Annotated in this window: 132 protein-coding genes, 1 tRNA gene and 1 pseudogene (2 of these 134 only partly in view); 72 read left to right on the forward strand and 62 right to left on the reverse strand. The window is 66.5% G+C overall.

The window, feature by feature from the left end; genetic code table 11:
• The 29 genes from JL11_RS07675 to JL11_RS07820 form a co-directional block, all read right to left on the reverse strand.
• Nucleotides 1-422 carry the 5' portion of a phage tail tube protein gene (locus JL11_RS07675; RefSeq protein WP_054765145.1) on the reverse strand. 13 nt of this gene lie to the left of the window's left edge, so 422 of the gene's 435 nt are visible here — the first part of the coding sequence; its start codon is at nt 420-422; its stop codon lies beyond the left edge, outside the window.
• A 63-nt stretch (nt 423-485) separates the two neighbouring features.
• Nucleotides 486-908: a DUF3168 domain-containing protein gene (locus tag JL11_RS07680; RefSeq protein ID WP_054765146.1), complete on the reverse strand. Its 423-nt coding sequence runs from the start codon at nt 906-908 to the stop codon at nt 486-488.
• A complete protein-coding gene (locus JL11_RS07685) occupies nt 905-1,324 on the reverse strand; it encodes an HK97 gp10 family phage protein (RefSeq protein ID WP_156314173.1) in 420 nt (139 codons plus the stop codon). The genes JL11_RS07680 and JL11_RS07685 overlap by 4 nt, the downstream gene beginning before the upstream one ends.
• Nucleotides 1,317-1,676: a head-tail adaptor protein gene (locus JL11_RS07690; RefSeq protein WP_054765148.1), complete on the reverse strand. Its 360-nt coding sequence runs from the start codon at nt 1,674-1,676 to the stop codon at nt 1,317-1,319. The genes JL11_RS07685 and JL11_RS07690 overlap by 8 nt, the downstream gene beginning before the upstream one ends.
• Nucleotides 1,663-1,845, reverse strand: coding sequence for a hypothetical protein (locus JL11_RS07695; protein WP_054765149.1), 183 nt, complete (start codon nt 1,843-1,845; stop codon nt 1,663-1,665). Before JL11_RS07695 ends, JL11_RS07690 begins: the two co-directional genes overlap by 14 nt.
• A 10-nt stretch (nt 1,846-1,855) precedes the next feature.
• The gene (locus JL11_RS07700; protein WP_054765150.1) at nt 1,856-2,170 is read right to left on the reverse strand and encodes a head-tail connector protein; all 315 of its coding nucleotides are present in this window, start codon (nt 2,168-2,170) and stop codon (nt 1,856-1,858) included.
• Nucleotides 2,171-2,172: 2 nt separating this feature from the next.
• Entirely contained in the window at nt 2,173-2,364 is a 192-nt protein-coding gene (locus JL11_RS07705; RefSeq protein ID WP_054765151.1) for a hypothetical protein, read from the reverse strand.
• 93 nt (nt 2,365-2,457) lie between these two features.
• Nucleotides 2,458-3,789 (reverse strand): phage major capsid protein, encoded by a 1,332-nt coding sequence (locus JL11_RS07710; protein ID WP_082382632.1) that lies wholly within the window; start codon nt 3,787-3,789, stop codon nt 2,458-2,460.
• Between the two features lie 61 nt (nt 3,790-3,850).
• Nucleotides 3,851-4,513 (reverse strand): HK97 family phage prohead protease, encoded by a 663-nt coding sequence (locus JL11_RS07715; protein WP_054765152.1) that lies wholly within the window; start codon nt 4,511-4,513, stop codon nt 3,851-3,853.
• The gene (locus JL11_RS07720) at nt 4,513-5,745 is read right to left on the reverse strand and encodes a phage portal protein (RefSeq protein WP_197273357.1); all 1,233 of its coding nucleotides are present in this window, start codon (nt 5,743-5,745) and stop codon (nt 4,513-4,515) included. Before JL11_RS07720 ends, JL11_RS07715 begins: the two co-directional genes overlap by 1 nt.
• The gene (locus JL11_RS07725; RefSeq protein ID WP_054765153.1) at nt 5,742-7,427 is read right to left on the reverse strand and encodes a terminase large subunit; all 1,686 of its coding nucleotides are present in this window, start codon (nt 7,425-7,427) and stop codon (nt 5,742-5,744) included. Before JL11_RS07725 ends, JL11_RS07720 begins: the two co-directional genes overlap by 4 nt.
• Nucleotides 7,427-8,008, reverse strand: coding sequence for a hypothetical protein (locus JL11_RS17460; RefSeq protein WP_054765154.1), 582 nt, complete (start codon nt 8,006-8,008; stop codon nt 7,427-7,429). Before JL11_RS17460 ends, JL11_RS07725 begins: the two co-directional genes overlap by 1 nt.
• Nucleotides 8,009-8,134: 126 nt before the next feature.
• Entirely contained in the window at nt 8,135-8,281 is a 147-nt protein-coding gene (locus JL11_RS17915) for a hypothetical protein (RefSeq protein WP_231681430.1), read from the reverse strand.
• 290 nt (nt 8,282-8,571) lie between these two features.
• A complete protein-coding gene (locus JL11_RS07740) occupies nt 8,572-8,787 on the reverse strand; it encodes a hypothetical protein (RefSeq protein WP_156314174.1) in 216 nt (71 codons plus the stop codon).
• A gap of 250 nt (nt 8,788-9,037) precedes the next feature.
• Entirely contained in the window at nt 9,038-9,850 is an 813-nt protein-coding gene (locus tag JL11_RS07745) for a hypothetical protein (protein ID WP_231681432.1), read from the reverse strand.
• Complete coding sequence (locus JL11_RS17465) at nt 9,798-10,799, reverse strand: hypothetical protein (protein WP_156314175.1); 1,002 nt, start codon at nt 10,797-10,799, stop codon at nt 9,798-9,800. The genes JL11_RS07745 and JL11_RS17465 overlap by 53 nt, the downstream gene beginning before the upstream one ends.
• Nucleotides 10,796-12,274, reverse strand: a complete 1,479-nt coding sequence (locus JL11_RS07760) for a replicative DNA helicase (protein ID WP_054765159.1) — start codon at nt 12,272-12,274, stop codon at nt 10,796-10,798. The genes JL11_RS17465 and JL11_RS07760 overlap by 4 nt, the downstream gene beginning before the upstream one ends.
• The gene (locus JL11_RS07765; protein ID WP_054765160.1) at nt 12,271-12,456 is read right to left on the reverse strand and encodes a hypothetical protein; all 186 of its coding nucleotides are present in this window, start codon (nt 12,454-12,456) and stop codon (nt 12,271-12,273) included. Before JL11_RS07765 ends, JL11_RS07760 begins: the two co-directional genes overlap by 4 nt.
• Nucleotides 12,453-13,127 carry a hypothetical protein gene (locus JL11_RS07770; protein ID WP_054765161.1) on the reverse strand — a complete coding sequence of 225 codons (675 nt, stop codon included), beginning with the start codon at nt 13,125-13,127 and terminating at the stop codon, nt 12,453-12,455. Before JL11_RS07770 ends, JL11_RS07765 begins: the two co-directional genes overlap by 4 nt.
• A complete protein-coding gene (locus tag JL11_RS07775) occupies nt 13,124-13,471 on the reverse strand; it encodes a hypothetical protein (RefSeq protein WP_054765162.1) in 348 nt (115 codons plus the stop codon). Before JL11_RS07775 ends, JL11_RS07770 begins: the two co-directional genes overlap by 4 nt.
• The gene (locus JL11_RS07780; RefSeq protein WP_054765163.1) at nt 13,468-14,208 is read right to left on the reverse strand and encodes a GcrA family cell cycle regulator; all 741 of its coding nucleotides are present in this window, start codon (nt 14,206-14,208) and stop codon (nt 13,468-13,470) included. The genes JL11_RS07775 and JL11_RS07780 overlap by 4 nt, the downstream gene beginning before the upstream one ends.
• Nucleotides 14,208-14,594 carry a RusA family crossover junction endodeoxyribonuclease gene (locus JL11_RS07785; protein WP_197273358.1) on the reverse strand — a complete coding sequence of 129 codons (387 nt, stop codon included), beginning with the start codon at nt 14,592-14,594 and terminating at the stop codon, nt 14,208-14,210. Before JL11_RS07785 ends, JL11_RS07780 begins: the two co-directional genes overlap by 1 nt.
• On the reverse strand, nt 14,591-14,833 hold the full coding sequence (locus JL11_RS07790) for a hypothetical protein (protein ID WP_054765165.1): 243 nt from the start codon (nt 14,831-14,833) through the stop codon (nt 14,591-14,593). Before JL11_RS07790 ends, JL11_RS07785 begins: the two co-directional genes overlap by 4 nt.
• Nucleotides 14,830-15,651, reverse strand: a complete 822-nt coding sequence (locus JL11_RS07795; RefSeq protein ID WP_054765166.1) for a ParB N-terminal domain-containing protein — start codon at nt 15,649-15,651, stop codon at nt 14,830-14,832. Before JL11_RS07795 ends, JL11_RS07790 begins: the two co-directional genes overlap by 4 nt.
• The gene (locus tag JL11_RS07800) at nt 15,648-16,328 is read right to left on the reverse strand and encodes a hypothetical protein (RefSeq protein WP_054765167.1); all 681 of its coding nucleotides are present in this window, start codon (nt 16,326-16,328) and stop codon (nt 15,648-15,650) included. Before JL11_RS07800 ends, JL11_RS07795 begins: the two co-directional genes overlap by 4 nt.
• On the reverse strand, nt 16,303-17,127 hold the full coding sequence (locus JL11_RS07805) for a hypothetical protein (protein WP_054765168.1): 825 nt from the start codon (nt 17,125-17,127) through the stop codon (nt 16,303-16,305). The genes JL11_RS07800 and JL11_RS07805 overlap by 26 nt, the downstream gene beginning before the upstream one ends.
• A gap of 40 nt (nt 17,128-17,167) precedes the next feature.
• On the reverse strand, nt 17,168-17,506 hold the full coding sequence (locus tag JL11_RS07810; protein WP_156314176.1) for a hypothetical protein: 339 nt from the start codon (nt 17,504-17,506) through the stop codon (nt 17,168-17,170).
• Entirely contained in the window at nt 17,506-17,856 is a 351-nt protein-coding gene (locus JL11_RS07815) for a hypothetical protein (RefSeq protein WP_054765170.1), read from the reverse strand. Before JL11_RS07815 ends, JL11_RS07810 begins: the two co-directional genes overlap by 1 nt.
• Nucleotides 17,856-18,050, reverse strand: coding sequence for a hypothetical protein (locus JL11_RS07820; RefSeq protein ID WP_156314177.1), 195 nt, complete (start codon nt 18,048-18,050; stop codon nt 17,856-17,858). Before JL11_RS07820 ends, JL11_RS07815 begins: the two co-directional genes overlap by 1 nt.
• A gap of 114 nt (nt 18,051-18,164) precedes the next feature.
• Here JL11_RS07820 and JL11_RS17920 point away from each other — a divergent pair, with 114 nt between their 5' ends.
• The gene (locus JL11_RS17920) at nt 18,165-18,767 is read left to right on the forward strand and encodes a helix-turn-helix transcriptional regulator (RefSeq protein ID WP_082382637.1); all 603 of its coding nucleotides are present in this window, start codon (nt 18,165-18,167) and stop codon (nt 18,765-18,767) included.
• 31 nt (nt 18,768-18,798) lie between these two features.
• Here the strand turns inward: JL11_RS17920 and JL11_RS17175 are convergent, their stop codons facing one another.
• The gene (locus tag JL11_RS17175; protein ID WP_197273360.1) at nt 18,799-19,608 is read right to left on the reverse strand and encodes a Rha family transcriptional regulator; all 810 of its coding nucleotides are present in this window, start codon (nt 19,606-19,608) and stop codon (nt 18,799-18,801) included.
• 252 nt (nt 19,609-19,860) lie between these two features.
• Here JL11_RS17175 and JL11_RS07835 point away from each other — a divergent pair, with 252 nt between their 5' ends.
• The 21 genes from JL11_RS07835 (at nt 19,861) to JL11_RS07935 (ending at nt 31,312) form a co-directional block, all read left to right on the forward strand.
• A complete protein-coding gene (locus JL11_RS07835) occupies nt 19,861-20,331 on the forward strand; it encodes a hypothetical protein (protein WP_054765172.1) in 471 nt (156 codons plus the stop codon).
• Complete coding sequence (locus JL11_RS07840) at nt 20,331-21,455, forward strand: DUF7666 domain-containing protein (protein ID WP_054765173.1); 1,125 nt, start codon at nt 20,331-20,333, stop codon at nt 21,453-21,455. Before JL11_RS07835 ends, JL11_RS07840 begins: the two co-directional genes overlap by 1 nt.
• A 366-nt stretch (nt 21,456-21,821) precedes the next feature.
• Nucleotides 21,822-22,205 carry a hypothetical protein gene (locus JL11_RS07850; protein WP_054765175.1) on the forward strand — a complete coding sequence of 128 codons (384 nt, stop codon included), beginning with the start codon at nt 21,822-21,824 and terminating at the stop codon, nt 22,203-22,205.
• Nucleotides 22,205-22,411, forward strand: a complete 207-nt coding sequence (locus JL11_RS07855; RefSeq protein WP_054765176.1) for a hypothetical protein — start codon at nt 22,205-22,207, stop codon at nt 22,409-22,411. Before JL11_RS07850 ends, JL11_RS07855 begins: the two co-directional genes overlap by 1 nt.
• Complete coding sequence (locus JL11_RS07860) at nt 22,408-22,818, forward strand: hypothetical protein (protein ID WP_054765177.1); 411 nt, start codon at nt 22,408-22,410, stop codon at nt 22,816-22,818. The genes JL11_RS07855 and JL11_RS07860 overlap by 4 nt, the downstream gene beginning before the upstream one ends.
• Before the next feature lie 73 nt (nt 22,819-22,891).
• Complete coding sequence (locus JL11_RS17470; RefSeq protein ID WP_156314178.1) at nt 22,892-23,068, forward strand: hypothetical protein; 177 nt, start codon at nt 22,892-22,894, stop codon at nt 23,066-23,068.
• Nucleotides 23,069-23,157: 89 nt separating this feature from the next.
• Nucleotides 23,158-24,174, forward strand: coding sequence for a PD-(D/E)XK nuclease-like domain-containing protein (locus JL11_RS07865; RefSeq protein WP_054765178.1), 1,017 nt, complete (start codon nt 23,158-23,160; stop codon nt 24,172-24,174).
• A 2-nt stretch (nt 24,175-24,176) separates the two neighbouring features.
• Nucleotides 24,177-25,238 (forward strand): phage recombination protein Bet, encoded by a 1,062-nt coding sequence (bet, locus tag JL11_RS07870; protein ID WP_054765179.1) that lies wholly within the window; start codon nt 24,177-24,179, stop codon nt 25,236-25,238.
• Nucleotides 25,235-25,666, forward strand: a complete 432-nt coding sequence (locus JL11_RS07875) for an HNH endonuclease (RefSeq protein ID WP_054765180.1) — start codon at nt 25,235-25,237, stop codon at nt 25,664-25,666. Before bet ends, JL11_RS07875 begins: the two co-directional genes overlap by 4 nt.
• Nucleotides 25,667-25,669: 3 nt before the next feature.
• The gene (locus tag JL11_RS07880; RefSeq protein ID WP_054765181.1) at nt 25,670-26,233 is read left to right on the forward strand and encodes a hypothetical protein; all 564 of its coding nucleotides are present in this window, start codon (nt 25,670-25,672) and stop codon (nt 26,231-26,233) included.
• A 3-nt stretch (nt 26,234-26,236) separates the two neighbouring features.
• Nucleotides 26,237-26,629: a hypothetical protein gene (locus tag JL11_RS07885; RefSeq protein WP_054765182.1), complete on the forward strand. Its 393-nt coding sequence runs from the start codon at nt 26,237-26,239 to the stop codon at nt 26,627-26,629.
• 168 nt (nt 26,630-26,797) lie between these two features.
• Nucleotides 26,798-27,118, forward strand: coding sequence for a hypothetical protein (locus JL11_RS07895; RefSeq protein ID WP_054765184.1), 321 nt, complete (start codon nt 26,798-26,800; stop codon nt 27,116-27,118).
• Nucleotides 27,115-27,900 carry a hypothetical protein gene (locus tag JL11_RS07900; protein ID WP_156314179.1) on the forward strand — a complete coding sequence of 262 codons (786 nt, stop codon included), beginning with the start codon at nt 27,115-27,117 and terminating at the stop codon, nt 27,898-27,900. The genes JL11_RS07895 and JL11_RS07900 overlap by 4 nt, the downstream gene beginning before the upstream one ends.
• Entirely contained in the window at nt 27,897-28,118 is a 222-nt protein-coding gene (locus JL11_RS07905; RefSeq protein WP_156314180.1) for a hypothetical protein, read from the forward strand. The genes JL11_RS07900 and JL11_RS07905 overlap by 4 nt, the downstream gene beginning before the upstream one ends.
• Nucleotides 28,115-28,486: a hypothetical protein gene (locus JL11_RS07910; protein ID WP_054765187.1), complete on the forward strand. Its 372-nt coding sequence runs from the start codon at nt 28,115-28,117 to the stop codon at nt 28,484-28,486. The genes JL11_RS07905 and JL11_RS07910 overlap by 4 nt, the downstream gene beginning before the upstream one ends.
• Complete coding sequence (locus JL11_RS17475; RefSeq protein WP_054765188.1) at nt 28,483-28,689, forward strand: hypothetical protein; 207 nt, start codon at nt 28,483-28,485, stop codon at nt 28,687-28,689. The genes JL11_RS07910 and JL11_RS17475 overlap by 4 nt, the downstream gene beginning before the upstream one ends.
• The gene (locus JL11_RS07920) at nt 28,643-29,743 is read left to right on the forward strand and encodes a tyrosine-type recombinase/integrase (RefSeq protein ID WP_194167014.1); all 1,101 of its coding nucleotides are present in this window, start codon (nt 28,643-28,645) and stop codon (nt 29,741-29,743) included. Before JL11_RS17475 ends, JL11_RS07920 begins: the two co-directional genes overlap by 47 nt.
• A 19-nt stretch (nt 29,744-29,762) precedes the next feature.
• A tRNA-Lys gene (locus tag JL11_RS07925) sits at nt 29,763-29,839 on the forward strand.
• Nucleotides 29,840-29,864: 25 nt separating this feature from the next.
• The gene (locus JL11_RS17925; protein ID WP_231681434.1) at nt 29,865-30,092 is read left to right on the forward strand and encodes a hypothetical protein; all 228 of its coding nucleotides are present in this window, start codon (nt 29,865-29,867) and stop codon (nt 30,090-30,092) included.
• Complete coding sequence (locus JL11_RS07930) at nt 30,059-30,736, forward strand: ROK family protein (protein WP_231681436.1); 678 nt, start codon at nt 30,059-30,061, stop codon at nt 30,734-30,736. Before JL11_RS17925 ends, JL11_RS07930 begins: the two co-directional genes overlap by 34 nt.
• A 30-nt stretch (nt 30,737-30,766) precedes the next feature.
• Nucleotides 30,767-31,312, forward strand: a complete 546-nt coding sequence (locus tag JL11_RS07935; RefSeq protein ID WP_054765190.1) for a hypothetical protein — start codon at nt 30,767-30,769, stop codon at nt 31,310-31,312.
• Nucleotides 31,313-31,316: 4 nt separating this feature from the next.
• Here the strand turns inward: JL11_RS07935 and tgt are convergent, their stop codons facing one another.
• The 4 genes from tgt to JL11_RS07955 all read right to left on the reverse strand — a co-directional run bounded on the left by tgt (nt 31,317) and on the right by JL11_RS07955 (nt 34,645).
• On the reverse strand, nt 31,317-32,432 hold the full coding sequence (tgt, locus tag JL11_RS07940) for a tRNA guanosine(34) transglycosylase Tgt (protein WP_054765191.1): 1,116 nt from the start codon (nt 32,430-32,432) through the stop codon (nt 31,317-31,319).
• A 16-nt stretch (nt 32,433-32,448) separates the two neighbouring features.
• Nucleotides 32,449-32,919, reverse strand: coding sequence for a hypothetical protein (locus tag JL11_RS07945; RefSeq protein WP_054765192.1), 471 nt, complete (start codon nt 32,917-32,919; stop codon nt 32,449-32,451).
• Between the two features lie 111 nt (nt 32,920-33,030).
• Nucleotides 33,031-34,116, reverse strand: a complete 1,086-nt coding sequence (gene queA, locus JL11_RS07950) for a tRNA preQ1(34) S-adenosylmethionine ribosyltransferase-isomerase QueA (protein WP_054766874.1) — start codon at nt 34,114-34,116, stop codon at nt 33,031-33,033.
• A 34-nt stretch (nt 34,117-34,150) separates the two neighbouring features.
• Nucleotides 34,151-34,645 (reverse strand): DUF305 domain-containing protein, encoded by a 495-nt coding sequence (locus tag JL11_RS07955; RefSeq protein WP_054765193.1) that lies wholly within the window; start codon nt 34,643-34,645, stop codon nt 34,151-34,153.
• A gap of 102 nt (nt 34,646-34,747) precedes the next feature.
• Here JL11_RS07955 and JL11_RS07960 point away from each other — a divergent pair, with 102 nt between their 5' ends.
• From JL11_RS07960 to JL11_RS07975, 4 genes are all read left to right on the forward strand, one after another.
• On the forward strand, nt 34,748-35,218 hold the full coding sequence (locus tag JL11_RS07960; RefSeq protein WP_054765194.1) for a hypothetical protein: 471 nt from the start codon (nt 34,748-34,750) through the stop codon (nt 35,216-35,218).
• A gap of 39 nt (nt 35,219-35,257) precedes the next feature.
• Entirely contained in the window at nt 35,258-36,931 is a 1,674-nt protein-coding gene (locus JL11_RS07965; protein ID WP_054765195.1) for a lysine--tRNA ligase, read from the forward strand.
• Nucleotides 36,932-36,991: 60 nt separating this feature from the next.
• The gene (locus tag JL11_RS07970; RefSeq protein ID WP_054765196.1) at nt 36,992-37,369 is read left to right on the forward strand and encodes a hypothetical protein; all 378 of its coding nucleotides are present in this window, start codon (nt 36,992-36,994) and stop codon (nt 37,367-37,369) included.
• Nucleotides 37,370-37,456: 87 nt separating this feature from the next.
• Nucleotides 37,457-37,927, forward strand: a complete 471-nt coding sequence (locus tag JL11_RS07975; RefSeq protein WP_054765197.1) for an SH3 domain-containing protein — start codon at nt 37,457-37,459, stop codon at nt 37,925-37,927.
• Between the two features lie 126 nt (nt 37,928-38,053).
• Here the strand turns inward: JL11_RS07975 and JL11_RS07980 are convergent, their stop codons facing one another.
• The 5 genes from JL11_RS07980 to JL11_RS08000 form a co-directional block, all read right to left on the reverse strand.
• The gene (locus JL11_RS07980) at nt 38,054-38,689 is read right to left on the reverse strand and encodes a S24 family peptidase (protein WP_054765198.1); all 636 of its coding nucleotides are present in this window, start codon (nt 38,687-38,689) and stop codon (nt 38,054-38,056) included.
• Between the two features lie 41 nt (nt 38,690-38,730).
• On the reverse strand, nt 38,731-39,171 hold the full coding sequence (locus JL11_RS07985) for a hypothetical protein (protein ID WP_231681438.1): 441 nt from the start codon (nt 39,169-39,171) through the stop codon (nt 38,731-38,733).
• A 95-nt stretch (nt 39,172-39,266) separates the two neighbouring features.
• Entirely contained in the window at nt 39,267-39,611 is a 345-nt protein-coding gene (locus tag JL11_RS07990) for a hypothetical protein (protein ID WP_054765200.1), read from the reverse strand.
• Between the two features lie 164 nt (nt 39,612-39,775).
• Nucleotides 39,776-40,168: a PaaI family thioesterase gene (locus JL11_RS07995; protein ID WP_054765201.1), complete on the reverse strand. Its 393-nt coding sequence runs from the start codon at nt 40,166-40,168 to the stop codon at nt 39,776-39,778.
• Nucleotides 40,165-40,629: a PaaI family thioesterase gene (locus JL11_RS08000; protein ID WP_054765202.1), complete on the reverse strand. Its 465-nt coding sequence runs from the start codon at nt 40,627-40,629 to the stop codon at nt 40,165-40,167. Before JL11_RS08000 ends, JL11_RS07995 begins: the two co-directional genes overlap by 4 nt.
• Nucleotides 40,630-40,708: 79 nt before the next feature.
• On the opposite strand from JL11_RS08000, the gene JL11_RS08005 reads away from it, so the two are divergent.
• Nucleotides 40,709-41,740 carry a ligase-associated DNA damage response exonuclease gene (locus tag JL11_RS08005; RefSeq protein WP_054765203.1) on the forward strand — a complete coding sequence of 344 codons (1,032 nt, stop codon included), beginning with the start codon at nt 40,709-40,711 and terminating at the stop codon, nt 41,738-41,740.
• 4 nt (nt 41,741-41,744) lie between these two features.
• Here JL11_RS08005 and JL11_RS08010 read toward each other — a convergent pair whose 3' ends face one another.
• Nucleotides 41,745-43,376, reverse strand: coding sequence for a response regulator (locus JL11_RS08010; protein ID WP_054765204.1), 1,632 nt, complete (start codon nt 43,374-43,376; stop codon nt 41,745-41,747).
• 241 nt (nt 43,377-43,617) lie between these two features.
• Between JL11_RS08010 and queC the strand changes: the two genes are divergently transcribed.
• The 3 genes from queC to JL11_RS08025 are packed head-to-tail and all read left to right on the forward strand — an operon-like array spanning nt 43,618 to nt 45,340.
• Nucleotides 43,618-44,340 carry a 7-cyano-7-deazaguanine synthase QueC gene (queC, locus tag JL11_RS08015; protein ID WP_370866433.1) on the forward strand — a complete coding sequence of 241 codons (723 nt, stop codon included), beginning with the start codon at nt 43,618-43,620 and terminating at the stop codon, nt 44,338-44,340.
• Nucleotides 44,337-44,972, forward strand: coding sequence for a 7-carboxy-7-deazaguanine synthase (queE, locus tag JL11_RS08020; protein WP_054765206.1), 636 nt, complete (start codon nt 44,337-44,339; stop codon nt 44,970-44,972). The genes queC and queE overlap by 4 nt, the downstream gene beginning before the upstream one ends.
• Nucleotides 44,972-45,340, forward strand: a complete 369-nt coding sequence (locus tag JL11_RS08025) for a 6-pyruvoyl trahydropterin synthase family protein (protein ID WP_054765207.1) — start codon at nt 44,972-44,974, stop codon at nt 45,338-45,340. Before queE ends, JL11_RS08025 begins: the two co-directional genes overlap by 1 nt.
• On the opposite strand, the gene JL11_RS08030 is transcribed toward JL11_RS08025, so the two are convergent.
• Nucleotides 45,341-45,616, reverse strand: a complete 276-nt coding sequence (locus JL11_RS08030; RefSeq protein WP_054765208.1) for a hypothetical protein — start codon at nt 45,614-45,616, stop codon at nt 45,341-45,343.
• Nucleotides 45,617-45,736: 120 nt separating this feature from the next.
• Complete coding sequence (locus JL11_RS08035) at nt 45,737-46,594, reverse strand: thioesterase family protein (protein WP_054765209.1); 858 nt, start codon at nt 46,592-46,594, stop codon at nt 45,737-45,739.
• Nucleotides 46,595-46,740: 146 nt separating this feature from the next.
• Between JL11_RS08035 and JL11_RS08040 the strand changes: the two genes are divergently transcribed.
• Both JL11_RS08040 and JL11_RS17480 read left to right on the forward strand, forming a co-directional pair.
• A complete protein-coding gene (locus JL11_RS08040) occupies nt 46,741-47,235 on the forward strand; it encodes a winged helix-turn-helix transcriptional regulator (RefSeq protein ID WP_054765210.1) in 495 nt (164 codons plus the stop codon).
• Between the two features lie 9 nt (nt 47,236-47,244).
• Nucleotides 47,245-47,871, forward strand: a complete 627-nt coding sequence (locus JL11_RS17480; protein ID WP_156314181.1) for a hypothetical protein — start codon at nt 47,245-47,247, stop codon at nt 47,869-47,871.
• Between the two features lie 49 nt (nt 47,872-47,920).
• Here the strand turns inward: JL11_RS17480 and JL11_RS08050 are convergent, their stop codons facing one another.
• Nucleotides 47,921-49,141, reverse strand: coding sequence for an RtcB family protein (locus JL11_RS08050; RefSeq protein WP_054765212.1), 1,221 nt, complete (start codon nt 49,139-49,141; stop codon nt 47,921-47,923).
• Nucleotides 49,142-49,479: 338 nt separating this feature from the next.
• Between JL11_RS08050 and JL11_RS08055 the strand changes: the two genes are divergently transcribed.
• Both JL11_RS08055 and JL11_RS08060 read left to right on the forward strand, forming a co-directional pair.
• The gene (locus JL11_RS08055; RefSeq protein WP_054765213.1) at nt 49,480-50,181 is read left to right on the forward strand and encodes a helix-turn-helix transcriptional regulator; all 702 of its coding nucleotides are present in this window, start codon (nt 49,480-49,482) and stop codon (nt 50,179-50,181) included.
• 54 nt (nt 50,182-50,235) lie between these two features.
• Nucleotides 50,236-50,586, forward strand: coding sequence for a VOC family protein (locus JL11_RS08060; protein WP_054765214.1), 351 nt, complete (start codon nt 50,236-50,238; stop codon nt 50,584-50,586).
• Here the strand turns inward: JL11_RS08060 and JL11_RS08065 are convergent.
• From JL11_RS08065 to mnmA, 4 genes are all read right to left on the reverse strand, one after another.
• Complete coding sequence (locus JL11_RS08065; protein ID WP_054765215.1) at nt 50,583-51,653, reverse strand: ATP-binding protein; 1,071 nt, start codon at nt 51,651-51,653, stop codon at nt 50,583-50,585. The two genes, JL11_RS08060 and JL11_RS08065, sit on opposite strands and share 4 nt — an antisense overlap.
• Nucleotides 51,644-52,339, reverse strand: a complete 696-nt coding sequence (locus tag JL11_RS08070) for a response regulator (protein ID WP_054765216.1) — start codon at nt 52,337-52,339, stop codon at nt 51,644-51,646. The genes JL11_RS08065 and JL11_RS08070 overlap by 10 nt, the downstream gene beginning before the upstream one ends.
• A gap of 164 nt (nt 52,340-52,503) precedes the next feature.
• On the reverse strand, nt 52,504-54,822 hold the full coding sequence (locus JL11_RS08075; protein WP_054765217.1) for a TonB-dependent receptor: 2,319 nt from the start codon (nt 54,820-54,822) through the stop codon (nt 52,504-52,506).
• A gap of 152 nt (nt 54,823-54,974) precedes the next feature.
• Entirely contained in the window at nt 54,975-56,189 is a 1,215-nt protein-coding gene (gene mnmA / locus JL11_RS08080; RefSeq protein ID WP_054765218.1) for a tRNA 2-thiouridine(34) synthase MnmA, read from the reverse strand.
• A gap of 164 nt (nt 56,190-56,353) precedes the next feature.
• On the opposite strand from mnmA, the gene JL11_RS17930 reads away from it, so the two are divergent.
• Nucleotides 56,354-56,560 carry a hypothetical protein gene (locus tag JL11_RS17930; protein ID WP_231681440.1) on the forward strand — a complete coding sequence of 69 codons (207 nt, stop codon included), beginning with the start codon at nt 56,354-56,356 and terminating at the stop codon, nt 56,558-56,560.
• Between the two features lie 9 nt (nt 56,561-56,569).
• Here JL11_RS17930 and JL11_RS08085 read toward each other — a convergent pair whose 3' ends face one another.
• The 5 genes from JL11_RS08085 to JL11_RS17935 form a co-directional block, all read right to left on the reverse strand.
• Nucleotides 56,570-56,764, reverse strand: coding sequence for a hypothetical protein (locus JL11_RS08085; protein ID WP_054765219.1), 195 nt, complete (start codon nt 56,762-56,764; stop codon nt 56,570-56,572).
• A gap of 133 nt (nt 56,765-56,897) precedes the next feature.
• The gene (sciP, locus tag JL11_RS08090; RefSeq protein WP_054765220.1) at nt 56,898-57,182 is read right to left on the reverse strand and encodes a CtrA inhibitor SciP; all 285 of its coding nucleotides are present in this window, start codon (nt 57,180-57,182) and stop codon (nt 56,898-56,900) included.
• A 172-nt stretch (nt 57,183-57,354) separates the two neighbouring features.
• Nucleotides 57,355-59,130, reverse strand: a complete 1,776-nt coding sequence (flgE, locus tag JL11_RS08095; RefSeq protein ID WP_054765221.1) for a flagellar hook protein FlgE — start codon at nt 59,128-59,130, stop codon at nt 57,355-57,357.
• Between the two features lie 46 nt (nt 59,131-59,176).
• Nucleotides 59,177-59,899 carry a flagellar hook assembly protein FlgD gene (locus JL11_RS08100; protein WP_054765222.1) on the reverse strand — a complete coding sequence of 241 codons (723 nt, stop codon included), beginning with the start codon at nt 59,897-59,899 and terminating at the stop codon, nt 59,177-59,179.
• Between the two features lie 3 nt (nt 59,900-59,902).
• Nucleotides 59,903-61,924 (reverse strand): flagellar hook-length control protein FliK, encoded by a 2,022-nt coding sequence (locus tag JL11_RS17935; RefSeq protein ID WP_231681442.1) that lies wholly within the window; start codon nt 61,922-61,924, stop codon nt 59,903-59,905.
• 418 nt (nt 61,925-62,342) lie between these two features.
• On the opposite strand from JL11_RS17935, the gene flgK reads away from it, so the two are divergent.
• The 8 genes from flgK (at nt 62,343) to JL11_RS08145 (ending at nt 72,027) form a co-directional block, all read left to right on the forward strand.
• Nucleotides 62,343-64,457: a flagellar hook-associated protein FlgK gene (gene flgK, locus JL11_RS08110; protein WP_054765223.1), complete on the forward strand. Its 2,115-nt coding sequence runs from the start codon at nt 62,343-62,345 to the stop codon at nt 64,455-64,457.
• Nucleotides 64,454-65,419: a flagellin gene (locus JL11_RS08115; protein ID WP_054765224.1), complete on the forward strand. Its 966-nt coding sequence runs from the start codon at nt 64,454-64,456 to the stop codon at nt 65,417-65,419. The genes flgK and JL11_RS08115 overlap by 4 nt, the downstream gene beginning before the upstream one ends.
• A 66-nt stretch (nt 65,420-65,485) precedes the next feature.
• Nucleotides 65,486-66,724, forward strand: a complete 1,239-nt coding sequence (locus JL11_RS08120) for a putative DNA modification/repair radical SAM protein (RefSeq protein ID WP_054765225.1) — start codon at nt 65,486-65,488, stop codon at nt 66,722-66,724.
• A complete protein-coding gene (locus JL11_RS08125; RefSeq protein WP_054765226.1) occupies nt 66,724-68,316 on the forward strand; it encodes a UdgX family uracil-DNA binding protein in 1,593 nt (530 codons plus the stop codon). Before JL11_RS08120 ends, JL11_RS08125 begins: the two co-directional genes overlap by 1 nt.
• A 218-nt stretch (nt 68,317-68,534) precedes the next feature.
• On the forward strand, nt 68,535-69,653 hold the full coding sequence (locus JL11_RS08130) for an MlaE family ABC transporter permease (RefSeq protein ID WP_054765227.1): 1,119 nt from the start codon (nt 68,535-68,537) through the stop codon (nt 69,651-69,653).
• Entirely contained in the window at nt 69,650-70,435 is a 786-nt protein-coding gene (locus JL11_RS08135; protein ID WP_054765228.1) for an ABC transporter ATP-binding protein, read from the forward strand. The genes JL11_RS08130 and JL11_RS08135 overlap by 4 nt, the downstream gene beginning before the upstream one ends.
• Nucleotides 70,436-70,447: 12 nt before the next feature.
• Nucleotides 70,448-71,386 carry an MlaD family protein gene (locus tag JL11_RS08140; RefSeq protein WP_054765229.1) on the forward strand — a complete coding sequence of 313 codons (939 nt, stop codon included), beginning with the start codon at nt 70,448-70,450 and terminating at the stop codon, nt 71,384-71,386.
• The gene (locus JL11_RS08145) at nt 71,383-72,027 is read left to right on the forward strand and encodes an ABC-type transport auxiliary lipoprotein family protein (protein WP_054765230.1); all 645 of its coding nucleotides are present in this window, start codon (nt 71,383-71,385) and stop codon (nt 72,025-72,027) included. Before JL11_RS08140 ends, JL11_RS08145 begins: the two co-directional genes overlap by 4 nt.
• 9 nt (nt 72,028-72,036) lie before the next feature.
• Here the strand turns inward: JL11_RS08145 and chrA are convergent, their stop codons facing one another.
• The 3 genes from chrA to JL11_RS08160 are packed head-to-tail and all read right to left on the reverse strand — an operon-like array spanning nt 72,037 to nt 74,618.
• Nucleotides 72,037-73,224 (reverse strand): chromate efflux transporter, encoded by a 1,188-nt coding sequence (gene chrA, locus JL11_RS08150; RefSeq protein ID WP_231681446.1) that lies wholly within the window; start codon nt 73,222-73,224, stop codon nt 72,037-72,039.
• Nucleotides 73,225-73,257: 33 nt separating this feature from the next.
• Nucleotides 73,258-73,914, reverse strand: a complete 657-nt coding sequence (locus tag JL11_RS08155) for a 3-oxoacid CoA-transferase subunit B (protein ID WP_054765231.1) — start codon at nt 73,912-73,914, stop codon at nt 73,258-73,260.
• Nucleotides 73,914-74,618, reverse strand: a complete 705-nt coding sequence (locus tag JL11_RS08160; RefSeq protein ID WP_054765232.1) for a CoA transferase subunit A — start codon at nt 74,616-74,618, stop codon at nt 73,914-73,916. Before JL11_RS08160 ends, JL11_RS08155 begins: the two co-directional genes overlap by 1 nt.
• A gap of 276 nt (nt 74,619-74,894) precedes the next feature.
• On the opposite strand from JL11_RS08160, the gene JL11_RS08165 reads away from it, so the two are divergent.
• From JL11_RS08165 to JL11_RS08190, 6 genes are all read left to right on the forward strand, one after another.
• Complete coding sequence (locus tag JL11_RS08165; RefSeq protein ID WP_054765233.1) at nt 74,895-75,920, forward strand: SAM-dependent methyltransferase; 1,026 nt, start codon at nt 74,895-74,897, stop codon at nt 75,918-75,920.
• Between the two features lie 22 nt (nt 75,921-75,942).
• Entirely contained in the window at nt 75,943-76,356 is a 414-nt protein-coding gene (locus JL11_RS08170) for a DUF2177 family protein (protein WP_054765234.1), read from the forward strand.
• 89 nt (nt 76,357-76,445) lie between these two features.
• Nucleotides 76,446-77,360 (forward strand): SGNH/GDSL hydrolase family protein, encoded by a 915-nt coding sequence (locus JL11_RS08175; RefSeq protein WP_054765235.1) that lies wholly within the window; start codon nt 76,446-76,448, stop codon nt 77,358-77,360.
• 2 nt (nt 77,361-77,362) lie between these two features.
• The gene (locus JL11_RS08180) at nt 77,363-78,625 is read left to right on the forward strand and encodes a GDSL-type esterase/lipase family protein (RefSeq protein WP_054765236.1); all 1,263 of its coding nucleotides are present in this window, start codon (nt 77,363-77,365) and stop codon (nt 78,623-78,625) included.
• Nucleotides 78,625-80,028 (forward strand): MBOAT family O-acyltransferase, encoded by a 1,404-nt coding sequence (locus JL11_RS08185; RefSeq protein ID WP_054765237.1) that lies wholly within the window; start codon nt 78,625-78,627, stop codon nt 80,026-80,028. The genes JL11_RS08180 and JL11_RS08185 overlap by 1 nt, the downstream gene beginning before the upstream one ends.
• A 15-nt stretch (nt 80,029-80,043) precedes the next feature.
• Complete coding sequence (locus JL11_RS08190; protein ID WP_054765238.1) at nt 80,044-80,529, forward strand: hypothetical protein; 486 nt, start codon at nt 80,044-80,046, stop codon at nt 80,527-80,529.
• 49 nt (nt 80,530-80,578) lie between these two features.
• On the opposite strand, the gene JL11_RS08195 is transcribed toward JL11_RS08190, so the two are convergent.
• Nucleotides 80,579-81,040, reverse strand: a complete 462-nt coding sequence (locus JL11_RS08195) for a peptidylprolyl isomerase (RefSeq protein WP_054765239.1) — start codon at nt 81,038-81,040, stop codon at nt 80,579-80,581.
• 72 nt (nt 81,041-81,112) lie between these two features.
• Here JL11_RS08195 and JL11_RS08200 point away from each other — a divergent pair, with 72 nt between their 5' ends.
• Nucleotides 81,113-81,823: an RlmE family RNA methyltransferase gene (locus tag JL11_RS08200; RefSeq protein WP_054765240.1), complete on the forward strand. Its 711-nt coding sequence runs from the start codon at nt 81,113-81,115 to the stop codon at nt 81,821-81,823.
• Nucleotides 81,824-81,830: 7 nt separating this feature from the next.
• Here the strand turns inward: JL11_RS08200 and JL11_RS08205 are convergent, their stop codons facing one another.
• Entirely contained in the window at nt 81,831-82,379 is a 549-nt protein-coding gene (locus JL11_RS08205) for a DUF2061 domain-containing protein (RefSeq protein ID WP_054765241.1), read from the reverse strand.
• Between the two features lie 127 nt (nt 82,380-82,506).
• Here JL11_RS08205 and guaB point away from each other — a divergent pair, with 127 nt between their 5' ends.
• The 6 genes from guaB (at nt 82,507) to JL11_RS08235 (ending at nt 89,479) form a co-directional block, all read left to right on the forward strand.
• Complete coding sequence (gene guaB / locus JL11_RS08210; RefSeq protein ID WP_054765242.1) at nt 82,507-83,964, forward strand: IMP dehydrogenase; 1,458 nt, start codon at nt 82,507-82,509, stop codon at nt 83,962-83,964.
• 4 nt (nt 83,965-83,968) lie between these two features.
• Complete coding sequence (locus tag JL11_RS08215) at nt 83,969-84,361, forward strand: MAPEG family protein (protein ID WP_054765243.1); 393 nt, start codon at nt 83,969-83,971, stop codon at nt 84,359-84,361.
• A gap of 9 nt (nt 84,362-84,370) precedes the next feature.
• Nucleotides 84,371-85,672, forward strand: a complete 1,302-nt coding sequence (locus JL11_RS08220) for an RsmB/NOP family class I SAM-dependent RNA methyltransferase (protein ID WP_054765244.1) — start codon at nt 84,371-84,373, stop codon at nt 85,670-85,672.
• Entirely contained in the window at nt 85,672-86,376 is a 705-nt protein-coding gene (locus JL11_RS08225; RefSeq protein ID WP_054765245.1) for a 5'-methylthioadenosine/S-adenosylhomocysteine nucleosidase, read from the forward strand. Before JL11_RS08220 ends, JL11_RS08225 begins: the two co-directional genes overlap by 1 nt.
• Nucleotides 86,373-87,935 carry a glutamine-hydrolyzing GMP synthase gene (gene guaA / locus JL11_RS08230; protein ID WP_054765246.1) on the forward strand — a complete coding sequence of 521 codons (1,563 nt, stop codon included), beginning with the start codon at nt 86,373-86,375 and terminating at the stop codon, nt 87,933-87,935. The genes JL11_RS08225 and guaA overlap by 4 nt, the downstream gene beginning before the upstream one ends.
• Before the next feature lie 290 nt (nt 87,936-88,225).
• Nucleotides 88,226-89,479 (forward strand): tyrosine-type recombinase/integrase, encoded by a 1,254-nt coding sequence (locus JL11_RS08235; RefSeq protein WP_054765247.1) that lies wholly within the window; start codon nt 88,226-88,228, stop codon nt 89,477-89,479.
• Here JL11_RS08235 and JL11_RS17180 read toward each other — a convergent pair.
• Nucleotides 89,433-89,726, reverse strand: coding sequence for a helix-turn-helix transcriptional regulator (locus JL11_RS17180; protein WP_082382641.1), 294 nt, complete (start codon nt 89,724-89,726; stop codon nt 89,433-89,435). The two genes, JL11_RS08235 and JL11_RS17180, sit on opposite strands and share 47 nt — an antisense overlap.
• 137 nt (nt 89,727-89,863) lie before the next feature.
• On the opposite strand from JL11_RS17180, the gene JL11_RS08245 reads away from it, so the two are divergent.
• The 5 genes and pseudogenes from JL11_RS08245 to arsH all read left to right on the forward strand — a co-directional run.
• On the forward strand, nt 89,864-90,199 hold the full coding sequence (locus JL11_RS08245; RefSeq protein ID WP_054765249.1) for an ArsR/SmtB family transcription factor: 336 nt from the start codon (nt 89,864-89,866) through the stop codon (nt 90,197-90,199).
• 7 nt (nt 90,200-90,206) lie between these two features.
• Nucleotides 90,207-90,632 carry an arsenate reductase (glutaredoxin) gene (arsC, locus tag JL11_RS08250; RefSeq protein WP_054765250.1) on the forward strand — a complete coding sequence of 142 codons (426 nt, stop codon included), beginning with the start codon at nt 90,207-90,209 and terminating at the stop codon, nt 90,630-90,632.
• Nucleotides 90,629-91,708 (forward strand): ACR3 family arsenite efflux transporter, encoded by a 1,080-nt coding sequence (gene arsB, locus JL11_RS08255; RefSeq protein ID WP_054765251.1) that lies wholly within the window; start codon nt 90,629-90,631, stop codon nt 91,706-91,708. Before arsC ends, arsB begins: the two co-directional genes overlap by 4 nt.
• The gene (gene arsN2 / locus JL11_RS08260) at nt 91,708-92,124 is read left to right on the forward strand and encodes an arsenic resistance N-acetyltransferase ArsN2 (RefSeq protein WP_054765252.1); all 417 of its coding nucleotides are present in this window, start codon (nt 91,708-91,710) and stop codon (nt 92,122-92,124) included. Before arsB ends, arsN2 begins: the two co-directional genes overlap by 1 nt.
• A pseudogene (gene arsH, locus JL11_RS08265) lies at nt 92,124-92,818 on the forward strand (arsenical resistance protein ArsH); the annotation flags it as partial. The gene arsN2 and the pseudogene arsH, both read left to right, overlap by 1 nt.
• A gap of 128 nt (nt 92,819-92,946) precedes the next feature.
• Here the strand turns inward: arsH and JL11_RS08270 are convergent.
• A complete protein-coding gene (locus tag JL11_RS08270) occupies nt 92,947-94,851 on the reverse strand; it encodes a cytochrome c/FTR1 family iron permease (RefSeq protein WP_231681448.1) in 1,905 nt (634 codons plus the stop codon).
• Nucleotides 94,852-94,919: 68 nt separating this feature from the next.
• Nucleotides 94,920-95,399 carry a MerR family transcriptional regulator gene (locus JL11_RS08275; protein ID WP_054765254.1) on the reverse strand — a complete coding sequence of 160 codons (480 nt, stop codon included), beginning with the start codon at nt 95,397-95,399 and terminating at the stop codon, nt 94,920-94,922.
• Nucleotides 95,400-95,471: 72 nt separating this feature from the next.
• Here JL11_RS08275 and JL11_RS17940 point away from each other — a divergent pair, with 72 nt between their 5' ends.
• The 11 genes from JL11_RS17940 to JL11_RS08330 all read left to right on the forward strand — a co-directional run bounded on the left by JL11_RS17940 (nt 95,472) and on the right by JL11_RS08330 (nt 106,621).
• Nucleotides 95,472-96,122 carry a cation transporter gene (locus JL11_RS17940; protein WP_054765255.1) on the forward strand — a complete coding sequence of 217 codons (651 nt, stop codon included), beginning with the start codon at nt 95,472-95,474 and terminating at the stop codon, nt 96,120-96,122.
• Nucleotides 96,119-96,772 (forward strand): class I SAM-dependent methyltransferase, encoded by a 654-nt coding sequence (locus JL11_RS17945; RefSeq protein WP_054765256.1) that lies wholly within the window; start codon nt 96,119-96,121, stop codon nt 96,770-96,772. Before JL11_RS17940 ends, JL11_RS17945 begins: the two co-directional genes overlap by 4 nt.
• Nucleotides 96,773-96,878: 106 nt before the next feature.
• Complete coding sequence (locus tag JL11_RS08290) at nt 96,879-97,232, forward strand: hypothetical protein (protein WP_191555421.1); 354 nt, start codon at nt 96,879-96,881, stop codon at nt 97,230-97,232.
• Between the two features lie 58 nt (nt 97,233-97,290).
• Entirely contained in the window at nt 97,291-98,544 is a 1,254-nt protein-coding gene (locus tag JL11_RS08295; RefSeq protein ID WP_054765257.1) for a TolC family protein, read from the forward strand.
• The gene (locus JL11_RS08300; protein WP_054765258.1) at nt 98,544-99,743 is read left to right on the forward strand and encodes an efflux RND transporter periplasmic adaptor subunit; all 1,200 of its coding nucleotides are present in this window, start codon (nt 98,544-98,546) and stop codon (nt 99,741-99,743) included. Before JL11_RS08295 ends, JL11_RS08300 begins: the two co-directional genes overlap by 1 nt.
• Before the next feature lie 12 nt (nt 99,744-99,755).
• The gene (locus tag JL11_RS08305; RefSeq protein ID WP_054765259.1) at nt 99,756-102,977 is read left to right on the forward strand and encodes an efflux RND transporter permease subunit; all 3,222 of its coding nucleotides are present in this window, start codon (nt 99,756-99,758) and stop codon (nt 102,975-102,977) included.
• Entirely contained in the window at nt 102,977-103,579 is a 603-nt protein-coding gene (locus JL11_RS08310; RefSeq protein ID WP_054765260.1) for a cation transporter, read from the forward strand. Before JL11_RS08305 ends, JL11_RS08310 begins: the two co-directional genes overlap by 1 nt.
• Nucleotides 103,576-104,487, forward strand: a complete 912-nt coding sequence (locus JL11_RS08315; protein WP_054765261.1) for a cation diffusion facilitator family transporter — start codon at nt 103,576-103,578, stop codon at nt 104,485-104,487. The genes JL11_RS08310 and JL11_RS08315 overlap by 4 nt, the downstream gene beginning before the upstream one ends.
• A 148-nt stretch (nt 104,488-104,635) precedes the next feature.
• Complete coding sequence (copM, locus tag JL11_RS08320; RefSeq protein WP_054765262.1) at nt 104,636-105,079, forward strand: CopM family metallochaperone; 444 nt, start codon at nt 104,636-104,638, stop codon at nt 105,077-105,079.
• The gene (locus JL11_RS08325; protein ID WP_054765263.1) at nt 105,051-105,494 is read left to right on the forward strand and encodes a hypothetical protein; all 444 of its coding nucleotides are present in this window, start codon (nt 105,051-105,053) and stop codon (nt 105,492-105,494) included. The genes copM and JL11_RS08325 overlap by 29 nt, the downstream gene beginning before the upstream one ends.
• 68 nt (nt 105,495-105,562) lie before the next feature.
• Nucleotides 105,563-106,621, forward strand: coding sequence for an acyltransferase family protein (locus JL11_RS08330; RefSeq protein ID WP_231681450.1), 1,059 nt, complete (start codon nt 105,563-105,565; stop codon nt 106,619-106,621).
• Nucleotides 106,622-106,637: 16 nt separating this feature from the next.
• Here JL11_RS08330 and JL11_RS08335 read toward each other — a convergent pair whose 3' ends face one another.
• Both JL11_RS08335 and JL11_RS08340 read right to left on the reverse strand, forming a co-directional pair.
• The gene (locus tag JL11_RS08335) at nt 106,638-107,102 is read right to left on the reverse strand and encodes a DUF411 domain-containing protein (RefSeq protein WP_054766878.1); all 465 of its coding nucleotides are present in this window, start codon (nt 107,100-107,102) and stop codon (nt 106,638-106,640) included.
• Between the two features lie 92 nt (nt 107,103-107,194).
• Nucleotides 107,195-107,447, reverse strand: the 3' portion of a protein-coding gene (locus JL11_RS08340) for a copper-binding protein (RefSeq protein WP_054765265.1). 119 nt of this gene lie beyond the right edge of the window; the window shows 253 of its 372 coding nt (coding positions 120-372); its start codon lies beyond the right edge, outside the window — the gene reads right to left on this strand; its stop codon occupies nt 107,195-107,197.

A 107,447-nucleotide genomic window follows, 5' to 3' on the forward strand; every position in this document is an offset into this window, starting at 1 on the left:
GTGATCGTCGGCTCGTCAGCCTGGACCAGGGTGACCGACGCCGTGGCGTATTCCCGCGCGTTCCCGGTGAGCGAAAACTCGGTCAGGATGTATGCCCCCTCAACCTGGAACGACCCGGTCCGGCGAACGCGACAGTTGACCACCTGGCCCACCCGGTTCAGCCATGCCAGCACCGAGGTCGAGTGAAGCAGGCCCTCGCCCGAAATGGTGGTGTCCGTGGAATCCACCCGACGCATCGTCTTGGGCGGTTTCGACGGATCAGTGCAGTTCGGAATCTGTTGATCCGTCGTGGTGGCGGTGCGGTTGAAGCCGCGCGAGCCGTTGATCATGCAGTCATGGGTGAAGACCTCGGGGTCAGCACCATCGCCGATCATGACGAGGATTTCCTCGCCCGAGACGACGCTCACGAAAACGTCCGACATGCGGATGCCTTTCTCTGTCGAAGGAAACCCCCGAGGGGGCGGGATGGCCCGCTGAGTGCGGGATCAGGCGGCCTTACGCAGGCCGTAGCGCAAACGAAGGATGGCCCGGCTGGTGAGCCCGTCCTGTTCACGCTGATAGGAAAGACGATCGACCCGGTGCGTCACGACTTCGAACCCGGCGACCGTGAGTCGTGTGTTCAGGACGAAGGCGGCGCGGGCGCCAATGCGCTTGACCTCGGGATAGCCGACCGCGCGGGACCAGCCGTTGAGGTCGATGTAGCAATCCGACGGCCCGACACAGGACGCGCCTTCGTCTGTCGTGTCGGCCGCCCCGAAACTCAGATACGGGAATGGCCCTTGGGGGCTTCCGTCTTGATTGACAGGCACCCGGTCGAAGATGCGGCCGGCGATCAAGGTGTTCAGTTCAGTGTCGGCCTTTACGGCCGCGACGATGGCCGCCTGGAGCGGAAGTTGCGGGTCGATCATTTGGCGGCCTCCGCCTTGATGGCCCGGCGCATGGCGTTGGCGATCCGCCGCTTGACCTTGCGCTGGCTCGCCCGGACGACAGGGTAGAACGACGGGCTGGCCTCGACATATCGGCCGTTGACGGCGACGTGGCCTAACTCGACCCGAGACGCTTTCGGGCGGCCTTTGGCGTCCTTGGCGTCGCTGATCACCACATAGGACACGTCGCCCAACCGACCTTCCTCCACGTGGATGTGGTCACGGACTTGTTCGCCGTTGTTCGGGTCTTCATCCCGAGGGGCGATCCGGCGCATCTGGGCGGCCATCTCCTCGGCCTGCATGAAGGCTTCCTGACCCGCCGCCTTGCGGACGGCCGGCGTCATGGCTGACAGCTTGCGGGTCAGGCGCTCGACGCCCTCCAAACCGCCCTTAGCCATCAGCGCCACCGCTCGTCGCCTGGATCAGCAGCCACGTCCGGTCGCCGTCCATGTCGCCGATGAAGCCGATGTTGAAGGTGCGGCTTGTGTCGCGCGCATCGACCATCCGGTCCCCTGTCTGGAGCGAGCGCGTCCCGCTGTCCGAGCGAACCCAGCAGTCCCACTGCACCCGGCCCGACAAGCGGTCGGACTGAACCGTTTCGCTGCCTCGGGTTGGGAGCAGGCTGGCGGCCCGGCTGATGCCGAGAGGCGCCCAATCTTCGACCGGATTTCCGTAGATGTCCCCGCCCTCCTTCCTTCGGGAGAAGGAAACACGATGCTTTAAGTCGCCTGCACCCTTAGGCTTCGGCATCGTCCGACTTCCGGGCCGGGGCCTTCACCTCGACCGCCTTGCCAGCCGCGACCGCAGCCTCGCCGGCCTCGCGCTTCACGGTCAGCTCATGACCCTTGCGGTACTCGATCAGGACGCGGTGATTATCGGCGGGGGTGTAGGGGAAGTCGTCGGTGAAGCGGACGCGCATGGCGATCTCCTCAAATCCTGATGGTGCGGAAAGGGCGCAGCAGGTTCTCGGCGGTGGGGTTCACGTCATAGGACTGTCCGGCCGTTACAGACTCGCGGCTGGCGTAGAGGTCGCCCAGGTTCAACAACGCAGCCGCCTTAAATGACGGTTCGGCGCCGACCGGCACCAACTTCAAATCGCAGTATGTCAGACAGGCTTGAACCGCTGCGTCCGTGTAAAGCTGGATCAGCTCGTCCTCATCGTCGATGTCGACGCGAAGGTGTTGCTTGGCCTCGTCAAGGCTGAGGAGCGGTCCAGTGGTCAGAACGACGACGTTGAGCGCCACGGTCAGCCCGCCTTGTTCTTGAGCTTGGGCTCGGCTTTGTTTTTCGGCGCGGCGTCCGCCTTAGCCCGGATCGGCTTCAAGACCCCATTGGCGACGAGATGCGAGACCTCTGCGGCGTTGCCTTCGTAGGTCTCGCCCGCGTGGTAGAGGCGGTCGAAAAGCACCTGACGGGTGACTTCGTACTTCTGGATCATGATGGCCTCCTTGTGAGGGGGTCGATCTTCTCGGCCGCCACAAAAAGAGGCCCGGCAGGCGCGAACCCGCCGGGCTGTTTCAGTTCAGGAGGATCAGGTGACCCGGCCGAAGTCGCCGTAGATGAAGGCTTCAGGACGGTAGACCGCCAGAGCCAGACGCTCTTCAGCCAGGATGGTCACGAGGTTCTTGGTGAAGTCGTCATTGACGTAGCCGGTTTCGACCCGCGCATCCCAGCGGTCGAAGACCTGGGCGCCCATGCGGAAGGCGCCGGTCAGGAACTTATCGACCGCAATGGCCTGCGTCGCGACCACGGGCAGACCCCACAGTGTGGGCGAAATCGTGCCCTGCGGATTGCCGATGATGTAGCGACCTTCGCCGTCCTTCAGCGTCTCGATCCAGGCCCAATCGATCGGGTTCATGACGTGACCCGTCGCCGGGTACTCCGCCAGAGCCGCTTGCAGCATGGCGAGGCGCATCAGGTCGATGCTGGTCGGCGAGGACAGGGTGATCGGCGCCGAATAGGCGGTGGCCTGCGGGATGATGCCGTGCAGGTTCTGACCCGACCCGCTGCCGTTCAGCAGTTGCTGCTCCTCGACATAGGCCAGGCCGTAAAGGAGGCGCTGGTCGATGGTCGAACGGAGTTGCGACACGTCGCTCAGGATCTGCTTCGAAGCCTTCATCCAGTGAGCGATGACCTTGGCGGAGGTCGTCACCAGATCAAACTTCAGGTCCGATTCCGGCTTTGCGGCGCCTTCGGCAACCGGGGCGGCGCTGTTCGTGAAGCCGGTCTCCTTGACGTACTCCAGAGTGGAGCCATCCATGCGGCCCTGCGAAAGCAGGTCACGCACCGTCAGCCGGCGCTGGGGAAGGGGCAGGATGCCGGGGAGGCGGGTGGTCTGAACCGCGTCGCCGACGGAGCCGGCCGCATCGGTCGTAGCGGAGGTCAGGGTGGCCTTGATCTGCAAATCGCCGCCGCGCGCCGACTTGGAGAAGCCCGTCGCTTCGAAGTTCTTGAAGCCTTCCGACTCCACGAACTGTTCGCCGATGGACTTCTGACGGTCATCGGCGTTTCCGCCGCCGCGCGCCATCTTCTGCTCCAGATCGTCCAGACGGGCCTTGGCCTCATTCATGGCGGTCAGGGCGCCGTCGATGGTTTCCTTCTGCGACGCCGACGCATCGACGCCCTTCTGGGCTTCGGCGACGGCCTTTTCGGCGAGGCCCTTCACCTCGTCGAACTTCTTCTCGAAGTCGCCCTTGATCTCGGCAGCGAGGTCCGCCGCCGACTTCTGGCCGCGATCATCGTCGGGGCCGTAGGCGACTTGAAGGCCGCGTAGCATCAGGGGCGCGCCGACAACCTGAAAAGCCATGGCGCGGGTTGCGGCAAGCGCGAGCGCGCCCACCGCCAGGGAATGACGGTTCGTCATAGTGGTTCTCCGATAAGGGGTGTTGATGAGCCTGCCGCGCGAGACGGTCAGGCGAGGGTGGTCAGCCGCGCAGGCGCTCCAGGAACTCCAGCACGTCATCCGCCTTCGCCTCGGGCTCCCCCCGAAGGTGTGGCGTCGCCTTGGCGGCGATGGCCGTCGCCAGGGCTTTCGAGAACCCGCCTTCATCCCGAAGGAAGGCCTCAAACTCACGGACGGTCGGCAGATTGCCGCCGGCCAGGATGCTCTTCACGTCGGTCACGCGGGCGGCGCGACCCAACGCGCCGAAGGTCACGAGCGAAACCTCGCGAAGGTCCAACTTGATCAGGCGCAGCACTCCAGCGCGATCGTCGTCGGGCGCGGTCTGAACCGTGCGATAGCCGATCGACAACTCGTCCAACGCGCCGCCCTTTAGCAGCCCGTACGCCTCAGCGGCCTGCGTCGAGGCGTCCTTCAGGATGCGGCCTTTGACGTACAGGCCCTTGGCGTCTTCAGCGATGTCTTCCCAGACACCGATCGGGTGGGCGGGGTCATGCTGCCACAGCATCTTGACCGACCGCCCCTTGCGCCTGCCATCGACCAAGGACGCCGTGAACGCGCCGGGCTCCACCACCTCGTTATAGCTGTCCACAACGCCGAATGCAGAGGCGTAGCCCTCGATCACGCCGTCATCGCCTACCGCTTTCACGTCGAGTGGCAGGCCGGCGTCTTTGAACTGCAAGGTCATCATTCGCCTCCTGCGACGAGCGCTGGCGGGTTCGCCATGTTGATCGGAATGTTCTGCGACTGCATCCGGGGAACATCGCCGCCCGGAACCGGCGGCAGGTTTTCGAGGGCGCGAACCTCATTGATCGTCATCGCGCCGATCTGGGTCATCTTCTGGTAGAACTCTGACCGGCCCTTGCTGTCGGCGCGAAGCAGGCCCTCAAGGTTGAACTCGACCACGATCCCAGCCGCGCGATCCGCTGGGCTCAGAAGCTGCTTCATGATCGCTTGTTCGATCCGCTTCAGGCGGCGGCGCAGGGTGAACTTCTGGAAACGCAGGGTCTGCTCTTCCAGGCCAGTACCCCAGCTGGTGGACTTCTCCGTGTGCCCGATCATGTGCGGGGGAACTTCGAAGAAGCGGCAAATCTCTTCGACGCTGAACGACCGGCTTTCCAGCATCTGGGCGTCTTCAGGCGTGAACGAGATCTGATGGGGAACGATGCCGCCCTCAAGCAACATCGGGCGCCCCGCGTTCATGGCGCCCGCGTGTTTCTCCTGAAGAGCCTTCTCCAGCGGAACCCGGATGCTTTCGCCCAATGTCTTTTCGGCGGGCGTGGTCAAGATCAGAGACGGGCGAACCCCATTAGCGAACGTCGTCTGTGCGGCGGCGTTGACTGCAAGCGACAGGCCGAAGACCTGACGGCCATAGCTCAGCGTCGAAAGGCCGCCCAAGGGGGAGCCGCCAAAGCCCCGGACGTGGAAGACGTTTTCCTGCGGCTCATCATAGGCCGTGCCGTTGTCGGTCCAGCGGTAGCGCAGCGACCCGTCAGCCTGCCGCGTAATCGACGGGCTGTAGATCGGATGAAGGGCGACGACACGGCCGCCGATCCTCTCGATCCGGGCGTGCATGTTGCCGCGAAGCTCAAGCGCAGCCTGTCCACCCTCCCAGAAATCGAGCGCGGTTTGGTCGTAGTTGGGGCTGTCGTGCAGAACCCGGTAGAGCGGATGGTCTCTCGCAGCGACCCGATTGCCCGCCGCATCCGTCCGATAAACCATCAAGGGCAGGGAGGCGATCGTACCGGCAAGGAGGTTGACACAGGCCCAAGCCGCCGAGAGGCCAAGAATGCCGACCTCCGTCACCGGCACCCCGGCGTTCACGGGGTCAAGCCATCCATCCGTGTTTGTCAGGGACAGTTGGCGAGACGGCGGGTCCCAGGACTTCAATCCAAGGGCTGAAAGAGCCTTGGCGATCAAGCCGCGACCCCCAGGCTCGCGAGATATTCCTTCCATCCCGCCCCCTTCGCCATAGGCTTCCGCGACATCAGCATCATTGCGTTGAAGGCCGCGACCAATGGGTCGATCTTGGCCCGGCCGGCCGATTGTTTCGTGATGATCACGGCGCCGCCGCGAACCTCGACCTTCGCGTTCCCGACGCACCAGGCCATCATCCGTTGACCGCCGTGCTTCAGAGACCCGTTCTTGAGCTTGATCTCAGAACCCCAGGATGCCGGGGAGAGGGCGAAGCCTTGGCGTATGGCGACTTGCTGGCCTGGAGCTATCCCACGCGCCTCAAGTTCGTCCACAAGGGCCGCAACACCAATAGGGTCGATCCCGACGCCTTCCGCTTCAGGAAGCAGACCGGCCTCTTTGACCCGCTCGATATAGGCGGCGGCCTCCATGATCGGGGCCATCGGATCTTCGGAGATCGTCAAGTCGCCGTCAGTCTCGAAATCCTTCAGTCGGCTGGCGATGTCCTGGCGCCGCTTCAGCACGTCGTCATGAGCCCAGGCGTGGGTCCAGAGAAGCCACTTCTGGGTTTCACTGCACCGACCCAAGACGGCGAGACCAAACAAGTCATCCAAGCCGCCGCCGTCGATCCCGACCGTGCAGACTTCCGAACGCCTCAGAACCTCGTCCAGCGTCAGGCTCTTGTCGGCCGCGCCTTCCCAATAGTCGGCCCCGGCCCAGCGGTTATTCGCCAGCTTCAGCCCGATTTCGACGTTCAGATGTTTGGCGAGGAAGACCTGACGGGTTCCGTCGTTGGCGTCGCGGACCTTCTCAAGTTCCCGCTCCAGATAGGCCACATCGACGGAACGACCGATGTTCGGGTTCGTGATGTAGAAGTTCTTCGGATCGAGGTACGCCTCGGTCTCCGCCATGTCCTCGGGAAACTCGTAGATGACCGGCAGACTCTCCCGGTCCTTGATCTTCCCGTCGCGCACACCCCGGAAATAGTCCAGCTTAGCCTTGAACACCCCGGCCGGCTCTTCGTCCGACTGAGTGCTGGCCCAGATGACGAAACCCTCGGGCCGAGACACCAGACCGCCCGTCGCCTCGCGCAACATGGCGTCCGCCTTGGCGCGCTTTCCGAAGACCCAAAGCTCATCGACAAATATGTAACCGGCCTTCTTGCCGGACACCGTGTCGGAATCCGCCGCGACCACCTTCAGCGCCGCGCCCGTCCCCCGGTGGGTGATCGTTCGGACGTGGCTTTGGACCTGAAGCAGTTCTCCAAGCTCATCATCCGCCTTGATCATGTCCCAGGCGGGCTGAAAGGCGTTGTTCGCGACTTCGATCGTCGGCGCCAGGATCAGCAGCTCAGCCGAATGCCGCCAGTTGCGGATCAGCGCCGTAACCATGATCCCGGCGGCGATGGTGGACTTAGAATTCTTTTTTGAGATCAAAAGGAAGAATTCTCTGATCAGTTGCCGACCGGCGTCCCGATCAAAGGCCCCAAAGATCGCCCGGACGAAATCGAAGACCCAATCCTCGCAAGCCTCGCCGAATGTCGGCTGGCCGGGCGCATCAACGATCTTGAGCGCCTTGAAGACTTCAAGCGCCTCCTCGGCCTCATCGGCGAAGAGCGGGGAGGGTATCAGGCTTCGCCGGGCGACAATCCGGTCTCGCCAGTCCAGGCAGGCGGTGGACCATTCCATCAGTGCCGATTATCCACGATCAACTTCGGAGCCGATGGAGTGGCGAAACGGCTACTGGTCTTCGCGATATGCTCCCCGGCGGCCTGACGCTGCTTCTTGACCCCAGGCGCCGCTCCAGATTCACCGAGCGTCTTCGCCGCCGTCGCCAGGGCCTTCAGAACCTCTGACCGGTTCTTGAGCGAGACCGCCGCAAGCGCCGCCTGCCTCGCCTTGTCGTCGTCGCCTGTGTCGTAGGCAGACTCGATCAGTCCCTCCAGTTCGCCGATCCGAGAGGTCGAGGCGTCCAGTTCGTCCAGCATCCGCATCACGAGATTTCGACCCCGGCCGATAATCGCTTCAGGCGTTGTGTTCTCAGGCGTCAGGACGGTGCCGACGTAGACCTTCGGCGGCTCCGGTTCGCGGGCTTGTTCGCGCGCACTCTCGGGCTTCTCAGGCCGCTCCCAGCCATCACGCCCGGCCCGCTTCCGAATAGCGGCCTCGCTGATCCCGTACCAACGGGCCATTTCCCGCACAGACATTGGACTTGAGCGGTAATCGCGCTCGATCTCAGACCAATCAATCGGCTTCTTTTCGTCGGTCATGGAGCCCTCGTTCGCGGCCGGTGCGCGCGCCCCAAAAGCGCCCAGGGGGATTTTTTCTGTCCGTGAGGGGGCCGCCGGTCTCTAAGCCACGGACTTTTCAGACTTTTTATAGCCCCCCCGGTCGGCTCAGCTCCAGTCGCCCCGCTGGTGCAGGCTGGCCTGCTCTTCGGCCTGAATGGTTGAGTCGTGAACGGCCTTGCTGACCGTCTCCAGGTTGTTGATGTCCCAGAACAGCCGCTCATCTCCACGATGGGGGCGCTTGTGGTTGACCACGGGGCTGTCAGGGGCCGGGTGCTTTCCGGCCAGGACTTGGCCTGTCCTCTGACAGGTGTAGGCGTCCCTGATCAGGACTTGCTCCCGGAGCCGACGCCAGCGGGCGGTCTTGTACCACGCCTTCCAGGGGGAGGAGTGCTGGATCGGGGCCGGGCCTTTGGCTGCGTCAGTGGGGAAGGTTCGACGATCGGGGGCGAAGCTCACCCGAGATGATAGGTGAGATAGCCGGGCCATACGGGCTCCGCTGTATCAACGCCTTTTGGGGGCGGGTTGTCCCTGTGGGTCGTGGGCTAGGCTGGAATCAGCCCGACCGCTTCCACGAGCGAGCGCAGGTTTTCATCGGTGAGGCCAGCCATCCGCTCGCCGTCGTCGCGCTGGTTCATCGGCTCGCTACGAATGGTCCAAACGATCTTACCGTCATAGGACTTCGTGCGGGTGGCGGTGACGGGGCGGCCGTAGGCGTCCTTGCCAACGCTGATCTTCGTTTCGACGATGGCTGCAGTCATCATCGCCTCCGATGTCCGTGTCTGTATCAACGCCCGCCGTAGCGGACGGCCTGCAGTGTGCAGGTCTTGCAAGTCCCGTAAGGGATCGGCCTGTCTCCCCGTCTCTCACCACCCCAGCCAGCCTTATCGCCGTAGCTCATTGCGTGGAGGGGTTTGGAAACGGAAAAGGGCTCCGAGCGGTTGCCGGGAGCCCTGTGTCAGTCGCACGTCTTGTGCGTTACGCTTTCTTTCGTGTGTTTTTCGGAAAAGGTCAAGCGGCGTTTCTGTCTCCCATTCGGCGGAAGGCGACGGCCGCCATCTCTAGGGCGACGATCAACTGACCTTCAAGGACGATTGCCCTGCGATCGTCACAGCCCGCGATGGTTCGGAGGGTCACGCCTTCGCCGCACACCGCCATCATCAGGTCGAACGGGCCGGAGCTGCCGGAGCTGATCACGATATGCTCGCGAAGCCGGGCGATCTCGCTCTTGGCCTGCATAGACGCTTCGGTCGGGAGGAAGGTGGCTGTTTCCCCAGATCCGTTGTCGTTGTCCGCCTTGGACCGCAGACCGTCCCATGTCGCCCGGTCATGGAGGGCGCGGACCTTTCGGCCTGTGGCGATGTGGTCGGGCGATAGGCGGCGCTTGCTCTCAAGCCAGACAAACCCGTCCCGGCTGAAGCTGTTGCCGGCCGGTTCCGTCTTCACTCCGCGAGAGGCTAGCAGTTCGTTTTGCTCCCCGATGTCGTTGGCGACCTGGGATGCGGCCCGCTCCGCTTCGCGCTGGATCAGCCGTTCATCGACCCGGTTCAGGATTTCTTCGCAGTCTCGAAGGTTCAGCAGGTGCAACTGGATCGCGGCCTTTTCGACCTGGGCCATCAGGTTGCAGCCGTGATCGACCTCAACCCGGCCTCGGATGATCTCCAGGCGCTGGGCGATCTTACGGCGGGCGAGTTCGACCTTTTGGCGATGGGTGGCGGTTAGCTGGCTCATGCCGCACTCTCCTTGGGTTTGGTGTCGTTGGCGGGGGCCATCACGCCGCTCCTTTCTCAAACAGGTCTGGGTCGTTGGCGTTTGCGGCGCCAAGCCTGACGGTGAACTTCCACTTCTCGCAGATCGGGGCGAGGTCACGCCGGAGCTTGCCCTCGGCAAAGGGGTTGGCGGCTAGGAGTGTTCGGCTTCCAGCAGCCCAACGGCTCGGGTCGATGTAGTTCTTGGCGAAGGCTTCGCCATGATTGTTCGCAGCCCAGGAGCGGATGTCCGGCGGGCCGTCGAAGGCCGGGGCCGAGGTGGCGGCGTCGGAATTCCCGACACCATCGAAAAGCCAGTGCTCCCAACGGCCATCTGTCAGCCATTTGTGGAATCCAGGCGGGCCACACTCGCCCTTGTGGGTCGTGTCCTCGGCTAGGTAGCGACGCAGGGCGGCGAGAAGCCGATCCTCGCCACCGGCTGATCGGGCGGCGGCCATCCAAAGCGGCTTCGTCTTGGCCTGAGACTTGGACCGGGTTCGGCCTATCGCTGGATAGGCTTTCCAGGCTTGCGCGAACGCATCGTTCGGCTCGGGCCGGACAAAGGATGCGTCAGCATCCTCTTTAGTCTGGAAAGTGGCTTTTGGCTCTTGGGGCTTAAGGCCCTGGTTATCCTGTGGGTTATCCGAGCCGTTATTTCCTTCGCCTTTTCCGAGGTTTGGGTTTCCTCCCTTCTTTCCGTTTTTTCGCGCGATTGCGGCGCGCTTGGCGTCTAAGACCATGCGACGTGAAAAGATGCGGCCTTGCCGATCGCGTGAGAACACGCCGTATCGATCCAACTCGCCTAACAGGTCGCGCACCTCGGATTCCGATCCACCGGTCATGCGAGCGATGGCAGTTTCATCAAGGGGCCGACCTGCTACCGCGACGTAGCCGATTGGGTCGTGTGCTGACGCGATGCAGAGCATCCGCATCCATAGGCCCTGCGCCGCGAAGGAGCAGAGCTTCAAGGCCGGATCGGTTTCCCAATCAGACCAGAAGAATTTGGACCAGGTGGTGCCGCTCATAGCACCCTCCCGGCGCTGTCATAGTCAGAAGCCCGAGCGAGGTTTCCAAACCGGGTCGTGTCGGCGTCGAAGGCGAGCTTGACCGTCCCTATGGGGCCGTGCCGCTGCTTGCCGATGATCACCTCGGCCTCATGCTCTTTGACCGCCATTTCGGATTGCCAGAGCAGGTGTTCGTTCGTGCCTTCCTTAGGCTCGGCGCGGCTGAGGTAGTAGCTTTCGCGATAGACGAACATGACGCAGTCGGCGTCCTGTTCGATGGAGCCGGATTCCCGAAGGTCCGAAAGCTGGGGGCGCTTGTCTTCACGGTTCTCGACCTGGCGCGAGAGTTGGGACAGGGCGATGATCGGCACGTTCAGCTCCTTCGCCAGGGCCTTAAGCGCCCCGGTGATGGCCGACACCTCCTGCACTCGTCCATTGCCCTTGCCGCCGTCCGTCGTGATCAGTTGGAGGTAGTCCACGATGATCAGGTCTAGGCCATGCTGGCGTTTGTGGCGCCGGGCGCGGGCGGCGAGCTTGGCGATGTGAAGCCCGCCCGTGGCGTCGATGTGAAGCGGGATCGAGGCGATGAGATCGCGGCATTCCTTGATGCGCCGGAACTCCGCCTCGTTGATCTGGCCCCTCCGCATCCGATCTGACGACACGCCGGAAGCATCGGCTAGGATGCGCTGGGCGAGTTGCTCCTTGGACATTTCCAAGGAGGGGAACAGGACACGTCCGCCCGCGATGGTCTTGCGGCCATCCGGCGCTTCGGGATCGGGCTCCCAACGGTAGTTCTTGGCGACGTTGAATGCGATGTTCGTCGCCAGGGCCGTCTTTCCCATCGACGGACGACCGGCCAGGATCAGCAGATCGGACGGGTGCAGTCCGCCCAGTTTCTGATCCAGATCCGTCAGGCCGGTGGCAATGCCGGTAAGCTTTCCATCGTTCAGGAAGGCCGCTTCAATGGCTTCCATGGCCCCGTCTAGGGCGACGGTGAATGTCTGGACGCCCTCGGAACGTCCTCCGGTCTCGGCAAGTCCGAAAAGCGCCCCCTCGGCCTCTGTGAGCAAGTCCTTTGCGGTCTTGTCCGGGTTAACGGCCTCGCCAATGATCTCCCCGCCGATCCGCATCAGATCGCGGCGCATCGCCAAATCCATGATGGAGCGGCCGTAGTCGAGGATACCGAAGGCTGGGGGCGCTCGGTCCACCAGATCGGCAAGGTATCGAAGACCGCCGAACTCTTCGAAGGCAGGGTCGGCCTTGAACCGATCCATCAGGATCGTGGGTTCAGCCAATGCGCCGGCCGCGATGCTGGACTCGATGGCGTCGAAAAGCCGCTGATGGAACGGCTCATAGAAGTGCGAGCCCTTAAGCCCGTCAGGAAGGCGCTCGAATGCGGCGTTATCGAACATGACGCAGCCCAGCAGGGCTTGTTCCGCTTCGACGTTGGAAGGCATGGCGCGGGCGGCCTGGGCTTCGTCGCGGGGGTCGGTCATACCCGTCCCTCCTGATCAAAGAGCGGACCACACTTGATCGCCTCGACGCGCTGGACAGCAGCTTCGGCAAAGCGGTTCAGTTGTTCAGCAGCGGCCGGGTTTTGTTTGGCCCTGGCCTTGGCTTCACGGCGGACTGTGGCGGCGTAGAACAGTTCGAAGGCGATCAGGTCGCGGCGGTTCATCCGATCTCTCCGAAGAGCTGGCCCTGGCGCGCGTCCTTTCGATCCAGCATCCGCAGCACGGTTTCGCCCTTGTGCTTCCGGTCCCAGACAAACCATGCGTTCAACATCGGCGGCGCGCCTTGGCCGGTGAAGTCGATCTTCCAGCGCATCAGGTACACGCGGGCGGGCGGGTGCTTGGCCCAAAACGGCGCAAGACCTCCCGCGCCCGGCCATGACCAGTTCAGCAGCAGGGCCATGTATTCGAGATCGAGCGTGTCCAGCGCGTGGGTCAGCCAGCGGGCTTTTCCGTTGCCCCAGCCGCACTCTTGGAACGGCGGATTCTGTACCGACGCGCGAGCGGGTGCCGTCTCGAAGTCGTAGAAGTCGCGGATCTCCGCACCCATGCCACGGTCGATCAGATCAGACGCAATCACCGTCAGGCCCATCGCTTCCATTTCGCGGACCAGCGCGCCGTCGCCGGCCGACGCATCCCAGATCGCCGGGAAGTCGCGCAGCCGTTCTATTTCGGCATGTAGCAAGGCGCGGATCGGCTCGGGCGGGGTCGGATAGAAGTCGTCCTTCTCCCGCTCAAGCGAATCCGCCTTCTCGTAGGATCCGTCTAGGAGACGCACCGGAACAGGCCTGGAGGCCTTGCCGGTTGCTCGGAACAAACCACGGGCAGAAGCTGTCATTCCGCCCCCCGATCATTGTCCGCCTGGGTCAGCTTTGCGAACGCCTGTTCAGCCGCCGCCCTGCGAATAGGCCCGGTGTAGATTGAGACCTTGGCGAAGCGTCCAAAGGTGGAAGCGGCCCCTTCAGGGTCGAGATTGGCGCACAGGGCGTCTTTGACGGCCAGCAGGACGCCTTCACAGTGCAGGACCACATCATCGGTCCCGGCCTGTGCGATGGCCCTCTGTGCGGCTAGTTTCGCGTCTGCCGTGATCTTGGCTTCCCGGGCCTTTTGGGCCTCGGTCTTTTTGGTCTTGTCGATCTTGGCGATGACGGTTTCGGAGAAGTCTCTGCGGAGGGGTTTCATGCCGCATACCTCCGCGCCGCGCGCTCAAGGTCAGAGTTGGGTTTCGGCAGGGACACATCCCGAGCAAAGGCCCGCTTGGCATGGGTGAGGCAGTAGGCGCACTTCTCGACGCCTTCGAAAACAGGCTGACCGCAGACCAGTTGATTGCGCGGCCGATCCGGGGTTCCGACCGGCCATCTGCATTGACCGAATAAAGCGTTCATCAGAGGCACGGCGTCGTCATTGGCGGCGGCGTCCATGCCCTTGATCGTCTTCTTGCCTTCGGCGGCGAGTTGGGCGCGCTTCTGATCCAGTTCTTCCGGCTTCATCGGCGGGAAGGTGACGCCGACGACAAGGCCCTTCACGGCCTTGGGAGTGGGGGCTTTGGCGACGCTGGGACTCACCGCTTTGGGCTTCTTGACGGTAGACTTCTTGAGCGAGGCCGCCGCGCGCTCTGGTCGCGTCATCTTGTTTCTGATGACCAGGCCCATGACCTTGTTGCGGGTCCAGCGACCGCCGAAAGTACGGGCGATTTCGGTCCCTGACTTTCCGTCCATCCATAGCCTGCGAATGCGCTCAATGGTCTCTTGGCTATGGACCATGGAGTCAGTGTCCCGATCGGGAAGACCAGCGACATGGCGATATTTCAGCACCGTCGTTTTGCTGATCATCAGGCGTTCAGCCATGGCGGTGACGCTGACGCCCTGCGCCCACATGCGCTCGAACGCCTCGCGATCAAAATTGGCGGTCATCCCCATTATGCGGCCCTCTGAGATTGGAAGTTGATGGGCGCCAGCGGGCCGGTGACGGCATCCAGGCTGACGTGAGCCTTTGCAGGCTTGATAGGGTCGGGACCGGTCCATTCGAGGATCAGGCGGTCACAAAGACTGTCGTCCTCAACGACGCCCTTGGAGACCAGCAAATCGGACACGGCCTTTTCATAGTTGGCACAGTCACGGGCGCGGCGGTCGGGTCGGTCGAACCGGATCATCAGGGCGTAGTGACCCTTCACCGTTTCGTTCGGGACGGATGCGCCGGCCTCGACCCTCCACGCCTTGTACGGCTTGGAAGCCCAGCGCCGTTTCCCGTCGCCAGGAAACAGGCCGTTGACCGAAGGCGGGAAGGGCAGGACAAAACTGATCACCGCGCCGCTCTCCATTTGCATTCGGCGCGAAGCAGATCGGTTTGGGCCTTGCACAGCCGTTCGTAGGCGTAGTGCTGGGCGCGGGTGTCGCCCCGGACCTTTGCCCGACGAAGCGCGTCCTTGGCGTCAGAGACGGCGGCGAGGCATTTGATCAGCGTCTTGTTGGACCGACGCTCACGGAGCGGCCGGGTGACGGCTTGGAAAGCGACGTGGGCACGATCCAGGATGTAGCCAATCATTGGGCTATCCTCCGCAGGGCGGCGGCTATGTCGGCGCTCTTGGCGGCCGTCAGCCACCCGATGATGACGGGGAGTTCGCCTAGGTCCGTCCGGTTCATGATCCATTCGGCGAAGCGTTCGGCTTCGGTCATGGCGATCACGCGGTCAGTGGCCCGATTGGCGGCCTCGGCGTCCTTCTTCACACGTTCGGCCTCTTGGCGTCGTAGGGTGATTTCGGCCAGCTTTGCCCGCTGTTCCTCAGCCGGGGTGCGGGCCAGTTCGTCCAGCACCACGCCCTTGTCGAGATCCGTTCCGGCGACTTCGGACAGAACGTCAGGGACGATCTTCTTGCCTCGGGCGAGGTCGCGGCGGACGGTGCGCTCGTCAACGCCCAGGCTTGCGGCGGCCGACTTGGCGTAACCAACGGACATTTTGTCCTTTGATCGGCGGTCGCCTCCTTTCCCACCCTTGGCAACCGCACCCTTGCGGACAAGGATTTCCTCCCGCCGGACGTGGTGTTCGGCGCGCTGGGCGTCCGTCAGTTCGGCGCGGGCGAAGTTCTCGTCGATCTCCCACAGGGCGGCGTCGTCAGCGTCGCCATCCATCACGAAGGCGTCGATATAGTCCTCTCCGGACTGGCGAACCGCTTCAAGCCGGTGCGCCCCGGCCACTAAACGGAAGCACTCGTCGCCGTCCCTCTGCGCCCGAACGACAGTGATCGGCGTCCGAAGCCCTAGGTCGGTTATAGAGGCGATCAATGCAGACACGCGAGCCGGATCGACCGCCCGAAGGCGGTCGCCGGTTTCGATGTCCAGCAGAAGAATGGACTCCGGTGTCATGCGCGCACCGGGGTCGGGAAGGGCTCGCGAACGTCCTTGTCTCGCCAACCAAGTGGCCCCGTCCGGCCTCGGCAGAAGTTGTTGAACCCGACGACATAGTGGGCGGCGAGTTCATAGGGGGTACGCCGGACGCGCCCGAGGCGGATATCCTCGACCAGTTTGCGAAACCGCGCGGCCGGGGCATTCACCGTGGCGAGGCCGACGCCGGTGGCGACCTGATCCGCATATGCCTGCGCGGCCAGAGGGTTGGCTTCGGCGCAAATTGCATGGGCGCCGACCATAAAGCCGTTCGACAGTTTGTTGCGCGAAGCCCATCCCTTGATCGGAACGGTGTAAGATTCGAACGGCGCGAAGGTGTTAAGCGCGCTCAACAGTTCGTCAGGCGCGACAGTGGTAGAAGGGTGTCCTCCCCGCGCCACAGCGATGCGGAAACGTAGGTAAACGGCGACGTTGTTGGCGTCTTTGACGCCCTCCATCGCCAGCACATTCCCGCCGGTGCGGGCTATCCCCTGATCCAGGGTGGCTCGCGTCGCGCGCTCGACACCGAACACGATCTGAACCGGGACGGCGGCTTCAGCGAGGATCGCAGCTTCGCAGCGGTGCTGGCCATCGTTCAGCTCGCCGGACGAAGCGACCACAAGGGTGGACCCGTTAAGCATCCACTCGCCGCGCGCCATCATGGCGGCGTAGGCGGCGATGGACCGGGTGCCCCGGTTGCTTCCCCCATTGCGGCGGGCGGTTGTTCGGGTTGTTCGCCAGAAGAAGGCGGGCCAACTCAGGCGTGAGCATGGTGGTGACGGTGAAAACCTCGCGCTTGCCGCGCTCGATCCACTCGGCGAGCTGTTGCTCGGGCGTGGTGGTCGCCTTGAATTTAAGAGCTGTTACGGCCATAGTCGTCTCGTCCTTTTCGCTAGAGACAGAGCCCGCAGGCTCGGGAGACCCGCCGCTAGGAACGGCGGGTTTTCTGTTTCCGCCGGAGCGGAGGAACTTGAAGGCCCGGACCATCACGCGACGCTCCGAAGCGAGGGGGTGGGCGACTTCAGCCGCACGACGGGCCGCCTTCAGCCGGTCAAGGGCTTCCTCGGCTTCACGCTCGGCCTCGGCGATCAGATCCAGTTCGCGCGGGGTCAGCTTGCCGTCTGCCAGGGCCTTGCGGATCACCGCCTGGGCTTGGAGCGATTGCTCCGAAAGCTCACAAGCCAGATCGGACAGGTTGGCTATCGGGGTCGGGAACATCCGACGTTCCGCGATGGCGCCGGAGTAGATCGGGCCTTGACCCGCGTATTCTTCCAGCGCGTCCATAACATCGGCCGGCATGGTGGAAGGGTCGGAGACCGTCTGATAGCCAGACAGGGCCGACTTGCGGACCCGACAGGCCCGAGCGGCTTCTTCAAGCCCTCCGCAAGCGTCGATCAGGTCATGAGCGAGGCGGGCGTGTTCACGGGGGCTTAGGGCCTTGTTGTGCGGACGTTCCATGCGTCTTTCCAGATGATCAGGTAGGGGAAACCCCGTACCGTCACGCTGCGGGTTGAGTGGTGTCGGGAGTGGCGTTGTGTTCAGATTGCGGGGTGTGCGGATATGGATGGGGGACACCCCAAAAGGCCCCGCAGATCAGGCGTGGGCCGGGCATCCGCTCCGAGAGATCACGGAGCTTTGCGGCCTCGCGCTGGGCTGTGATGACGCCCCGGAGGATGGGGCGGTGCGCCTCCAGCGATGCGGCCAGAAACGCCAGCGAGTCCAACACCTCCGCTTGGCGGCCATCGGCGGCCATTCGCTGGAGCGCGATGACCGTTCCATAGGCGGCGTCGGCGACGCAGAGGGTTTCCAGAACCAGGGAAGGGGGACGCTGTGACATCAGCATCCCTCGCTAACCGGAGCATCGACGGGCGCCCGTTTCGGCTCTTCAAAGTCGGTCGCGGTTTCAAGCCATGCGGACAGGTCGCGGCGGCGCTGGACCTTGCGGAAGGCGCGCGCTGCAAACCACGTCTTGCCCCAACCGTTGATCCGCAACCATGCGGTTTCCCCGTATTCGGGGAAGGTCTCGCTCGTTCCGAACGTCACGTCCGCCACGGTGAGAACCTGATCTCCGAAAGGAGAGGTGGCACAAACCCTGCGAGCCCAGAACATCCATTTCGGAGCGCGCGTGATCTTGATCTTCGCGATGCACACCACCTCATCGCCCGGCTTAAAATCGCAGTAGGTCATCACGCCGCCTCGCTGGATTGGGTGTCGTCGTTTGCGGCGAGACGAAGAGCGGCCGCCTCCGCAAGCTCCTCTAGGGTCGCAAGACCTGTTGACGCGAAGCCATGCCAATATTCGGCGGGGATGCTCTTCCGCGCCGACCAGCTCCGCACGGTGTGGATCGGCTTGGACAGATCAAGACGCTTCTTGACCGCCATGGGGCCGCCCGCGTCCGCGATGATTTGGTCATGCGTTCTCATGCATCTATGATGCTAAATGCATCATCACTTGGCAAGTGCCAAATGCATCACGCTACGAAGTATGCGTTTTGCATGAGAGAGCCGCACGACCGACTCAAGGACGCTCGCGAACGAGCGGGCCTTGCTACCGCCAAGGACGCAGCGGAAGCCATGGGCATTCCGGTAGCAACCTATGTCCAGCACGAGAATGGTCAGCGCGGGTTTAGGCTGAAGGCTGATAGGTACGCCAGGTTCTATCGGGTGACGCCGGAATGGCTTCTGTATGGGCGTGGAGAGATCGAAGACGCGCCTACGTCCGATTCTGTCCCGCTGGTCGGCTTAGTTGGGGCGGGGTCGGTCGCGACCCTGTTCTCAGAGGGCCAGGGACAACTTGACGAAGTGGAAGCTCCAGCAAACGCAACCCCAAACACGGTCGCACTCGGCATTCGAGGCGCCAGTCTAGGCCCGGCCTTTGATGAGGGGATCGTCTTCTATGATGACGTTCGTTCGCCGGTCACGCCCGATCTGCACGGACGGCTTTGCGTGGTCGGCTTGGAAGACGGGCGGGTCTTGGTGAAGATCCTTCGCAGTGCAGGAGACGGGACGTTCCATCTGTTTTCGAATACGATGGATGAGCCCCTACTGAACCAAGTGGTGGGATGGGCCGCGCGCGTGAAAGACGTGCGGCCGCGATAGTAGGCCCCGACCGAAGCCGGGGCCTGTAGGCTTAGGGGCGGACGAGCTTGAGTGTCAGTTGGCCTCGGATTTCGGCAATCTTCATGTCGATTGCCTTACGCCCTCCGGTGTCCAGCCATTCTCGACAGAGGTTCCGGTCGAAGACGTAAGCCTCGCTTCGACCGAGCTTCGCCTTCGGTGCGACGACTTCCCGAGACGCATGGTAGGGGCGCAGTTTGCCGGAAACGAAGCTGGGTAGCTGCCGCAAGCCTCTGCGGTCGGTATATCCCGCCAGGTCAAGAACTTCGCCAGCCGTAAGCCCGCGCACCGCCACATAGTGGTCAGTCAAGACGGCCGCTTGAATCATCTGTGGCAGGATGACGGCCAGTTGGTTGTTCACGATGCCCTTTAGTATGCCGCCGATCTGAGCGGCGACCCTTGGATCGAGGCCTGTGACAATCCCGTCGTGCAAGCTGGTAAGAGCGTGAGCGCGTTCATTCTCCAGCTCCTCCCATCGGTCGATGATTCGGGCGCGAAGCTCGACGCTGTAGCCGGATACGAGGATCAGGCATTCGCGGCGGGGGAGGTTGAAGCAGGGAAGCTGTTTCCTATTGGCACCCTGATAGGAGCCCTCAAAAGTGAGGGCTGCCGCTCCGAGGTCGTCCAGCATCGACTTGATGTCACGCATGACGTTGTCGTGCCGCTTCCCGGTCAGTTCTGCGATCTCGACCGATGACATGGTGCGGAGTGCGCCACCGTTGTCGTTGGCTTTTGCCGTTGATGAGCTTCCATTGCCTGGGCGAGGCATTGGATAGGCGGATGGTTCGGCCGGGGCGTTGATCTTGGGATTTTTGCGTGCCATGAATGGCTACCTTCTAAAGCGGCTCCTCGGAGCCAAGGGGAAGAGGCCGGGCGGCGGTGTTGTTAGCTACCTCTAGCCGCCGCCCGGACGCCTGATTTCGAACATCGAGAACAGAACGTGACCATACGGTCACTGAAAGACGCGCATCCGTCAACCACGGCTGCGATTTGCGCCGTGCGGCACGAAAAGATGCAAAATGCACTTGCATCCCGTGATGCATGATGCATTATGCCTCCATCAACGGAGGCAATCATGTCGCTCAAGACCGCCCGCATCACCCGTCAGACCGCGCTGGAAACCGCCCGCGCCCTGATCGGCACGACCTACGCCAGCACCCAAGACGCTGAGACCTCTTTCAACGGCTGGACGCTGATCGCCCGCTGCTTCGGCGGCAAGGCTTTGACCTTCGCCCCTGGCTGGGGTCCGCGCGAACGCTCCATCGCCCTGAACACCTTCTTGGGTCGCGGCATGGCCCCGATCACCTTGGCGCAGGCCAAGCCCGGCGACGTTCTGGTCTTCAACATGGGCCGCGACGGTTTCCATGCCGCCGTCCTGTCCGACATCACCGGCCCCGAACCCAAGATGATCTCCTGCCAACACGGCCGGGCCGTCTCGGAAAGCTGGGTCGGCAAGTTCCGGACGGACAAGCTGGTCGGCGTGTTCACGACGGCTCCGCGCGCATCGACCGCTAACGACAATCTCACCAACAAGGAAGCCGCCTAATGGCCCGCAAACCCAAGGCGGCCGACGCCGCACCCGTGTCCGCAATCAAGGGCTTCAACGCCGACCTGACGTGTCGCGGGTTTCAGTTTGAGGTCGGCAAGACCTACACGCACACCGGGAAGGTCAAAGCTTGCGAAAGCGGCTTTCACGCCATCATCGGCGACGCGCACCCGCTGTCGGTCTTCGAATACTACGCCCCGGCCGGTTCGCGCTTCTGCCGTGTGACGCTTTCCGGCGCCACGGACACCGACGACAACATCAAGGTCGCGGGTGAAATCCTGAAGGTCGGTGAAGAGATTGGGCTTCGCGATCTGACCTTGGAAGCGGTCAAGTGGGTCATGGACCGCGCGACCCTTGAGGGTCCGGTGGCGATGAAGCTCAATGGTCTGGCCACCGCATCCGGCACTCAGGGCGCGGCCACCGCATCCKGCACTCAGGGCGCGGCCACCGCATCCGGCACTCAGGGCGCGGCCACCGCATCCGGCTATCAGGGCGCGGCCACCGCATCCGGCACTCAGGGCGCGGCCACCGCATCCGGCTATCAGGGCGCGGCCACCGCATCCGGCACTCAGGGCGTGGCCACCGCATCCGGCGATCAGGGCGCGGCCACCGCATCCGGCTATCAGGGCGCGGCCACCGCATCCGGCGATCAGGGCGCGGCCACCGCATCCGGCACTCAGGGCGCGGCCACCGCATCCGGCACTCAGGGCGCGGCCACCGCATCCGGCGATCAGGGCGCGGCCACCGCATCCGGCTATAAGGGCGCGGCCACCGCATCCGGCGATCAGGGCGCGGCCACCGCATCCGGCACTCAGGGCGCGGCCACCGCATCCGGCACTCAGGGCGCGGCCACCGCATCCGGCTATCAGGGCGCGGCCACCGCATCCGGCACTCAGGGCGCGGCCACCGCATCCGGCGATCAGGGCGCGGCCACCGCATCCGGCTATCAGGGCGCGGCCACCGCATCCGGCTATCAGGGCGCGGCCATGGCGCCGGGTAAAGGCGGGCCGTGTCATGGGCGCTCATGGTGTGGCTCTGTTCGCCGTAGAGCGCGGCAATTGGGACGGTCGCGGTTATCCGGTCCTTTCTACCGCCAGCGGCATCGTCGGGCGGGACGGCATTAAGGCCGACATATGGTACCGCGCCGAAAGCGGCAAGCTGGTGGAGGCCTGACCATGGAACGCCTCGACACCCATCCTAGGCCGGGTTCTGACCCGCGCCGAAGCCATCAACACCCTGAAGGAAGGCGCGGCCCTGTCCGCCGTTGACGCGGCTATCGAAGCCATCCGCGACCATCGCGAACGCTGGGCCTCGACCTATGAACCCGAGGAAGACGCCTTCACCCGCGAAATCCTGGGAACCCTGATTGAGCTTCAGGTCCGGTCCGTTGAGCAAGCCGTCAAGCTGGGCGACGCCATGGCGCGCCGGAAGCTGGCCGAGCCCGACAACGACGACGATCCGACGCCCCCGGCGAACATGGCGAGGGCAGCATGATGGCCCGTGCCCCTGAAATCGTTGCTGCGGCCGAAAACGCCGGAAAGCACTTCAATGGCGTGAATGGCTTTGCCAACGCTGGACGCAAGAACCTGTACGTCTGCATCGGCGAAAGCATGGGCGTGGGCGCGACCTCCGCGAACGGCTGCGGTCAGGCAATGTGGACCATTGACCGAGAGCCTGGCGTCACCCCGTTCCTGACCTCTTGTCGTCACTGTGGCGGGTACGCGCAGAGCCGATCCTATCAAGTTCCGCAAGACACCGTCGCCGACTTCGAATGGTATCGCCCCGATGCCTTCACGCCGGACATGAAGGCCGCGACCCGCGATCACATTCTCAACGGGGGCCTGATCCTTCGGAAGATCGGCGAGGCCTCGTGATGACCCGCCACCCCATCACCGGCGCCCTGTCCAATCCCGAATGGGACAGTGTGCGCGACCGCTGGAACGAACGGTACTGCGCCCAGGTCATGGCCGACGCCAGACGTGAGCCTGAACCCCGCCGCTACCCCGTCAACCTGATCCGCGTCTCGGCTGTCCTTCTGGTCGGGGTCGCTGTGATCACTGCGCTTTGGATGAACACATGACCGCGACCTTTCAGACTTTTGACCTCGACACGTTCTGGGGTCGTTACGGGCATCGGGAATACGAGACGACCGACTTTGCAAAGGCGCTAGAGCGACTGCCGAACCTGTCGCCTAATGGCCCATGGATCGCTGGCGGCGCGGTGCGTCGGCTAGTCACCCGGAAGAAGCAGGACAGCGACTTCGACTTCTTCTTCCGGGACGAAGCGCAGTTTGATGCCTTCTGCAAAGCCATAGAGAAATCTGGCGCGTTCCGGACGAACGAGAGCGATTTCAACGTCACGTTCTGCCTGCCAGCGGTCAAGGCCAAGCCTATCGGTGATGATGAGTTTTCGCCGGGCGGCCCTGAACTGAAGGTGCAGGCTATACGCATCGACTACTTCGAGAGCCTGAGGCGCGGTTCTGGATAGCTTCGATTTCAGCATCTGTCAGTGCGGTTTCGATGGCGCTCAACTGTCTTTCGGGGCTTGGACCCTTTGGGACTTGGCTAGCAACAAGCTCGTGCCCGGCCGTCTTCGCTACGGCGCGTCCAGCCTTCGGCGGGTGATCAAATACACCCGGCAAGGCTTCACGATCTGCGGTGGCGGGCTGGCGAACATGCTGGAGCAGGTCGCCGCCGACCCAAGCATCATTCGGAGCGATGTCGAATATGTCGACTAGGCCCGCGTCCCGCCCGTGCTCGCCCTTCAAATCCTCGCCGTGGCCATCGGGCTGCTGGCGATCTTCTCCATTCCATTGAGGCGCAAGCCATGAACGACAACAACCTGCCCGATGGCGTCTATGTGAACCTCCCTGCGGAGGACTACTTCGCACAGGACCGCTTGGGCTCGACTGATCTGGTCGTCCTGCACCGCGACCCGGCGGATTGGTGGTATCGCAGCCGTCACAACCCGAACCGGAAAGCCAAAGACCCGTCTCCCGAAATGCTCTTCGGGTCCGCCCTTCACGCCCTGCTGCTGGAAGGCGAGGCCGCATACAAGGCCGGGTTCGTCATCCGTCCCGATACCTATGAGGACGAGAAGACCGGCGAAGTGAAGCCCTGGCACGGCGGGTCGAAGGTCTGCAAAGCCTGGATCGAGCAACACGACCGCCCCGGCGTTTCGATCATCGACGCCGACACAGACCGCCGGGTTCGTCACATGGATGCGCTGATCCGGCGCCATCCCGAGCTTGGCGAGCCCATGCAAGCGGGCATGTCCGAGGTCTCGATCCTCTATACCGACCCGGCGACGGGGGTGAGGCTCCGCTGCCGCATCGACAAGCTGCTGCCAGCCTTTTCCCTCGACCTGAAGACCTTCGGCGGGGACGCCAAGGGCGACACAACGAAACAGCAATGCCTAGGTCTGGTCGCCGGCCGCTCCATGGATGTGCAGCGCTACGCCTATGACGTGGCCCGGTCCCTTATGGGCGAGCTTCCGATCTTCGGCGCCAGCCCCGAACAAGAAGCATGGCTCCGCAAAGTCGCGGCCGTGAAAACCTGGCGCTGGGGCTGGATCTTCTACCGCCGCCAGGACGACGAGAAGGGACACGCCCCCGTCGTCAAGCCGATCCTCCTGGCTCCGAAGGACGCCACCTATCTGACCGGCGAGAAGAAGGTCGCCGTGGCCATGTCCAACTTCGTCGCCTTCCGTGACCGCTTCGGCTTCGACGTGCCTTGGGCCGTGGTCGAGACGACGGAAGAGCCCGCCGACCATGAGTTCCCGCCGTGGCTGGAGCGCATCCACGAACCCGTCACCTTCCCCGAAACCCAGCAGGAAGCCGCCTGATCATGAACGCCGTCGTCATCCAAGGGCCGCGTCTGCCCTATCACCCGGCTGTGGCCGAACGCTTCGGGGTCGATCAAACCGCATGGCGTGTTCTGACCGACGCCGTGTTCCCGGCCGCGAACCGGCCCGAGAGCATCATCATGGCCCTCGGCTATTGCCGGGCGCGCAACCTCGACATCTTCAAGAAGCCGGTCCAGATCGTCCCCATCTGGGACAGCAAGCGCCGCGAGATGGTCGATACCGTCTGGCCTGGGATTTCCGAGCTTCGCACCACGGCGATGCGGACGAAGAACTTCGCCGGGTTCGACGACACGGCCTACGGCCCGATGATCGAAGAGACCCTTGGCGGGGTCGAGGTCCGCTATCCCGAATGGGCGCAATGCACGGTCTATCGGCTGATCGCGGGACAGCGCGTCCCCTTCGTCGGCCCCAAGGTCTTCTGGATCGAGACCTACGCCACCGCCAAGCGGGACACGAAGGCCCCTAACAGCATGTGGCTGAAGCGGCCGCGCGGTCAGATCGAGAAGTGCGCCGAGGCCGCCGCCCTGCGCCGGGCCTTCCCCGAGGAGATCGGAAACGAATACGCGGCCGAAGAGATGGAAGGGCAGGCGTATGGCGCCGCCGCCGTCTCGATTGTCGAGCCGCAGGCAAGACGACTTCACGCGGGCTTTGAGGCCGACGCCTTGCCCGCGCCTGAAGACACAGATTTCGAAGCCGCTGAGAGACCGGCTTCGGAACAGCCCTCATCGGATGGGAACAGTGACCCGCGTACCGATGAGGGCGAGACCTTCCCTGGTGACAAAGCCCCTCCGTTGACCAGGGAAGAGACGGCCGAACCCGCTGAGGCGAATGGCGCCAATGAAGGAACGGGTTCGGCCGTCGATGTCTCAGACGGGGTTGAGCGGTTCATCGCCGATCTGGCGTTCAAGAACCTTGCCGAACTGAAGACCATCGAGGCCAGCCGCAACTATCGGGGCCGTATCGAGCTGCTGAAAGCCACGGCGCCGGATCAAGCCGAACGGGTCGAGAAGGCCATGCGGGACGCGCTGGAGAGCTTCGGATGAAGCCCGACTTCAGCCTGATCCCGGCGCGCTCCCGTGTCGTCGTCCCGCCGCGCCCGAAGTTCTCGGCAAAGCGCCGGGCCTCAATCTTCCTCGCCCACGGCGGGAAGTGCGGCATCTGCGGGCTCAAGATCCATGGGTCCGAATACGAGATCGAGCACCGCATCCCCCGCGCCATCAGCGCCGATGACAGCGACGAAAACCTCTACCCGGCACACAAGGGCTGTCATGCGTCGAAGACCCCGCATGACCGCAGGGACATTGCGAAGGCCCAGCGTCTCGCGGGTGAAACGTGTACCGGCGAACCGGCCCGCAAGATTCAGGGCCGGGGCTTCGGCTCCGTCTCTCGCGGCTTCGACGGCCGGCTCAAGCTCACGAAGAAGGCCATGCGCCAACGCGCGGCCAATGACCCCCAGCAAGAGGAAGCCTGACCCATGCCCAATCACGTGACGAATGAGATTGTCTTTAGGGGCATCACCGAGGATCAGCGGGCTCAGATCACAGCGGCGGCCTGCAATGCCGAGGGCGAGGTTGATTTTGGAGTCCTGCTGCCGATCCCGCTGAACGCTTGGATGGGGAACGTCGGTCAGAACCATGAGCGCGCCTTCAAGCTGACGGCTCTCGACTGGTGTGCCGCCAACTGGGGCACGAAATGGAACGCTTACGATCAGAGGCCTGCGGCCTTTGACGATGGCGCCTTGACCTTGATTTTTGATACCGCCTGGCGCCCGCCCTACGGCTGGCTCGCCGCCCTCTTCAACACTGTCAAAACCGGCTTTGAGCACAACTGGCGGGACGAGGGCGCCGAACATGGATGGTGCGGCACCTTCAAGGTCAACCCGTCATCGGCGGTCGCTGCGATCGAATGGTCCGAGCGGCCGGCCGAGGAAGCCGAAGACTGGCGCCTTTCAGTCCTCAAATGGGGCGAGGAAACGGCGCGGGCCATTCGTGACGAGCTCGCCGAATCCGCCCTCACCCAATCCGACAAGGAAGCCTGACCCATGGAAGAGAACAAGCATACGGCTGCTGATCGGGTTGAGGCCATCACATCGCTGATCGACAACACGGGCGGGGCGGAGCGGGAGTGGATTACGGGCGACGACCTGTACGAGATCATGACGACTTTTGACGAACGTGCGGACGTGTCGGAGATCGCAGCCAAGATCAATCAGCGCATAGCCCTCCGCACCACCCCCGCCCCGGCTGTCGATCTGGCTGAACTGAAGCGAGCGATTGACCGCCTGCTGCCGATCACCATCACGGAAACGCCGGACTATGCCGAGGTCGGGTTCGGAGAATGTCGCGCTCAGGCAATGACCATGGAGCCTGACACATGGCTCGCCCTCAACCAGCTTCCAGCCCTCATCGCCCAAATCGAACGGGGGGAAGGGTGATGGGCAGACTGATTGGCTCAGTCATAGTCCTGGTTCTCGGGCTGTACGTCATCCGGCTCGGGGCGGTCGTCGATATGCCCGCGTGGGTGGACGTCCTCTCCGCTGTCGTTGGACTCACCATCTGCCACGCTGGCTTCAACCTCCGCACCCAACCCAAGGACCAGACCAATGACCAGTAAGACAGATGACGTGCGGGAGGCGCTGGCGACTGCACTGGGACAACGGCGCGGACATCCCGAGCCGTGGACCTCAGACTATTACGACGCAGACGCCGCGCTGGAGGCTTTCGCCCTTATAAGCCCCGCGCCTGCCGGTGTGGCGGCTGTCGTTGAGGAGATTGTGGACGAGGTCAAGCGCGGGGCATCAGGGACCACTGTTCAGGCCCTCGGGGCGTTGTCGAAAATAGAGGAACTGGCCCTGTCCTTGCTCACACCAGCAGCGGAGCCCGCGCCTGTGGGGCACCACAGCGGCGGGGAAGGTGAGCAATGACTTGGGATCAATGGGAACGAGACTGCCGCGCCATTGCGGTTCGTGAAGGACTGACGGACGAAGAGCTCGACAGAATGCTTTCGATGCACAAAGACCGACCGACGCCGGTCCAGTCCGTGGCCCAGGACGAAGGGGCGGCGGGGGAGCGGTCGGGCCTATGGTATCCGATCAAGAGCGCACTCGCCCGCGCCATGCAGGACGAACGCGATGGCAAGCCGTGTGGCTGCATCATCGAGGCAGGGTGCGAGGCCCGAGGCTATCACGACGCCGGTTATGCGGCTGACGGTTTCTTGGATGCCGCCACTGATGACGTTGTCCGTCTTGTCAGCGCCCACCCATCCCCGCCGCCCGCATCCGCAGAGGCGAGGATCGCTGAGTTGGAACGGGAGCGGGACGATGCAGACCGCCGGGCCGGAGCAGCGGAGCGCCAGCTAGAAGACAAGACCGACAGCATTGTTAAGCGGCGACAGTGGTTGAGCCGAGCGAAGGCGGAGCGTGGGTATCACGACAACACCAGCTTTGACCGCGTGTGGGCGGACACATGCGCAGCAGCAGACCGAGCCCAAGCGGCAGAGGCCCGAGCGGATCGGCTGGCGAAGTTCGGTCGGCACATTAACTGGGAACTGTCGTTCTGCTATCTGGACGACGAAAGCGAGCCTGGGTGCTGGGCGGTCCACAGCGTCAACGGCGGACGAAACGACCGTGAATGGACCCTGATCGGTCGCGGCGACACACCAGACGATGCGATCCAAGCCGCCCTACAGCAGGAGACGCAGAAGTGAGCGTCACTCCAGACATGCAAGCCCTTTGGGGCAAGCTGAACGAGAACGATCGGCGGCTTGCTGATGAGCTCCAGTCTCTCCCGCTGGACGCCACCCCTGAAATGGTCGAGGCCGGACAGGCTCAAAAGGCCGTAGACGACAGTCCTGGGATGATCTGGCTTGTGATGGCGCAGGCGTTTCTCAAATCGGCCGCCGACGCAATGAGAGATGCGAAATGACAAACCATATTGTTGACGACAACAAAAAGGTCATCGACCTAGACGCGCTGGAGAAGCTGGCGGATTTCGATTTGCCGGTGTCTATCACCGGCATTGGCGGAAACTGCCCCGTACAGGGCTATGGAACAATTGCTGGCGAGCCCTTCTACTTCCGAGCACGGGGCGAGCATTGGAGCATTGAGATAGGCGGCGGATTCGTACTTGAAGACCCAGCCAAGGGTATTCCGCGCGATGGCTTCTACATGGAAGAGGAATGGGACGACGGGCCCTATGGCGCCGGATGGATGGAAGAGGACGAGGCCCGAGCGCTGATCTACCGAGCCGCCCGCGCCTTCCTCGCCCGCAATGGGAAGGGAGAGGGGGGATGACGCAGAAGCCATCCGTCAGCAAGACGATCCGCAGCCTGAAAAAGCTGGGCCTGACGATCACCGGCGTTGAAATGGCGCCCGATGGCGGGTTCCGGGTCTTGACCTCCAACGACAACACGGGCGCAGATGCGTCAGAACAAGCCTGGGACAGGTATCGTGCGCGCAAGGCTGACCGGACTTCACAAGGCGACGAAGCGGCTTAGCGGGGGCCGCGTCGCCATCTACGCCTATGCCTTCCGGGGCGGCCCCCTGGTCGCCCGCGTTGAAGCCGGAAGCCTTGTCGCAGCCAATCGCCTCATGGAGCTGGAGCTGGGTCGAAGCGGTACGGCCGCGAAGATCGAAGAGGCCCGCGCCCCGATCCGCAGGACTGACGACAAACGCTTCGTCAAGGGCCTGATCTACGCCTTCAAGGCCTCCCCAGAATGGGCGAAGATAAGCCGAAGCAGTCAGGTCGAGTACACCCGATACCTCAAGGCGTTCGATGCCGAGTTCGGGGATCTGCCCGTCAACGCCTTTGCAAGCGAGCGGGCCAAGACCGAACTTCTGGAGTGGCGCGACCAATGGGCCGACCGCCCCCGCGCCGCCGACTACGCCATTCAGACCGTTGGGCGCTTGTTCAAATGGGCGCGGGGTCGAGGGCTCGCCAGCGCCAGGCCGACCGATGATGTTGAGCGCCTTCACGAAGCTGACCGATCGGACGCGATCTGGTCTGACGAAGACATAGCTGCCATTGTCTCCAAGGCATCCAGGGAAGTCGGCTGGGCCGTCCAGTTGGCGGCAGAGACCGGCCTTCGGATGGGCGACCTGCTGGAGCTTCCACGATCCGCGCTCACGGCCCAGGCCATCGTCTGGAAGACCAGCAAGCGCAAGCGGCAGGTCGTCGTGCCGCTGACGCTGAGCGCCAAGGCGCTGATCAAGGCCATGCCCGTGCGGGCTCTCACGGTGCTGACCAATAGCCGGGGAGAGCCTTGGACCCCCAGCGGGTTCAAGACGATGTTTGCGAAGGCCAAGGCGGAAGCTGGAATCACCGGACTGCGCTTCCACGACCTCCGGGGGACAGCCGCGACCCGCCTATTCATATCCGGCTCCCCGAAGCGCGATATTGCGACGATCATGGGATGGTCGGAGTCCGCAGTTGACGCCCTTCTAACGAAATATGTGTCGAGCGACGCGGTCGCCCTTGACCTCTTGTCGAGAATGAACCAGAAACCCGCTCCACAAACCGATGACAAACCGACTATACAGTCTGTGTCTTAAGTCGTTGTTTGTATTGGCTGCGTCCTTAGCTCAGTTGGTTAGAGCATCTGACTTTTAATCAGAGGGTCCTCGGTTCGAGCCCGAGAGGACGTACCATTTCTCCCTTCGGAGGAGCCTCCCCATGTCCCAGCCCGTCTTCTTCGCCGTCGAAACCGGCGGGACCAAGATCGTGTGGCGGGTCGAGGATGCGGCCGGCGCGGTGCTGGATCAGGGACGGTTTGCGACTGGCGCGCCCGAGGCGGCGGTCGAGGCCCTGATCGCCGCGACGGGCGACAGGGCGGTCTCGGGACTGGGCGTGGCCAGTTTGGCCCCCTGGTGGTCGATCCGGCCTCGCAGGATCGCGGCCTGATGCTGGCGACGCCCAAGCCGGGCTGGACCGGGTTCAATCTGGCGAAGACCCTGGCGGAGCGGCTGAACACCCCTTTCGTCGTGGACACCGACGTCAACGCCGCCGCCGTCGCGGAGGCGCGACTGGGCGCGGGGCGCGGGGCGCGGGCTGTGGCCTATGTCACCGTCGGCACCGGGATCGGCGGCGGGCTGTGTGTGGACGGCCAGACCCTGAAAGGCGCACTTCATCCCGAGATCGGCCATCTGTTCGTCCAGCGCCTCTCGGGCGACGCCCAGGTCAGCGCCTGTCCTTTTCATGCTGACTGTGTGGAGGGGCTGGCGGCGGGACCGGCGGTGCAGGTGCGGCTGGCGGGGCGTCGGCTGGAAGAAGTGGATGCGGTTCGGGCCGTGGTCACGGACTATCTGGGCCAGATGATCGCCGGCTTGGTTTTCGCCTGGGCGCCCGACCGGATCGTCATGGGCGGCGGTGTGATGTCGACGTCCGGCCTGATCGCCGAGGTCGAGGCGGCGGCGCGGCGCTGGGTCAACGGCTATGGCGCGGCGCTCGTGATGGGCGAGGGCGGCTATCTGGTTGCGGCCGAGCGCGGACACGCCGGGCTGGATGGGGCCATGCTGATGGCGCGGGAATCCATCCAGGGGTTTTGATCGGAGCGGCATCCGTGGTCTAAGGGCCGCATGAAGCTGATCCAGTGGCCTGTCCTCGCCGCCCTTCTCGTGCTGGCCGGCTGCAACGCCGGTCGTTCCGCCATGAGCGGGGCCGAGCAGGTGGGCGCGGGGCTGGGAGACGCGGTCACCGCGCCGCTGGAGGACTTCAATCTGCGTCGCCAGCTGATTCCGACGGTCCTCCTGCAGGCCGAGGCCAATCCCTATGATCTGCGCAATCTGAACCAGTGCACCACCATCGGCGCCGAGGTGGCGCGGCTGGACGAGGCCCTGGGGCCCGACACGGACGAGCCGCCGCGCCAGGACGGCTCCTATCGCAGCGAACAGGCGGCCGATGCGGCGGCCAAGGCGACGCTGGACGCCATTCGCGGCACGACGACCGACTTTATTCCGGGCCGCAGCTGGATTCGTCGACTGAGCGGAGCCGAACAGCACAGCCGCCATGTGCAGTCGGCCATACAGGCGGGGCGGATGCGGCGCGCCTTTCTGAAGGGGATCGGCATGCAGAGGAACTGCGCCCCGCCGGCGGCGCCGAGCTGGTTCCGCCCGAGACGGTAGGAGCTTATCCGTTCGACACGTGCCGCGCGTGGAAGTCGCGGCGGAAGGCTTCGAAGCGGCCTTCGGCGATGGCGGCGCGCATGGCGGCGGTCAGAGCCTGGTAGAAGGCGATATTGTGCCAGCTGAGCAGGACCTTGCCGAGGATTTCGTCGGCGCGGATCAGGTGGTGCAGATAGGCCTTTGAATAGGCGGAGGAGGCCGGGCAGGGGATGGAGGGATCCAGCGGATCCTGGTCCTCGGCGAAGCGGGCGTTCTTCAGGTTCAACGGGCCGTCCCAGGTCCAGGCCTGGCCGTGGCGGCCGGCGCGGGTGGGCAGGACGCAGTCGAACATGTCCACGCCGCGATATACGGCCTCGACCAGATCGATGGGCTTGCCGACCCCCATCAGATAGCGGGGGCGGTCGGCGGGCAGGAATTCGGGGGCGTAGTCCAGCACCTCGCACATGGCCTGGTGGCCCTCGCCCACAGCCAAGCCGCCGATGGCGTAGCCGTCGAAGCCGATGTCCTGAAGCTGTTCGGACGACTGGCGGCGCAGATCCTCAAAGGTCGAGCCCTGCTGGATGCCGAAAAGGGCCTGGTTTTCGCGCTCGCCGAACCGGGCCTTGGAGCGGGCGCCCCAGCGGATCGACAGCTCCATGGCCTTTCGCGCCGCGTCCTTCTCGGCCGGATAGGCGACGCACTGGTCCAACTGCATCGAAATGTCGGCGCCGATACGGTCGGACTGGATCTCGATCGAGCGTTCGGGGGTCAGGACGTGTTTGGAGCCGTCGATGTGGGAGGAGAAGGTTACGGCCTCCTCCTTGACCTTCGATATGCCGGCCAGGGACATGACCTGGAAACCGCCGCTGTCGGTCAGGATCGGCCTGTCCCAACCCATGAATCTGTGGAGGCCGCCCAGACGTTCCATCCGCTCCGGGCCGGGGCGCAGCATCAGGTGATAGGTGTTGCCCAGGATGATGTCGGCGCCGGTCGCCTTGACCTGGTCCACCGTCAGGGCCTTGACCGTGGCGGCGGTGCCCACCGGCATGAAGGCGGGGGTGCGGATCTCGCCGCGGGCGGTTTTCAGCACGCCGGTGCGCGCGCGGCCTTCGACGGCCGCAATGTCAAAAGGAAAGGGCATTCAGGCGATCAGTCGTTCAAGCTGTTCGACGCGCGCCAAATCCTTGGGACGGCCGAAAAGGCGGTACAGGGCGATGTGGTCCCGGATATCGGGGACAAACAGGGGGGGTGTCGTCGATAAACACCGGCCGGCGCGACCCGAACTGGACGTCCGCCCAGTCGCCGCCGTCGCGCACCTCCAGCCCGGCCATGACCTCGATCAGGATCGACTGATCATGCGCGCGGCCGAAGACGGCGGAGCGGAACAGACCCTCGCCGGGGTCGGGCACGATCTGGCCGCCCAAGGCGGCAAGCAGGGCGCGGGCGTCGCGCGGGGCGCACAGGACGTCGATGTCCGGCACATGGATGTCGGTCAGGCCGTAAAGCGCCATCGCCGCCCCGCCGAAAATCCACCAGGGCTGGTCCAGGTCGCGCGCGGCCTCTCCGACGGCGATCAGGCCGTCGCGGAGCTCTTGCGGCAGATCAAGCTCGGCGTCGTCAGGCGTCACGGAAGTCTCTTTCGTCAGAGGACGGCATTTAAGGGTTCGCGCGCCGGAAGGCCACAGGACAAGCGGTTCGATCCGCCTCAGCAGAAGGTTCGCGCCGGCGGCGTGGGGTTTTCAGGCCCGGAACAGCAAGGAGCCGTCGCCGTAGGAGTAGAAGCGGTAGCCGTTGTCGACGGCGTGGGCGTAGGCGGCCTTCATCGTCTCCGGACCGGCGAAGGCGCTGACCAGCATGAAGAGGGTCGATTTGGGCAGGTGGAAGTTGGTCATCAGCACGTCCACGGCGCGGAAACGGTAGCCGGGGGTGATGAAGATGGCGGTGTCGCCGTGGAAGGGGCGGATTTCGCCGGTCTCGGTCGCAGCGGATTCCAGCAGGCGCAGCGAGGTGGTGCCGACGCAGACGATGCGGCCGCCGGCGGCGTGGACGGCGTTCAGGGCGGCGGCGGTCTCGGGCGAGACCTCGCCCCATTCGCTGTGCATCCGGTGTTCAGCGACATCCTCGACCTTGACCGGCAGGAAGGTGCCGGCGCCGACGTGCAGGGTGACGGCGTGGGTCGAGACGCCCCGGGCGCGGATCGCGTCGAGCAGGGCGGGGGTGAAGTGCAGGCCCGCCGTGGGGGCGGCGACCGAGCCGTCGTGTTCGGCGAAGACGGTCTGATAGTCCGAGCGGTCGCGGTCGTCCTCGGGCCGTTTGGCGGCGATATAGGGGGGCAGGGGCATGACGCCGACGGCGCGGATCGCGTCGTCCAGGGCCGGGCCGGACAGGTCGAACTTCAGGGTGATCAGGCCGTCGTCGCCCTTGGCCGTGACCGTGGCGTCGAGACGGCCCAGGTCACAGGCGGCGTCGGCTCCCTGTCCGAAGCGAATGCGGTCGCCCGGCTTGATCCGCTTGCCGGGCTTCATGAAGGCGGACCAGACGTCGGGGGCGTCGCGATGGTGAAGCGTGGCCTCGACGGCGACGGTCAGGGTCTCTCCCTCGGGGCCGGGACGGGTGCGGACGCCGGACAGGCGGGCGGGGATGACGCGGGTGTCGTTGAAGACCAGGGCGTCGCCCGGCTGAAGAAAGTCGGGCAGGTCGCGGATGATCCGGTCGTCCAGGGCGCCGTCCTTCACCACCAGCAGGCGGGCGGAATCGCGTGGATCGGCGGGCCGCAGGGCGATGCGGTCCTCGGGCAGGTCGAAGTCGAAATCGGCGGTCTTCATCAGGCGGCGCACAGGCCACGCCGGGGGCGGGGGGTCAAGGGGCGGGAGAGCGGGCCGGCAGGTCAGGCGCGTCGCGGGGCGGGGGATTCCGGGACAGATCGGCGACCAGATCGTTCATCTCATCGATCTCGCGCACCTGGGCCTCGATGATCTCGTCCGCCAGTTCGCGGACGCGAGGATCGCGGATATGGGCGCGTTCGCTGGTCATGATGGCGATGGAGTGGTGCGGGATCATGGCCTTCATATAGGCGACATCGCCGACGGTGGCCTGGCTGCGGACCAGCCACAGGGAGCCGGCGAAGACGACGACGGCGCCGGCGAGGATCATCTGTTTGATCCGCGGCCTTTCGTACATTGACCACATGAAGCCCATCATGATGGCGGCCATGACCGCCCCCATCAGCAGGGCCATGTAGAGCCGCGTCTCGCTGAAACGGACGTGGTCGATCTGATAGGTGTTCAGATACATCAGGCCGTACATGACGAGGGTGGAGACCCCGATCATGGCGGCGAAGCGGCGATAGCTCACGGGAACCTCATGGGCGGCCTCGGCGGGTGTCCCTGAGGAGGAATGCGGTCGAGGCGGGAATGATCCGGCTGAACCTTCCGATCCGGCGCGTGTTCAGCGGAGATGAAAGCCCTCGCCCTTGTCCCCTCCGTCCTCATCGGCGCCGTCGCCAGCGCCCGGTCCATGACGCCCATGGCGGCCATAGCCGGGGCCCGGCTGGCGCACCGGAAGACGCCGGGGCGGTTGCTGCTGCTGGATCATCCGCTGTTCAAGTTCGGCGGTCTGGCCATGGGCGCAGGCGAGCTGTTCGGCGACAAGATGAAGTCGGCGCCGGACCGGACGGTCTTTCTGGGCCTGCTGGCGCGGGTGATGAGCGCGGGGATCGCGGGCTCGGCCCTGGCTCCGCGCGGGCGTGAGAAGCTGGGCGCGGCGCTTGCGGTGGGGACGGCGGTTCCGCTGGCCTATCTGGGGCTGGCCGGGCGGAAAAAGGCGATGAAGCGGATCGGGCAGACGAAGAGCGGTCTGATCGAGGATGCGATCATCGTGGCGACCGGGGCGGCGGTGGTGGCGATGGCGACCGGCCGACGGCGTTGAGCCGTTGACCCGGGGGGCGGGACAAGTCAAACCGCCGCCATGCTTCAGAACCTCGAAACTCTCGCCCGCGAGGCCAAGTCCTGGCCGTTCGAACAAGCCCGTAATCTGCTGGCCCATGTGCTGAAGAAACGGCTGGGCGAGAGCGAGCGGGCCGAGGCGCGGGCGCTGATCGACGCGGGCAAGGCCGACGAGGCCCTGGCGAAGTTCGAGGCCCTGCAGAAGCCGGTGCTGCTGGAGACCGGATACGGGCCCTCGGGCCTGCCGCACATGGGCACCTTCGGCGAGGTGGCGCGGACCACCATGGTGCGCAACGCTTTCCGCGCCCTGACCGGCGACCACTGGGCCACGCGGCTGGTCGCGTTTTCGGACGATATGGACGGCCTCAGGAAGGTGCCGGAAGGGGTGCCGAACCCCGAGATGCTGCGCGAGGACCTGAACCTGTCGCTGACGCGGGTGCGCGATCCGTTCGGCACGCACGACAGTTTCGGGGCGCACAACAACGCGCGGCTGCGGGCGTTCCTGGACTCGTTCGGCTTCGACTATGAGTTCATGAGCTCGACCGAGACCTACAGGTCCGGCGCCTTCGACGCGACGCTTCTGACCCTGCTGGAGCGGTTCGACGCGGTCATGGCCATCATGCTGCCGACCCTGGGCGAAGAGCGGCGGGCGACCTATTCGCCCTTCCTGCCGGTCAGCCCGATTACGGGCCATGTGCTGCAGGTCCCGACGCTTGAGCGGAACGTCGAAAAGGGGACCATCGTCTTCGACGATCCGGCGGGCGGGCGCACCGAGCTGCCGGTCACAGGCGGCCATGTGAAGCTGCAGTGGAAGCCGGACTGGGCCATGCGCTGGACCGCCCTGGACGTCGATTACGAGATGTCGGGCAAAGACCTGATCGAGAGCGTGCGCGAGAGCGGCAAGATCTGTCGCGCCCTGGGCGGGACGCCGCCGGAAGGCTTCAACTACGAGCTCTTCCTGGACATCGAGGGCAAGAAGATTTCGAAGTCGAAGGGCAACGGGCTGACGATGGAGGAATGGCTGCGCTACGGCACGCCGGAGAGCCTGAGCTGGTACATGTTCCAGTCGCCGAAGTCGGCCAAGAGCCTGCACTTCAACGTCATTCCGCGCGCCATCGACGACTATCTGGCCTTCATCGAAAGCTACAAGACCCAGGAGCCGGCCAAGCGGATCGACAATGCGGTCTGGTCGATCCATGCGGGGAACCCGCCGACCCATACCTCGCCGGTGTCCTTCGCCCTGCTGCTGAACCTGGTGGGGGTGGCCAACGCCTCGACCAAGGCGCAGCTGTGGGCCTATTTCGCCAAATATCTGCCCGAGGCCACGCCGGAGAACGAGCCGCTTCTGGACCGGCTGATGGACCACGCGCTGAACTATTACGAGGACTTCGTGAAGCCCTCGAAGTCGTACCGCCTGCCGGACGACAAGGAGAAGGCGGCGCTGGAGGACCTGGCGGAGCGGCTGAAGGCCCTGCCGGCGGACACGACCGACGGCGAGCTGATCCAGAACGAGGTCTATGCAGCAGGCAAGGCGCATGAGTTCGAACCGCTCCGAGCCTGGTTTGGGGCGCTGTACGAAGTGTTGCTGGGCGCCAGCCAGGGGCCGCGTTTCGGCTCCTTTGCGGCCATCTACGGCCTGCCGCAGACGATCGACCTGATCAAAAAGGGCGCGCGCGGCGAACTGGCGCAGGCTTGACGCAAGGTAATATTTCTTAACCGCGAAGGGCTTGTATGGCGACGTGGCCGGGGAGGCGACGTGCAGTACGAGATCGACGAACAGGCGCGGATCTTGTGGATGGACCTGGTTTCGGCCGGGTCCGCAGACAAGGTGCTGACGGCGACATTGGCGCTGATCAAGGCGCGGCCGGAGCTGTGCAGCTGGGACTGGATCGTCGAATGCCAGCCCCTGCCCGACGATGCGACGGTGGACCATCTGTCGAAACTGGCCCAGGCCTGGGGCGCACCGCCCACGGTCGAGGCGCTGACCGTTTTCGTCACTCAGGACCGGCTGCTGCACCTGTGGGCCCGGGTGATGGACTTCCAATTTCTGCGCCGCAAACACTTGGTCGAGCGCGACGTCGAGGCCGCGCGGCGGTTGATCGAACGCCGACGCGCCGAGCGTCCCTTAAGATGAACGGAAAATAACGGCGAAGCTCCGGGAGCCTTCAGGTTCAGCTCGGCATTCTCCCCTCATCGGCAAACCCGATGACAGGAGATGAATATGTCGAGCAAGTTTCTGAAGACGGGTCTGGCCACGGCTGCGGCTCTGGCCGCCCTGGTGACCGCAGCCCCCATGGCCGCCCAGGCCCAGGCCAATGGCGTGACCAACTGCGACGCCCCCGGCGGTCGCCAGCGCGCGGGCGCCCTGATCGGCGCAGTCGTCGGCGGGGTGGTCGGCTCGAACCTGGCGCGTAACGAGCGCACGGCCGGGACCATCGTCGGCGCCGGCGCCGGCGCGGCGGCCGGCTCCTATATCGGCTGCAACCAGCAGCGCGCCCGCGTCGCAGCCGAGGCCAACGCCAACACCTATCGCGCCGGAACCACTCTGCGGATCCGCAGCGGCCCCGGCACCGGCTTCCGTCAGTCGGGCAGCCTGGCGGCCGGCCAGCCCTTCACCGCCGTCGCTCGCCAGGGCGACTGGATCCAGATCGCCGGCGGCGGCTGGGTGAACGCCAACTATGTGACCCGCTGAGGTCGCGCCCCGAAAGACCGCGCCAGCGGGGTCGTTCCTCCCCCCGTCGATCCCGCTGGAACGGTCGCCAGGCTCGCGGTTCGCCGTTTGAGCCCAGACCCCGTCCGGTTCGCCGGGCGGGGTCTTTTATTGGCTGACCCAGAGGATGCGGGCCATCCATTCGATGTCGCGCCGGGGCACCACCCGCGGCGGATAGTCGGGATTGATCGAGGACAGGGTGGCGCTGCGGGCGTTCAGCGCCGTCAGCTCCTTGGCCACCACCTCGCCCGAGGTCAGACGCGCCACGACCCGGTCGCCGCGCCGCACGGCTGGGTCGCCCCGGTCGACGATCACCCGGTCGCCCTCGCGGTACAGGGGCGCCATGGAATCCCCGCTGATCGTCAGACTGAAGGTGGTGGGATTGACCTGCGGCAGTTCGGTCTGGTCCCAGCCCTCGCCGGTCGGCAGGCCCGCCTCGTCGAAGAAGCCGTCCAGGCCCGCGCGGGCCAGGCCGAGCAGGGGCACGGTCGACGGGGTGGCGGGCGCGTCGTCGGCCAAGGCGGCGAAGTCGGCGAGGGATACGCCGGCCGCCTGAAGAACCAGGGTCAGGCTCTCGGTCGAGGGCCAGCGGGGCCGCGGCGGATCCCCGGCGCTGAACCGCTTGGACGGATTGAAACTGGTGGCGTCCAGCCCGGCCCGCCGCGCCAACCCCGACGGCGACAGGCCCTCGCGCCGCGCCAGGGCGTCGACGGCCTTCCATAGTTTTGCGTGGGACAGGGGCATGGCGTTCCCGACAATGAGTCGGCCCAGCCTAGAGTGAGAGCTTAGGAATTTCTACCTAGCTGATGCTCGGTCGCCGCCTTTCGTTCCTGCCAGACCCAGAAGGTGCCGACAGTCAGGCAGATGATGATGAGGTAGCCGTTCAGATTCATGATGGTGAACAGCGCGCTGACCGGCGTCCGGCCGTTCATCAGCAGGATGAGGTGGCACAGGACTGTGAGAAGTTGGATGGCTCCGGCCCATACGGGCCAAGCGCGGTTTGATCTCAAAGCGAGAACGGCAAACACGGCCAGCAGGATCAGGTCGATGAAGAAGACGCCCTGGGGAGCCTGATCGGCGCGGGGCGATTCCTGTTGGACGACAAGCGAAGCAAACCACGCCATCAGGTATGCGCTGGCGCCCGCCTTTTCAGTATTTCCGCCCTTGAGCAGCGCAAAAAGCGCCATCGTAACCATGAAGACGGCGCCTATGACGGCGTACATCATGTTTACCATAGTTGTCGCCCCCAAGCGTTTACGCGAGGGGGCGACTGTAGGCGATGTTAGGTTAAGTGATAATGAGGCCTAACCTTAACTTAATTTCATGCAACCGAGCGGAGATGATTGCGCGTGTCCTTCGGGTCAAGCCAGTCGTCCGGCTTGCCGATCGGGCCGGCGGCGTAGGTTCCGAAGCCGAGGCGACGGTGGTCCTTCTGCAACTCGCCGTGGCACGCCACGATGGATTCCCGCGCGGCGGCGAGGGCGGCGATGGTTTCCATGGCCTTGGCTTGCGAGGCCGTGGCGGCGACCGGCGACAGCGAGAGGTCGGCGCGCGCGCTGATGAAGGATTGAACCAGCGTCGTCGCTTGAGCGATGGCGGCGTCGATAGCGTGTTCCGTGGCGTGCAGATCAGCAGCCACGCCGGCGATGACTTCAGTACGGTCCATTGGGAAGCCCCTCAAACAAGGTTTACAATGGATAAATCCTAACACGGCTTAACCGCTTCTGGTAGTATATTGTTAACCTAATCGATCAATGTTGAGCGGGGAGGCGTTCTGGTGCGCAGGCGTCGTGCGGCCTTCCTCAGCTCAAGCAAAAGTCTTTGAAAAGGCTAAGAGTCCTCCAGAAGGAAGTGCGCGGTCAGGGAGGCGATGGGGCGGCTCCGGCTTTCCTGCCACGCCTCAGCCTGGACGTGAGCGATCCGCCGGCCAGCGCGGCTGATCTCGGCCCTGGCGAAGACGTCGACCGGACGGCCGGTCCTGAGATAGGCGACGGTGACGTTGATCGGCCGCGGCAGGCGCGAACTCGGAAACGCCAGGGCGATCTGTGCCATGGCCGTCATTTCCAACAGGGCGGCGGTTGAGCCGCCGTGCAGGGCCGGCAGCATCGGATTGCCGATCAACTGATCTGCAAAGGGCATGACCACCGTGACCTCGTCGCCGTTCATCTGGGTCTGGAGGTTCAGAAAGCGGGCGTAGGGAAGCCGATCCAGAAGCTCGCTCATGCGCCGACGTCTCCTGCGGGCGCCGGCTTGGCGCTGCGCGAGCGGTTCAGCACATAGGCCGACTGAGCCGCCGCAACCGGATCGGCGGGATCGTCCTCGAACGCCCAGCCGCGCACGAAGGCGATCGTGGGGGTTAAACGATAGCAGCTGGCTTGGGCCAAAAGGTCCACGCCCGGCCGGGCCGCGCGCATATAGTCCACCCGCAGGTCCAGGGTGGCGATCGGGTGGAAGGCGTCCATGGCGGTCCAGACGGCCAGGCCGCCGATATGGTCCAAGAGGGTCGTCACCAGCCCCCCGGCCAGCACCCCCGTGTCAGGATCGCCGACCAGGTCGGGCCGCCAGGGAACCCGAATGCGCGGCGCGCCGTCATGAAGCCCGTCGAAGATGAAGCCCAGAGCGCCCGTGTGGGCGGCGCCCGCCGCGAGTTGTGGCAGGATGGCGTCGACGAAACTGTCGTGCATGCGAAAGGGCGTCCGTGGAGTCGGTGACAGTCTTCTGTATGACGGGGCGACCCGACGGCGTCGAGAGCGTTACGCCCCCATGATCCGACCCGAAGATCTGCTGCATCCGACGCCGGCCGGCCTCTATTGCCCGCCCGGCGACTTCTACGTCGATCCGGTGCGCCCCGTGGATCGGGCCGTGATCACCCATGGCCATTCCGATCATGCGCGGGCGGGGCACGGCGCCGTGCTGGCCACGCGCCAGACCCTGGCCATCATGGCCGAGCGCTACGGCGACGCCTTTACGGCGCGGGAGCAGGCGGTCGAATACGCAGAGAGGGCCGCGATCAACGGGGTCGAGCTGCGGCTGTTTCCGGCAGGCCATGTCCTGGGATCCGCCCAGGTCGAGGTGCGCTGGAAGGGTCTGACCATGGTCGTGTCGGGCGATTACAAGCGGCGGCGCGATCCGACCTGTCCGGCGTTCGAACCCGTGCCTTGTCACGTCTTCATCTCTGAGGCGACTTTCGGCCTGCCTGTATTCCGCCATCCGCCGGCGCAGGATGAGATCGGTCGGCTGGTTCGGTCGCTGGCGCAGTTTCCTGACCGAGCCCATCTGGTCGGCGCCTACGCCTTGGGAAAGGCCCAGAGGATCATACGCACGCTGCGTGAGGCGGGCTGGGACCGACCCATCTATGTGCACGGCGCCATGGAGCGGCTGAACGCGCTCTATGAGCGCGAGGGCGTCGATCTGGGGCCGATCCTGCCGACGCGCGATCTCCCAAAGGGGGCGCTGGGAGGCGAGGTGGTGGTCGCGCCGCCGTCGGCCGTGCAGGATCGCTGGTCCCGGCGGTTCGCCGATCCGGTCGTGGCCTTCGCCTCGGGCTGGATGGGGGTAAGGGCGCGCGCCCGGCAGAAGGGGGTGGAGCTGCCCCTGGTCATCTCCGACCATGCCGACTGGGAGGAACTGGTCACGACCTTCGAGGAGCTGAAACCCAACGAGGTCTGGATCACCCATGGCCGGGAGGAGGGGCTTCTGCGCTGGGCCGAACTGAACGGCCAGAAGGCGCGCGCGCTGCGCCTAGTCGGCTATGACGAGGAGGATGAAGAGACGCTGGAGGTCCGGCCGGACTGAGCGATCAGCGCCGCGCCCGGCGAGGGGCCGGCGCCGACGTCTGCGTCTCGTCCTCGCCCTTGTTCTCGACGAGGGCCGCGTTCATCGCCATGCGCAGGCGCTCGGGCTTGATCGGCTTTTCCACCACGGCGGCCATGCCGACGGACAGATAGTGTTTGGCGTCTTCGGGATCGGCGTTGGCCGTCAGGGCGACGATGGGGGTGCGTCCCACCTCGCCGCCCAGGGCGCGGATGGCCTGGGTCGCCTGGACCCCGTCCATGCGCGGCATTTTGATGTCCATCAGGATCAGATCATAGCGACCTTCCTGAACCGCCTGGACCGCCTCCAGCCCGTCCTCCGCCAGTTCGGAACTGCAGCCGAACATTTCGCACAAGGCCTGGGCCACGACGCGGTTGGTGGCGTTGTCATCGACGATCAGCACGTGGGGCGCGGACTTCAGATCGAGTTCTGGCAGGCTCGAGACATTGGAGGCGGGCTCGACGACCGCTGCGGCGCGGCGCGCGGTGATGTCGAAGGCGAAGGTTGCGCCCCGACCCTTGTTGTTCTCGGCCCAGATCCGACCGCCCATACGCTCGATGACCTGGCGGCAGATGGACAGGCCCAGTCCGGCGCCGTCCGGGCCCGAGCCGTGGACGAAGGGTTCGAAGATGGAATCCACACGGTCGGCGTCGACGCCGGGGCCGTCGTCGCGAACCCGGGCCTCCATCCGCACCTGGTCGCCGTCGACCCAGGCCTTCAGCCCGGCCTCGACCACCCCATTGCGCGCGAATTTCAGCGCATTGCCGATCAGATTGTTGAACACCTGCTTCAGGCGGACTCCGTCGATGACGGCGGCCAGCTCCGTGTCGCCTTCGTAGCCGACCAGCAGGGTCACGCCGTCCTGGGAGGCGCGCGGCTCCCATAGGGATTGGACGTCGTCCATCACGGCCCGCAGCGGGGTGGCGACGGGGGTCAACTCCAGCTCTCCCGCCTCGGCCTTGGCCAGGTCGACGGCGTCCTGAAGGATGCGCAGCAGGTTTTCGGACGATTCGACGATGGTCTGCACATGGGCCTGGGCCGTCGTGCTCAAGGGCTGGCGGCGCAGCAGTTCGGCGACGGCCAAGACGCCGTTCATCGGGGTGCGAAGCTCATGGCTCATGATGGCCAGGAACTGGCTCTTGGCGCGGGCGGCGATGAGGGCCTGGGCGCGCGTGTCGTTGAGGGCTGCAGCTTGGTTGGCCAACTCCGCCTCGTGGCGCCGCTGGCGGTCTGTCGCGCTGCGGAGCAGGGTCGCAGCCGTGCCCACGCCGTGATAGCGGCCGTTTTTCGTCACGATGAAACCGCGCAGCAGGGCGGCGGGACCGCCCCTCAGCAGGATTTCACTGAAGGCGTCGATTTCAGCGTCGCCTTCCACCACCGCCGGCTCCGGGTCCATGGCGAAGGTGATCGGGCGCAGATCGTAGAGGGCGTGGCCGAAGCGGCCGGCGATCTTCTGTATGAAGGTGGTGCGTTCCACCAGGCCCAGGGGGCGGTCGTTCTCTACGACAGGTATGACCAAAGTGTCCGGTTCGCGCTCGAACCGGGCGAAAACCTCGCAGCCGAGCGTGGACGGACCTACCGGCTCGGGTTGTTCTGAAAGGGTCTCAATCGTCGGCATACTGCCTGGAACTCCTTACTCGCCTCCCATATGCACCAGTAGCGCTTGCCGATTAGTTAAGCCGGATCAGAAAGTTTCGGCCTGTACCCTCGGTGTCATCTCAGGGGCGGGCGCCGGCTGTTTCAGGATTTTGCGCCGGGGGCGGGTCTGGTGTAGAAGGCCCGCCCGACCCATCTGAGGTCCTCATCCCTTTGTGCATGCGCGCGGCCGACCGGCCGACCGCAGATTCGTCATGAGCGTCATCCTGGAAAAGTCTACGACATCGGCCCTGGTTCTCTTCTCCGGCGGGCAGGACAGCGCCACCTGTCTGGCCTGGGCGCTGGAGCGGTTCGGGCGGGTGGAGACGGTCGGCTTCGACTATGGCCAGCGTCACGTCGTGGAGATGAAGGCGCGCCAGGCGGTGCGTGCGGGGATGAAGACGGCCCTGCCGCAATGGGCCGACCGGCTGGGCGACGACCATGTGGTGGACCTGACCGGATACGGCCGGATCGCCGAAAGCGCCCTGACCGCCGACCGCAAGATCGAGATGGATGCGCGCGGCCTGCCGACCACCTTTGTCCCCGGGCGCAACTTGATCTTCCTCGTGGCGGCGGCGGCCCTGGCGGATCGGCGCGGGCTGGAGGTGCTGGTCGGCGGCATGTGCGAGACGGACTATTCCGGCTATCCCGACTGTCGCCACGAGACGATGGAGGCCATGGCGCGGGCCCTGTCGCTGGGGCTGGACAAGCCGGTGGTGATCGAGACCCCGCTGATGTGGCTGACCAAGGCCCAGACCTGGGACCTGGCGGATACGATCGGCGGGGCGCCGCTGGTCGAGCTGATCATTGAGGACAGCCACACCTGCTATCAGGGCGATCGGACGCATCGCCACGCCTGGGGCTATGGCTGCGGCCAATGCCCCGCGTGCGAGTTGCGGGCGGCGGGGCATGCGGAATGGGGCGCCGGCCGAGGCGCTCAGACGTGACCTATTCGGCCAAGGAAGTGTTTCTGACGGTCCAGGGCGAGGGCGGACAGGCGGGGCGGCCGGCGGTCTTTCTGCGCTTCGCCGGCTGCAATCTGTGGAGCGGGCGCGAGCAGGATCGGGCGAGCGCCGTCTGCAGCTTCTGTGATACGGACTTCGTCGGCGTGGACGGGGACGGCGGGGGCAAGTTCGCCACCGCGGACGGGCTGGCCGATCATGTCGCGGCGATGTGGCGGGGCCGGCAAGGCGATCCGAAACTGGTGGTCTGCACCGGCGGAGAGCCCCTGCTGCAGCTGGACGCGCCGCTGGTCGCGGCCCTGCACGCGCGCGGTTTCGAGATCGCCATAGAGAGCAACGGCACCCTGGCGGCGCCCGACGGGATCGACTGGATCTGCGTCAGCCCAAAGGCGGACGCAGACGTGATCCAGATCAAGGGGCAGGAGCTGAAGCTGGTCTATCCGCAGCCCAAGGCCCCGCCCGAGCGGTTCGAACACCTGGCGTTCGAACGGTTCTGGCTCCAGCCCCTGGACGGCCCCGACCAGGCGGAGAACACCGCCGCCGCCATCGAATATTGCCTGACCCATCCCCAGTGGCGCCTGAGCGTCCAGACCCACAAATACATCGGCGTCCGCTAATGCCCGTCTTCGAAATCACCAAACAGGCGACCTTCGACGCCGCCCACCACTTCCCCAACGAACCCGAGGGCAGCATCTATCGTCGCGTCCACGGCCACTCCTTTACGGTCGAGGCGACGATCCGGTCGGAGACCCTGGACGCCGAGCACAACTGGGTCGCGGACCTGGGGGCGCTGGACCGGGCGCTGAAGTCGGCGGCGGAGCAGCTGGACCACGGCATGCTGAACGAGCACGAGGGGCTGGAGCTGCCCAGCCTGGAAAACCTGTGCCTGTGGTTCGCCAAGACCCTGAAACCGGACTGGCCGGGCCTGTGCCGGGTGCAGGTGGCGCGGCCGACGATCAACGAGCGGTGCGTGCTGTCGCTGTAGTCAGCAGCTTTTGCCCTGCCTCTGCCGCTGTTCGCAGCGGCGTTGTTCGCGTTCGTACTCGCGCTGTTCGCGTTCGCGGCGGGCGCGGGTTTCCTCGTCGGAGGTGGTGACGGCGTCGAAGCCGGCGCCCACGACCGCGCCGCCGGCCTTGGCCGCGCCGCCCACGACGGCGGCGGTTCCGCCGACCACGGCGCCGGCGACGCAGCCCTGGAGCATCAAGGCTCCGCCCATGACGACGGCGGTCTGACAAGCGGCGATAAGACGGCTGCGACGCATGGGTGAGACACCAGAGATTTGGAAGAGAGGATAGGGGCGACGACAGCGACGTCCGGAGCCTACTCCAGAGATTTCGAATAGTCCCTGATAATGATGAACGCAGGCTGACCGTGGTCGGGATCAGCCGGCCCGTTGCGGCAACAGTTTGCGACGTTGGCGCGAGATGGCCAGCGGGCTTCCGTCGGCGCCCCAGGCGGTGGCTTCGTCCACCGTCCAGCCCAGGCCCAGATCCAGCATCCGGAACTCGAAGAAGGCCCAGCCCTCGGGCGCCGTCTGCGGCGTCGGGTCGGTCAGAATGTCGATACGCAGATCGACGGTGGTCATGGGGGCGGGGGTGGAGGAGGCGGTCCAGGCCGGGGGATAGAGGGCGTCCAGCAGATAGCAGAGGCCGACCTCGTCCAGCGGGCGGCGGTCAGCCATCCGCATCCAGGTGCGTTCGATCACCGGCTTGCCGGCATTGCCGCCCAGAATGTTAGGCCCGCCGTCGAACCGGTATTCGACGTGCTGGGCGAAATGGGGCGACATCGGGCCCTGGATGGTGGCGGCGGGGTTCAGGCCGTCCAGCGAGGGCGGCGGCCGATGAAGCGGGGCGAGCGGCGGGGCGTCGCCGTCCAGCCCGTAGGTTCCGGTGGCGTGATGGGTCATGCGGCCGTCCTGTTCCGCCTCGACCGCCGCATAGATCACATTGCGTCCGCCCTTCAGCAGACGCGGGCGAAAGGCGACCTGATCGCCGAACTGCGCCGCCGACAGATACTGGACCGACAAGGTGCGTAAGGGCGCCGTCAGGGACAGGCCCTGCCGCATCGCCTGGGCGCACAGGGCCGCCAGCAGGCCGCCGAAGGGGAAGCCCTTTTCCGGCGGCAGGCCCGAGGGGCCATTTGAGAAATGACCGGGCACGGGCGCCGACAGGCCGCGGTCGTCCAGGGTGTGGAAGCTCAGGGCGGCGTCGAGGGAGATGGGGTGAGTCGTATCGGCCATGGGCGCCATCCTGCGTCAGGCGAAGAAGGGACGGAAGGCGCTGCGTTCTGGAGGGGTTGCAGGTCCGTTGTCAAACAAGACTTACCGAGCCGGTTCGGATTGGCAACCCTCTTGCCAACCGCCTGACGCGGGGTCACTTTTGTCGCATGGGACGCACCGCAGACTACAGCCGCCAAAGCTGCTCCATCGCCGCCACCCTGGAGGTGATCGGCGATCCGTGGACCCTGCTGGTCATTCGCGACGCCTTCAACGGGGTCAGCCGGTTCGAGCAATGGCAGGACAATCTGGGCGTGGCGCGCAACGTCCTGGCCGCGCGTCTGAAAAGCCTGGTCCAGCACGGGGTGCTGGAGCCGCGCCCCTATTCCGAACGGCCCCCGCGCAACGAATATGTGCTGACGCCCAAGGGCAAGGATCTGTACGGGGTTCTGGTGACCCTGCACGGCTGGGGCGCCAAACACGTCTATGGCGAGACCGACTGCGGCATCGACATGGTCCACTCGACCTGCGGCGCCACCCTGACCCCGCGCATCGCCTGCGGCTGCTGCGGCGAGATCGTCAAGCCGAGGGACATCCGGCTGACGCGGGCGGAGAACCGGCCGACGGTGGGGGATGTGATGCCGAAGGATGATGAGGCGGCTTAGGGGGCTCGCTTGCACCGGCCTGCGCTTCTGAACTGGTTTGCTGATCTTCTCGGCGAACCGCCTCGGCGGGTCGCGGGGGGTGATCTCTTGAGGCCGCAGCCTCATGTCGGACCGTTCGCCTATATGGCGCGACTTTACGACCCATTGGCCGCCGGCGATCTGAATGGCTGGTTGTCCGGAGCGAACTGTTCTCGCAATGACTACACACGCTTCCTGGAGACCGCCGCCAACGGTCTTAGATTTGTGAGCCTCAATCTCTACGGCGTGATCCACAGTATAGATCGGTCGGTAGGGCCTGGCGCAGGACAGCCGATAAGCATCGACTACGGAAATCTCATCGAAAGACCTGCCGGAATGGATGAGGGTCAGATGGTTATCGGCGGAGCGGTCGGCTGGTCCTCACGCGGAGTTTTTATCATCGACGACCAGGGACGGGTTCGATTGACACACCACGCGGACGCCCACGACATTGCGGCCGAATGGGACAGTCTGGAGGCCATGCTGAAGGCCGAGACCACGCGCATAGCTTCGCTTCTGGATCTGACGGGCGCGCCCCTTTCGACACATACGGCTTTGATGCACCCAGGAGGACGGCGTTGGGAGACCAAAGCGGAGCCGTTGACCACGGTTCACTAAGTTCAGAACGACGAAAGCCGGCCCCACCCTGCGGTGAAACCGGCTCCCGTCATCCCTTGACGCACACCACCTGACGCACGGTGTGCACGACCTCGATCAGGTCGGTCTGGGCCGCGATGACCGCGTCGATGTCCTTATAGGCCATCGGGGTTTCGTCGATCACCTCGGCGTCCTTGCGGCATTCCACGCCCTCGGTGGCGCGGACGTGGTCCTCGATCGTGAAGCGGCGCTTGGCCTCGGTCCGGCTCATGGCCCGACCGGCGCCGTGCGAGCAGGTGCAGAACGAATCCGCATTGCCCTTGCCGCGGACGATGAAGGACTTCGCCCCCATCGAGCCGGGGATGATGCCCAGTTCGCCGTCCTTGGCCGACACGGCCCCCTTGCGGGTCAGGAAGACGTCCTTGCCGAAATGCTTCTCCTTGGAGACGTAGTTGTGGTGGCAGTTCACCGCCTCCTGCGTCGTCTCCAGATCCGGCCAGAAGGCCTTCAGCACCCCGAGCACGCTGTCCATCATCACCTCGCGGTTGGCGCGCGCGTATTTCTGCGCCCACGACACCGCCCGCACATAGTCGACGAAGCCGTCCGTCCCTTCCGGAAAATAGGCCAGGTCCTGGTCGGGCAGGTTGATGTGCCAGCGGCGCATCTCGTGCTTGGCCCGTTCGATGAAATAGGTCCCGAACCGGTTGCCCACCCCGCGCGAGCCGGAGTGAAGCATCACCCACACGTCGCCCGCCTCGTCGAGGCACAGCTCGATGAAGTGGTTGCCCGTGCCCAGGGTGCCCAGGTGGCCGAAGCCGCGCGGGTGCGCCGCCTTGGGGTGTTTTTCCACCACGGCGTCATAGCCCGCCTTCAGATCGGCCCAACGGGTGACCGCCGAGGCCGGCGGTTCGGCCGCCCAGGCGCCCTTGTCGTTGCGCCCGCCGTTGTCGGTGCGGCCGTGCGGAACGGCGGCCTCGATGGCGGAGCGGATGGCCGACAGGTCGTCGGGCAGGTGTTCGGCGCGGATCGAGGTCCGCACCGCCATCATGCCGCAGCCGATGTCCACGCCCACGGCGGCCGGGATGATGGCTCCCACGGTCGGGATCACCGACCCCACCGTCGCGCCCATGCCCCAGTGCACGTCCGGCATGACCGCGACGTGCTTGTGGATGAACGGCAGCGAGGCCACGTTCTTCAGCTGTTTCAGCGCCGCATCCTCGATGGGCACCCCTCGGGTCCAGGCCTTGATCGGCACATGGTCCGGGGTTTCGATTACGTCATAACCACGCATGGCCGACGTCTCCTTCTCTGTCTGTGATCCTCCCGGACCGGCGAGAAAAGGAGCCCCGCAGACGCAAGAAACCCCTCCGGCCGGAAGCGGGAGGGGTTTCTGGAAAGCCGAAGTCGATAGACCCGCTGCTCCCTATGCGCCCCTCACGCACGCGCCCTCGCCTTGGACCGACAGGCGGTCCAAGCTCTTGGGCGCGTTCATGGCGACGTATTGGGCGAACATGGGTGTCTCTTCTTCGGAGGCGGCCGGATACACGGCCAAGGCGGTGCGCGGCAACCCCTGATCCCAAAAAACCTGATGCTGCCGCTTTCTGTCAGCATCTCTGCTAGGCTCGCGTCGTGTCCCGGTCCGAACGCCTGCTTGATCTTCTGAACGCCCTGCGGCGACGACGCCGGCCGGTCAGCGGTCGCGCGCTGGCCGAGGAGATGGGTGTCAGTCTGCGCACCCTGTATCGCGACATCGCCAGCCTACAGGCGCAGGGGGCGACGATCGAGGGGGAGCCGGGGGTCGGCTATGTGCTGAAGCCGGGCTATCTGCTGCCGCCGCTGATGTTCACGCCGGAGGAGGTGGAGGCCCTGGTGCTGGGTTCGCGCTGGGTGGCGGACCGGGCCGATGCGCGGATGCGGGACGCCGCCCTGGGGGCGCTGGCGCGGATCGCGGCGGTCCTGCCCCCGGATCTGCGCGACGAGATGGAGACCTCGGCCCTGCTGGTCGTGCCGGGGGCGCCGTTTCCGACCGATCTGGTCGATCCCGCCCTGTTGAGAAAGGCGATCCGCACCGAGCGGCGGCTGAGGCTGTGTTACCGCGACGAGGCGGGCAAGGCGTCAGAACGGGTGGTCTGGCCCTTCGCCCTGGTCTTCTTCGACCGGGTGCGGCTGCTGCTGGCCTGGTGCGAGTTGCGACAGGATTTCCGCAGTTTCCGCACCGACCGGATCGTCGAGGCGGAGGTGACGGAGGCCCGCTATCCCGCCCGGCGTCAGGCCCTGCTGAAGACCTGGCATGAGGCGCAGGAAAAACGGGCGGAAGCAGGATCATGCTGACAGGAACTGGCAGCAGGGCGGTCTAGGTTTGTTCTCGCAAAAACCGGAGGGCGCATGACCGAGATCGAAGACATTCCACTGAGCGTCGCCGACCCGGAGGCCGCGGCGCGCTTCTACGCCCGGCTGCTGCGGCGAACGCCGCTGGAAGCGGGACCGGATCGCGCCGTCTTCATTCTGTCGACCCGGCGGACGCTGAGCCTGTGGCGTTCGGCACAGCCGGCGTCTCGACCGGGAGACGCCCTGGAACTGCGCATGAAGGCGCCGTCCGTGGTGGATGAACTGCATATGGACTGGTGGGATCGCGGCGCGCGGATCGTCTTGCCGCCGATGGACACCCGTCAGGGGCGGGCCTTCGTCGCGAGCGATCCCGACGGCAACCGCATCCGGGTCTTCGCCGCCGGCTAGACCGCGGGTCGGCGCGCGGGCTGACGTGGAATCTCCAGGGTGAAGAGGGAGCCGCCTGCGACGGTGTTACGGTGAAGGGCGAGCCCGCCGTGAGCCTCCGCGATCGCCCGGACGACCGCCAATCCCAGGCCCGAGCCCGTGGCCGATGGGTCGCGCTTGAAGGGGTGAAAGATGTGGGCGGCGCGATCGGCGTCTATGCCGGGGCCGCTGTCCTCGATCGAAATCCGGGCGAAGGCGCCGAAGGTGGCCGTGCGGATCACCAGCGGACCCGGAACGGCGTGTCGCCGCGCGTTTTCGAGCAGGGCCAGGGCGGCCTGTCTGAGGCGTGTCGGATCGCAGACGGCCAGGGCGGGCTCCAGGCGCCACTGGGCTTCGAAACCGGCGGCGCTCAGGCTGGGCTGTACGATTTCGCGCAGGGCGCCGATCTCTTGGGACAGATCGACCGCCTCAAGCTGGAGATCCAGGTGGTTGCTTTCGGCCAGGCTGACCACCCGCAGATCCTCGACGATGCGCGCCAGGCCCTCGATCTGACGCCTCAAACTGGTCAGGGTGTGATCGTCGATCTGGAACACCCCGTCGGCGACGCCCTCCAGACGTCCCTTCAGAATGGTGACCGGGGTGCGCAATTCGTGGGCGATCTTGGCGTTCCAGGCGATGCGTTCCTCGGCGTGCGCCTGAAGCCGTTGCGCCATTCGGTTGAAGTCTTCGACCAGTTGGGCGGTTTCGCGAAGGGCGCGTTTGCCGACGGTGGCGCGAGCGGTCAGGTCGCCCTCTGAAATCCGTTGGGCCGTAATAGCCAGGGACGCGAGTGGAAGGACGATCTGCCGAGCCAGCAGGGCGCCGGCCATGACGGCCAGGCCGATCGCCGTCAGGACCGCTGCAACGATGACCGCATAGTCGACGGCCTGGGGCTTCCAGTGATGCGGCGCGGCGACCACGCCGGGATGGTTTTCAAACACCCAGGCATAGACGAAGAAGGCGCAGAACGCGCTGAGGATGAAGCCGGTCAGGGTGACCAGGCCGATCCGAGCCGCCACATTGCGCCCTATGCCGTCGGTCAGGGGCAAGCGTCAGGCTCCAGCCGGTAGCCGACGCCCCGGACATTGGCGACCAGACCGACGGCGCCGGCGGCCTCCAGCTTGCGTCGAAGATGGCTGAAATGGCTGTCGATCGTGCGTTCCTGAACGTCCTGGTTTGGGAAGCAGGCGTCCAGGATTTCGGCGCGGGTGAAGACCCGCAGCGGAATCCGCGCCATATGGGCCAGCATTTTGAACTCGGTCAGGGTAAGGTCCAGTCGGCGACGTCCGTCGGGCGTGATGACGGCGGCGAGGTAGTTCTCAAGCTGGATTTCGACCGGCCCGACCCTCAGCACCTTGGCGTCGGGCGCGCCCACGGTGCGCCGGAGGATGGCGTGGACGCGCGCGACGACTTCGACGGGTTTGAAAGGCTTGACGATATAGTCGTCAGCGCCGATCCGAAGCGCCTGAAGCTTGTCCAGATCCTGGTCCAGCGCCGTGACCATGATGACCGGCGTTTCTCCGCGCCGGCGCAGTTCGCCCAGGACGTCCCAGCCGTCGCGATTGGGCATCCGCACGTCCAGCAGCACCATGTCGGGCTTCAGAGAGGCATGGAGATCAAGCGCCTGCTGCCCGTCCGAGGCGGTCGCGGTTCGAAAGCCCTCGCGACGCATATAGGCGTCCAGAATTTCGACGATTTCGCCTTCGTCATCGGCGATCAAGACAAGACTGCTCATGAAACCTCCGTCCCCCGCCATCGCGCCGCGCGCCCGGCCCGTCCAGCAGAACCATGCGGCTTCGGACAAACTTCATCCGCTCTCCACAAAATCTGGATAATCCGACAAAGAAAACCCCCTCCCGCGCTGGGCGGGAGGGGGCGATCTGACCGGGAGGAGGACGGTCAGTAGGAGGCGCGCAGCTCGATGCCGAAGGTGCGCGGGTTGTTGAAGTTGCCGTAGTCGCCCAGCGTGCCCCGGTTCGAGGGGTCGCGGCGGTAGACATAGGTCTCGTCCAGCAGGTTGCGCGACCACAGGGCCACTTCCAGATCGGGGCCGCCTTCACGGGTGGCGATGTCGGCCACCGCGATGCGGGCGTTCACCAGGAACGAGGAGTCGTTCTTGATTTCGAACTGGTCGAAGCTGTGGCTGGCGTCGGCGTAGTTGGCGTCGATGTGAGCCTTCAGCGTCGCGCCCATGAAGGGCGAGTTCCAGTCCGCGGCCACGCTGGCGGCGTTCTCAGGCGTATAGGCGATGAACACCTTCTGCACCTGATTGTTGAACGGGTTCACCGTGTCCGGGATCTTGGCATCCGTATAGGCGTAGGAGGCCGACAGCGTCAGATAGTCGTTGGCGCGGAACTGGCCTTCCAACTCCAGGCCCCGGATCTTGGTGGTGCCGGGGGCGTTGATCGTTTCCAGCGTGTTGCGGGTCGAGGCGCCGATCACGGTGACAAGGCTGAAGTCGATCTGGCTGTCGGTGCGGTCCATCGCATAGACGGCCGCGTTCAGCCGCACCCGACGGTCGAACAGGTCGCTCTTCAGGCCCAGCTCATAGGCCTTCACCTCTTCCGGATCGAAGGAGCGATAGGTCAGCGAGCGCGACGAGGCGCCGCCGGCCCGATAGCCGGTCGAATATTTGCCGTAGACGTTGACGCTGTCGGTCAGGTCATAGGCCAGGGTGACCAGCGGATCGAAACGATCGACCGAGGTGTTGAAGCTGAGATTGGTCGGCGCGTTGTTCACCATCTCCAGCTTGCCGTCCTTGTCATCCCAGGTGTAGCGGCCGCCGACCGTCAGGTGCAGGGCGTCCAGCTGGGCCGGGGTCCAGGTCGCCTGACCATAGACCGCCTTGGATTCGGCGTGAGCCGTCGACTTGCGGTCCAGCGAGCGGGAGCCGCGGATGGTCGGGGTGGGGTCCAGGATGGTGTAGCCCGTGCCGTCGGCGTTCCATTGGTTCGTCGAAGGCGTGGCCGCATCGTCCGACACGGTTTCCTTGAAGTAGAAGACGCCGCCGACATAGTCGATGCTGTCGCCCAGCGAACCGACCGCCTGGACTTCCTGGCTGAACTGGTGCTGCCAGAAGCCGGCCAGGGAGTAGCGCGAGAACTTGCCATTCGGGCCGGTCACCGGCGGACGGTGGGCGCCGGCGATATTGTCGTACTGCTCGACGTCCAGGTCGCGATAGGCGGTGATCGAACGCAGTTCCAGCGCGTCGCTGGGGCGATAGGACAGATGCAGATCCGTCCCGCGCGTGTCATCGACGCTCCACTGCTGAGGCACGCCGATGTCGGCCTGCGTCATGCGCTCCGAACCTTCGACCTGCACCAGGGGCGACAGGGCGCGGATCGAGCCGCTCGGCACGGTGGCCGAGGTCCACGGCACGACCGTCAGGCCGTTCGGGTTGAAGTTCAGCAGCTGGCTGTAGAACGGGGTGTTCTTGTCCTTGCCGATGTCGGCCGCCAGATCGGCGGTGAAGTTTTCGGCCGGGGTCCAGCGGGTCTGGAAGCGCAGACCGCGGCGGTCGTACTGGCCAAAGCCCGTCTCGCCCGGCAGGATGTTCTTGGTGACGGGCCCCTGAACCGCGATCACGCCGTCCACCTTGAAGGCGAAGTCGCCCAGGGCCGGAAAATCGACGTGCAGTTCGGAGTTGTAGGAGTCCAGGTTGCCGACGCCGGCGACGGCGCGCATGCCGAACTCGCCCGTGGGCTTCTTGGTCACCAGCGACAGGGCGCCGCCTTCGGTGTTGCGGCCGAACAGGGTGCCTTGCGGCCCCTTCAGGACTTCCACCCGTTCGATGTCGAGCAGGGCGGAAGCGAGGCCGTGCTGACGCGCCAGATAGACGCCGTCGACATAGACGCCGACGCCCTGTTCACGGGCGGGTTGGTTGGCGTCGTTCGGCACAATGCCGCGAATGCCGATGGTTAGGGCCGATTGGCGCGCTTCAAAGGTGGCGACGCGAAGGCTGGGCACAGCGCCGTCGGCCAGATCCATCAGGCTCTGAACGTGGCGGTTTTCCAGCGATTCCGAACCCATGACCGATATGGAGATCGGCGTGTCTTGCAGATTGGTTTCACGCTTGGTGGCGGTGACGACGATGTCGGCCAGGCCGGTCGGCGTCGGATCGACGGCGACGGGATCGCTGCCGGCGAAGGCGGAAACGGGCGCGGCGAGAAGCGCGGTCCCCAGCAAAAGCTGGAGGCGGAGTTTGTTTTGACGTTGCATTTATTTCCCCTGCTTGGTCAGGCCGGGGATTAGGGCATTACTGCAATGATCAGTTTAAAGAAATATAACGCAGCTGTGCATTATTGTTGAATGGGGTCTCAATCAATATTCGACGAAAATCAACTCAAAATCCACCCGATCTCCACAATTGTCTAGGCTGTCGCTACGGCGGTCGTGTCGCGGATGAAGCCGCCGCCCAGGACGCGGTCGGGGTCGGTCGGATCGTAAAGGGCGCAGGCCTGGCCGGGGGCGACGCCTTCCTCGCCTTCGTCGAAAACCACGCAGACGTCGCCGTCGATCAGGGCCAGACGGGCGGGGGAGGGCTGGCGGGTCGAGCGGACGCGGGCCAGGACGGGGAGGGCGGACGCAGCGGCCTCGACGAGGGTGGCCTCGTCGCCCAGCCAGTTGGTCTCTTCCAGCGTCAGAGACGCGGTCAGCAGGGCTTCGCGCGGGCCGACGACGACGCGGCGGGTTTCGGGCTCCAGCCTGACGACGAACAGGGGCTCGCCCACCGCGACGTTCAGGCCCCGGCGCTGGCCGATGGTGTAGTCGGTGATGCCGGCATGGCGTCCCAGCACCCGACCGTCCATGTGCACGATCTCGCCGGCCTCGCGCCCTTGCGGGCGCAGGCGGTCGATCAGGGTGCGGTAGTCGCCGGAGGGCACGAAACAGATGTCCTGGCTGTCCGGCTTGGCGGCGATCTTCAGCCCCAGTTCGGCGGCGACGCCGCGCACCTGGGGCTTTTCCAGATCGGCCAGCGGAAAGCGCAGATAGTCGAGCTGGTCCTGGGTGGTGGCGAACAGAAAGTAGGACTGGTCGCGCGAATGGTCGACCGCCTTCCTCATCTGCGAGCGATTGCCGACGGCGGCGCGGCGGACGTAGTGGCCCGTGGCCATGGCCTCGGCGCCCAGGTCGCGGGCGACGTCCAGCAGGTCGCGGAACTTGACCGTCTGATTGCAGCGGATGCAGGGAACCGGGGTCTGGCCCTTCAGATAGGAGTCGGCGAATTGGTCGATCACCGCGTCCTTGAACCGGCTCTCATAGTCCAGGACATAGTGGGGGATGCCTATGGTTTCTGCGGCTAAACGGGCGTCGTGGATGTCCTGACCCGCGCAGCAGGCGCCCTTCTTCTTCAGGGCCGCGCCGTGGTCGTAGAGTTGAAGGGTCACCCCGACGACGTCATAGCCCGCCTTGTGCAGCAGGGCGGCGACGACGGTGGAATCGACCCCGCCGGACATGGCGGCGACGACGCGCGCTCCGACCGGCAGGCCGACCGCCGCCCGAGCGCTCTCGACCGCCGCATCCATGTCGGTGCGGCGGATGTCGGGAACGGGGCAGAGATCTTCGACCAGGGTCATGGCCGCCATTTAGTGCGGAACTGGCGCGATTTCGAGGCTTCAGCGCAAGCGTGCAGGAATAACCATGCGATCGTGCAACACCTGAGCGCTCTCGATGCGAAGATCGTCGTGACGATAGGCGATGACATGTCTGGGCGAACTGACCCGCTCGCTTGGCGCGCCAGGTGACGCGCATGGCGAAGATTAAACAGTCTCACCGTCTCATGGTCCAACGAGAGCGATTTGGACGCAGCATGGTTTGGGTGTTGGGCCAGCAGGCGAAAAGCGGTGGTCAACAGCAGTCTGTAGCGAGCGCCGGCGGCTTCGCCGAAATCAACGGCGCTGGTTCGAAGGATCGCCTCGATCTGGCTTTGCGCCCGAGGCGCCACGACGAGGCGTAGAGGCAAGGGTCAGCGGCCGAGGCTGTCGAGCCAGGCCTCGATATTCTCAACCTCTATACCGAGGCCCGCGTCCAACTCGTCCAAACCTTCTTGGATTTTGGACTTGAGCGCGGTCAGCTGCGTCTCTTGCTGCAACATATCCGACAGCGCGCTTTGGATGACCGCTGATCGGTCGCTAAACGCGCCTGAACCAACCTTTTTCATCAACGAAGGCCTCAAGCTGTTCGCTGAGATGTACGGCGAAGGTCGTCATGCCTGGAATTTAACACAGGCGCTTCCAACGACAAGGGCCGCACCCGTCGCCGGATGCGGCCCTCTTCGTCTTCGGGGAGAAGCCTTAGGAGCGGTAGCTCTGAATCCGCGTCGTGCGCAGACCCTGCATGCCCCATTTGTCTATGGCCTTCTGCCAGGCGAGGAATTCTTCCGCCGTCAGGCGGTACTTCGCCAGGGCGTCGTCAAGGCTGAGCAGGCCGCCGCGCACGGCGGCGACGACCTCGGCCTTGCGGCGGATCACCCACCGGTCCGTGTTGGCCGGGGGCAGATCGTTCAGGGTCAGGGGCGTGCCAGTCGGTCCGACCACGTATTGTTCGCCTTTGCTATTCAGGCGTCGCTCTTGCAACATGGGCTTATGCCTCTTTCACCATCACCGTAGTGAGATGACTGTAGGCCTGCCCCTCTAAGGTCGGTTTAAGCGTCGTGGTGAAGGAACGGATAAAATCCGACCTCGCCAGAGGGACTCTGTAAACCTTGCTTGAGCGACGATTCATTAGAACTAACGGTTACTTACTGGCCGATCAGCGTTTGATGTTGATCAGTTCAGCGAGCATTTCGTCCGCCGTGGTGATGATCTTGGACGAGGCGGAATAGGCGCGTTGGGTCGTGATCAGGCCGGTGAATTCCGCCGACAGATCGACCGTGGAAGACTCCAGCTGCTGGGCGGCGACCTTGCCCGCGCCGCCGGTGCCTGCGGCCTTCAGATTGTAGGTGCCGCTCTCAAGGCTGACCGCATAGGCGTTGCCGGACACCTCCTTAAGGCTGTCGGGGCTGGGGAAGGTGGCGATGGCGACCTGGGCGATCCGACGCATCACGCCGTTGTCGAAGATGGCGGTGACGAAGCCGCCCTCGTCGATGGTGATCTCGCTCAGATTGCCGAAGGCCGTGCCGTTGGTGACCGTCGATTGGACCACCGAGGCGGTGTTCAGCTGGCTTAGGCCGCCCGCGGAGGTGTTCAGGTCCAGGGTCACGGTCTGGGCCGCGATGCCCAGGCCGTCGGCCCATTTGACCTTGCCGTTGTCGCTCGGATCAGCGGGGTCGATCGTATTGTTCGGATCGGATTCCAGGAAGTTCAGGCTCGCCTGTTCCGGATCGTCGAACAGCCCCTTGCCTGCGGGCCAAGCCTGCATGGTCTCGATATCCAGGCGGCCTGAGGGGGTGAAGGCGATAAGGCCGGTCTTGATCTGACCGTGGGAGTAGGGCGCGCCGGTGACGACGTCGCTGGCCGGCACGGCCACCACTTCCGCATACCATTGGTTCGGTTCGGCGCTCTTCAGGAAGCGGATTTCCAGGTTGCGCTGGCCGCCTTTCGAGTCCGACACCGGGATGTTCATCTTGAAGTCCGGCTTGACGCCCACCGGATTGTCGTCCTCGGCGTTGTACATGGCCATGGAGTTGGCCGAGGGGTCGTACTTGGTCTTGGCCACGCCGTCCGTCGACATGCCGATATCGGCGAAGTTGATCGCGAAGGGCGTGCCCGCGACAGGCGGCGTGCCGCTGGTCGGGGTGATGGTGAGGGCCGTCGCGGTTGCGGTGGCTGAACCGTTGCTTCCCGCAGTGGGGGTGAAGCCCGTCAGGGCGCCGGCGGCGTAGGTCGCGGTGCCGGTGATCTTGGTGATGCCCGTCTTGATCGTCACCTGATAGGTGTTGGCGCCGGTGCGGACGTAGGAGACGTCCACATCATGTTCGACCGGCGGGGTGGCGGCGTCATCGACGCCGTTATAGCGATTGGCGGCGGCGGCGGAGGAAACCGTCTGGGTCGAACGCAGATTGGCGTTGATCTGAACCCGGGTCGTCGGTTCGGCGGTGCCGCCGACCTGGCCGATGTTGATCGAGCGCAGGCGCGACAGGTCGGACGGATCGGTCGAGATGTCGCCGTTCGAATCCACCGGCCAACCCTGCAGATAGAGGCCGGCGCTGTTCTTCAGATAGCCCAGATTGTCGACCCGGAAGGCGCCGGCGCGGGTGAACAGGCGGGTGTCGGTGGCGCCGACGTTCTCGGCCTGGGTGGTGGTGACGAAGAAGCCCTGGCCGCTGACGGCCAGGTCGGTGTTCTCGGTCGTCCGCTGAAGCTGGCCTTCCTGGCTCACGAAGGAACGGGTCGCCGACATCACGCCGCCGGCGGAATAGGAGCCGCCGGTCCGGGTCTGGCTGTTGACCAGGGTCTGGAACTCGCCCTGCGAGCGCTTGTAGCCGACGGTGTTGACGTTGGCGATGTTCTGGGAAATCGCCGCCAGGGCGGCGGAGTTGGCGGCCAGGCCGGACACGCCGGCCAGCATTGCGCTGTTCAAGCTCATGAATACGCTCCTTGAATGGAAGTCATCGGGAAGGCGGCGGAGCGCATCATGCGGCCGCCTCCTCGGTCGGGACGTCCGGCTTCTCCGTATCGTCATTGTCTGCGCGATCCGTGATCTCGTTCAGCGAAATCACGGTCGAAAGCGGAAGGATGGAATCGCCGATCACCAGATAGGGGGCGCCGTCGTACATCTCGACGCCGGTGACGCGACCGCGGATCAGGGCCTGGCTTTCGACGGCGGCGCCCGCCTCGTTGGTGGCGCTGACCTTCAGGGTGTAGACACCGCCGTCGTCCAGCTGATCGCCCTGGGTCGTCTTGCCGTCCCAGACGAAGTCGTGCAGGCCCGTCGTCTTGTTCGGGGCGTCGCCTTCCCAGACGACCTTGCCGGCGCTGTCGACGACCTGCAGCTTCGCGCTCTCGGCGTTGGAGGCCAGTTCGTAGCTCCAAGTCGCCTTGCCTTCGTCCAGGGTGGTGGCGGTCCAGGCGGCGGTCACCTGTTTGCCAATATAGTTGGCGGCGTTGTCCAGGCCGCCCCCCGTCTGGGCGGCGACCAGGCTTTTCAGCAGGTCGTTGGTCAGCAGTTGCTGCTCGACGCCCGCCATCTGGGTCAGCTGGGCCGTGAACTCATTGGAATCCAGCGGCGACAGCGGGTCCTGGTTCTTCATCTGGGTGGTCAGCAGGGTCAGAAAGGTCTCGAAGTTCGAGGCCATCATCGCCTTGCCGCTGTTCAGGCGGCCTTGGGCGTCGACGGAAGAAATCGCGGTGGCCATGTGTCAGACCCTCACATCGACGCGGTCGCGCGTCTGGGAATGGTTGGTCCAGGCGCCCGGAGGCGGCGAGACGGGGAGATCGGTCTCGGCGGTCAGCCGGGCGGCGCCGGTGAATAGGGCCTGGCGTTGCTGGTGCTGACGCTCAAAGCCGCCGCCGGACGAGGAATCGCGCTGAGTAAAGTCGAGGGAGTCGTTCGACAGTTGGAAACCGGCGTCCTGAAGCTGGCGACGCAGTTCATCGGCCCGGCCGCGCAGTTCGGCGGCGGCGGCGGGATTGTCGAACGCCAGTCGAGCCGCAAGTTGGCCGTCGGAGCCGATCTCGAGGCTGACGTCGACCCGCCCCAGATCCTCGGGCGTCAGAACCATGTCGAACCGCGTCGAGCGGCCTTCCAGCTTGCGCGCCATCTGGGCGGCCAGATGGGCCGTGGTTTCGATGGTGGCGTGCGAGAGGGCGGAGGCGGACGGCGCCGGACCCGATCCTGCGAGGGTCTCCGCAGCGTGGGCCGTCTTGTGTCCTTCGATCGGCGTCGCCGCATCGGAGGGGGCGGGAGGAGCCGACGGAACGGCGGCCTCGGCCGACGCCGCAGCGGCGGGAGCCGCGGTCTGAGCCGAGGACGAAGGCGAGGATGGCGCCGCCGGCGCGGCCAGGGCTGAGGCCGCAGCCGTGTCGGCGTTAGACAACGAGCCGGCCGGGAGCGCCTCGGCCGAGGCCGGCGTGGGAGACGACTCTGCCGCCGGACGACGCTGAGGCGCCGGTTGCGGCGTCGGCTGCGGTGACGTGGAGCCGGCCTTGGCGAGGCTGTCTCGGGACGCCGCCTCGGCGGTCGCAGGCGTCGCGGCGTTCACGGACGTCTGCGCCGTTTGCTCTTGGGCGGGGACGGCCGCCGTTTTGATCGCTGCGATCGCTTCCAGGGCATCGGCCGCCGTCAGGACGGACGCGACGATCGGAGCCGCGGGCGACGCCGGCGCTACTGCAGGCGCAGGCGTGATCGCCGGACGAACAGTGACCTTGACGTCCAGTCGGGTCGGGTCGATGTCGGGTTTCGCCCCCAGGTCTGGAGCGAGGCTCTGGACGGGGGGCGTCGCGGGCGATTGAGGCTTGGCCTCTTGAGCGACCTTGGCCCCCGTAACCGTAGGCTGTTCTGCGACCTTGGCCTCGAGGGGCGGGGGCGAGGAAGAGCTGGAGGCGAGGTCCGGCGTCGGCTTCATCGTCGCGCCATGTTCGATAGAGGCGGCCGCCTTCAGGGCCGCGGCGACGTCTGACGACGTCTCGGGCTTATCGGACGAAGGCGTCTTCGTGACGGAGACGGTTTCCATCGCGGCAGTCGGCGCTGTTTCAGGCTCGGCCTTCAATGCGACGTGAGCGATCGTCGATTGGACCGGCGCAGCGGGCGCGGCCTGGGTCGCCGACTGCGGGGCGGTCGTCATTGGCGTGGACGCGTCCTCTGGCCCGGCTGCCGTGCCGGCGGTCTCGCCGCTTACGTCGCCAGTTGCAGCCGCCTCTTCTTTGTTTGAGATCGACGGGAAAGAGACCAAGGACGCCGCCGGTTCGGCTGAGACGGTCGCTTGATCGACGCTGATCTCGGCCGTGTCGCCGGGCTGAAGGACCACAGGCGGCGGGGCTATCGGCGCAGGCGCAACGGGCGCAATCGGCGGAGCGGCGAGCGCCGCTTCCATGTCGGACGCGGGCTCGACGGAGGCTTCAGGCAAGACGGGCGCGGGCGTATCGCCTGATGCCTCGGCGACCACGGGGCCGGGCTGAGCGGTCGCCGCCTCGACGACAGGGTCAGCGGTCTGCGCCGCGTCCTGTTCTTCCGCCATGACGACCACCAAGGACAGAAGCGTCGCCGCACGGTGAGCCGGTTCGACGGGCGTCGCCTCGGTCTTGCCCACGGCCTGAAGCACGTCCCCCAATTTCGAAGAGAACAGCCCAGCGCTTTCTTCGGTCACAGCGCCGGACGCAGCCTCTGGCGCTCCGGTCGAAACCGGAAGCGGGGCGGCGAACAGGGCGGATGCAGACGGCATGAGGGCGCAGGCGGCTTTCAGATGGGGCGGCGCCTGCTGCGCCTGGTGATTCCGTTAGCCCGTCGCAAGCCTCAGGCCAGTTCCTCATTCATTGTTTTGTAAGGGAAAATCTCGCTCGCCCTCCTCGTGTCGCTCATCCGCCTGGGCCTTTCTTGCCGTGCTTTCGCCCCTTTTTGCCCGGCGCCGATCGCCGGAAGGGCGCTGCAAGCTTACGGCGCGCCAGCCGACGCCGCCGACACAGCCGCAGTCTGGCCTGACCCTTGCGCCGCATCTTCACCATGAAGCCTGTGTTGTCAGCTATGTCGTTTAAAAACAACGCTCTCCCTGGGCGTCGACAATGCGTCGCCAGGCAAGATTTGCGCGCGACGGGGCAGGGGCTGCCGGGCGCCGGGTCGCCCGAGGCGAAGAGGATGCGTCCATGTCGCTGACGTCCATCATGAATATTGCGACGTCGGGCCTGCAGACGGCCCAGGCCCAGCTGCGGGTCACGTCGGACAATATCGCCAACGTCAACACCGCCGGCTATGTGCGGAAAGTCGTCGATCAGACTTCGGCCGTAACCCAGGGGCGCGGCGCTGGCGTCGACGCCGCGCGCGTTCGGCTGGCGACGGATCGCTTCCTTCAGGCCGCAGGCATGGCCGCCAAGTCGGATGCGGCGCGCGAGACCGTTCGCTACGAGCTTTACGATCAGATCCAGACCCAGTTCGGCGACCCCAGCGGCAACGGCGGCTTCTTCGCCGACATCGACAAGCTGTTCGCCAGCTACGCCACCCTGGCGGAAAGTCCGACGTCGTCGGCGGCGCGTCAGGACACCGTCTATAAGACCCAAGCTCTGTTCAATGAGGCCGCCGGCATCGCCGCCCAGATCCAGTCGGCGCGGCAGGAGGCGGACGGGCGGCTGCAAAGCGCGATCGAGACGGTGAATCCGCTACTGGAACAGATCGATACGCTGAACAAGACGATCTCGGCCGGGTCGATCATCAATCAGGACGTCACCGGCGCTCAGAACGCGCAACAGACGCTGATTAACGAGCTGTCCAAATATATGGACGTCAAGATCGAGCAGCGGCCGAACGGCGGCGTCACGGTGCGGACGGGCACCGGCATGACCCTGGTCGGCGACGGGCACGCCACCCTGTCCTATCAGGCGGCCGGCACGGTCGACGCCACGACCGCCTTCGCCGACATCATGATCACCGAGCCCAACGGCACGCGCTGGCCGCTGCTGGACGGGGTGTCGTCGGGTGAGATTCGCGGACTGATCGATCTGCGCGACACAGATGCGCCAAAGGCCGCCGCGCGGCTGGGCGAGCTGACGGCGAAGCTGGCCGATGAGATGAACCGCGCGCACAACGCCCACAGCAGCGTGCCGGCGCCGGCCAGTTTGAACGGGCGCAACACCGGACAGTCGCTCGAAAACGCGCTGACGGGCTTCACCGGCCGCACGACCATCTCAGCCGTGAACAGCGCCGGGGTGGTGCAGGGGTCGGCGACGATCGTCTTCTCCGGCGCCACCATGACCATCAACGGCATCGCGGCTGATCCGACCACCTTCCTGGCGACCTTGAACGCTCAGCTGGGCGGAACGGCCACCGCCACCTTCTCGGACGGCCGTCTGAGGCTGGAAGGGCAGGGCGGGAACGGAGTGGCCGTCGCCGACGACGCCGCGACGCCGAGCGCAAAGGGCGGGCGGGGCTTCTCCCACTGGTTCGGACTGAACGATCTGGTCAGCACGACCACGCCCACCTTCTATGAGACGGGTCTGACCCTGGCCTCGCAACACGGCTTCGACCCCGGCGAGAGCCTGACCTTCCGCATCGGCAGCGAGACGGGATCGCGTCTGCGCGACGTCACCGTGGCTGTGCCCGCCGGGACGGGCACGATGGGTGAGCTGTTGACCGCCCTGAACGATCCGGTCACCGGCATGGGACGCTACGGCGCCTTCAGCCTGGACGCCGCCGGCGCGCTCAGCTTCAGGGCCTATGACGGCGGCACGACGATGAGCATCGTCAAGGACGCCACCACCCAGGCGCCGTCGGGCCTGTCGATGTCGCAGCTGTTCGGCCTGGGCGGGACCGGGGCGACCCGCGCCGGCGCATATTCAGTGCGCAGCGACATTCAGCAGGATCCGGGCAAACTGGCCCTGTCCCAGTTCAATCTGTCAGCGGCGGCGGGCACGGCTGCGCTGAGCAAGAACGACGGGCGCGGCGGCCTGGCGCTGGCCGACGCCGGCAAGAAGAACGTCAACTTCGCCGCCGCCGGCGGTATGGGCGCCGCGACCAAGACGGTTTCGGCCTATGCCGCCGATTTCGCCGGCGACATCGGCGCCAAGGCGTCTGCGGCCAAGACCCGCAGCGAGACGGCCGAGGCCCTGGCGAAGGAGGCCGAAAGCCGCAGATCCTCCGCCGAGGCCGTGAACATGGACGAGGAACTGGTCAATATGACCACCTTCCAGCAGGCCTATAACGCCTCCGCCCGCCTGATCCAGGCGAGCAAGGACATGTACGACACCTTGATCGGGATCCTGAGATGACACGTGTCGCCACGCATGCGGGCTATCAGTCGGCCCTGTTGAACCTGATGAGCGCCCAGAGCCGGGCCCAGCAGGCCCAGGAGCGGATCGCCAGCGAAAAGATCGCCATCGACATGGCGGGCTACGGCCGCAGCGCCGAGCAGTTGACGACCCTGACCGCGACCCAGGAACGGCTGGAGGGCTTCATCGGCGCAGGCCAGAGCGCGGCGGCGCGGTTGGACGCGCAGGACCTGGCCATGGGGCGGATCTACGAAGGCGGCACCGGCGCGCGCGAAGCCATCGCCAACTCCCTGGCGGCCGGCGGCGTGACCAATCTGATGACCGAGCTGCAACTGCACTATCAGACCATCCAAGGCGGGCTGAACGCTCAGCATCAGGGCAGCTATCTGTTCGGCGGCGGCAACAGCGACGACGCTCCAGCGACCGCCTCCACCATGGCTGATCTGGCCGCCGCTCCCTCCACGGCCTCGACCTTCGCCAATGACACCCTGAAACAGAAGTCGCGCATCGACGAGAACACCTTGGTCGAGACGGGCTTTGTGGCCAGCGAGCTGGGCGGCGGTCTGACGGACGTGTTTCGCACCATCCAATCCTACCAGAACGGCAATGCTGTCGTCATAGACGGCGTGACCTATACCCCCGCCGCGCCCGGTTCGATCACCGGCAAGCCGACCGCTGAGGTAGAGGCCTTTTTGAAGGCGACGCTGAAGGCTCTGGACGCCGCCAATACGGAAGTCACCAACCAGACCGCGAAGAACGGACTGGTTCAGAACCAGGTCAAGTCCGCGCTGGACGCCCATGAGTCGCAGAAGATCGCCTTGGAAAAGCTGATGAACGACAAGACGGGCTATGATCCGGCCCAGGCGGTCACTGATCTGCAGATGGCGCAGGTCGCGATACAGGCGTCGGCCCAGGTGATCAACACGCTGCGCAGCACCTCCCTGCTTGACCTGCTCCGTTAAGCCTTCCCCAAAATAGATTTAAAGCCACGCTGGACGGCGTCGCCGATTGGAACGTATCATGAACATATGGCGCGTCTCGATCTCCGAAAGAAGCTGTCGATCCTTGCAGATGCGGCCAAGTACGACGCCTCCTGCTCGTCGTCGGGGACGTCGAAGCGGGATTCGGTCGGCGGCAGGGGGATAGGGTCAACCGAGGGCATGGGAATCTGCCACGCCTATACGCCGGACGGGCGCTGCGTCAGCCTGCTGAAGATACTGCTGACCAATTTCTGCATCTACGACTGCGCCTATTGCATCAACCGGGCCTCGTCGAATGTGGAGCGGGCGCGGTTCAGCGTGGACGAGGTGGTGGACCTGACGCTGAACTTCTATCGCCGGAACTATATCGAAGGGCTGTTCCTGTCGTCGGGGGTCATTCGCAACAGCGACTATACGATGGAACAGCTGGTCCTGGCGGCTAAGACCTTGAGAGAGGTCCACGACTTCCGCGGCTATATCCACCTGAAGCTGATCCCTGAGGCCGACCCGAAACTGGTGGAGATGGCGGGCCTGTACGCCGACCGACTGTCGGCCAATATCGAACTGCCGCGCGACGAGGCCCTGGCGCGGCTGGCGCCCCAGAAGGACGTCGCGGTCATCAAGAAGGCGATGGGGCAGGTGCGGCTGGGCGTCCAGGCGGCCAAGCCGGGCAAGCGCGACAAGATCAAGCCGCCGAAGTTCGCACCCGGCGGTCAGAGCACTCAGCTGATCGTCGGCGCGGACGGGGCGCCGGACACCGAGATCCTGGACCGGAGCGCCTCGCTGTACGGCGGCTATGGTTTGAGGCGGGTCTATTATTCGGCCTTCAGTCCGATCCCCGACGCCAGCTCGGTCCTGCCGCTGTCGAAGCCGCCGCTGATGCGCGAGCACCGGCTGTATCAGGCGGACTGGCTGATGCGCTTCTATGGCTTTTCCGCCCCCGAGATCGGGGAGGGGACGGCGGGCGGAATGCTGGATCTGGCGGTCGATCCGAAACTGGCCTGGGCTTTGAATCGGCGTGAGCAGTTTCCCGTCGATGTGAACCGGGCGCCGCGCGAGATGCTGCTGCGCGTGCCGGGCTTGGGGGTGAAGGCGGTGGACCGGATCGTGTCGGTGCGCCGGTATCGGACGCTGAGGCTGGAGGACGTGGGGCGACTGACCCGATCGGTGGACAAGGTCCGGCCTTGGATCACGGCCCTGGATTGGACTCCGGGCGCGCTGACCGATGCGGCGGATCTGAAGGCGCGGGTGGCGACGGGGGCGCCGCAACAGTTGAGCCTGTTCTGATGCGGACTGCGGTCTTGGCGTCTGAAACGGACTTCGACGGGTGGCGGACGGCGGCGCGCGAAATGCGGCTGGCGGGGGTGGAGCCTGCGGCGGCGCGGTTCGTGGTCGAGGGGGCGGCGGCGTCGGGGCAGGGCGGCTTGTTCGACGAGCCAGCTCGTTTTTCTCACTCGCCCCCCACACTTCGTCATCCTCACCCTTGTGGCGAGAATCCATACGCCGTGACGAAGAGGGGGGGCACGCTGGCGACACCGGGAGTATGGATCCTCGGGACAAGCCCGAGGATGACGGATTTGGGGAATCGCGAACGGGCGGAATCTGAGTTCTCGGTTCCCGCCGCCTTCGTCGACCTGGCGCGCGACGTCATCCTGCATCGGTCCGCCGACCGGTTCGATCTCTTGTACCGTCTGCTGTGGCGGCTGCGGGACGAGCCCGATCTGATGAAGATGATCTCCGACCGGGACGTGGCCGAGGCGATGGAGCGGGCCAAGACCGTCAGCCGGGCCTCGCACAAGATGAAGGCCTTCGTCCGGTTCCGGCAGGTCGAGGATGGGCGGGGCGAAGCCTGGGTCGCCTGGTTCGAGCCGCCGCATCGGGTGCTGGAGAAGACCGCCCCCTTCTTCCAGCGCCGGTTCCCGACCATGCGCTGGTCGATCCTGACGCCCGACGGCTCGGCGTTTTGGGACGGGGAGCAACTGGCCTTCGGCCCGCCGGCCACCCGCGACATGGCGCCGGCCGAGGACGAGATCGAGGCGTTTTGGAAGACCTATTACGCCTCGACCTTCAATCCCGCCCGGCTGAAGGTGAAGGCGATGAAGGGAGAAATGGCCAAGGGCTACTGGAAGAACCTGCCCGAGGCGGGGCTGATCCCGGAACTGGTGGCCGCGTCGTCGGTTCGGACCGATGTCATGGTCGCCAAGCCCGCTCCTGAACCCAACGCCCGTTTCGCCCGAGTGATCGCGCCGGATCTGCACGCCGGGCGGCCCACAGCGGATGCGGTTCCCGACGATCTGAGCGAGGTCGAGCGCGGGGTGCAGGCCTGTCGCCGCTGTCCCCTGTATCGCGACGCCACCCAGGGGGTCTGCGGCGAGGGGCCCAGCGGCGCGCGTCTGATGATCGTGGGCGAACAGCCGGGGGATCAGGAGGATCTGGCCGGCCAGCCCTTCGTCGGCCCCGCCGGCGGGGTGCTGGACGCCGCCCTGGAAGAGGCGGGGATCGAACGCGCCGATGTCTATGTCACCAATGCGGTCAAACACTTCAAGCATGAGCCGCGCGGAAAGCGAAGGCTGCACAAGACCCCGAACGCGGGCGAGGTCCAGGCCTGCCGCTGGTGGCTGGACGCCGAGCGTCGCCTGATCCGCCCCAGGCTGGTCCTGGCCCTGGGGGCGACGGCGGGACTGGCGGTTCTGGGTCGCAAGCCGGCCGTGACGAAGGAGCGGGGGCGGGCCCTGCCTCTGGACGACGGCTCGGTCGGGATGGTCACCGTTCACCCCTCTTATCTGCTTCGCCTGCCGAATGCGGATTCGCGGGCGGAGGCGCGTCGCGGATTTGTCGATGATCTGATCGCCGCGCGTGGGCTTATAAGCCGGTCCTAGAACCAAACCGGGTCGGCGGCGTTTTAACACGCCGCCAGCGTGGCGGCCGGAGGGGTGATGAGGCGCGCAGGTTCGACACAGTGCAGGGGGAAAGCACAGCGCCAATGTCATCGCACGTTGACTAAGTTCCAAGGCTTCACCATTAGCCGAGGCGGGATTTCGGCTGTTCCTTGCGCGGCTTGGGAGCGTTCGAAGGCCTTTCTGACTGCCGGGGCGCGATGAGCCAGACCGATTACGAAATCACGGATGCGGGCGGCGGCGCGGCGCGGCTGCGCCTTGTCGGCGACTGGACGACGACGGCCCTGGGGCGGCTGCCGCAGCGACTGGACACGGATCTGAACGGGCGGAAGATCGAGAGCCTGGACACCCGCGACCTGGGCCGTTTCGATACGGCCGGAGCCCTGGCCCTGGTGCAGGCGTCCCGGTGCGGCGTGCCCCAGGCGGCGTGGAAGGAGCGGCCCGAAGCCGGGCGCATCTACACGATGATCGAGGCGCTGGAGCGCAAGAGCCAGCCCCCGCCGCAGAGACCCAACGCCTTCACCCGCAGCTTCGCCAAGATCGGGCGGGGCGTCTATGACTTCGCCGGCGAGGCCATGCTGTCCCTGGCCTTCCTGGGGCGGCTGATGGCGGCGGTGGTCGAGGCGGCCAAACATCCGGGCGACATCCGCTGGCCGGCCTGGGTCAGCCAGGGCGAGCGGGCCGGGCTGGACGCCATTCCCATCGTGATGGTGACGAACTTCTTCATCGGCGCGGTGGTGGCCTTCATCGGGGTCGATCTGCTGACCGACTTCGGGGCCCAAGTCTTTGCGGTGCAGCTGATCGGCGTGGCCATGTTCCGCGAGTTCGCCGTGGTGATCGCCTCGGTCCTGCTGGCGGGTCGGTCGTCCTCCGCCTTTGCGGCCGAGATCGGCTCGATGCGGATGAACCAGGAGGTCGACGCCATGCAGGTGATGGGCGTCAATCCGTTCCAGGCCCTGGTGGTGCCGCGCCTGGCGGCCCTGGTGCTGATGCTGCCGCTGCTGACCTTCGCGGGCATGATCGGCGGCCTGATCGGCGGCCTGATCGTCTGCTGGAGCTCGCTGAACCTTGGGCCGGCCTTCTTCTTCCAGCGGCTGGTCGAGGACGGCAGCATGGCCCAGCACATGATGGTCGGTCTGGTGAAGGCGCCGGTCTTCGCCCTGGTGATCGCGGCCATCGGCTGCCGCCAGGGCATGTCGGTGGCGGGCGACGTCGAAAGCCTGGGGCGACGAGTGACGGCGGCGGTGGTGCAGGCGATTTTCGCCATCATCCTGCTGGACGCGGTCTTCGCCCTGATCTTCCTGGAGCTGGACATATGACCGACGCTCCCCAAGCCAAGACCGAGACCCTGATCGAGGTGCGCGGTCTGCTGAGCCAATTCGGCGAACGCACCATCCATGAGAATCTGGACCTCGATCTGGAACGCGGCGAGGTGCTGGGCGTGGTCGGCGGGTCCGGGGCGGGCAAGACAGTGCTGCTGAACACCATCATCGGCCTGAAGGAGCCCGAGGGCGGGTCGGTCAAGGTGCTGGGCTATGACCGCGCCACCCTGACCAGCGATGAGGCGGCCGACATCGAGCGCAGGACCGGCATTCTGTTCCAGCAGGGGGCGCTGTTTTCGTCGCTGAGCGTGCTGGAGAACGTCGCCTCCCCCCTGGTCGAACACACCAAACTGCCCAAGGCCGTCATCTATGAGCTGGCCGAGCTGAAGATCGCCATGGTGGGGCTGAAGCCCGAGCACCATCACCTGAAGCCCGCCGAACTGTCGGGCGGGATGAAGAAGCGGGCCGGTCTGGCGCGAGCCCTGGCTCTTGACCCCGAACTGGTCTTTCTGGACGAGCCCACGGCCGGGCTGGACCCGATCGGAGCGGCGGCCTTCGACGAGCTGATCCGTCAGCTGTCCGACGACCTGGGCCTGTCCGTCTTCATGATCACGCACGACCTCGATAGCCTGTACGCCATCTGCGACAAGGTGGCGGTGCTGGCCGACAAGCGGGTCGTCGAAAAGGCCACGGTGAAAGAGCTGGAAGGCTCCGATCATCCGTGGATCAAGGAATACTTCCTGGGGCCGCGCGGTCGCGCGGCCGTCAAGGCGGCTTGAGGAGAGCCAGGTATGGAAAGAGACGCACACTACGCCGCCGTCGGCATCGCCACCGTCGCCCTTCTGGCGGCCCTGGCGGTGTTCACCATCTGGCTGGCCCGGCTGCAGTTCAACAGCGACTATGACCTGTACGACATCGTCTTCTACGGGCCGGTCAACGGCCTGTCGGAAGGGGGCGAGGTGCATTTCAACGGCATCCGCGTGGGCGAGGTGACCGACCTGAATATCGACACCAAGCGCGGCGACCAGGTCATCGCCCGGGTTCGGGTGGACGCCTCGACGCCGGTGCGCGTGACCTCGCGCGCCCAGCTGGAGCCGCAGGGGATCACGGGTCTGAACTATATCCAGATCACTGCGGGTTCGCCCAACAGCGCCCTGCTGAAGGATCAGTATCCGGACAATGTGGTGCCGGTTCTGCAAAGCCAGCCGTCGCCGATCGCGGAACTGCTGAGCGGGTCCGGCACGGTCCTGGCCCAGACGGTGGACGCGCTGAACCGGATCAACCGGGTCATGTCCGACGACAATATCCGCAGCTTCTCGACCAGTGTGAAAAACGTCGAGGCCCTGACGACCGAGCTGGAGGCGCGCAAGGCCATCTTCGCCGAGCTGGAGGAGGCGGTGAAGAACGCCAACGCCACCATACTGGAATACCAGGGGCTGGGCGCCGACATGCGCGCCGTCGTCAATACCGACGGCCGCGAAGCCATTGCCAACATCAACCAGGCCACGGCGGAGGCGCGGGTCGCCATCGCCTCGGCCAATCGCTCGATAACCGGACTGGAGCGGCCTCTGGGCGACTTCGCCACCTCCAGCCTGCCGCAGCTGAGCGGAACCATCGAGGAACTGCAGGAGGCGACCCGGTCGCTTCAGGCCCTGATCGACGACGTCCGCGCCAGCCCGCGAGACTTCATCGGGAAACCGCAATCGAAAGAGCTGGAGGTGCAGCCGTGATCCGTTCCCTGGTTCAACTGGGCGCCGTCGCCGGCGTCGTGGTCTCGCTGAGCGGCTGTTCGCTGCTGTCCACGCCGGACCCGGTGCAACTGTATCGGTTCGGTCTGCCCATGGATGCGCCGTCCGCGGAGGGCGACACGCCGGCGCCCCTGTCGGTGTCGATCCGGCGCATTGAGTTCCCGGAGGCCAGCAGCGACGACCGCATCCTCGGCGTGACGGGCACCGAGACCGCCTATATCGGCGGGGCGCGCTGGGTGTCGCCGGCCTCGACCCTGTTCGACGACAGTCTGAAGGCGGCCTTCGCCAATCGGGCCGACCAGATCCGCGTGCTGGGCCGACGCGAGCCGGGTACGCCGCCGCTCGTGTTGCAGGTCACGGTGACGACCTTCGAGGCGCGCTACGCCGCGCTGGGGGCGACCCCGGACGTGGTCATCACGGCCAGGGCCCAGCTTCGCTCGACGCCTGAGCGCCGGGGCGAGGGCGCCATCCGGCCGGAAGAGGGACGTTCGGTCGAACGGGTCTTCACCGTGACCCAGCCGGCGAGCGAGAACCGGGTCTCGGCCATCGTCGCCGCCTTCGATACGGCGACGCGCGACATCAACACCCAGATCGCCGACTGGACCATCCGCTCGGCGCGCTGAGGCCGGGCTTCAGCCGAAGAGCAGCCGGCCGCCCAAGGCGCCCGAGACGACGAGGACCGGCGCCGCCCAGCGCCCCTTGGCGAACAGGGCCGCCAACAGGGCCGCGAGGAACAGCAGGCCCGCGCCCCACAGGGACGGGGCGCGGTGGGCGGTGGACCAGAGCAACTGGACGGCCGTGGCGGCGATGACGCCGGTCACCGCCGCCGCCACCCCGGCGAGGGCGCGGTGCAGGGGCGGGTGGTCGACCACCGCCTCCAGTCGTTCGAACAGGATCATCGAAAAGGCGAAGGCGGGCAGGAACATCCCCGCCGTCACCGCCAGGGCTCCGGCCCAGCCGCCCGCCAGATAGCCGACGAAGGTTCCGAAGATGACCAAGGGAGCGGGCAGGACCCCGGCGATCGCCACCCCGTCCAGGAAGGCGCCGTCCGAGACCCAGCCCCGCCCCACCGTGTCGGCGCGCAGATAGGGAATGGCGGTATAGGCGCCGCCGAAGGTCAGCAGGCCGCCCTTCAGTCCCGCCAGGAAGAGGTCCAGGCTTTCCGCCGGCGCGCCGGTCGGCTGGATCAGAGGTGTAGAGAAGGCCCCGTCGCCGCGCAGGACAACGGCCAGAACGACGGCGGCGACGGCCAGGCCTGCCGCAACCCAGGGGCGGCCGCCGAAGGCGTAGATCAGCCCCCCGGCGATCAGGGGGACCCAGAAGGGGGCGCCGATCAGGCTGGCGGCGCAGGCGAAGCTCGCAACCAGCCACAGCTGCCGATCCTCCAGCACATGACGCCCGATCCGCCGCACGGCCCAGACGATCAGGGCCAGGACCACGATCTGCATGCCCAGGAGCGGGCCGGCCCAGGCGGCGCTGTCGGCGACCAGCCGCTGATAGGCCCAGGCCGCCGCCAGCATCAGGAGGAAGCCGGGCGCCATGAATCCCAGGCCCGCCAGCAGGCCGCCGAGACGGCCCCGCGCCGTCATCCCCATGTGGACGCACAGTTCGTGCGCCTCCGGCCCCGGCAGGGCCTGCATGACGGCCAGCAAACGGTTGAAACGGGCGCTGGACATCCAGCGCTCGCGCTCGACCAGGTCGCGACGGATCATGGCGATCTGGGCCACGGGCCCGCCGAAGGCCAGTAGGCCGAAACCCAGGAACTTCAGGAAGAGGGCCGCCAGGGACAGGCGGGGGACCTGGGGTTCCAGTTCATCCACGGCGCTGGCCTCCGGGCAGTTGCGGGGGCCAGGTCAGCCCGCCTTCAGCGCCTCGGAGACAGTATAGGCCGCCTCGGTCTTGGCGGCGACCTCGTCCAGGGTGACGCCCTCGGCCAGCTCGATCAGCTCCAACCCCGCGCCGTCCGGCTTGACGTCGAAGGTGGCCAGGTCGGTGATGATGCGGCTGACCACGCCCGTTCCGGTGAGGGGAAGGGTGCAGGATTTCAGCACCTTGGACTGGCCGTGCTTGTTGGCGTGTTCCATGACCACGACCACGCGCTTGACGCCTGCGACCAGGTCCATGGCGCCGCCCATGCCCTTCACCAGCTTGCCGGGGATCATCCAGTTGGCGATGTCCCCATTCTGAGCCACCTCCATGGCGCCCAGGATGGACAGGTTGATATGGCCGCCGCGGATCATGGCGAAGCTGTCGGCGCTGGAGAAGTAGGAGGACTCGGGGATCTCGGTGATCGTCTGCTTCCCGGCGTTGATCAGGTCGGGATCCTCGTCGCCCTCGTAGGGGAAGGGGCCCATGCCCAGCATGCCGTTTTCGGACTGGAGGGTCACGGTCATGCCTGCGGGGATGTAGTTGGCGACCAGGGTCGGAATGCCGATGCCCAGGTTCACGTAGAAGCCGTCCTGCAGCTCCTGGGCGGCGCGTTCGGCCAGTTGTTCGCGGGTGCGGGGCATCAGACGGCCTCCCTCTGCCGGACGGTGCGCTGTTCGATGCGCTTCTCGGACACGGTCTGGACCAGGCGGTCGACGTAGACGCCCGGCGTGTGGATTTGGTCGGGATCGAGGGAGCCGACAGGGACGATCTCCTCGACCTCGACGACCGTGACCTTGCCGGCGGTGGCCATCATTGGGTTGAAGTTGCGGGCGGTCTTGCGGAAGACCAGGTTGCCGCGCTCGTCGGCCTTCCAGGCCTTGACGATGGACAGGTCGGCGACCAGGCCGGTCTCCATCACGTAGTCGCGGCCGTTGAAGTTCCTGACTTCCTTGCCCTCGGCGACCAGGGTGCCGACGCCGGTGGCGGTGAAGAAGGCGGGGATGCCGGCGCCGCCGGCGCGGATGCGTTCGGCCAGGGTGCCTTGGGGGTTGAACTCCAGCTCCAGCTCGCCGGCCAGATACTGGCGCTCGAACTCCTTGTTCTCGCCGACGTAAGAACTGATCATCTTGGCGATCTGGCGGGTGGCGAGCAGCTGGCCCAGGCCGAAGCCGTCGACCCCGGCGTTGTTGGAGATGACCGTCAGCCCCTTGACGCCGCTGTCGCGCAGGGCGGCGATCAGGTTCTCGGGGATGCCGCACAGGCCGAAGCCGCCGGACATGACGGTCATGCCGTCGAAGGTCAGGCCCTCCAGCGCGGATGTGACGTCAGCGTAGATCTTACCCATCGCTCTCCCTCTTTTCATCGCCTGATGAATATCGGCGTGTTGGGCCACGCCTAACCCGGCGCGGACGACAGGGCAAGCCGGGGATGTCGCGGCTGCGCGACGGCCCGCAAAAAACAGTGTCCGAAGTGTCCGGACTGTCCGATTGGCCTCCCCCAAAGGCCGCCTGGGGACAGATGGGAAGCGGATGAGAGGCGGCAAGGGCCGAGGCGGCATCCGTGCGGACCGACCGGGCGTATGCCTGTGGAGACCGCCGCAACCGCCGCATCAGAGCCGTCGATGAACCTGACCAATGTCGCCATTCGCCAGTTGCAGGACGCGCCGTTTCCGGACTTCGTGACCCGGCCGGCGATCGACAGTCTGGTGACGGAGGCGCGTCGGCGCCTGGATCGCGACGGCCCTCACGATCCGGCGGGCTTTGCGCGCGAGATGGCCGAGCGGGCGATCGCCGAACATGCGGATGCGGCGAACCGGCAGCATTATGAACTGCCGCCCGAGTTCTTCCGCCTGTGCCTGGGCGAGCGGCTGAAATACTCATGCTGCCTGTATCCGACAGGGACGGAGACCCTGGATCAGGCAGAGGTCGCGGCCCTGCTGGAGACCTGCGCCCACGCCGATCTGGCGGACGGGCAGACCATCCTCGAGATGGGCTGCGGCTGGGGCTCGCTGTCGCTGTGGATGGCCGAGACCTATCCTCGAGCGCGGATTACGGCGGTGTCGAACAGCCACGGCCAGCGCAAACATATCGAAGGCGAGGCGAGGGCGCGGGGGCTGACCAATCTGACGGTCGTCACCCAGGACATGAACCGGTTCGACACCGACCAGCGGTTCGACCGGATCGTCTCGGTCGAGATGTTCGAGCACATGGCCAATTGGCGCGCCTTGCTGACCAAGGCCCGGTCCTGGCTGAAGCCTGACGGGCGGATGTTCATCCACGTCTTCACCCACCGCGACGCCCCTTATCGGTTCGACCACACCGACAGCGGCGACTTCATCGCCCAGCATTTCTTCACCGGGGGGATCATGCCCAGCCGCGGACTGATCCGGCAGTTTCCCGACCTGTTCGCGGTCGAGCAGGAGTGGACCTGGAACGGCGGCCATTACGCCCGCACCGCCAATCACTGGCTGGCCAATATGGACCGCAACGCCGGGCGGGTCGCCGTGCTGATGCGCGAGACCTATGGGGCGGACGCCAAGCTTTGGACCCGGCGGTGGCGGCGCTTCTACCTGGCGACCGCCGGTCTGTTCGGCAACGACGGCGGCCGCACCTGGGCGGTCAGCCACTATCGCCTGAAACCGGCCTGAAAACCCGTCTGAGGAGTTTGTCGTGATCAAATATGTCTTCGCCTATCTGGGCGCCGGGATCACCTTCGCGGTGATCGACGCTGTCTGGCTGACCACCATGACCAACCGCTTCTACAAGCCGGTGTTGGGCCCGATCCTGGCCGAGAAGCCGGACATGAAGGCGGCCGTGCTCTTCTATCTGATCTCGATCGCCGGGACGGTCTTCCTCGCCATCGCCCCCGCCTTGAAAGAGGGAAGCTGGACCAAGGCGGCGATCCACGGGGCGGTCCTGGGCTTCGTCGCCTACGCCACCTATGACCTGACCAACCAGGCCACCCTGGCCGCGTGGCAGACCAAGCTGACCGTCGTCGATCTGATGTGGGGCACGGTCCTGACGACGATCTCGGCGACGGGGGGCTATTTCGCCGCGCGCTGGGCCGAGGGGCGGTTCGGCTGAAACTTCCGTTCGCCTGACAAGAGTCAGCCATGGCGCCCGGCGCATGTTAAGCTATAGGTAACCGCTTTACGTCGGAGGGGCGCCCCACTTTGCGTGTCGGCATAAACGGACTGACCTGGGCGCTGGTCGTCGGGGTGGTGATCGGCCTGGCCCTGACGCCGGACGGGCGCGGCTGGCTGCGTCATCCCACCCTGATGCTGGGCGGGTCGGCCGTCGCCTCGGCCAGTCCGCCGGCGAACCGCGCGCCTTCGCCCGAAATCGCGGCGCCGCCCGTCGCGCCGCCGCCGGCCGCTCAGCCCCTGGTCACGCCCTTGAAGGCTCGGCTGGCGCAGGGGCGTCTGAGCGTGGGGGTGTTCGGCGATTCCATGGCCGACGGCTTGTGGGCCGCCCTCTATCGCGATCTGAATCACCAGCCCGGCGTGACCGTGACCAAGTTCAGCGAGGTCTCCACCGGTCTGTCGCGCTACGACTATGTGGACATTCAGGCCAAGACTGAGCGACAGCTGCGCGAGACGCCGGTCGATGCGGCGGTGGTGCTGTTCGGCACGAACGACGCCCAGGGCATCAGTCTGGACGGGGTGATCCACGACTTCGGCACGCCGGGCTGGAAGGCCGCCTACGCCAAGCGGATCGACGACCTGGTCGGCCTGCTGCGCGCCAATGACGTCGCCGTCTATTGGGTCGGCCTGCCCAAGATGAAGCGCACCGGGTTCGACGCCAAGATGGCCGTGATCAATGCGGTGGTGCGCGAGCGGATGAAGGCTCTGGGCGTGCCCCTGATCGAGACGTCCGCCCTGACGGCGGATGCGGCGGGCGACTACGCCGCCTATCTGCCCGGCCCCAGCGGGCGGCCCCAGCTGATGCGGGCCAATGACGGCATCCACATGAGCATGGCCGGCTATCTTCGGATCGCCGCCCCGGTGGCCGAGCGGTTGAAGCGCGACGCCGGCCTGATCGAAGTCAAGACGGCCGATCCCCGGCTCGGCACCCCGCCCACCGGCTGATCATGAGCCTGGGGGCCGTGGGGGCGGCGATACTGATACTGGCGGGGCAGGCGGAAGCGCAGGCCGGAACGGGCGCTGTCGCCTATAGGCCGGTCGCGGCGCCGACGCCGGGCGTGTCTTCGATCTGTCCGGACGGCCTGTGCGGCGAGGCGGCCCTGGAGGGGCTGTTCCAAGCCCTGGAGGCGACGGAGGCCGGCGCGCGCGACCGCCCCGTCCATATCCTGCAGATCGGCGACAGCCATACGGCCGGCGACCGGATCACCGGCGCCGTGCGCGCGCGCTGGCAGGCCCGGTTCGGCGTTGGAGGACGAGGCGTTCTGCCGCCGGGCGTCCCCTACGCCGGCTATGCGCCGATGCAGGTGGAGGTGAGCACGACCGATTGGCCCATGCGGACCGATGTTTTGTCCGCCGGGCGTCTGCCGATCGGCGTCGGGTTCACAGGCAGCGAGGCGGACGTCGCGGACGGCGGGGTGATGGCCATAGCGGCCGAGGACGGCGCGGCCTTCGACAAGGTTCAGATTTGCGGAGAGGGTTGGCCGAAGGACGCCGAACTGACTCTGACGGGCAGCGCGGGCTTGCGGACGATGGTGTTTCCCGGTCCCCGCGACGAAATCTGGCAACCCGTGTGTCAGACCGCGATGTTCGACACGCTCCAGACGCGGCTCGAGATTCGCCCGACGGGCAGGGTGAAAATCCATGACGTGCGGCTGACGCGACAGGGGCCGGGCGTGGAGCTGTCCAATCTCGGCGTCGTCGGAGGGACCGTTCAGGATCTGGTGCTGAGGAACGGCGACTGGACGCGATTGGAGCTGGACGCCTGGCGGCCGGACCTGGTCATCATCGCCTTCGGCGTCAATGATGGATTCGCGCCGAACTTCAACGCCGACGACTATGAGTCCTGGCTGCGCGGAGCCTTGGCGGGCCTGCCTTCGGGCCTGCCTGTACTGATCCTCGGCGCGCCGGAGGGACTGAAGGCCGGAACCGCCGGACCGTGCGGCGGACGGGCCGCGCCCGCATCTCTGGCGGTGGTCCGGGACGTGCAGCGTCGCGTCGCGAGCGAGACGGGCGTCGCATTCTGGGACTGGTACGGACGCATGGGAGGCGACTGTTCGGCGGAGCGGCTGGCGACTGCGCCTGAGCCCTATATGCGGCCCGACCGGGTGCATTTCACTTCCCAGGGGGCGGAGTGGATCGGCGGGGTGCTGAGCGACGATCTGCTGGCCGCCTATGACCGCTGGAAGGCGGCGAAGGGGGAGGCGGACTGATGCTGTTTCCGACCCTGGCCTTCGCGGTCTTCTTCCTGTTCGTCTATCTGGTCAGCTGGAGCCTGGATCGAGAGAACGGGCGGCGCAAACTGTTCCTGCTGCTGGCCAGCTGGTTCTTCTACGCCCAGTGGGACTGGCGGTTCGTGGGGCTGCTGATCGTCTCGGCCGTGCTGAACTGGGGCGTGGCGGCCCTGATCGTGCGCAGCGACCGGGCGGGACGGCGCAAACTGTGGGTCGGTCTGGGCGTGGCGGCCAATCTGCTTATCCTGGGCTTCTTCAAGTATTACGGCTTCTTCGTCGAACAGGCTGTTGATCTGCTTGCCCAATTCGGTTGGGAGCGGGACCTGCCCCTGTTGCAGGTGGTGCTGCCGGTGGGGATCAGCTTCTTCACCTTCCAGGGCATCAGCTATGTGGTCGACGTCTATCGCGGCAAGACGGCGCCGGCCGAGAGCCTGCTGGACGTCATGCTGCTGATGAGCTTCTTCCCGCACCTGGTGGCTGGGCCCATCGTGCGGGCCTCGGACCTGTTGCCCCAGTTCGCCCGGGTGCCGCGGCTGACGCGCGAGATGGCGACCCATGGGCTGCTGCTGATCGTCTGGGGCCTGTTCAAGAAGACCGTGATCGCGTCCGAGCTGGCGACGCGGCTGGTGGATCCGGTCTTCTTCGATCCTTCGGCCTATGGGGCGATCGACATAGCGGCGGCAGTCTATGCCTATGCAGTTCAAATCTACTGCGACTTCTCGGCCTATTCGGACATGGCCATCGGGGTCGCGGCCTTGCTGGGCTATTCCTTCCCGCGCAACTTCGACCAGCCGTACCGGGCGGCCTCGATGCAGGCCTTCTGGCGGCGGTGGCACATCAGCCTGTCCAGCTGGCTGCGCGACTATCTGTATGTGCCGCTGGGCGGGGGGCGCAAAGGGCTTTGGTCGTCGTGCATGAATGTGATGATCACCATGCTGCTGGGCGGGTTGTGGCACGGGGCGGCCTGGACCTTCGTGGCCTGGGGCGCCCTGCACGGCGGGGCGCAGGTGGTGGAGCGTTTAGGGCGCGCGTTGGTCAAGGACCGCAAGGTCGTCCCGACCTGGCTGGGGGTTCTGATCACCTTCCACGTCGTCTGTCTGGGCTGGATTCTGTTCCGCGCCGAAACCTTCGATCTGGCGATGCAGATGTTGGTCGGCCTGGGTCGGTTCGAGGGCTTCAGCCTGTTGACGCCCTTTGTGCTGGCGTTGATCGTCGGCGGACTGGCGATGCACGGACTGCCGCCGCGCGCGGTGGAGGGGCTGGCCGAACGGCTGAAGACGGCGCCGTCGCCGACCCTGGGCATCCTCATCGGACTGGCGATCCTTCTGGTCGAGGCGATGCGGCCCGAGGGCGTGGCGCCCTTCATCTATTTCCAGTTCTGAGGCCTTGATCCGACGATGAGCGAGCCGACGGACCCGATCGACCCCTTTCCCACCCGCGCCCAGCCGCCGGTGTCGCCGTTTCCGCCGCTGGAGGAGCCGACGGCCGCCGATCCGCCCAGCGACTGGATCGACGCCGCCGACGCCCATGACTTGCCGACGCGGGAGAACGCCCTGGTCGCCCTCGGTCGTTTCGCCTTTCCCCCCGCCCCGCCGTTGGACGAGGAAGGGGAGGCGGCGCGCGCGCGGCGGTGGACCAGCCAGACCGTGCTGGTCGCCTGCGTCTTCCTGATGATCTTCAACGCGGGATCGGTGCAGAACTGGGCGCGCCAGCAGCCGCCGGGCTGGACTCAGTCAACGATTGATCGACTCGCGACGGTCTGGGTCGAACAACTGGCTCTGCTGGGGGCGGACCAGCCGGTCGAGGGGCTGCGGCAGCTGTGGCGCGAGGCGCAGACGCTGCGGTTCGACGGCGGCCGGGACAAGGCGGCGCCGGACGCCTGAGATCGCGCCGACGGCCAAGGCCGGCGCGATCTTTCGGTGTGGAGCCGGCTTAGTTGACGGTCGCCTTGACGATCTTGCCGGGGCTGTGCGGCGGCTCGCCCTTCGGCAGGGCGTCGACGTGTTCCATGCCGGACTCGACCACGCCCCAGACGGTGTACTGACGGTCCAGGAAGGTGGCGTCGTCGAAGCAGATGAAGAACTGCGAGTTCGCGCTGTTCGGATCGGCGGTGCGGGCCATGGAACAGACGCCGCGCACGTGCGGCTCGGCCGAGAATTCCTGCTTCAGGTTCGGCTTGTTGGAGCCCGAGGTGCCGGTGCCGGTCGGATCGCCGCCCTGGGCCATGAAGCCGGGGATGACGCGGTGGAAGACGACGCCGTCGTAGAAGCCTTCCTGGGCCAGTTCGGTGATCCGGGCGACGTGGTTCGGGGCCAGGTCGGGGCGCAGCTTGATGACCACGTCGCGGGCTTCGCCGTCTCCGGTGTCCAGGGTGAAGGTCAGGGTGTCGGCCATTTCGGTCGTCCTCTCGGGGTTGATTTGCGGCGGGACATAGCCCGCAACGCCGGTCGGGGCTATGTGGGAACGATGAGTGAAGACGAAAAGCCTCAAGAACGTCGTCGTATGGTGCGGCCGCCCAGCGGCGGAACGGCCGCCGGTCGCGGCATGGGCACGAAGATGAAGACGGCCGACACCAAGTCCATGTCGAGCCAGCAGTGGATCAAGCGCCAACTGTCCGACAAATGGTCCGAGCGGGCGCGGGCGGAGGGCTGGCGTTCGCGCGCCGCCTTCAAACTGATCGAGATCGACGACAAGTTCCGCCTGATCAAGCGCGGGTCCAAGGTCATCGACCTGGGCGCGGCGCCGGGCGGCTGGGTCCAGGTGGCGCTGAACCGGGGCGCGGGCGCCGTGGCCGGGGTGGACCTGTTGATGATCGAGCCGATCCCCGGCGCGACCCTGTTCCAGGCCGACTTCACCCACCCCGGCGTGGATCAGCAGCTGATCGAAGCCATCGGCGGACAGCCGGACCTGGTTCTGTCGGATATGGCGCACAACACGGTCGGCCACCGCCAGACCGACCACCTGAAGATCATCGCCCTGATCGAAATCGCCGCCGACTTCGCCATCCGCACCCTTCGGCCCGGCGGCGCCTTCGTCTCCAAGAACTTCCAGGGCGGCGACGCCGGGGGCGTTCTGGCGCGACTGCGCGAGGAGTTCGAGACGGTGAAGTACGTCAAGCCGGAGTCCAGTCGGAAGGACAGCGCCGAGGTGTTTCTGGTGGCGTTCAATAAGCGCTAGGCGGCCTTCAGGCCGTCGCGGGTCTACGGGCCGCGCGGCGTTCTTCCATCCGCGACCAGACCCGGTCGTGCAGGGTGAAGAAGACCGTCTGAACCAGGGGCTCGATGACGCCGATGGCCAGGGCGGCGCGGATGTCCTGGGTCAGGGCGAAGGCCACCAGGACGGCGACGGTGAAGTGCATGACGCCATAGGTCACGGTCTTGACCGCCACCTGTTTCAGCGAGCGGGGCAGGGCGTGGCTGTGGCCATGGCCGTGGTTGTCGTGGACGCGGGCCTGTTCCTCGGGCGACATGATGTCGAGCCGAGCGGTGAAGGCCTCGGCCGCCTCTTCGATGTTCGAGGCCATGCGGCGGCGTTCGATCCGGTGCCAGACGCGGTCGTGGATCGAATAGGCGATGGTCTGAAAGAAGGGCTCGACCATGCCGACGGCCAGGGCGATACGCCAGTCGCGGGTGATGGCGAAGGCCACGAGAATGGCCACCACGAGGTGCATGACCCCGTAGCTGGCGATCTTCAGGGCCAGTTTTCGCGCGGTGCTGAGGATGACGCCGACCATGATGCGAGAATGGTCATTGGGGCGCTGGGTTGCAAACCAATAAAATCTATCGGGTGCATAAGCCGCAAGACCCTTGCCCCCGACCCCCGCACCCCGTTATACGCGGCCCGCAAAACGGAGACTCCCCATGGAGATACGCGAAGGACTGACCTTCGACGATGTTTTGCTGGAACCCGGCCCGTCCGAGTTCATGCCGGCGATGGTCGACGTCTCGACCCAGCTGACGCGCGACATCAAACTGAACATCCCGCTGCTGTCGTCCGCCATGGACACGGTGACGGAAAGCCGCCTGGCGATCGCCATGGCCCAGTCCGGCGGCCTGGGCGTGCTGCACCGCAACATGACCATCGAGGAGCAGGCCGATCAGGTCCGCGCCGTGAAACGCTATGAGAGCGGCATGGTGGTCAATCCGGTGACGGTGAGCCCCACGACGACCCTGGGCGAGGTGCGCGAGATCGTCGAACGCAAGAAGATCACCGGCTTCCCGGTGGTCGATCCCAAGTCGGGCAAGCTGGTCGGCATGCTGACCCACCGTGACATGCGTTTCGAGAGCGATCCGAACGTCACGGCCGCCTCTCTGATGACCACCGGCGACCTGATCACGGTGCGCGAGGGCGCGAGCCGCGAGGAGGCGCGCGAGCTGCTGCGCACCCGCAAGATCGAGCGGGTCATCGTGGTGGACGAGGATTATCGGGCTGTCGGCCTGATCACCATGAAGGACATCGAGAAGGCCCAGGCCTTCCCGAACGCCGCCAAGGACGAGCAGGGCCGGCTTCTGGTCGGCGCCGCCTCGACGGTTGGCGACGCCGGCTTCGAACGGGCCATGGCCCTGGCGGAGGCGGGCGCCGACGTGGTGGTGATCGACACCGCCCACGGCCACTCGGCTTCGGTCGGCCAGGTGGTCGAGCGGATAAAGCGCGAGAACAACCGTATCCAGATCATCGCCGGAAACGTCGCCACCTATGACGCGACGCGGGCCCTGATCGACGCGGGCGCCGATGCGGTGAAGGTCGGGATCGGTCCGGGGTCCATCTGCACCACCCGCATCGTCGCGGGCGTGGGCGTGCCCCAGTTGACGGCCGTGATGGACGCCGCGCGGGCGGCCAAGGGATCGGGCGCCTCGGTGATCGCGGACGGCGGCATCAAATATTCGGGCGACCTGGCCAAGGCCATCGCGGCCGGGGCGAACGTGGCCATGATGGGCTCGATGTTCGCCGGCACCGATGAGAGCCCCGGCGAGGTCTTCCTGTATCAGGGCCGGTCCTACAAGTCGTACCGCGGCATGGGTTCGGTGGGCGCCATGGCGCGCGGCTCGGCCGACCGCTACTTCCAGAAGGAGGTCTCGTCCGAGAAGCTGGTGCCCGAGGGCATCGAGGGCCAGACGCCTTACAAGGGGCCCATCGGTCCGGTCCTGCATCAGCTGGTCGGGGGGCTTCGCGCCTCCATGGGCTATGTCGGCGCCGGCACGATCCCGGACTTCCAGGAGCGCGCCCGCTTCGTGCGCATCACCGGCGCCGGCCTGCGGGAAAGCCATGTCCACGACGTGATGATCACGCGCGAGGCGCCGAACTACAGACAGGGGTAAGGCCATGACGACCGAACTGACCTATCTGGCCCTGACGCTGATCCTGGCGCTGGTTCAGGTCTTCCTGCCGGCCGGGGCGCGCACGGCCGAGTTCGGTTCGAAATGGAACGCGGGTCCCCGCGACGAGACGCCGGTGGCGACCAAGCCGCTGACCGGCCGTCTCGAACGGGCTCAGGCCAATCTGTTCGAGACCTTGCCGCTGTTCATCGGCGCCGTGCTGATCGCCCATGTGGCGGGTCAGGACAGCCCCCTGACCGTGTGGGGGGCGACCCTCTATTTCTGGGCGCGCGTGGTCTATCTGCCGCTCTACGCCCTAGGCCTTCCCTATATCCGGTCGCTGGTCTGGCTGGTCTCGCTTGCGGGCCTGGTCATGATCTTCGCCGCCCTCTTCATCTGAAAGTCCGCATTGACCCCAGCCGCCCGTCTCGCCGCCGCCGCCGCCGTCCTGGACTCCATCGCCCAGGGCCGCCAGCCGGCGGAAACCGTCCTGAAAGCCTGGGGGACCGCCAACCGCTACGCCGGGTCCAAGGACCGGCGCGCCATCGCCGACCGGGTCTACAAGGTGCTGCGGGCGCGCGGCCGCCTGTCGTGGATCATGGGCGGGCGCGAGGACGGCCGGGCCCTGGTGATCGGGTCTCTGCACGCCATCGACGGCCTGTCGCTGGAAGAGATCGAGGCCCTGCACGCGGGCGACGGCTACGGCCCGCGCCCCCTGTCGAAACAGGAGCGCAGCCGGATCACCGCGGGGGAGGGGGAGCTTCCCGGCTGGGTCGCCGCCGGCCTGCCCGACTTCGTGGTTGAGGATTTCAAAGCGACCTTTGGCGACGGTTGGGCCGAGGAGGCCCACGCCCTGATGGCGCCGCGCGCGCCGATCGACCTGCGGGTCAATGACGCGGCCGTCACGGTCGATGAGGTCGAGGCCGAACTGAAGGCCGCCGGGCTGGACGTTTCGCGCACGCCCTGGTCGGCCGTCGGCCTGCGCGTGCCGTCGGAACCGCCGCCCAACATCCAGGCCCTGGACGGCTTCAAGGCCGGCAAGTTCGAGATCCAGGACGAGGGCAGTCAGGTCGTCTGCTGGCTGGCCGGGGCGCAACCCGGCGCGACGGTGGTCGACTATTGCGCCGGCGGCGGCGGCAAGACCCTGGGTCTGGCCCAGGCCATGAAGGGGCAGGGGAGGCTGACGGCCTCCGACGTGGTCAACAAGCGGCTGGAGAACATCCGCCCCCGCCTCCAACGCGCCGGCGTCGAGGCGGACCTGATCTTGATCGGTCAGAACGGCGGGGGGCTGGAAGCGTTGAACGGACAGGCCGATCTGGTCTTCGTCGACGCCCCCTGTTCGGGCTCGGGCACCTGGCGGCGTCGGCCCGAGGACGCCTGGCGTCTGACGGCGGACGAGGTCGAAAAGCTGCACGCCCTTCAGGTTCGCATTCTGGGCCAGGCGACCAGGTTGGTGAAGCCGGGCGGCCGTCTGGTCTATGTCACCTGTTCCATGCTGGCGCGTGAGAACGAGGCCAGCGCCGACGCCTTCGAGACCGCCCATCCCGAGTTCAAACCGGTTCCCGTCGCCGATCTGCTGGCCGCGCCGCAACTGACCGAGGCCGCGCGGGTCAGGATCGCGGAATGGGCGTCGGGCGCGCGTCTGCGGCTGTCGCCGGCCTCGGCGGATACTGACGGCTTCTTCGCCGCCGTCTATCAGCGGGCCGTTTGATGGGGGCGGGGCCGACGCGGCACGGCGGGGTTTCGGTCCTCTATGTCATGGCTGCGCCCGCCGAATACGGCGACTGTCTGCGCGCCCGCATACAGCCCCTGATGACCGGCGTCGGCCCGGTGGAGGCCGCCGTGGCCCTGACCGCCGCCTTGGCCCGGCTGGAGGCGGCGGGCGATCCGCCCGACCTGATCGTGTCCCTGGGGTCGTGCGGCTCGCGGGTGCTGGAGCACGCCTGCGTCTACCAAGCTTCTTCGGTCGCCTATCGCGACATGGACGCCAGCCCTCTCGGCTTTCCCAAGGGGGTGACGCCTCTGCTGGACCAGCCTGCGGTCCTGCCCCTGCCTTGCCCCATCCCGGGCCTGCCGACCGCCACCCTGTCGACCGGCGCGAACGTCGTCTCCGGCGCCGCCTATGACGCCATCGACGCCGAGATGGTGGATATGGAGACCTGGGCCCTGGTCCGGGCGGCCCAGACCTTCGGCCTGCCCCTGATCGCCCTGCGCGGCGTGTCGGACGGTCGGAGCGAGCTGAAGGCGTTGGAGGACTGGACCTCCACCCTTTGCCATGTGGACGAGAACCTGGCCGCCGCCCTGGACCGTCTGATCGCCGTCCTGGAGGCCGACGGCCTCGCCGCGCTTGAAATTCCGGCCTTACACGGCCAAGACCCCGCGCAACCTCCCGCCCCGGATTCGATCACGCCATGACCACGCCGCACGACCACCGATCAGTCCTCATCGTCGATTTCGGCAGCCAGGTGACCCAGCTGATCGCCCGCCGCCTGCGCGAGGCCAGCGTCTATTGCGAGATTCACCCGTTCCAGAAGGCGGAACAGGCCTTGGCGGCGATGAAGCCTGCCGCCGTCATCCTTTCGGGCGGGCCCGAGAGCGTCCACGAAGAGGGCAGCCCCCGCGCGCCCCAGGCCGTGTTCGAGGCCGGGGTGCCGGTCCTGGGCATCTGCTACGGCGAAATGACCCTGTGCGAACAGCTGGGCGGCAAGGTCGAGGGCGGCCATACGCGCGAGTTCGGCCGCGCCGCCATCACGGTTCAGAAGGATTCTCCCCTGCTGGCCGGCCTGGCGCCGGTGGGCGAGGATGAGGAAGTCTGGATGAGCCACGGCGACAAGATCGTCGCCATCCCCGAGGGCTTCGACGTGGTGGCCTCGTCCGAGGGCTCCCCCTATGCGGTGATCGCCGACGAGACGCGGCGCTTCTACGGCGTCCAGTTCCACCCGGAAGTGATGCACACCCCGCGCGGCCACCAGATGCTGAAGAACTTCACCCACGGCATTGCGGGGCTGAAGGGCGACTGGACCATGGCCGCCTATCGCGACGAGAAGATCGCCCAGATCCGCGAACAGGTCGGCGACGCCAAGGTGATCTGCGGCCTGTCCGGCGGCGTCGACAGTTCCGTCGCGGCCGTGCTGATCCACGAGGCCATCGGCGACCAGCTGACCTGCGTCTTTGTCGACACCGGCCTGCTGCGCAAGGACGAGGCGAAACAGGTCACCACCCTGTTCCGCGAGCACTACAACATCCCGCTGATCCATGTGGACGCGTCCAAGGAATTCCTCGGCGAGCTGGCCGGGATCTCCGACCCCGAGACCAAGCGCAAGACCATCGGCCGCCTGTTCATCGAGGTGTTCGACCGCGAGTCCGCCAAGATCGAGGGCGCCGAATTCCTGGCCCAGGGCACCCTCTATCCCGACGTGATCGAGAGCGTCTCCTCGTCCAGCGGCAAGGCCCACGTCATCAAGAGCCACCACAATGTCGGCGGCCTGCCCGACTATATGAAGCTCAAGCTCGTGGAGCCCTTGCGCGAATTGTTCAAGGACGAGGTCCGGGCGCTCGGTCGCGAACTGGGCCTGAGCGACGCCTTCGTCGGCCGCCACCCCTTCCCGGGACCGGGCCTGGCCATCCGCATCCCCGGCGAGATCACGCCCGAGGCGGTCGAGACCCTGCAACAGGCCGACGCCATCTATCTGGAGGAGATCCGCAAGGCGGGTCTGTACGACCAGATCTGGCAGGCCTTCGCCGTCCTGCTGCCGGTCAAGACCGTCGGCGTCATGGGCGACGCGCGAACCTATGAAAAGGTGCTGGCCCTCCGAGCCGTCTCCTCCACCGACGGCATGACCGCTGACTTCTACCAGTTCCCCTGGGACGTCCTGGCCAAGACGGCGACCCGCATCATCAACGAGGTCCGGGGCGTGAACCGCGTGGTCTACGACGTGACGTCCAAGCCGCCGGGGACGATCGAGTGGGAATAATTCGGGCCTTTCGAGAGCTTTCGAGAACGCTTCCGATGTGCGACATAAGTTACTGACGCAAAAGTGAATTCTGTCGAGACCCTTCGGAGCCTTTCGGAGGGTCTTTTTTTCGTGATGCCGACCTGTCTGACGGTATCGCGCTCCGTTGCTCCCGTGGATTCCGGCTCATACCGTCTGGGCCACGGCGAGCCGATGACGGTATTCTTTTCACGCAAGACGCTGAAAAGGCGAGAAAATATCGACCTCGAACCGCCGATTTCCGGGCCTGTCCGGTGCGAGGAGATTTTACCGTGCTTACCGATGCCGCTCTGAGGAATTTGAAGCCCAAATCAAAGGCTTACAAGAGTACCGACAGGGATGGCCTCTACGCCTATGTGTCGCCAGGCGGCGCGATCTCGTTCCGCTACGACTACCGCTTCAACGGTCGGCGGGAGACGCTCACCCTGGGGCGCTATGGGCGGGGCGGTCTAAGCCTGTCGCAGGCGCGGGAACGCCTGTTCGAGATCAAGCGGACCATAGCGGACGGCGTGTCGCCCGCCTTGGAGAAGCAGCGCGCCAAGCGTCGTCTGAAAGAGGCGCGCAGCTTCGAGCATGTCGCCCAGCGCTGGATGGACACCGCCCCGATGGCGGACAGCACCCGGAACATGCGCCGGTCGATCTTCAATCGCGAGGTGCTGCCGCAGTGGCGAAACCGCCTGCTCAGCGAGATCACTCCCGATGACATCCGGGCGCACTGCAAGACCATCGTGGACCGCGGCGCGCCGGCGACGGCGATCCATGTGCGCGACATCGTCAAGCAGATCTACGCTTGGGCGATCCTGCACGGCGAGAAGATCGATAATCCGGCGGACGGCGTCGGGCCGGCGTCGATCGCGACCTTCCGGCCGCGTGACCGCAGCCTGTCACCGAGCGAGATCCGCATCATGCTGGGGCTTCTCGGAGAGGTGGCGACCCTGCCGACCATCCGGCTCGGGCTGAAGTTCATCCTGCTCAGCATGGTGCGAAAGAGCGAACTGCAGGACGGCGTCTGGCCGGAGGTGGATTTCGAGAACGCCGTCTGGTCGATCCCGGCCGCGCGGATGAAGCGCTCTCGGCCCCACAACGTCTATCTGTCGACCCAGATGCTCGACATCCTGATCGCCCTGAAGACCTGCGCCGGAAACTCCAAATACATCCTGCCCTCCCGCTACGACGCGGACGCGCCGATGTCGCGGGCGACCTTCAATCGTGTGACCTCCGCCATCGCCGAGCTGGCGAAGAAGCGGGGATTGCCGTTGGAGCCGTTCACCGTGCACGACCTGCGACGGACGGCCTCGACCCTGTTGCATGAGATGGGGTTCAACTCGGACTGGATCGAGAAGGGCCTGGCTCACGAGGAGCGGTCGTCGCGCGGCGTCTACAATAAGGCGGAGTTCGAGATGCAGCGACGGCACATGGCGCAGCAGTGGTCAGACGCGGTCGAGGCTTGGGAGGCCGGGCGGACGTTCACGCCGGTACTCAGTGTGCCGGAGGGAGAGGGACCTCGCTTCGATCCGAAGTTCTGACCGGTCGGCTGATGCGTCGGCGGACGTCGGGCGGCGCCGCGCGGCGGATCGGCTGGTTGCGGCGGCGCTCGAGCCAGGCCTCGACCTCGGCCAGGTCCCAGACCACGCAGCGGGGCGTCAGGAGGAACCGCTTCGGAAACTCGCCCCGGCGCTCCATCTCCCAGATGGTGCTGTCGGCGAGCGGCACCATCTGGTGCAATTCAGGCTTCTTGATCGTGCGGGGCAGGGGTGGGTTGCGCTGGGCCATCGATATCTCCGCTTTGATGCGGGGAATCGAACTCGAAAGGTTGCGACAGGCCTAGCCGTACCCTCTCCACCGTAGATTTGCGGCCTATGTGAGGATGAGCGGCTTGAATATTTCCATATTTCTAATAATTCAGAAATATGGAAACCGAAGCCTCGATTCTCGCTCTTGCGGCCTTGGCGCAATCAACGCGACTGGAGGCGTTTCGCCTTTTGGTCCGCCACGAGCCCGACGGTCTGGCGGCCGGTGACATCTCCAACCATCTGGCCATCCCGGCCAACACGCTGTCGTCCCATCTGGGCGTCCTGACGCGGGCCGGGCTGATCAAGTCGGAGCGTCGCAGCCGGTCGATCATCTATCGGGCCGACCTGGACAGGCTTGGTGACCTGGTCCTGTTCCTGCTCAAGGATTGCTGTGGGGGCAGAGCGGACCTGTGCGAGCCGTTGTTGGCCGAACTCGCGCCGTGTTGCTCCTGAGGCCGCCGTGGACATTATCATCTACCACAACCCGACCTGCGGGACGTCTCGCAATGCGCTTGAGCTGATCCGTCACCTCGGGATCGAGCCCCACGTCATCGAATATCTGAAAAGCCCGCCGTCGCGCGCCATGGTCGCCTGGCTGGCGGAGCGGACCGGCGCCCCGCTGCGCGACCTGCTGCGGGAAAAGGGCACGCCCTTCGCCGAACTGGGTCTCGACGCCCCAGGCCTGACGGACGAGCAACTGCTCGATGCGATCGAGGCCCATCCGATCCTGCTCAACCGACCGATCGTCGTCAGCCCCCTGGGCGTGGGCCTGTGTCGCCCGTCGGAGGCCGTGCTGGACCTGCTGCCGACCGAGAACCTGAAGCCCTTCACCAAGGAAGACGGAGAGGTCGTCATCGACGCCGACGGCCGGCGGGTGGCGCGATGATCGACGCGCCCGCCGCTTCGCCGCGCCGTCTCTCATTCCTCGACCGCTGGCTGACGCTGTGGATCTTCGCCGCCATGGCGCTGGGCGTCCTGCTCGGAACCGTCGTGCCGGGCCTGCCCGCCTGGATCGACAGCCTCTCGGTCGGGACCACCAACATCCCGATCGCGATCGGCCTGATCCTGATGATGTACCCGCCGCTGGCCAAGGTCCGCTACGAGGCCCTGCCGCGCGTGTTCGCCGACAAGCGGGTCCTGGCCCTGTCCCTGATCCAGAACTGGGTTCTCGGGCCGGTGCTGATGTTCGCGCTGGCGGTGATCTTCCTGCGCGATCAGCCGGAGTACATGACCGGCGTGATCCTGATCGGCCTAGCGCGCTGCATCGCCATGGTGCTGGTCTGGAACCAGCTGGCGCGGGGCGACAACCAGTATGTGGCCGGTCTCGTGGCCTTCAACTCGATCTTCCAGATCCTGTTCTTCAGCCTCTACGCCTGGTTCTTTCTTACCGTCCTGCCGCCGGTGTTCGGCCTGCGGGGCAGCGTGGTGGACGTCAGCGTCTGGACCATCGCCGGAGCCGTGCTGGTCTATCTCGGCGTTCCATTTCTGGCGGGTTTCCTGACCCGCCGCAGCCTGATCGCCCGCAAGGGCGCCGACTGGTACGAGCGCCGCTTCCTGCCGCGCATCGGGCCGATCACCCTGATCGCGCTGCTCTTCACCATCGTGGCCATGTTCAGCCTCAAGGGCGGAGAGGTCGTGGCCCTGCCGCTCGACGCCCTGCGCATCGCCATTCCGCTGACGATCTACTTCCTCGTCATGTTCGTCGTCAGCTTCCTGATGGGCAAGCTGATCGAGGCCGACTACCCGCGCACCACGGCCCTGGCCTTCACGGCGGCCTCCAACAATTTCGAGCTGGCGATCGCGGTCGCCATCGCGGCGTTCGGCCTGGCCTCGCCGGTCGCCTTCGCCGCCGTCATCGGCCCGCTGGTGGAGGTGCCGGTGCTGATCCTGCTGGTGTCGGTCGCTCTCTGGATGGGCCGGCGGTGGTTCCAGGACACCGTCCCGCCGGCGGACGCCGGGTGATGGTGGTCCTGTATCTGATCGAGGCGACTGAAGCCGGCCTGATCGCCGCGCTGCGGGCCGAAGGCCTGCCCGCGCCTGACGCCGGCCGCTACTTCAGCGCCGCTCACCATGGCGCCGTCGTGGGCTACGTCGGGCTGGAAGGGGAGGGGCGCGACCTGCTGCTCCGCTCCCTGGTGGTGCTCGCCGACCGGAAGGCGCGCGGCCTGGGAAGTCGGGTGCTGGCCGCCGCCGAGATCGTCGCCGCCGACCTGGGCGGCGCACGCCTGCATCTGCTCACCACGACGGCCGAACCCTTCTTCACCCGGCACGGCTACCGGGCGGCCAACCGCCAGACGGCGCCCGAGACGATCCGGCGGACCCGCGAGTTCGCGGGGCTCTGCCCTGCGTCGGCGGCCTATCTGACCAAGGACCTCTGATGACCTTCGCCCGCCTGCGAGCGCTGCCCGATCCGGATCACCTGCCGGCCCTGGACAAGGCCTATCTGTCGGCCGATCCGGCTCGCGGTCTTGGGCCGCACGATCATCGGCCCCGGATCCTGCTCCTCTACGGATCGCTGCGCGAACGGTCCTACTCGAGGTTCTGCGTCGAGGAGGCGGCCCGCCTGCTGCAGTGGATGGGATGCGAAACCCGCATCTTCGACCCGTCGGACCTCCCTCTGCCGGGCTTGCCGGGGGACGACGATCATCCGGCGGTGCGCGACCTGCGCGAGCACGCCCTGTGGTCCGAGGGCATGGTCTGGTGCAGCCCGGAGCGGCACGGCCAGGTCTCGGGCCTGATGAAGCTGCAGATCGATCATCTGCCCCTGAGCATGGCGGGGTGCGCCCGACCCAAGGCCGGACCCTGGCCGTCATGCAGGTCTCCGGTGGGTCCCAGAGCTTCAACGCCGTCAACACCCTGCGGCTGCTCGGCCGCTGGATGCGGATGATCACCATCCCCAATCAATCGAGCGTGGCCAAGGCCTTCCAGGAGTTCGACGACGCCGGGCGGATGAAGCCCTCCGCCTACTATGAGCGCATCGTCGACGTGATGGAGGAGCTGGTCCGCTTCACCATCCTGACCCGGCCCCACGCCGCCCGGCTGGTCGACCGCTACTCCGAGCGCAAGGCGGCGAGCACGCCGATCAACCCAGCCGATGACCTGTCGGCGATCGCCATCGCGCGGCCAGACCCCTGCTGCGTTCCCAGGTCAGCCCGAGCGCTCCTTCAGGACGGTTCCGGAACGGTTGGGGTCGGAGAGCCCTAGGCCGCAGCGGCGGTCTTCGGCTTGCCACCGGACCGGAGGAAGCCGACCGCCAGCACGACGACGGTCAGGACCTGTACCGCCAGACCTTCCAACGTCGGATAGAGGCCGAGGATCTCGACGCGCGGTATCCAGGCGACGGGGTGGACGTCGATCCAGCCGGCCTCCTGCAAGGCGGCGACGCCCTTGCCGACCAGCACGACCGAAAGCACGGCCATCAGGATCGAGCTGAGGGAGAAGAACTGACCGATCGGCAGGCGCTTGCTGTAGGTCAGCAGGGCCCAGGCAACGACCGCCAGAATGGCGACGGCGGTCAGGGCGCCGGCCAGCATGCCGACGTGGCCGCCCTGGCTCCAGATGGCGGCGTAGAACAGGATGGTCTCGAACACCTCGCGGTAGACCACCACGAAGGCGAGCAGGAACAGCAGCCAGGCCGACCGCCCCGACAGTGCCCTGGACAGCTTGTCGCGAATATAGATCTGCCAGGCGTCGGCATGGGACTTGCCATGCATCCAGATGCCGACCGAGACCAGGACCGCGCCGGCCAGCAGGGAGCCGAAGCCCTCCGTCAGCTCCCGGCTCGCGCCGCTGATCGAGATCAGGAAGGTCGCCGCCGCCCAGGTAGCCCCGCCGGCGAGAAGGGCCGCGATCCAGCCGCCGTGGAGATAGCGCAGCGCCTCGGGGCGCTCCGCCTTGCGCAGGAAGGCGATCATGGCGACCACGATCAGCAGAGCCTCCAAGCCTTCGCGCAGGAGGATGGTGAAAGCGCCCGCGAAACTGGCGACGTTGTCCGCCTCCTGCGGCGCCAAGGCCCGTTCGGCGGTGTCGAGCAGGGCGTTGAGCCGGGCGACCTGGGCCTCGACCTCTTCGGTCGGCGCGCCACGCCCGATGGCGGCCCGCAGGCCGGTCATAGCGGTTTCGACACGGCGCAGCAGGGCGCCGTCGCGGGCGCCGAGCGCCGGCTCCACCGGCTCGAAGCCGTCGAGATAGGCCGAGAGCGCCAGATCGGCGGCCTGTTTGCGGTCGCCCGCGCGGTAGGCCGTCAGGCTTTCCGCCAGGCGTGTGCGGGCGAGCGTGAGCGCGCCGCCCGAGGCCGGAGAGGCGGCGTCCGGATGCCGGCGGAGGTAGGCGGTGACGGCGCGGGCCTTGGTCTCGCCGATGCGCGACGCCAGGTCGTCGGGCGTGGTCTGGGTGACGGAGGCCACGGTGGGGAAGGCGGCCCGGATCGCCGGATCGCTCTCCCACAGACGTTGGCCTTCGGCGGCCTCGGCGTCGGTGAAGGCGAACCGCCCGACGTAGAAGGCCAGGGCCCAGCGATCCTCCGCCGGCAGATGCGCGAAACTGGCCATGGCGGTGCCGTCCAGGCCCTGGTCGATCACCTGATAGAGGCCGAACACGCTGCGCTGGCGGGCGCGCTCGACGTCAGCGAAGGCGATGGGCGCGGGATCCAGGCCCTGGGCGCCCTCGCCGTCGGCTCGTCCGGTGACGCCGTGGCAGACGGCGCACTGCTCCTGATAGAGGGCCTGGCCCCGGGCGAGATCGGGTGGGAAGGCCGGGGCCAGCGGGCTCGGATAGGCCGCGAGCAGCGCCGCGGCGAGGGCTTTGGCCTGGGCGGCGACCGCCTCCGGCGCGGCCTTGTCGCGGATGCTGGTCTCCAGGACGGCGGCGTCGCGCACGAGCGCGGCCTTGCCGGTGGTCGCGGGCAGGGCGTCGATGCGGGTGCGGATCTGGCCCGCGAACTCCGTCATCTCGCCGTATTCGGCCGGGTTCACGATCTGGCCGTTCGCGACGGCGCCGGCGTAATCGACCGAGACATAGTCCAGCAGTCGCCAGGCGACCTGGGCCTCCGAAGCGGCGGGCGCCTGGGCCTGGACGGGAGCCGAGGTCCCCAGGAGCAGGGTCAAGAACAGCAACCGAAGGAAATGACGCATGGCGGGCCCAACTGTGAACGGCTCGCATTATCACCGGTGCGTCAGGGTGTCGCGCTCGAAAGTGAAGCTCGTCCGCCGGGGTCATGCCCGTGACCGCAAAGGGCATGGTCGTGCAGCACCTCGATGACCTTGCAGGCGGAGACCCGACCGCCGGCGCATTCAGCCGTCATGCGCGAGAGTTCGGTCCTGAGCGCCTGGAGCCGGGCGATCTTCTCGGCGACATCGGCGAGATGCCGTTCGGCAATCGCATTGGCCTCGCCGCACGGGCGGTCGGGATGGTCCGACAGATCGAGCAGGGAGCGGATCGAGTCGATGTCGAAGCCGAGCTGGCGCGCATGGCGGATGAACGAGAGCCGCCGCGAGGCGGTGTCGTCGTACAGGCGGCGATCGCTGGCAGTGCGCGGCGGCTCCGGCAACAGGCCGATCTGTTCGTAGAAGCGGATCGTCGGAACCTTCACGCCGGTGGCGGCGGCCAGCTTGCCGATGGTGCGAAGGGACGGGGAGGGGGCGGTGGAGGCCATAGGTCAAAATAGTCGCTTGATCCTCTAGCGGCTAGAGGATGCATAGAGGTTTCCGAACACCACGGAGCCCCCATGACCGAGCCCCTGATCCAGGACGCCCCTGCCGCCTCGGGCTGCGGCTGCGGCGCGCCGGTGAAGTTCGACGGCGCCTCGCCGGCCTATCGCCGCATCCTGCTGGCGGTGATCGCCATCAACGCCGTCGCCTTCGTCGCCGTCGCGGGCGGCGCGCTTGTGCAGGGCTCGGCCTCTCTCGGGGCCAACGCCCTCGACTTCCTGGCCGACAGCGCGACCTACGCCATCAGCCTGTGGGCCATCGGCAAGTCGGTGCAGGTGCGTTCGGGCGCGGCGCTCCTGAAGGGCGCGAGCCTGGCGCTGCTGGCGGTGTTCATCCTCGGCTTCGCCGTCTGGCGCGCGGTGTCCGGCGCGCCGCCGGAGGGCACGGTCATCACCGGCCTGGGCCTGTTCGGCTTCGTCGCCAACGGCGTCGCGGCCCTGCTGCTGGTGCGCCATCGCGACGGCGACGCCAATGTCCGCTCCGTCTGGCTGTGCACCCGCAACGACCTGATCGAAAGCCTGGTCGTCGCCGCCGCCGGCGGGCTCGTCTGGCTCACGGCCTCGCGCTGGCCGGATCTGATCGCCGGCGCCGTTCTGGCGGTCGTCTTCCTGCAGTCGGCGTGGTCCATCATCCGCCAGTCCCAGGCCGAACTGAGGGCCGCGCGGTGACGACCACCTTCACCCCGGCCCTGGGCCACAGCTGGCTGAGCGACGTCTGCGACCCCGCGATCGCCCTGCTGACGCGGGAGCGGGTCTGGCGTCGCGCCCTGGTGGAGGCGCTGGATCCCCGCGCCGGCGAACGCATCATCGACGTCGGCTGCGGCACAGGCAGCCTGGCCGCTCTGATCAAGAGGCGAGCGCCCGCAAGCGAGGTGCTGGGGATCGATCCCGACGGCGACATTCTGGATCGCGCGCGCGCCAAGACGCTGTCGCTCGGGGCCGAGGTCGATTTCGTCGAGGGGTTCGCGCGGGATGTCGCCCGCATCACCGGCGACGCCGGCGCCGACAAGATCGTCTCCAGTCTGGTGTTCCACCAACTGCCCCTGCCGGAAAAGCGCGCCGGTCTGGCCGCCTGCCTGCGCGCCCTCAAGCCCGGCGGTCGTTTGCACATCGCCGACTACGGCCTGCAACGGACAACCGCGATGCGCGCGCTGTTCCGCATTATCCAGACACTGGACGGCTACGCGGACACCCAGCCCAACGCCGAAGGCGTCATCCCGATATTGCTCGCCGAGGTCGGGTTCACGGGGATCGAGGAGACGACGGTGTTTCCAACCCCGACCGGATCCATCTCCCTCTACCGGGCCGTGCGACCGTGACGGGTCGTCGCAGAGAGTCGTCCTGCGAGCCCTGTCAGGTGAACAGGGCCGGGTCCGACGGGGCTCTGTACTGTGTAACGCATTGCTCCCCGAAACGAACAAAAGTATGCAGCCCGCGATGACCTGGTCGATGACGGCATGGGCGAGACTGGTGTTGGCGGCGACCTTGGTGGTCGCGGCCTTCTTCGTCGTGCCGGTCGCCGACGCCGCGACCTGCATGCCGGAGCCGCCCGCGGCGCACGCCTCGGTCGACCATGATCCGAGCCAGGGCGATCACACCGGCTCCGCCGAACACGGCATCTGCGCGCACGGCCATTGCCATCACACCGCCTCCGCGCGGGCCGAGGCGGGGGACGATCTTCCCCTGCAGGTCTATTCGCGACCCGTGCACGCCTTCCCCATCAGCGAAGTGCGGGCCTCCATCGCCCCCGATGGCCTGATCCGACCGCCCAGAGCCTGACACGACGACCGCGCGTCCGCGCGGGCTCTCTCGTGTCACTCCCTCTGGAAGATGAATCATGCCTCCCTCATATCGCCGGCCGCCGCGCTTCGCGGTCGGCTGCGCGCTCGCCGCCTTCGCGGCTGTGCTGGCCAGCCCCGCGTGGGCTGACCCCGCCCCTTCGTTCGCCGAGCTCCTCGCCCGGCTGGATCAGACCCCTGCGACCCTGGAAGCCGGGGCGCTCGTGGACGCCGCGGAAGCGCGGGCTCGCCAGGCGCGCGTCCGCCCCAACCCGACCCTGGCCCTGGACGCCGAGAATGCGTTCGGAAGCGGACCCTTCTCGGGTTACGACAACGCCGAGACCACGCTGTCGGTCACCCAGGATCTCGAGCTCTGGGGCCGGCGTACGGCCCGGATCAATGCGGCCCGCGCCGATGCGGGGACCGCGTCGCTGCGGCGGGACCTCGCCGTGGTCGACGCCGCCGGACGGCTGGCGCTGGTCTACGCCGACGCCGAGGCGGCCGAACGTCGAGCGACGCTGGCGGAAGAGAATCTGAGCCTTACCCTGGCCGACGCCCGCGCCGCCCTGGTGCTGGTGGAGGAGGGGCGCGAGCCGCTTCTGCGCGGCATCCAGGGCGAGAGCGAAGCGGCCGCCGCGCGCGCCGGTCTCGATGAAGCCATCGCCGAACGCGACGCCGCCTTCGCGCGGCTCACGGCGGTGGCCATGCTGATCGAGCCGGTGACGACCATCGAGGCCAGCCTGCTGGACCAGGCGCCGGCGGCCGCGCTCGCGCCGACGGACCAGACGCCGTCGGTGCGCGTGGCCGAGGCCGAGCGCTCGGCCGCCGAAAGCCGCATCGCGGTCGAACGCACCCGCTCGCGGCCGGATGTGAGCGCCAGCGTCGGGCTTCGCCGCTATGAGGCGGAGGACGCGACCGCGCTGACGTTCGGCCTCAGCCTGCCCCTGCCGCTGTTCGATCGGAACCGCGGCAATATCGAAGCCGCCCAGGCGGACTTCAGGGCGGCCGACGCCCGTCTGATGACCGCCCGCCAGGAGGCCCAGGCGGATCGGGCCGCCGCACAGGCCCGCCTTCGCGCCTCGGTCAGTCGCGTCAACGCCGCCGACGCCGGCGTGCGCTCCGCCGAAGAAGCCTACCGCCTGTCGCGGATCGGCTTCGAGGCGGGTCGGATCTCGCAGCTCGAGCTTCGCGCGACCCGCACCGCCCTGGTCAACGCCAGAACCGCCGCCGTGGACGCCCGCCTCGCCCGGGTTCGCGCGGAAATCGATCTCGCGCGCCAGGACGGCCGCGCCCCCTTCCAAGGAGCCCAATGATGCGCACGCGCACTTCCAACAAGACCTTGCTGATCGGCGGGGTCGCCGCCCTCGTCATCCTCGGGGCCGGGGGTCTATACCTCGCCATGGGACGGTCGGATCCGCCCGCCGCCGAAGGCGCGGCGGCTGAAGGCGAAGCTGGTCACGCCGGAGAGGAGGGCGGCCACACCGAAGGCGAGGCCGAGGCTCCGGAGGGCTTCATCGCCCTCAGCGCGACCCAGGCCCAGGCCGCCAATCTCGTCGTCGTCGGCGTGGGCCGGGGCGGCGGCGCCGAAACCCGGCTCTCCGGCCGCGTGGAGCCGATGATCGACGCCCGCGCCGCCGTCGCCGCTTCCGTCGGCGGACGGGTGGAACGGGTGCTGGTGGCGCCCGGCCAGTCCGTTCGGATCAGCCAGCCCCTGGCCAGCCTCGTGAGCGGCGACGCGGCCACCTTCCGCGCCGACGCGGACGCGGCCGCGGCCCAGTCCGAGGCCGCGCGCCAGGCCTATCAGCGCAACAGCAACCTCGCCGACCAGGGCGTCGTCGCCCGGCAAGAGGTCGAGGCATCCCGAGCGCAGCTGCTGAGCGCCGAGGCGGCGGCCCGCGCGGCGCGCGCGCGGTCGAACGCGGCCGGATCGCCCAACGCCGCCGGACGGCTGAGCGTGAACAGCCCGATCACCGGCGTGGTCACCAGCGTCCAGGTCGGCCCGGGCGGCTTCGTCCCGCAGGGCGGCGTGATCGCCGAAGTGACAAACCCGGGCCGCGTCGAACTCGTGTTCAATGCGCCGCCGCACCTTGCGGCGCTTGTCCGCGCGGGATCGACCTTGCGGGTCTCCAGCCCCGCGGGCGATTTCGACGCCGTCGTCACCGGCGTCGCGGCCGGGGCCGGCGCCGAAAGCGGCGCCACCGTGATTCGGGCCCGGCCGACGGGGGCGACCCTGCCGCCCGCCGGTTCCGCGGTCACCGGCGTGATCGTGACCGGCGAGGCCGCCGGCGGGCTGACGGTCCCGACGGAGGCCATCCAGACCGTGGACGGCGCCAGCGTCGTCTTCGTTCAGGTCCCGAACGGCTTCCAGGCGCGCCCCGTGCTCGTCGGCCGTCAGGCCGGGGGACGCACGGAGATCCTGCGTGGCCTCGACGGGTCCGAACGGGTCGCCGGAACCAACGCCTTCCTCCTCAAAGCCGAACTCGCCAAGGGCGAGGCCGAGCACGGCCACTAGGGGGACGCGCGCATGTTCAAATTCATCATCGAGCTGTCGGTCAAATTCCGATGGTTCATCGTCCTGGCCACGGCGCTCGTCGCGGCCTACGGGCTTCTCGAACTGACACGGCTGCCGATCGACGCCGTGCCGGACATCACCAATCGCCAGGTTCAGGTGACCACCGTCGCCCCCGCCCTGGCCCCCGAGCAGATCGAACGACAGGTCACCTATCCGATCGAGACCGCCATGGCCGGCATTCCGGGTCTGACCTCGACCCGGTCGCTGAGCCGCAACGGCTTTAGCCAGGTGACCGTCATCTTCACCGACCAGACGGACATCTATTTCGCCCGTCAGCAGGTCGCTGAGCGACTGGCGCAAGCCCGCGAGACCATGCCCGAGGGCGTCGAGCCCGCCTTGGCGCCCATCACCACGGGCCTGGGCGAGGTGCTGATGTGGACGGTCGACTACAAGCCGTTCAATAGCGCCAATCTCGCCAAGCCCGGCCAGACCGGCTGGCAGGCCGGGGGCGCCTATCTGACGCCCGAGGGCGACGTCCTGACCACCCCGCAACAGCGCGCCACCTATCTGCGCACCGTGCAGGACTGGATCATCGCTCCACAGATGCGCACGGCGCCCGGCCTGGCCGGCGTCGACACCGTCGGCGGCTATGTGAAGGAGTATGCGGTCCGTCCGGACACCGCCCGCCTGTCGGCCTACGGCCTCGGCATGGGCGACCTGATCCAGGCCCTTGATCGGGCTAACACCCAGGCCGGCGCCGGCTATGTGCAACGCGCCGGCGAAGCCTTGACGGTTCGCACCGACGCCCTGGCCTCGACGGTGGAGGATCTGGCCCAGGCTCCGGTCGTCAACCGGAATGGCCTGGTCGTCCGCGTCGCCGATGTCGCCACGGTGGAGATCGGTCAGGCGCCGCGTCTGGGCGGCGCGAGCCGCGACGGGCACGAAGCGGTTCTGGGCACCGCCCTGATGATCGCGGGCGGCAACAGCCGGACGGTGGCCCAGGCGGCCGGCGACCGGCTCGAGGAGGTGCAGAAGACCCTGCCGCCCGGCATTGAGGCGGTGACGGTTCTCGATCGAAGCGCCCTGGTCAATTCCACCATCGGCACGGTGGCGCGCAATCTGACCGAGGGCGCGCTCCTGGTCATCGTCGTGCTGTTCCTGCTGCTGGGCAACATCCGGGCGGCGAGCATCACGGCGCTGATGATCCCGATCAGCTTCCTGTTCGCGGTCATCGGCATGAATCGCTTCGGGATCAGCGGAAACCTGATGAGCCTAGGCGCGCTGGACTTCGGTCTGCTCGTCGACGGCGCGGTGGTCGTGGTCGAGAACACCCTGCTGATGCTCAGCCAGAAGCGGGCGGAGGCCGGGCGGATGCTGACCCGGCGTGAACGCCTCGGCGTCGCCGCCGCGGCCGCGCGGCAGATGGTCAAGCCGGCCGCCTTCGGTCAGCTGATCATCCTGCTCGTGTTCACGCCGCTGCTGATGCTGGAAGGAGTCGAGGGCAAGACCTTCATCCCGATGGGCGCGACGGTCATGCTGGCCCTGGTCGGCGCCTTCATCTTCTCCTTCACCTTCGTGCCCGCCATGACCGCGCTCCTGGTCCGCGACCCCAAGACGATCAAGGTCGACGAGCACGGCCACGCTCACGAGCACGAGACCTTCCTGCTGCGCCATGCGCGCCGTGGGATCGCGCCCGCCATCCGGATGGCCGTCGATCGCCCCAAGATCGTGCTGCTCTCGGCCCTCGGCGCCCTGGTCATCGGCGGCGTCACCTTTACCACCCTCGGCCGGGAGTTCATCCCGACCCTGGACGAGGGCGACATCGCCATGCAGGCGCTGCGCGTCCCGTCCGCGTCGCTCGAACAATCGCTGGCCATGCAGATGGCGATCGAGCGGTCGATCAAGGCCCAGCCGGAAGTGGAGACCATGTTCTCGCGGACCGGCACCGCCGAGGCGGCGGTGGACCCCATGCCGCCCAACATCTCCGACAGCGTCATCGTCCTCAAGGACCGCAGGGACTGGCCGAACCCGGGGCTGGAGAAGGAAGAACTGATCGAGCGCTTCGAGGAAGTCGCGTCGCGCCAGATCGGCAACAACTTCGAATTCAGCCAGCCGATCGAGCTCCGCTTCAACGAGCTGATCTCGGGGGTGCGGACCGATCTCGCCGTGATGGTCTATGGCGACGACTTCGCCACCATGCAGCGGGTCGCCGACCAGGTCGCCAACGCTCTGCGTCAGACCAACGGCGCCGCGGACGTGAGGGTGGAGCAGGCGTCCGGCCTGCCGACGCTGACGATCAGCGTGGATCGTTTCGCCGCGGCCAACTACGGCCTGTCGGCGGCGGACGTCTCCGAGGCGGTCTCGGCCGCCATCGGCGGCGCCGAGGCGGGCCGCATCTTCGAGGGCGATCGTCGGTTCGACGTGGTGGTCCGTCTTCCGGACGGTGCGCGGAACGATCCGGCGGCGCTGGCGGCCTTGCCGATCGTGTCCTCGACCGGCGTGACCGTGCCCCTGTCGTCGGTGGCGCGCATCCAGAGCGCAGAGGGGCCCAACCAGATCAGCCGCAACGACGGCAGCCGCCGCATGGTCGTCCAGGCCAATGTGCGGGGTCGCGATCTGGGCGGCTTCGTCACCGACGCCCAGAGGTCGGTGGACCAGGTCCAGCTCCCGCCGGGCGTCCGCCTGGACTGGGGCGGTCAGTTCGAGAACCTGAAGCGCGCCGAACAGCGTCTCGGTCTCGTCATCCCGATCGTCTTCGTCCTGATCGGCGTGTTGCTGTTCATGGCGCTCGGCTCCTTCGCCGAGGCGGGTCTAGTGTTCGCCTGCGTGCCTCTGGCTCTCGTCGGCGGGGCTCTGGCGCTCCTCTTGCGCGGCATGCCCTTCTCCGTCTCGGCGGCGGTCGGCTTCATCGCCGTTTCCGGCGTGGCCACGCTCAACGGCCTGGTCCTCATGCAGGCCATTCGAGAACGGCTGCAGGCGGGACTTCCGCCCCGGGAGGCGGCCATTGAAGGGGCGTCCAGCCGCCTGCGGGCGGTCCTGACGACCGCCATGGTGGCCATCGTCGGCTTTATCCCCATGGCCATCGCCCACGGCGCGGGGGCCGAAGTGCAGAAACCGCTGGCGACCGTCGTCATCGGCGGCCTGATCACCGCTACCGCCCTGACCCTGCTGGTCCTCCCGACCTTCGCGGCCAAGGCGGTGCGTCACCGCAAGGACGAAGGGATCGAGGACTGATGACCCGCACCCAGGATGACCGTCGGCAGCGCCGGACGCTGCTGACGGTTCTCGGCCTCAACGCCGGCCTGGCGGCGGCGCTCGGAATCGGCGGCGTGACCGCCGATTCCAGCGCCTTGCTGGCCAATGCGGTCGACAACGCGTCGGACGCCGCGGTCTATCTCATCAGTTTCCTGGCCATCGGTCGGGCCGGAACCTGGAAGCGCGGCGCCGCGCGGGCGTCCGGGGTCATGCTCCTGCTGTTCGCCGCCGGCGTCCTCGTCGACGGCGTCCGCCGCGTGATCACCGGGACTGAGCCGATCGGACCGACCATGATGGCGCTCGCCCTCGCCGCCGCCGTGGTCAATCTGATCTGCCTGCAACTCATCCGTCGCCAGCATAGCGGCGACGTCAACATGAAGGCGGCAGAGACCTTCAGCTTCAACGACTTCGCCTCCAACGGCGGCATCCTCGTCGCAGGCGGCCTGGTCCTCTGGCTCGACCAAGCCTGGCCCGACCTCGTCGTCGGCGTCCTTGTCGCCGCCATCGCGGTCAAGGGCGGCGTCGAGATTCTGAAGGACGCGAACACGGCCTCCGAACACGAACAGGAACGCGCCTCATGACCAGCCATGATCATTCCAGCGGTCACGCCCACGATCACACCGCCGGAGCCAACGCCCGGCAACTCGGTATCGCCCTTGCGCTGACCGGGACCTTCCTGATCGTCGAGGTCATCGGCGGCCTGGTGTTCAACAGCCTCGCCCTGCTGTCGGACGCGGCCCACATGTTCACCGATGCGGCGGCCCTCGCCATCGCCCTGCTGGCGATCAAGATCGGCCAGCGGCCAGCCGACGAGAAGCGGACTTTCGGCTACCGCCGCTTCGAAATCCTGGCCGCGGCGTTCAATGCCGTGCTGCTCTTCGTGGTCGCCGGCTACGTTCTGTACGAGGGGATCAAACGCATTGTCGATCCCGAGCCCGTCGGCTCGATCGGCATGCTGATCGTCGCCGCCGCCGGTCTGGTCATCAACCTGATCTCCATGCGCATCCTGTCGAGCGGGAAGGATCGCAGCCTTAACGTCAAGGGCGCCTATCTCGAGGTCTGGGCGGACATGCTCGGATCGCTCGGCGTCCTCGTGGCCGCCGTCGTCATCACCGTGACGGACTGGCGCTGGGTCGACCCGATCGTCGCGATCGCCATCGGCCTGTGGGTCCTGCCCCGGACCTGGATCCTGCTGCGCGACACAACCCACATCCTGCTGGAGGGCGCCCCGCGCGGCGTGGCCCTGTCGGATGTCCGCGCCGCCATTCTCGCCACCCCGGGCGTCGCCAGCCTGCACGATCTCCACGTCTGGGTCTCCGGCGCGGATCGGGCCAGTTGCACGGTCCACGTCGTCCTGGTCGAGGGCGTCGACGCCGACGCCGTCCGTCAGGCGGTCGCCGAGATGCTGGAAGAGCGCTTCGACCTGCACCACACGACCGTTCAGACCGAGCTCGAGCCCTGTGGCGACGCGAGAGGTCTGCACGCATGACCCCCGACGACGAACCCGCCCGGCCCGTCGCCATGACCGGCGCCGAGAGTCGGTCCGTCCAGCACTGGCGCGAGGTGTTCGCTCCGGTCCTCGCGCCGGTCCCGCTGATCCGCGCGTCTCTCGTGCCTCGAGTCTCAAGGAACCTGCCATGAAACGCTTCGGATGGATCTCGGTGATCGCGGTCTTCCTCGCGCTCGCCGCCTTCGCCTTCGGCATGCTGTCGCGTCGCGGCGCACCCGAACCCCCGGCCTTGCCGCCGGTCGAGGCGCGGGCGATGGACGCCCACGCCGGACATGACGAGGCGGCCTCGGACGCGCCTTCGACGCGGGCCTATCGCGAGGCCGCCGACCGCATGCACCAGGCGATGAACATCACCTACACCGGCGACGCGGACATCGACTTCCTGCGCGGCATGATCGCCCACCACGAGGGCGCGATCGCTATGGCCAAGATCGCCGCCGAGCAAGGGGAGGCGGAGGACGTCCGCGGCCTGGCCCAGGAGATCATCGACGCCCAGGAAGCCGAGATCGTGCGCATGCGCATCATGCTGGCGCGGCACGAGGATGCGCCGGCCGATCCCGAGCGGCCCTGACGCCGTGGCCGGCAAGCGCTTCACGGTCCGCAGCCGCAGCATCCGTTGGCGCGAGGGGCGCTACAAGGGGCGTCGGCGGTCGAGCCGGCGCCCACATCCGAAGTCACGGCCGGCGGTTGATGCGTTGATCGCGTTGGCGGCCAGTCTGATCGCAGCCTTCCTTGTCCTGTGCATGGCCTTCTCCCTGTCCGGCTCCTACGGGATACCGCTCTACGTCGGCTACGGCGGGCTGTTGGCCGTCGTGACGATCGGCTGTCTGGTCCTGGGCCCCCGGGATCGCGGCGGGCTGATTATCGCCGCCGGCCTGGCCTTGCTGTGCATCGTCGGGACGCTCTACCTCTACGGCGCCCGCCCGGACGTGCACTATCATCCCCATTCGAACGCGCGGCCCCAGGCCGCGGGGAGGGCGGAATGAGCGATCGGGCCTCGGCAGAGTCCGCAACACGCCGACCGGCGCGCATCGCGCGCGGCGGCTGGCTGGACGTGCTGCGGTTCGCCGCCGGCGCGCTGATCATCCTCTATCACTTCCGCGAGGCGGCCCCGCTGCCGCTCGGACAGATTCATCCGGTATTCGACCGGGGGTTCCTGCTGACGAATTTCTTCATCATCGACTCCGGCTATGTGCTGGCCCGGATCTACGGCGAGCGTCTGGCCTCGGGCGGCATGGACGTCGGGGCCTATGCCCGCCAGCGGCTGTTGCGCGTGTTTCCGGCCCATCTGGTCGTGATCGCCGGTCTGGCGGCACTGGTCGCGGCCGCCGCGCTGGCCGGCGTCCAGCCGAGCAATCCCCAATGGTTCGACTGGGCGCAGCTGCCCGCCCAGGCTCTGCTCGTACAGGCCTACGGCGTGCCCGGCGGCGTCGGCTGGAACGCACCGACCTGGACGTTATCGGCGCTGATCGGCTGCTATCTGCTCCTGCCGTGGATCTGCCGGGCGCTGTGGGCGCGTCCCTGGGCGACGACGCTGGCGGCGGTCGGCCTGCTTTTGGCCGCCGACTTCGCGAGCCGTTTCTGGCTCGGCGACCCCGTCTATCGTCTGCCGCTGCGCTTCGGGTTCCTGCGGGCCTTGCCGCTCTTCCTGCTCGGCGTGGCCGCTGCGGTGGTCGGCGCGCGCCTCTATGTCCGCCCGGCCGTGGCGGGCGCTTTGGGACTGGGGGCCTTCGCCGCGCTGACGCTGGTTCAGGCCGTGGGCCCGTTCGGCCTCGCCTCCCTGTTGCTGATGACGATCATCATCTGGGCGGCGGGCGCCTTGCCCGTGGTGCGCCCGTCTCGCCTGATCGAACATCTCGGCCTGATGTCGTTCGCGATGTTCCTCACCAATGAGGTGACCCGCATCGTCTGGTTCGGCCTGTTCGACGCTGTCGGTCAGGCGAATTGGTCCGTCGGGATGCGATGGGGCGTCTGGGCGGTCGGTCTGGCGGCGGCGTTCGTCGGCGCGGCGGTGTTTCGTTACGGGTTCGATCGCCCGGTGCAGGCTTGGCTGAATCCGCCGGGATCGACGACCCCAGCGCCTGGCGTGAGCCGCGAACGGCCGATCGCCTGATCACGCGCCGGCGGCGTCAGCCGCCGTTGTGCCGACCCCACACCCGGGTCGATCCGTCGGCGAGGATCAGAACGGTCTGATAGGGCTCGCGCCCGGCCGCCTCCATGCCCGGAGAACCGGCCGGCATGCCTGGGGCGCTCAACGCCCGGGCGGTGGGACGTTCGCGGAGCAGGCGGTCGATGTCTCCGGCCGGGACGTGGCCCTCCACGGCGTAGGCGCCGACGACGGCGGTATGGCAGGACGCCAGGCGGTCCGGAATGCCGTAGCGGGCGCGGATCGGGGCCAGATCCTCGCGTTCGACGACCTCGACCGTCCATCCGGCCTGGCGCATATGGGCGATCCAGCCGCCGCAGCAGCCGCACCAGGGGGTCTTGTAGGCGGTCATGCGCTTGTCCGGCGCGGCCTGAGCAAAGCCGGCTATGGCGAGGGCCGGAAGGGTGGCCAGCAGGGCGCGGCGTGAGGCGGATACGGCCGATGTCATGGAAACCTTCATTCAGCTGACGCACGGAGCCTAGGCCGATGACGGCGGGGCCGCGACGTCCGTGATGTCGCGGCCCCGGCGTTTCAGCCGATCTATTCCGGGCTGATGGCGGTGATCTCGGCGGCGCCGTCCTTCATCACCAGGTCGAACCTGACCCTGTCGCCGGTCTTGACCGTCGCCAGCAGCGCCGGGGGGGTCTTGAAGGCCATCGTCATGGCCGGCCAGCCGATGTTCGGGATCGGCCCGTGGTCCAAGGTCACGGTTCCGGCGGCCGCGTCGATGGCGGTCACGACGCCGGTTCCGTGGCCCGTCTTGTCCGCCGTCGCGGCGGGCGCCATCGGCGCC

The organism is Brevundimonas sp. DS20 (assembly GCF_001310255.1).
Taxonomy (GTDB): Bacteria; Pseudomonadota; Alphaproteobacteria; order Caulobacterales; family Caulobacteraceae; genus Brevundimonas; species Brevundimonas aurantiaca.

Bases quoted from the DNA above. Each gene is read 5' to 3' on its own strand.
- JL11_RS07680 (WP_054765146.1), bottom strand. From the start codon at position 908: ATGATCGACCCGCAACTTCCGCTCCAGGCGGCCATCGTCGCGGCCGTA.
- JL11_RS07685 (WP_156314173.1), bottom strand. From the start codon at position 1,324: ATGGCTAAGGGCGGTTTGGAGGGCGTCGAGCGCCTGACCCGCAAGCTG.
- JL11_RS07690 (WP_054765148.1), bottom strand. From the start codon at position 1,676: ATGCCGAAGCCTAAGGGTGCAGGCGACTTAAAGCATCGTGTTTCCTTC.
- JL11_RS07695 (WP_054765149.1), bottom strand. From the start codon at position 1,845: ATGCGCGTCCGCTTCACCGACGACTTCCCCTACACCCCCGCCGATAAT.
- JL11_RS07705 (WP_054765151.1), bottom strand. From the start codon at position 2,364: ATGATCCAGAAGTACGAAGTCACCCGTCAGGTGCTTTTCGACCGCCTC.
- JL11_RS07710 (WP_082382632.1), bottom strand. From the start codon at position 3,789: ATGACGAACCGTCATTCCCTGGCGGTGGGCGCGCTCGCGCTTGCCGCA.
- JL11_RS07715 (WP_054765152.1), bottom strand. From the start codon at position 4,513: ATGACCTTGCAGTTCAAAGACGCCGGCCTGCCACTCGACGTGAAAGCG.
- JL11_RS07725 (WP_054765153.1), bottom strand. From the start codon at position 7,427: ATGGAATGGTCCACCGCCTGCCTGGACTGGCGAGACCGGATTGTCGCC.
- JL11_RS17460 (WP_054765154.1), bottom strand. From the start codon at position 8,008: ATGACCGACGAAAAGAAGCCGATTGATTGGTCTGAGATCGAGCGCGAT.
- JL11_RS07740 (WP_156314174.1), bottom strand. From the start codon at position 8,787: ATGACTGCAGCCATCGTCGAAACGAAGATCAGCGTTGGCAAGGACGCC.
- JL11_RS17465 (WP_156314175.1), bottom strand. From the start codon at position 10,799: ATGAGCGGCACCACCTGGTCCAAATTCTTCTGGTCTGATTGGGAAACC.
- JL11_RS07760 (WP_054765159.1), bottom strand. From the start codon at position 12,274: ATGACCGACCCCCGCGACGAAGCCCAGGCCGCCCGCGCCATGCCTTCC.
- JL11_RS07765 (WP_054765160.1), bottom strand. From the start codon at position 12,456: ATGAACCGCCGCGACCTGATCGCCTTCGAACTGTTCTACGCCGCCACA.
- JL11_RS07770 (WP_054765161.1), bottom strand. From the start codon at position 13,127: ATGACAGCTTCTGCCCGTGGTTTGTTCCGAGCAACCGGCAAGGCCTCC.
- JL11_RS07775 (WP_054765162.1), bottom strand. From the start codon at position 13,471: ATGAAACCCCTCCGCAGAGACTTCTCCGAAACCGTCATCGCCAAGATC.
- JL11_RS07780 (WP_054765163.1), bottom strand. From the start codon at position 14,208: ATGGGGATGACCGCCAATTTTGATCGCGAGGCGTTCGAGCGCATGTGG.
- JL11_RS07790 (WP_054765165.1), bottom strand. From the start codon at position 14,833: ATGATTGGCTACATCCTGGATCGTGCCCACGTCGCTTTCCAAGCCGTC.
- JL11_RS07795 (WP_054765166.1), bottom strand. From the start codon at position 15,651: ATGACACCGGAGTCCATTCTTCTGCTGGACATCGAAACCGGCGACCGC.
- JL11_RS07800 (WP_054765167.1), bottom strand. From the start codon at position 16,328: ATGGCGCGCGGCGAGTGGATGCTTAACGGGTCCACCCTTGTGGTCGCT.
- JL11_RS07805 (WP_054765168.1), bottom strand. From the start codon at position 17,127: ATGGAACGTCCGCACAACAAGGCCCTAAGCCCCCGTGAACACGCCCGC.
- JL11_RS07810 (WP_156314176.1), bottom strand. From the start codon at position 17,506: ATGTCACAGCGTCCCCCTTCCCTGGTTCTGGAAACCCTCTGCGTCGCC.
- JL11_RS07815 (WP_054765170.1), bottom strand. From the start codon at position 17,856: ATGACCTACTGCGATTTTAAGCCGGGCGATGAGGTGGTGTGCATCGCG.
- JL11_RS07820 (WP_156314177.1), bottom strand. From the start codon at position 18,050: ATGGCGGTCAAGAAGCGTCTTGATCTGTCCAAGCCGATCCACACCGTG.
- JL11_RS17920 (WP_082382637.1), top strand. From the start codon at position 18,165: ATGAGAGAGCCGCACGACCGACTCAAGGACGCTCGCGAACGAGCGGGC.
- JL11_RS17175 (WP_197273360.1), bottom strand. From the start codon at position 19,608: ATGGCACGCAAAAATCCCAAGATCAACGCCCCGGCCGAACCATCCGCC.
- JL11_RS07835 (WP_054765172.1), top strand. From the start codon at position 19,861: ATGTCGCTCAAGACCGCCCGCATCACCCGTCAGACCGCGCTGGAAACC.
- JL11_RS07850 (WP_054765175.1), top strand. From the start codon at position 21,822: ATGATGGCCCGTGCCCCTGAAATCGTTGCTGCGGCCGAAAACGCCGGA.
- JL11_RS07855 (WP_054765176.1), top strand. From the start codon at position 22,205: ATGACCCGCCACCCCATCACCGGCGCCCTGTCCAATCCCGAATGGGAC.
- JL11_RS07860 (WP_054765177.1), top strand. From the start codon at position 22,408: ATGACCGCGACCTTTCAGACTTTTGACCTCGACACGTTCTGGGGTCGT.
- JL11_RS07865 (WP_054765178.1), top strand. From the start codon at position 23,158: ATGAACGACAACAACCTGCCCGATGGCGTCTATGTGAACCTCCCTGCG.
- bet (WP_054765179.1), top strand. From the start codon at position 24,177: ATGAACGCCGTCGTCATCCAAGGGCCGCGTCTGCCCTATCACCCGGCT.
- JL11_RS07875 (WP_054765180.1), top strand. From the start codon at position 25,235: ATGAAGCCCGACTTCAGCCTGATCCCGGCGCGCTCCCGTGTCGTCGTC.
- JL11_RS07880 (WP_054765181.1), top strand. From the start codon at position 25,670: ATGCCCAATCACGTGACGAATGAGATTGTCTTTAGGGGCATCACCGAG.
- JL11_RS07885 (WP_054765182.1), top strand. From the start codon at position 26,237: ATGGAAGAGAACAAGCATACGGCTGCTGATCGGGTTGAGGCCATCACA.
- JL11_RS07895 (WP_054765184.1), top strand. From the start codon at position 26,798: ATGACCAGTAAGACAGATGACGTGCGGGAGGCGCTGGCGACTGCACTG.
- JL11_RS07900 (WP_156314179.1), top strand. From the start codon at position 27,115: ATGACTTGGGATCAATGGGAACGAGACTGCCGCGCCATTGCGGTTCGT.
- JL11_RS07910 (WP_054765187.1), top strand. From the start codon at position 28,115: ATGACAAACCATATTGTTGACGACAACAAAAAGGTCATCGACCTAGAC.
- JL11_RS17475 (WP_054765188.1), top strand. From the start codon at position 28,483: ATGACGCAGAAGCCATCCGTCAGCAAGACGATCCGCAGCCTGAAAAAG.
- JL11_RS17925 (WP_231681434.1), top strand. From the start codon at position 29,865: ATGTCCCAGCCCGTCTTCTTCGCCGTCGAAACCGGCGGGACCAAGATC.
- JL11_RS07935 (WP_054765190.1), top strand. From the start codon at position 30,767: ATGAAGCTGATCCAGTGGCCTGTCCTCGCCGCCCTTCTCGTGCTGGCC.
- tgt (WP_054765191.1), bottom strand. From the start codon at position 32,432: ATGCCCTTTCCTTTTGACATTGCGGCCGTCGAAGGCCGCGCGCGCACC.
- queA (WP_054766874.1), bottom strand. From the start codon at position 34,116: ATGAAGACCGCCGATTTCGACTTCGACCTGCCCGAGGACCGCATCGCC.
- JL11_RS07960 (WP_054765194.1), top strand. From the start codon at position 34,748: ATGAAAGCCCTCGCCCTTGTCCCCTCCGTCCTCATCGGCGCCGTCGCC.
- JL11_RS07965 (WP_054765195.1), top strand. From the start codon at position 35,258: ATGCTTCAGAACCTCGAAACTCTCGCCCGCGAGGCCAAGTCCTGGCCG.
- JL11_RS07975 (WP_054765197.1), top strand. From the start codon at position 37,457: ATGTCGAGCAAGTTTCTGAAGACGGGTCTGGCCACGGCTGCGGCTCTG.
- JL11_RS07980 (WP_054765198.1), bottom strand. From the start codon at position 38,689: ATGCCCCTGTCCCACGCAAAACTATGGAAGGCCGTCGACGCCCTGGCG.
- JL11_RS07985 (WP_231681438.1), bottom strand. From the start codon at position 39,171: ATGATGTACGCCGTCATAGGCGCCGTCTTCATGGTTACGATGGCGCTT.
- JL11_RS07990 (WP_054765200.1), bottom strand. From the start codon at position 39,611: ATGGACCGTACTGAAGTCATCGCCGGCGTGGCTGCTGATCTGCACGCC.
- JL11_RS07995 (WP_054765201.1), bottom strand. From the start codon at position 40,168: ATGAGCGAGCTTCTGGATCGGCTTCCCTACGCCCGCTTTCTGAACCTC.
- JL11_RS08000 (WP_054765202.1), bottom strand. From the start codon at position 40,629: ATGCACGACAGTTTCGTCGACGCCATCCTGCCACAACTCGCGGCGGGC.
- JL11_RS08005 (WP_054765203.1), top strand. From the start codon at position 40,709: ATGATCCGACCCGAAGATCTGCTGCATCCGACGCCGGCCGGCCTCTAT.
- JL11_RS08010 (WP_054765204.1), bottom strand. From the start codon at position 43,376: ATGCCGACGATTGAGACCCTTTCAGAACAACCCGAGCCGGTAGGTCCG.
- JL11_RS08025 (WP_054765207.1), top strand. From the start codon at position 44,972: ATGCCCGTCTTCGAAATCACCAAACAGGCGACCTTCGACGCCGCCCAC.
- JL11_RS08030 (WP_054765208.1), bottom strand. From the start codon at position 45,616: ATGCGTCGCAGCCGTCTTATCGCCGCTTGTCAGACCGCCGTCGTCATG.
- JL11_RS08035 (WP_054765209.1), bottom strand. From the start codon at position 46,594: ATGGCCGATACGACTCACCCCATCTCCCTCGACGCCGCCCTGAGCTTC.
- JL11_RS08040 (WP_054765210.1), top strand. From the start codon at position 46,741: ATGGGACGCACCGCAGACTACAGCCGCCAAAGCTGCTCCATCGCCGCC.
- JL11_RS08050 (WP_054765212.1), bottom strand. From the start codon at position 49,141: ATGCGTGGTTATGACGTAATCGAAACCCCGGACCATGTGCCGATCAAG.
- JL11_RS08060 (WP_054765214.1), top strand. From the start codon at position 50,236: ATGACCGAGATCGAAGACATTCCACTGAGCGTCGCCGACCCGGAGGCC.
- JL11_RS08070 (WP_054765216.1), bottom strand. From the start codon at position 52,339: ATGAGCAGTCTTGTCTTGATCGCCGATGACGAAGGCGAAATCGTCGAA.
- JL11_RS08075 (WP_054765217.1), bottom strand. From the start codon at position 54,822: ATGCAACGTCAAAACAAACTCCGCCTCCAGCTTTTGCTGGGGACCGCG.
- mnmA (WP_054765218.1), bottom strand. From the start codon at position 56,189: ATGGCGGCCATGACCCTGGTCGAAGATCTCTGCCCCGTTCCCGACATC.
- JL11_RS17930 (WP_231681440.1), top strand. From the start codon at position 56,354: ATGGCGAAGATTAAACAGTCTCACCGTCTCATGGTCCAACGAGAGCGA.
- JL11_RS08085 (WP_054765219.1), bottom strand. From the start codon at position 56,764: ATGAAAAAGGTTGGTTCAGGCGCGTTTAGCGACCGATCAGCGGTCATC.
- sciP (WP_054765220.1), bottom strand. From the start codon at position 57,182: ATGTTGCAAGAGCGACGCCTGAATAGCAAAGGCGAACAATACGTGGTC.
- flgE (WP_054765221.1), bottom strand. From the start codon at position 59,130: ATGAGCTTGAACAGCGCAATGCTGGCCGGCGTGTCCGGCCTGGCCGCC.
- JL11_RS08100 (WP_054765222.1), bottom strand. From the start codon at position 59,899: ATGGCCACCGCGATTTCTTCCGTCGACGCCCAAGGCCGCCTGAACAGC.
- JL11_RS17935 (WP_231681442.1), bottom strand. From the start codon at position 61,924: ATGCCGTCTGCATCCGCCCTGTTCGCCGCCCCGCTTCCGGTTTCGACC.
- flgK (WP_054765223.1), top strand. From the start codon at position 62,343: ATGTCGCTGACGTCCATCATGAATATTGCGACGTCGGGCCTGCAGACG.
- JL11_RS08115 (WP_054765224.1), top strand. From the start codon at position 64,454: ATGACACGTGTCGCCACGCATGCGGGCTATCAGTCGGCCCTGTTGAAC.
- JL11_RS08120 (WP_054765225.1), top strand. From the start codon at position 65,486: ATGGCGCGTCTCGATCTCCGAAAGAAGCTGTCGATCCTTGCAGATGCG.
- JL11_RS08125 (WP_054765226.1), top strand. From the start codon at position 66,724: ATGCGGACTGCGGTCTTGGCGTCTGAAACGGACTTCGACGGGTGGCGG.
- JL11_RS08130 (WP_054765227.1), top strand. From the start codon at position 68,535: ATGAGCCAGACCGATTACGAAATCACGGATGCGGGCGGCGGCGCGGCG.
- JL11_RS08135 (WP_054765228.1), top strand. From the start codon at position 69,650: ATGACCGACGCTCCCCAAGCCAAGACCGAGACCCTGATCGAGGTGCGC.
- JL11_RS08140 (WP_054765229.1), top strand. From the start codon at position 70,448: ATGGAAAGAGACGCACACTACGCCGCCGTCGGCATCGCCACCGTCGCC.
- JL11_RS08155 (WP_054765231.1), bottom strand. From the start codon at position 73,914: ATGCCCCGCACCCGCGAACAACTGGCCGAACGCGCCGCCCAGGAGCTG.
- JL11_RS08160 (WP_054765232.1), bottom strand. From the start codon at position 74,618: ATGGGTAAGATCTACGCTGACGTCACATCCGCGCTGGAGGGCCTGACC.
- JL11_RS08165 (WP_054765233.1), top strand. From the start codon at position 74,895: ATGAACCTGACCAATGTCGCCATTCGCCAGTTGCAGGACGCGCCGTTT.
- JL11_RS08180 (WP_054765236.1), top strand. From the start codon at position 77,363: ATGAGCCTGGGGGCCGTGGGGGCGGCGATACTGATACTGGCGGGGCAG.
- JL11_RS08185 (WP_054765237.1), top strand. From the start codon at position 78,625: ATGCTGTTTCCGACCCTGGCCTTCGCGGTCTTCTTCCTGTTCGTCTAT.
- JL11_RS08190 (WP_054765238.1), top strand. From the start codon at position 80,044: ATGAGCGAGCCGACGGACCCGATCGACCCCTTTCCCACCCGCGCCCAG.
- JL11_RS08195 (WP_054765239.1), bottom strand. From the start codon at position 81,040: ATGGCCGACACCCTGACCTTCACCCTGGACACCGGAGACGGCGAAGCC.
- JL11_RS08200 (WP_054765240.1), top strand. From the start codon at position 81,113: ATGAGTGAAGACGAAAAGCCTCAAGAACGTCGTCGTATGGTGCGGCCG.
- JL11_RS08205 (WP_054765241.1), bottom strand. From the start codon at position 82,379: ATGGTCGGCGTCATCCTCAGCACCGCGCGAAAACTGGCCCTGAAGATC.
- guaB (WP_054765242.1), top strand. From the start codon at position 82,507: ATGGAGATACGCGAAGGACTGACCTTCGACGATGTTTTGCTGGAACCC.
- JL11_RS08215 (WP_054765243.1), top strand. From the start codon at position 83,969: ATGACGACCGAACTGACCTATCTGGCCCTGACGCTGATCCTGGCGCTG.
- JL11_RS08225 (WP_054765245.1), top strand. From the start codon at position 85,672: ATGGGGGCGGGGCCGACGCGGCACGGCGGGGTTTCGGTCCTCTATGTC.
- guaA (WP_054765246.1), top strand. From the start codon at position 86,373: ATGACCACGCCGCACGACCACCGATCAGTCCTCATCGTCGATTTCGGC.
- JL11_RS17180 (WP_082382641.1), bottom strand. From the start codon at position 89,726: ATGGCCCAGCGCAACCCACCCCTGCCCCGCACGATCAAGAAGCCTGAA.
- JL11_RS08245 (WP_054765249.1), top strand. From the start codon at position 89,864: ATGGAAACCGAAGCCTCGATTCTCGCTCTTGCGGCCTTGGCGCAATCA.
- arsB (WP_054765251.1), top strand. From the start codon at position 90,629: ATGATCGACGCGCCCGCCGCTTCGCCGCGCCGTCTCTCATTCCTCGAC.
- arsN2 (WP_054765252.1), top strand. From the start codon at position 91,708: ATGGTGGTCCTGTATCTGATCGAGGCGACTGAAGCCGGCCTGATCGCC.
- JL11_RS08275 (WP_054765254.1), bottom strand. From the start codon at position 95,399: ATGGCCTCCACCGCCCCCTCCCCGTCCCTTCGCACCATCGGCAAGCTG.
- JL11_RS17940 (WP_054765255.1), top strand. From the start codon at position 95,472: ATGACCGAGCCCCTGATCCAGGACGCCCCTGCCGCCTCGGGCTGCGGC.
- JL11_RS08290 (WP_191555421.1), top strand. From the start codon at position 96,879: ATGCAGCCCGCGATGACCTGGTCGATGACGGCATGGGCGAGACTGGTG.
- JL11_RS08295 (WP_054765257.1), top strand. From the start codon at position 97,291: ATGCCTCCCTCATATCGCCGGCCGCCGCGCTTCGCGGTCGGCTGCGCG.
- JL11_RS08300 (WP_054765258.1), top strand. From the start codon at position 98,544: ATGCGCACGCGCACTTCCAACAAGACCTTGCTGATCGGCGGGGTCGCC.
- JL11_RS08305 (WP_054765259.1), top strand. From the start codon at position 99,756: ATGTTCAAATTCATCATCGAGCTGTCGGTCAAATTCCGATGGTTCATC.
- JL11_RS08310 (WP_054765260.1), top strand. From the start codon at position 102,977: ATGACCCGCACCCAGGATGACCGTCGGCAGCGCCGGACGCTGCTGACG.
- JL11_RS08315 (WP_054765261.1), top strand. From the start codon at position 103,576: ATGACCAGCCATGATCATTCCAGCGGTCACGCCCACGATCACACCGCC.
- copM (WP_054765262.1), top strand. From the start codon at position 104,636: ATGAAACGCTTCGGATGGATCTCGGTGATCGCGGTCTTCCTCGCGCTC.
- JL11_RS08325 (WP_054765263.1), top strand. From the start codon at position 105,051: ATGCGCCGGCCGATCCCGAGCGGCCCTGACGCCGTGGCCGGCAAGCGC.
- JL11_RS08335 (WP_054766878.1), bottom strand. From the start codon at position 107,102: ATGACATCGGCCGTATCCGCCTCACGCCGCGCCCTGCTGGCCACCCTT.